Source organism: Mesorhizobium sp. M0491, assembly GCF_040321265.1.
In the GTDB taxonomy this organism is placed as follows: Bacteria; Pseudomonadota; Alphaproteobacteria; order Rhizobiales; family Rhizobiaceae; genus Mesorhizobium.
Map to the genome: position 1 here is coordinate 1 of NZ_JAMYRE010000010.1, position 115,343 is coordinate 115,343.

Genomic DNA, 115,343 nt, shown 5'->3' on the forward strand with positions numbered 1-115,343 from the left:
CTCGTCGAAACCATCGAGGCAGCCGAATGCAAGAACTACTTCGAAAACGCAGGCTACGCTTCCGTCAAAATATGAAACGCTCTAGAAGCGCGGGCCTTGCAGCTGGCAGACCATCCGCGCATGGGTGTTAGGCGACCCGATATCAGGTCTTCCGTACGGATGCTGGTGGAGGCGCCGTTTGTTCTGCTCTACGAAACGATTCCGGACACGGATGATGGCCCTGTTGAGTGGGTTGAAATCGTCCGTGTGGTGGACGGCCGGCGGGATCTGAACCGTCTATTCTAGCGAGTTGTTTATCGGATCAGCAGCGCTGTGCCCCAAAGCCCGAGCGCGAACACCGTATGCGACACCAGGTTCAGCGCACGGATCAGCATCGGGTTGGGCCGCTTCGAGGCGGCCCAGCCGGCGCCCATGCCGGGTGCCAGCAGGAACCAGCCGGCGCCGACGGTGACGATGCCGAGGATGAAGGCCGGCAGGAATGTCGGCGCGGCAAGCCAGCCCGCTCCGGCCAACACCACCAGGATGATGCCGTAGACGATGCCGACAAAATAGTGAAAGGCCCAGCCCAGCGCCTTTTCATGCGCGTAGGGCGCTGCACCGCCGATATCATCGTGAAAGACCTTGTCGCGGAGATGCCAGACCCAGCGACCGACCGGCCCCCAGTTCGGCCGTGGCTGCCCGAACGCCTTGTGCAGGAAGATGGCCCAGAGATCCATCGCCACCGTAGCGCCGATGCCGATCGCGATAGCACGCCAGAACATGTCAAACATCGAGGTCCCCCCCAAAGGCAATCCCTGGAATACAAGGGCGATCGTCGGGCGGCGGCAACCGTTGCGGTCCAGCCCGACGTTGTCGCTGAAGTTCAGAGCTGCCCCAGAATATGAGCCGCACCGGACTCGTCGACACCGGGCTTGGTCTCGACATTGAGCGCGGTGACCTTGCCGTCGTCGATGATCATTGAGAAGCGCCTCGAGCGCAGGCCCATATCGTTGCTGATGTAATCGAGGCCCACCGCCTTGGCGAAATCGCCACTGCCGTCGGCGAGGAACAGGATCTTGCCCTCACCGCCGGTGAAGTGCGCCCAGGCGCCCATGACATGGACGTCATTGACCGAAACGACGGCGATGGTGTCGACGCCGCGTGCCAGGATGGCATCGTGGTTCTCGAGATAACCCGGCAAATGGTTGTTGCTGCAGGTCGGTGTGAAGGCGCCGGGAACCCCAAACAGCACGACCTTCTTGCCCGAGAAAATCTCGGACCCGGTGATCGGCTTGGCGCCATCGGCGGTCATCGTCTTGAAGGTCACGTCAGACAGCTTGTCGCCAACGGAAATGGTCATGGATTCCTCGCTTGGGAAATGGAAGGACGTGTCTTTGCGTAGCGAACTCAACGGCTTCCTGCAACCGTTGGGACAGGCTGGATCAAGGGAAAGGCAGAACCCCTTCGACCGCGCCCGCCGCACTCGTCAGCGTATAGTGAAGCCCGCCATCGGTCGGCGTGGTCGAGGGGCGATCGAGGATCGGCACGGTGAAAATCAGCTTGCCGTCCTTTTCGCTGCGGGCCGGGGTGCCGAACATGTAGTCCCGCTCGCCGGCAACGAAGAAATCCGCCGCCGCCGGATCGCCGGGAAAGCTCGCCTCGACAATCAGCGTCTCGTGGTCGCCCGGCAGCACATTGATGCCGAAATCGGACCTCGCGGGCCCAGGCAGTGCCGTAAAACTCGCCTTCACCAGCGCCGCGTCCTCGGCATTGTCCGGATCGGAGGCGGGGTCGACGGTCAGCCGCGTCTGCACCGGAATGCAGATCGTTTCGCAGATGCCGAGAAAGATGTCGGCATCGATCACCGCCGGCTGGTTCGGCGTCGCCAGCGTGAATGTCACCGGCAGAGAAACCGGATAGTTGTAGCCTGCCCATTTGCCATAGCCGTCGTCATGGCGCTGCGGCGCCGGAAACGACAGAGTGGCGTCGGCGATGTTGGTGCTGGCTGAAATGTCGAGTTGCGGCGGCACGCCCGCGTCGCCCGGATCGCGCCAATATGTCTTCCAGCCAGGCTTGAGCGCAATATCGAGAACGCCTTGGATACGGCCGGCATCGTCGGCTTTGCCTGATGTAACCAGCCGAACCTTGCCGCCTTCACTGTTGTACCACGCCGACGAAGAGGCGGCGGCGGGAAGAGCGGTTGCCGATCCAATGGCGGCGCCGAGCAGCAGGATTTTCAAGCTTCGCATGGCGGTGATTTGATCGTCCGTTCGTGGCCGCGCAATGATTTCATGGCCTTGCCGGTATCATATTTGCGTGACTTCGAGGGAGAAGAATGTTCGAGCCGCCGCAACAGGCTTTGGTCGAATCCAGCACGGCGCATCTTTTCGGCGCTTTGGAAACGCGTTACGCTCCCTTTATGGACTTGTTGCGCCACAAGAAGACGGTCGCCAGTCGCGGCTTTCTCGACGATCAGTTCCTGATTGCCATGCCCGGCATGAAGGACGACCGTTTCACGCGCTCGGTCATCTATGTCTGCGCACATTCCGATGAAGGCGCCATGGGCCTGATCATCAACCAGACGCAGCAGATGCTCTTTCCGGACTTGCTCGTGCAACTGGGCATCATGAACGAGCAGGAGGCGATCCGCTTGCCGGCGCAGGCCCGCGATTTCGTCGTGCGCAATGGCGGGCCCGTGGATCGCAGCCGGGGCTTCGTCCTGCATTCGGGAGACTATCGGGTGGAATCGTCGCTGACCGTTTCCGACGACATCTGCCTGACTGCGACCGTCGACATCTTGCGCGCCATATCGTCCGGCCGCGGGCCCCGTCACGCGCTGATGGCGCTCGGCTATTCCGGCTGGGGCGCTGGCCAGCTGGAGACCGAGATTGCCGAAAATGGCTGGCTGACTTGCCCGGCCAATGCCGAGCTTCTGTTCGACACCGATATCGAGCGCAAATACGACCGGATCCTCGCTTCGATCGGTATCGACCTTGCGCATCTCAGCTTGGCGGCCGGACACGCGTAATCGCGAACAGTCATGCGCAACATTCGCGGCTAGCCGAAGCCGCCTACACCTTCGTCATCCTAGGGCGAAGCAGGAGCGAAGCTCCGTCGCGGAGACCCTGGGATCCATTCCGTGACCTATGTCGAAGGATGCAGCGGCGAAGAAATCTGAACCGTTTTCAACGCTTTAACCTCACGGCATGGATCCTAGGGTCTGCGCCGCGTCGCTGCGCTCCTTGCTTCGCCCTAGGATGACGAAGCGATAGGCGTCTCGGCCAATCGCAGAGGTCCGCGCCTGGGCGGCGCGCGCCTGAATCCCATCACGCTTGCGTCAGCGGATACTGCTCCTTTAGCGTCTTCAGCACCTGGTCGCCCGGCATTGGTGCGCCGAACATGAAGCTCTGGACATATTCGCAGCCCATCTGGCGCAGTTCCAGCGCGTCGCTCTCGTCCGAAATGCCCTCGGCGACGACGGACAGGCCGAGTTCATGCGCCATGTTGACCATCGATTTCAGCAGCACCGCGCGCTTGGGCGTGTTGTCGTCGACGAAGCTCTTGTCGATCTTGATGGTGTCGAAGGGGAAACGCGTCAGATAGGCCAATGAGGAATAGCCGGTGCCGAAATCATCCAGCGACAGGCCGATGCCGAGCTGCTTCAGCTTGGTCAGCACATGGGCGGTCTGCTCGGGATTGTCCATCACAAGCGATTCGGTGAGCTCCAGCCGGAAGCAGCGCGGCTTCAGATTGGCCCGAGCGATGACCGAGCGGACGTCGCTGACCAGGTCACGGCGGATCAGCTGGCGGCTGGACAAATTGACCGAGACCGACAGCGGCGCGTCACCGATCTGTTTTTGCCAGCTGGCGAGATCTTCCGCCGCCTGCTGCATGGCAAACAGGCCGAGCTGCACGATAAGCCCGCAGCTTTCGGCGACCGGGATGAAATCCGCCGGCGGGATCATGCCGCGGCGCGGGTGGTCCCAGCGCAGCAGCGCCTCGAAGCCGGCGACACTGCCGTCCTCAAGCCGCACGATCGGCTGGTAGGCAAGCGTGAATTCCCGCCGCTCGATGGCGCGGCGCAGGTCGGATTCGAACTGCAGCCTGTCGGTGCCGACAGTGCGGAAAGCCGGACGGAACGGCTCGATCCTGTCGCCGCCGAAGCGCTTGGCCTGGTGCATGGCAAGCTCGGCATCCTTGACCATGTCCTCGGCCGACATCTGCGGCGAATTCCAGGTGATCAGTCCGATCGACGCGGTCAGCACGATCTCGCGCTTGGCAAAGGTGATCGGGTTGTTGATGGCATGCTTGATTGCATCAGCGACCGCAGCGATGCGGGCCGGATCCTGTTCGGACAATAGCATCAGAGCGAACTGATCGCCGGCAAAGCGCGACAGCGAATCCTTCGGCTTGAGCAGCCGGTGCAGCCGGCGTGCGATGGTCAGCAAAATGGTGTCGCCGGCCGAGATGCCGAGCCCGTCATTGACCTGCTTGAAACGGTCGATGTCGATGACGAAGACGGTTGGCCGCACCTTTTCTTCGGTGCGCGCGATCGAGATGATCGCTTCCAGCCGATTCATCAAAAGTTCGCGGTTCGGCAGACCGGTCAGATTGTCGTGAACGGCGTCGTGCAGCAGCCTTTCCTCGGACTTTTTCTGCTCGGTCACGTCGACCATGGTACCGACGCAGCGGATAACCTCGCCGTCGGATCCGATGACAGGGCGCGCGCGCAGCGAAAACCAGTGATAGTGGCCGTCGGCGCCGCGCAGGCGGAAATTCTGCGATACCCGGCCGCGACGGTGTTCGAGCACGACGTCGAGCGTGGTGCGGAACGTGTCGCGGTCGTCGGCATGCAGCACCGGGAGCCAGTTGCGGGCCGCGCCGCCAAGGCTGTTCGGCGCCAGTCCGAGCTGGATGCTGACGTCGGGCTTGGTGACGACGCGGTCGCGCAGCACGTCCCAATCCCATACCGTGTCGCCCGAACCGGCCACCGCCAGCGCCTGCCGCTCGAGGTCGGAGAACAGGCCCTGATGCAGCGCGCCGCCGGCAAAAGCATGCTGCATGACGGTGAAGCCGATCAGAAGGATGATCAGGATCAGCCCGCCGCCGAGCGCCGGCTGGGCAATGTCGTTGTCGAGCATGCCGGTGATCGCCATCCACGATCCGCATAGCCACAACAGCACCATGACCCAACTGGGCACCAGCATGATGGCACGGTCGTAGCCGCGTATGCCGAGGAAGATGATCAGGCCAAGCCCGGTCAGTGCGGTGGCGGCGAAGGACAGCCTGGCAATGCCGGCGGCGACCGCCGGATCGACGATGGCGACGCCGGCGATCAGCACCAGTCCGAGGATCCAGACCAGCGCGCCATAACTGAAATGGCCGTGCCATCGGTTGAGGTTGAGATAGGCGAACAGGAACACCACGAAGGTTCCCGCCAGCGCCACCTCCGTTCCCGCTCGCCACATCTGCTCGTTGCCGGGCGATATCTCGATGATCTTGTTGAGGAAGCCGAAATCGACGCAGATATAGGCCAGCACCGCCCAGGCAAGTGCCGCGGTTGCCGGGAACATCGAGGTTCCCTTGACCACGAAAAGGATGGTCAGGAACAGCGCCAGCAGGCCTGCAATGCCGATGACGATGCCGCGAAACAGCGTGTAGGAATTGACCGAGTCCTTGTAGGATTCCGGATCCCAGAGGTAGACCTGCGGCAGCTTCGGCGAGGCCAGTTCGGCGATGAAGGTAATCACCGTGCCGGGGTTCAGCGTCACCCGGAAAACGTCGGCGTCGGGGCTGGTCTGGCGATCGAGCGCGAAGCCTTCGCTGGGCGTGATGGCGGCGATGCGGGTCGAGCCGAGATCCGGCCAGAAGATGCCGGAATTCACCAGGCGGAAATGCGGTGCGACGATCAGCCGGTCGAGTTGCTGGTCGGTGGTGTTGGCGAGCGCGAAAACAGCCCAGTCGCCGGTGGAACGGGCATCATTGGCCTCGACCTCGATGCGCCGCACGATACCGTCCGGACCCGGCGCGGTCGACACCTGGAAATTCTCGCCCTGGTTGCGGTAGATCTCGACGGCGCCGGAAAGGTCGAGCGCGACGTCGTCGCGGGCAATCTTGATCGGTTCGACGGCAAAGGCCGACGATGGCGCGCACAGCGTCAGGAGTGTCGCGAGGACAAAGGCGAACAGCGACCCGTTGCGCAGGAAATTCGTCAAAAATCAGTCCTTCGTTCCAACGCCCGGCGGATCGTCCGCGATCCGGGCGTAGAGGTAGTGGTCCTGCCAGATGCCGTTGATCCTGAGATAGGATCGCAGCAGTCCTTCGCGCCGAAATCCGGCTTTTTCAAGCACGCGGATCGACCGGATATTGTCGGGAATACAGGCCGCTTCGATCCGGTGCAACCTCAGCGTATCGAAGGCGAAGCGGGCCACCACCTTGACCGCGTCGGTCATCAGGCCGCGGCCGCCGAAGCGCTCGCCGATCCAGTAGCCGACATGGCCGCTCTGCGAGACGCCATGGCGTATGTTGCCGAGCGTGATGCCGCCGGCCAGCTTGCCACTGCTCCTCTCGAAGATGAAGAAGGCGATAGCGGTTCCTTGCGCATAATCCTCGCGGTAGCGGCTGATGCGCAGCCGCCATGCGTTGCGGTCGAGTTCATCGGGAGTCCAGCGTGGCTCCCAGGGTTCGAGGAAGGCGCGGCTATCGCCACGCACCGCCGCCCACTCGCGGAAGTCGTTGGTGAACGGCACGCGCAGCGTGACGCGGTCGCCTTTCAGCGCCGGCAGGTCGCGGCGGAAGAAAGGGAGCGCGAACACGACGCTTCGAGGGGCTTAGACGGCGAGCTTACGGGCCGTGGTCTGCGTGCCTGCGAGCGATTCGAGGATCGCCTCGTATGGCGCCAGTGTGCCCACAGGCCCGACAGCGGTAAGCGTCGGCTTGGTCGAGAACAAACGCGACGATAGATCGGTCAGCCGCTCGACCGTCAGCGCCGACAGCCGTTCCATCAGTTCCTCCTTGGCGATCGGCCGGCCGAACAGAAGCAACTGTCGTGCGATCTGCGAAGCGCGGCTGGCCGGGCTTTCGGCTGACATGATCAGTCCGGCGCGATATTGGGCGCGCGCCCGGTCGAGTTCTTCCTGCAGGATCTTCTCGCCGGCCTTCTGCAGTTCGTCGATGATGACAGGCACCAGTTCGGCGATGTCGCTCTGGCCGGTCGCGGCATGGACGCCGAAGACGCCGGTGTCGGAAAAGCCCCAATGGAAAGCATAGACCGAATAACACAGGCCGCGCTTCTCGCGGACCTCCTGGAACAGGCGCGACGACATGCCACCGCCGAGGATCATCGACAGCACCTGCGAGGCATAGAAGTCGCGCACATGATAGGCCCGGCCTTCGAACCCCAGCACGATCTGCGCGTCCATCAGGTCGCGGTCCTCACGGAAGTCGCCGCCGACATATTGCGCATATTGCGGGATGGTGCTGTCGGCCTTGCTGCGGAAGCCGCCGAGTTGCTTTTCGACCTCGCGCACGAAATTGTCATGCTTGATGTCGCCGGCGGCGACAATCACCATGCGCTCGGCGCCATATTGCCGCTCGATGAAGTCGTGGAGTTGCTTGGAGGTGAAGGATTTGACCGTTTCGGGTGTGCCGAGAATGGAGCGGCCGATGGTCTGATGGCGATAGGCGGTTTCCGTGAAACGGTCGAAGACGATGTCGTCGGGGGTGTCGTGCGCGGCGCCGATCTCCTGCAGGATCACATGCTGTTCGCGTTCGAGTTCCTGCGGGTCGAATTCGGACTCTTGCAGGATGTCGGCAAGAATGTCGACGGCCAGCGGCACGTCGTCGGAGAGCACCCTGGCATAGTAGGAAGTGGTTTCGACGCTGGTGGCGGCGTTGATTTCGCCGCCGACGTCTTCGATCTCCGAGGCGATTTCGAAGGCGCTCCGCCTTTTCGTGCCCTTGAACGCCATGTGCTCGAGCAGATGGGCCATGCCATGCTCGTCCTCACGTTCATTGCGGGCACCCGACTTGACCCAGGCACCAAGGGCAACCGATTCGATGCTTTGAAGGGTTTCGGTGGCGACTGTCAGGCCGTTCGACAGACGGCTTACCTCAACACCCATATGGCTAGTACTCCTTAACGCGCCGCCCGCGCGCGGCGGCCGACATAATCTTCCACCATTTTCAGGTCGGAGGGAAGTACCGTGTATTTTTCCTCCGATGTCATCAACCCACCTAGCCATGCGGGCAGTGCGGGCGACACGCCGCTGGCGGCTTCGACGGCGGCCGGGAATTTTGCCGGGTGTGCGGTACCCAGCACCACCATCGGCACGGCGCCTGACGCCTTGCCCGCAGCGACATGCACAGCTGCCGCGGTGTGCGGATCGAGCAGATAGTTGCTGGCCGCGAGCGTCGAGCGGATGGTGGCGGCGACCTCGTCCATATCAGCCCGGCCGGCGTCGAATTCCGACCGCATCCCGGCGATTTGCTGGGGTTCGATGGTGAAAGCGCCGGACTGCTTCAGACCGTCCATGTAGCGCCGCACGGTCGCCGCGTCACGGCCGGAGGCCTCGAACAGCAGGCGTTCGAAATTGGACGACACCTGGATATCCATCGACGGCGACGTGGTCGCAAAGACACCCTTGGTGCGATATTCCCCTGTCGCGAAGGTCCGCGCCAGGATGTCATTGTCGTTGGTGGCGATGACCAGCCGCTCGATCGGCAAGCCCATCTTCTTGGCCGCGTAGCCGGCGAAGATATCGCCGAAATTGCCGGTCGGCACGGTGAAGGAGACCGGCCTGTCCGGCGCGCCAAGCGACAGCGCCGAGGAGAAATAATAGACGATCTGGGCCATGATCCGGGCCCAGTTGATCGAGTTGACGCCCGAAAGCGCCACCCGGTCGCGAAATCCGTGATCGTTGAACATGTCCTTGAGCAGGCCCTGGCAATCGTCGAAATTGCCTTCGATCGCCAGCGCATGGACGTTTGCAGCCGTCGACGTCGTCATCTGCCGCTGCTGCACCGGCGAGACGCGGCCGTGCGGGAAAAGGATGAAGATGTCGGTCCGGCTGCGACCGGCAAAGGCATCGATGGCCGCCCCGCCGGTATCGCCCGAGGTGGCGCCGACGATGGTGGCGTGCTGGTCGCGTTCGGCAAGCACATGGTCCATCAGCCGGGCCAGAAGCTGCATCGCCACGTCCTTGAAGGCGAGCGTCGGCCCGTGGAAGAGTTCCAGGATGAAGGTGTTGGGGCCGGTCTGCACCAGCGGGCAGACGGCCTCGTGGCGGAAGGTGGCATAGGCTTCGCGCACCAGCCGCTCGAAAACGGAGGCCGGGATCTCGTCGCCAAGGAACGGCGACAGCACGCGGATGGCAAGTTCGGGATAGGCAAGGCCGCGCATGGCGCGGATCTCGGCGGCGGAAAACTGTGGCCACTCGCGCGGCACGTAGAGCCCGCCGTCGCGCGCCAGCCCGGCCAGCACGGCGTCGGAAAATCCAAGAACGGGGGCTTCCCCGCGGGTACTCACATAATGCATGTCACAATTCCGTTACTGCTTGGCTTTTCCATCCACCGCAAGGTGGTTAATTTCTGCGCTGGCTCAGTCGCATTTTTGCCGCGCGGTTGATATACGTCACCAGCTTTGCGAGAGGGAAGTGCAGTTTCATGGCGTTTCGTACATTCAGTGGTCGCTTTTTGGCGGGTCTTGCGCTCACCGGCTTTATGCTTGCCGCCGCCGGCTGCCAATCGGGCGACAATGGCATCCTGAACCTCGGCATAGGCAAGAAGGAGGACCCGACGGCGCCACCGCCGCCCCAGGATCCCAAGATACTGGCCAGCCAGTTGCAGGCCTATTGTCCCAGGGTGACGGTGCGGGACGGCACGGCTTTCTTCAACACCTATTCCAAGGAAGCTCAGAAGCCCAAGCCCAGGATCAAGAAGACCGGCGACGCCGCGCAGGATGCCGCGGCCCAGGCCGAGGCTGACGCCGCTGCTGCAACTCCGCCCGACGAATCGGCCAACATCATCTACCAGGCATCGGTCAGCGACGTGACACGCGACTGCAGCCGTGCCAACGGCCAGCTGACGATGAAGATCGCGGTCGCCGGCAAGATTGTCCCCGGACCGAAGTTTTCTCCAGGCACCATCACCATGCCCATCCGCACGGCTGTGATGCATGGCACCGAGGTCCTCTATTCGCAGATCCACCAGTATCAGGTCCAGGTCACCGATCCTTCGGTCGCCACGCAGTTCGTCTTCACCGATTCCAATATTGTCGTGCCCGAGCCGACGGCGCAGGACTATCAGGCCTTTGCCGGCTATGACGAAACCGCGCATCAGGCAACGGCCGACAAGCCGAAGAAGAAGCAGAGGAAGAGAGCCGCCGCGACGAACTAAGCGGCGAACACAAGACATGGGCGGGCTATGTGAGGCTCTCCGGCCATTCTCTGGCCCCATGGACAACGGCGATGATTTCAACGTCACTGCCGCGCACCCGATAAACAACGATATAGGATGTCCGCGCTATCACAAGCTCGCGGGTTCCGCCCGCTCGTCCCTTGCGTCCGACCATGGGATTTGACGCCAAGAGTTCGTCGGTGCGACCAATCAGATCGGCTGTTAGCCGATACGCCGCAACGGGACTGTCCTGCGCGATAAAATCCTGAATCTGGTCGAGGTCGTCGAGAGCGGCGCTCGTCCATGAAACCTGCATCAGGTGGGGCGGTACTTGTTCAACACCCGCTCGATATCGGCACGGCTGGCAAATTCACCACGGTCGGCCGCTTCAATTCCTGCGTTCACCTTGTCTAAAAACCGCTCCTGCCACTCAAGGGAGTGGCCGTTCTCAAGCGCGTCCGCAACGACTTCCGACGCGGACAGGCTGGACCGCGCCGCGATAGCATCGATGCGGGCCTGTAACTCTGGCGTGATTTCAAGCTCAATCGTCATGACGCAATCATCGCATAGCCATCAGGGTTTTGAAATGAAAACCAGCTCCCAAAATTGCAGTATCGCCTCCTACCACTCTGAAGCACGAGAACGGTAGACCGACCGGGCGAGAAAAGTCCCGCCACGAGGGCGAAATTCAATCGCCCTCAGGCGTCCGACCACTCCGACAGCGCCGCGATCACGCTTTTCAACTCTGCCCAGCGGCGGATCACCGTTTCGGCGCCGGCCTCGGTGAGCGCGTCGGCATGGCCGGGATAGCTGTGGGCGGCTCCGGTGAAGCCGATCACCCGCATGCCCGCCGTCCTTGCGCCGTGAACGCCGTGCACGGAATCCTCGATAACGAAAGTGTTCGCCGGGTTGGCGCTGAGTTTCTCCGCCGCGAACAGGAACACGTCCGGCGCCGGTTTCGTTTTCCCGGTCGGTGTTTCCATCGCCGAAAAAATCCGGTCGGTGAAAAACGGCAGAAGATGCACCTTTTCCAGCATGAATTCGATCCGCTCGGAGCGTGAATTCGAGCAGACGCAGCGCGGCACGCTTACCGCGGCAACGGCCTCGCGCACGCCATCGATGGCGCGGACGTCGCTGCGCAGTTTGCGGTCGACCAATTGTTCCTCCCTGTCGATCAGAGAGGCCTGGAAGGGGATGCGGGACTTTTCCTCGACCCGCAGCATGATGTCCTTGAAGGTCAGGCCGGCATAGCTCTCCGAAATCTCCTCAGCCGATATCTCGTATCCTGCCAAGGTCAAAAGCTCGGCGTCGACGCGGGCGGCGATGATCTCGGAATCGACGAGCACGCCGTCGCAATCGAAGATGACAAGGTCTGGCTGGGGCATGGTGATCCGGACAATAGGAGGGCGAAGTGGCCTCGGAAGGCTCAGGCGGCGCGGCATACACCAACAGGGCCGCCTTCGCAAATTCGCCACACCCGTCCCTTGGCCTTCACGGAATATTTACGCTGATCGGTAACCATAACGGAGAGTAAACAGTAACGCGTGCCTTGGGTGTCAGAATGTCTGCCGTGCGTCTTCTCGACGAGCTATCCCACGCTCCCCAGCAATCCGAATGGCTGGACACGATCCTCAAGGGCGACTGCGTCGCCGCGCTCGACCGGTTGCCCGAAAAATCGATCGACGTCATCTTCGCCGATCCGCCCTACAATCTGCAGCTCGACGGCGACCTGCACCGCCCCGATCAGTCCAAGGTCGACGCCGTCGACGACGACTGGGACCAGTTCGAGAGTTTCGAGGCCTATGACGCTTTCACGCGTGCCTGGCTGCTGGCGGCGCGCCGGGTGCTGAAGCCCAACGGCACCATCTGGGTCATCGGCTCCTATCACAACATCTTCCGGGTCGGCGCCAAGATGCAGGATCTCGGCTTCTGGATCCTTAACGACGTCGTCTGGCGCAAGACCAACCCGATGCCAAATTTCCGTGGCCGCCGCTTCCAGAACGCGCATGAGACGATGATCTGGGCTACGCGCGATCAGAAGGGCAAGGGCTATACCTTCAACTACGAAGCGATGAAGGCGTCCAACGACGACATCCAGATGCGCTCCGACTGGCTGTTTCCGATCTGCACCGGCGGCGAGCGGCTGAAGAACGACAATGGCGACAAGCTGCATCCGACGCAGAAACCGGAAGCGCTGCTTGCCCGCATCATGATGGCCTCGACCAAACCGGGCGACATCGTGCTCGATCCCTTCTTCGGCTCAGGCACCACGGGCGCGGTGGCCAAGCGTCTCGGCCGCCATTTCGTCGGCATCGAACGCGAGCAGGCCTATATCGACGCCGCCAACGAGCGCATCGACGCGGTGCGGCCGCTGGAAGAGGCCGACTTGACCGTTCTCACGGGCAAGCGCGCCGAGCCGCGCGTCGCCTTTGTCAGCCTGATCGACACCGGCCTGATGATGCCGGGCGCGACGCTCTACGATGCCAAGAAGCGCTGGGCGGCCAAGGTGCGCGCCGACGGCACGGTGGCGATCGGCGACAGCGCCGGCTCGATCCACAAGATCGGTGCCGAAGTGCAGGGGCTGGACGCCTGCAACGGCTGGACCTTCTGGCATTATGAGCGCAGCGGTGGCCTGACCCCGATCGACGAGCTTCGCCGCATCGCGCGGCTCGGCATGGAGCGGGCAGGGGCCTGATCGGCAGCTCAGGCCTTGTCTTCCTCCAGGATGATTTCGCTGACCTCGCCTTTCGCCATCAGTGAGAGCTGACTGGCAAAACGCGACAGACGCGAATAGTCCGTCCGGAGTCGCACACGCGCGAAGTCACGGGCTTCGATCTCCTCCGCGACCTCGATCCGGACGAACAGGTGACCGACGCCATCCGCCGGGAAAACCGAGATGCTTATCAGGCCGGGCGATCTCAGGACCAGATCCGCGCGTTTAAGCGGATAGGCCTGCAATGACACAATAAATTCGCTTACCTCGTCGGTCGGGAAATAGGCATCGCCACGTCCTCGAAAGTGGCCATGCTCGACACTGGCGTCAAGTATTGACCATTCCGGGTTGAAGGTCAGAACGAGCTTGCCCATTGCCGGTCTCGATCAGGTCGCGATGCCATGCCGCTCAAGGTCTGCTTGAAGCGCCTTTGCATCGGTGAACAGCACCGACTGCCAGCCGGCCGCCTTGGCGCCGTCAACATTCTTCTGGCTGTCGTCGATGAACAGCGTCGCGGCCGGTTCGAGGCCGAAGGCGGCGATGTGATGATCGTAAATGCCGCGATCGGGCTTGATCATGCCGATCTCGCCGGAGATGGTGACGCCGCGCGGACGATTGAGAAAATCGAAGCGCTCGCGGGCTTCGGCCAGCGTGTCGCTGGCGAAGTTGGTCAGCATGGTCACGTCGTGGCCGCTCTCGATCAGGCCGACCATGATGGCGACGCTGTCGTCATAAGCATGCGGCACCATCTCGTGCCAATGGCGGCGGAAACCGCGGATGTTTTCCGCGTGATCGGGATGGTCCGCGATCAGCAGCGCCTCGGCCTCTTCCCAGGTGCGGCCGCGATCCTGCTCGATGTTCCAATCATGCGTGCAGACATTGTCGAAAAACCACTTTCTCTCTTCGGCATCCGGAATGAGGCGGCTGAACGGAATGTTGGGATCGTAGTGGATCAGCACTCTGCCGATGTCGAAAACGATGTGGCGTATTTCAGTCATGGGGCCTCTTTGCACTGTGTGGCGACGGCTTTTCGTCGCGCCGGGTATCGCAGCCTCGATTGCCTTTTTCATGACAGTCGGCAGCGCCTCGCCGGAAATCTCGTGAGCGAGCGACCAGAAATGCCCGTCTGCCGCATCACCTTTGATGTGAGCGTGAAAGACTTCGAGTTCGAGAGCGAAATGCGTGAAGACATGCGCAATGCGGCCCGCATGCCGCCAGTCGGCGGGAAAGGGCGCGGCCGCTTCCGTGGTTGCCCCATCGATCCGCGCGGTCCAGCCCGTCGTCGGCACCTCGGTCATGCCGCCGAGCAAACCCTTCTCTGCCCGTTTGCGCAGAAGGATGGCGCCGTCGGCCCGCACGGCGACAAAGGCCGCGCCGTGCCGCTGCGGCTTGTCGGCCTTGGGCAGGCGCACCGGGAAGTGCTCGGGATCGCCTGAAACGACCGCGCTGCAGTCTTCGCGCAGCGGGCACAGCATGCAGCGCGGCCGGCGTGGCGTGCAGATGGTGGCGCCGAGATCCATCATCGCTTGGGCGAAGTCGCCAGGCCTTGTCCCGGGCACCATGCGCTCGACATGGGCACGGATCTCGGGCTTGGCTTCGCTGAGCGGGGTTGTGATCGAAAACAGCCGGGAGATGACACGTTCGACATTGCCGTCGACAACGGCGGCGGGGCGATCGAAGGCAATCGCCGTGATGGCCGCCGACGTATAGGCGCCGATGCCGGGCAGTTCTCTCAAACCCGTCTCCGTGTCGGGAAACCGGCCGCCACGCGCGGCCACAAGATCGGCACAGGCCTTGAGATTGCGGGCGCGGGAGTAGTAGCCGAGCCCGGCCCAGGCCTTCATCACGTCCTCGGTGGGCGCCGCGGCCAGCGCTTCGACATCGGGCCATTTCTCGACGAATACCTTGAAATAAGCCTTCACCGCTTCGACGGTGGTCTGCTGCAGCATGACCTCGGAGAGCCAGATGCGGTAGGGATCAGGCCGCACGCCGCGCGCATGCTCAATTGGTGTGATGCGCCACGGCAATTCACGGTGATGCACATCGTACCAGCTGAGCAGGCGGGATGCGATATCGTCGCTGACACCGGATGCAGCTGTGCTGCTATCTCCGGATGTGGCTTTGCCACTATCCCAGGATGCGGTCTTGCGGGTCTGGTCTGCTGGTGCCATTGATCTTGTATTGGCCTGGCCGGTATCTGCTGGGTCGTCGCTGGAGGACGTACATGGCAGGGAGAACGCCCTACGGCAATCCCGTCCCGGTCAGCGATCTCGCGACCAGGATCCTCGATCCGGTGCTGCGCAAGCGGGCCGGCATTTCGATCGGCCTCGTCCAGTCATGGGACGAGATCGCCGGCCCGCGGCTGGCCAGCCATTCGCGCCCCGAAAAAATCCAGTGGCCGCGCCGTATGCATGAGGACGATCCGTTCGAGCCGGCCGTGCTGGTCATTGCCTGCGAAGGCATGGCGGCACTTCATCTGCAGCACGAGACGGGCGAGATCATCAACCGGGTCAACGCCTTCCTCGGCTTCACCGCCATCAACCGCATCAGGATCCTGCAGAAGCCGGTGACAGCCGACAAAGGAAAGCGCAAACCGGCCCTGAGGCCGCTGACGGCGGCTGAGAAGACGAAATTGTCGGGAACTGTCGGCCTGGTCGATAATGATGAACTGCGCGCCTCGCTGGAGAAACTTGGCGCGACCATTATTGGGGAGAGAAAATCATAGGCGTCTTGAAGAAAGTCATGGATTCGTCGTCAATATCTCGCATTCGTGATCGCCCTTGTCAGGTTTCGCGATTGGATTGGGGATCGAGATGCCTTAATTCGCGCCAACTCTCGCCTTTTCGTGTCTTTGCATTGCAAAATCCAACCCTTGTCAGGTGATTCGTATGAACCGTCCCCCGTTTGGTCAAAGCTTGTCTCGCAGAAATGTCCTGTCTTCGCTGGCCGCCATTCCGGCGGTGGCCCTGCTCGCCGCCTGCAGCGACTCTGGCGAGGAGGCGAAGGCCGCGGATGTGAAGCCTGCGGCCCCGGCCGCCCCCGCGAAGGCGGCCACGCCGGCCGCCGCCACCGCGCCGGAGGCCCAGGGCACCGTGGATGTGGCGGAACTGATGAAGCCGGGTGCGCTGCCCGACAAGCAGCTTGGCAAGGATGACGCCAAGGTCACCATCGTCGAATACGCCTCGATGACCTGCCCACACTGCGCGCATTTCGCCGAGACCACCTTTCCGGACCTGAAGACCAAGTACATCGACACCGGCAAGGTCCGCTACATCCTGCGCGAATTCCCGTTCGATCCGAGCGCCGAAGCCGGTTTTATGCTGGCGCGCTGCGCCAAGGATAACTATTACCCTATGGTCGACGTCCTGTTCAGGCAGCAGGCGAACTGGGTTGGCGTTCAGAATACCAAGGATGCGCTGCTGCAAATCTCGAAGCTCGCCGGTTTTACACAGGAGTCCTTCGAGGCCTGCTTGACGGACCAGAAACTTCTGGACGATGTGAGATCGGTCCAGAAGCGCGGCGCCAATGAATTCAAGGTCGACTCGACACCGACCTTCTTCATCAACGGTAAGACCTACAAAGGGGCGATGTCGATTGAGGAAATGTCGGCCATCATCGACCCTCTGCTCTGACATCCAGTCAGCCCTGAGGCGGCGGCGCTTCGGCGTGCGCGGCTTCCTGTCGTGCCGCGAATTCCTTTCGCAAAATCACGGAAATCCGCTTAGTGGGCGGGGCGAATGAAGTTTTCGCGCCTTCGCCTCCTCGGTTTCAAGTCCTTCGTCGAGCCCGGCGAGTTCGTCATCGAACGCGGCCTGACCGGCATTGTCGGGCCGAATGGCTGCGGCAAGTCGAACCTTGTCGAGGCGCTGCGCTGGGTGATGGGCGAAAGCTCCTACAAGAACATGCGCGCGTCCGGCATGGACGACGTCATCTTTTCCGGCTCGGGCACTCGGCCCGCACGCAACACCGCCGAAGTCACGCTTTTCCTCGACAACAGTGACCGCTCGGCGCCCGCTGCCTTCAACGATGCCGACGAACTGCAGGTGTCGCGCCGCATCGAGCGCGAGGCCGGCTCGCTTTACCGTATCAACGGCAAGGAGGCCCGTGCCAAGGACGTGCAGCTTCTGTTCGCAGACCAGTCAACCGGCGCGCGTTCGCCGTCGATGGTCGGTCAAGGCCGCATTGGCGAACTGATCCAGGCCAAGCCGCAGGCACGCCGCGCGCTGCTCGAAGAGGCGGCAGGCATTTCCGGCCTGCACACCCGCCGCCACGAGGCAGAACTGCGGCTGAAGGCGGCCGAGCAGAACCTCGAACGACTGGACGACGTCGTCGGCGAGCTGGAAAGCCAGATCGAAAGCCTGAAGCGCCAGGCGCGCCAGGCGTCCCGCTTCAAGAACCTGTCGGCCGATATCCGCAAGGCAGAAGCGACGCTTTTGCATTTGCGCTGGACACTGGCCAAGACCCAGGAAGGCGAGGCACGTTCGGCGCTGGCGGTTGCGACAGCACTGGTCGGCGACCGCGCCGCAGCCCAGATGGCCGCCGCCAGGGAGCAAGGCATCGGCGCTCATAGGCTGCCGGACCTGCGCGACGCGGAAGCCGCCGCCGCCGCTGCCTTCCAGCGCCTGTCGATCGCCAAGTCGCAGATCGAGGAGGAAGCCGGTCGCATCCGCGCCCGTCAGAGCGAACTCGAGCGCCGGCTGCAGCAGCTCGACGGCGATATCGCACGTGAAGAGCGCATGGTCCGCGACAATGCGGACATTCTCGAGCGCCTTCGCACCGAAGAGGCAGCACTCAATTCGGAAAATGCCGGCGCCGCCGAACGCGAAGCCACCACCCGTGCGGCGTTCGAACAGGCGGCGTCGACGCTTTCGCAAAGCGAAGCCAAGCTCGCCGCGCTGACCGCCGAACGGGCCGAGGCTGCCGCCTCGCGCAACCAGATCGAACGGACGCTGCGCGACACCGCCGAGCGCCGCGACCGCTTCGCGCGTCAGCTTGCCGATGTCGACCGGGAATTGTCGGAGATACTCTCCAAGGTCGCTGGCCTGCCCGATCCGGCCGAGAAGCGCGTGCTGGTCGAACAGGCCATGGCGCTGCTGGAGGAGGCCGAGGCTGCCGTGTCCGAGGCCGAGCAGTCGGTCATCGATGCCCGCGCTGTCGAAAGCGCCGCCCGGCCACCGCTTCAGGATGCCAGGGCCGAGCTGGCACGGATCGAAACCGAAGCGCGCACTCTGGCAAAAATCCTGAATGCCGCCAGTGGGGATCTCTTCCCGGCCGTGTTGGAACAGATCAGCGTCGATCGCGGTTTCGAAACGGCGCTGGGTGCGGCCCTTGGCGAAGATCTCGACGTGCCGCTCGACCGCAGCGCTCCGGTGCATTGGGGCGAAAGCGGGATCCAGCCCGGCGACGCGGCCCTGCCCGAAGGCGTAAAAAGCCTTGCCAGCGTGGTTCACGCGCCGGCACAGCTCGCCCGCCGCCTGGCGCAGGTCGGTATCGTCGATACCGCCGGCGACGGCCGCCGGTTGCAATCGCTGCTTGCTCCCGGCCAGAGGCTGGTCAGCCGTGAAGGCGCGCTCTGGCGTTGGGATGGCTTTACCGCCAGCGCCGATGCGCCGACCGCCGCAGCACAACGGCTGGCGCAGAAGAACCGGCTGGCTGAGCTCGATGCCGAGGCGATACAGGCGACGCTCGTCCTGCGCCAGGCCGAGGAGGCGCTGGGAGAGGCTGAACAGGCGCTGCGCCTGGCAAGCGAGGCCGAGCGCAACACGCGCCAGGCCGGTCGTGACGCCCAGCATCGGCTGGACGCTGCCCGCAATGCGTTGGCCGAGGCCGAGAGAGCCGGCGGCGAATTGCAGAGCCGGCGCGCCGCGCTCGATGAAGCGCGCGCCCGCATCGTCGACAGCCATGAGGAGATTTCGGCCGCCTTCGCCGAGGCGGAAATGCTGCTGCAGGACGCGCCCGATCTTGGCGATCTGCAATTGCAGCTCGAACAGTCCTCGGCCAATGTCGCCCGCGACCGCGCCGCGCTTGCCGATGCGCGTGCCGTGCATGAGGGGCTGCGGCGCGAAGCCGAGGCGCGCGCGCGCCGGCTCGATGCCATTGGCGCCGAGCGCAGCAACTGGCTGGAGCGGGCCGAAAACGCCTCGACGCAGATCGCATCGCTCGGCGAACGCAAGGCCGAGGCCGAGGCCGAACGCGAGCGGCTGGCCGATGCTCCCGATGAAATCGACGCCAAGCGGCGTGCCTTGCTGTCGCAGCTCACCGAGGCCGAGAGCTTGCGCAAGGCGGCGGCCGACCGTTTGCAGGAAGCGGAGAACCGGCAATCCGAACTGGACAAGGCCGCCGCCGGCGCCATCCAGTTCCTGGCCGAGGCGCGCGAGACCCGCGTTCGCGCCGAAGAGCGGCTGACCGCAGCCGACGAACGCCGGCTGGAGGTCGAGGCGCGCATCCAGGAGACGCTGAACACACCACCGCATCTGGTCATCCGCCACACCGGTCTTGAGGCTGACAGCCCGATGCCTGAAATGGCCGAGATCGAGCGTCAGCTCGATCGGCTGAAGATCGAGCGCGAACGGCTCGGCGCCGTCAATCTGCGCGCCGAGGAGGAGCAGAAGGAGCTATCCGACCGGCTGGAGGCGATCGTGTCGGAGCGCGAGGACATCATCGAGGCGATCCGCAAGCTCAGGCAGGCGATCCAGAGCCTCAACCGCGAAGGCCGTGAGCGGCTGCTGGCCGCCTTCGAGGTCGTCAACGGGCATTTCCAGCGGCTGTTCTCGCATCTGTTTGGCGGCGGCACGGCGGAATTGCAGCTGATCGAATCCGACGATCCGCTCGAGGCCGGTCTCGAAATCCTTGCCCGCCCGCCCGGCAAGAAGCCACAGACCATGACGCTGCTGTCCGGTGGCGAGCAGGCGTTGACGGCGATGTCGCTGATCTTCGCTGTGTTCCTGACCAATCCGGCGCCGATCTGCGTGCTCGATGAAGTCGACGCGCCGCTCGACGACCACAATGTCGAACGCTTCTGCAACCTGATGGACGAGATGGCCGCCACCACCGAGACGCGCTTCGTCATCATCACCCACAATCCCATCACCATGGCGCGCATGAACCGGCTGTTCGGCGTGACCATGGCCGAGCAGGGCGTCAGTCAGCTGGTGTCGGTCGACCTGCAGGCGGCCGAAGCGATGCGCGAGGCAAGCTGACCCAGGTCGCGCTACCTGCGAATGGGCGGCTCTGGAGCGATTTCAGGGAAAAGTGTGAACCCCGGCAAAAAAATCAGAGCGTCGGATTGTGTTTGTGCGAATGCAGTTTGGCCGAAGCCCAGACGAAATAGAGTGATCCCAGCTTCAGCACAGGCACCCTGCGATCCCGCTCGCGATCACGCAGTTCGCGGTAGGTCTTCACCTTCAGTGTGCCCCCCGGCAATCTGATTCGCAAAGCCATGATGCATAGAGCTTACGTGCCTTCTCCAGTCGATGGAAGGGTCATTTCAAGCTCCTTGTCAGTATTCGAGCTCTTGGAGGGTCGATCAGGAATTGTACTGGGCCACCAGATGACGAAATATTTGCCACACTGCCAGACCGGGACTTCGCCCTTGTACTCCCGCCGCCGCAGTTCATGACGTTGCTTGACCTTCAACACACCACCCGGAAGCCTGATCTGGATCGTCATCGTCCCTCAATAATGATGGTGCGCTTCCTGGGTGCCGCGCCCGAAGCTTCATCTGTCCGGCCAAGGTAGAAAAATCGCTACTCCCGGATCGGATCGTTGCAATCCGATTTCGCCGAGTCAATGGAGCCGAGGGCGAACTCCTGTGGCTATCGGCGCCGTGCACATAAGGCCTGACAACAGGCTCAACCTCTGCGCCGCAAGATCCAGTTCACACAGATCACGGCCACGAGGCCACATGCGATGCCGGCGCAATCGGCAACCCAGTCGAACACATCCAGATCACGTCGTATCAGCGCCGTGCCCTGGAGGACCTCGATCGCCGCTCCAACCATGGCGAGGAAGACGATCAGCCTTGTCTTGCGATCGGGCCAGCCGAGCCCTCCAAGGAAAGTCATGACGGCAAAGGCGCTGGCGTGGTTCAGCTTGTCGGACCGGAAACCGATATCGATCCCATACTCCTCGAGTCGGGGTATAGGCAGCAATGCAAGGGCAAGAACAGCGATAAGCGTGCCGAAAAAAGCGATCCGTTCGGCGGCTGGATAAAATCTCATTCTGTTCCAATCTGTGCCTGGCCGCCGCAAAGGTCGAATCCGGCTCGGTATTGGCGGTTCAGGCTGAAACTCAGATCGACGGCGTGTCTCTCAAAGCCGCAATTTTTGCTTGAGCCTCTTTAGCCAGGTTTGTTCCGCTTCATCCTGGCTTTGGTGCACCGGAACATAGCGCGGCCGTATCTTTTTTCCTTTGATGTAAAACGGCTTTTCGACTTCTCCAACCAGATTGACGAAAAGCCGGCATTTGGCTGTGGGCTGGCGGACTGTGACGCCGTGGACCGATTCAATCGAATTGATGAACAACACCAGCAGATTCCTGTCGTACTTGACGGTTTCAACGCACTCCAAGTGGGTGTCGTCGACATAGGCATCATTAAACAGCGCGGCTCTGTCCTCGAGCGTGACATACTTGGATTAAAACGACTGATTGTCGGGTCCCACAACGGCGTCGTAGTCTGCCGGTCTCATATAAAACAGGCCAGAAAATAGTTTGTCGCCATTATCGATGTGGCTTGTCCGCACCGAACCAGCATTGGTTACCGCGTGTTCCCGCTGAGCATGGCATCCATCAGGATATCATGGGTGCCATACGTGTCACTAAACCGGACACCCGCCTTCAACAGATACCTGCTTGTGTCTCATTCGAAGATTGGAGCGCTGAAAAAGGCATCGCATGGGTCCTTACCATGTCACTCATTAAAATGTCCGCGCCGGTCATGAGCGGGATCAATGTTTCTGCAAATGTGTATGCTTTGATGCCGTAAAGCCATTTCAGATAAAGAAGGGCGGCTGACGTGCCGGAGACGCAGCAAACGATATTCATCCGGGATACGATAAGCTCTATCGGGTATGTGTGCGGAAGGTTCGCCTCCGTGATCCTGGTGCTGGGGTCGGATGTCATATTTCCGACCGCATCAAGCAACTCGGGGAAGAAGGGCGCCCTTATTCTAGGATGTTCCTTCCAGACGATATCGTATCCCCTCTCGACGATCTGCTCCGCAATGTGCCGATAGATCGCCGCCTCTTGCGCGTACGACATTATGCCGTTTCGTGACAATGCCTGGCCCAGCAGCAGGATCCGCGGGTTGGTTGACGCACGGCAATCTCCATTGTCGCCGGAAAGCGCATCCCTGCTGACCTCATCTATTAAATCGCGCATCAGTGAAGCGCCGACCTGCGATCTCGGTACATCCGCCAGAGCATATGGAACGGGGATTTCGCTAAGCAAAGAGTAAAAGAGTCTCACCCGTTTCAGGTGGCGTCTTTCTATCTTGTCAGCCATTTTCCTTAAACGGAGCGCCGGTGAAATTGCAGAGAGGCCTGCAATAAAGGCTCCGGTGATGCGCTTTCGAAGCCTGGTGCCTGGCGGCCGTGCCATGGTTGACACTTCAAACGGAAGGTATGATGTCAAGCCATCCTCATACAGAACGATCTTGGCTCTTGGGTATGAGTCCAGCAGTATTTTTTCCGATGGCCGGTTAACGAAGCAGGCCCAGATTTCATCTGCAGAACTCACTTCAAGACCTATCGTGGCTCGGATCTGATGATGGATCCGGAAAATTTGCAGTTGCCCATATTTACGCTCGGATGTCAGAAGGTCGTATGCCCATATGATCCGTTTCCAGGTCCATACTGTAGACGCAAGCTTAGCAAGATCAGTCTTGAAATGCTCGGAAACGCCGGCCGTTTCATAAAGGACAAGATAGTCCTCATGCTCCTGTTGCGGCGGCGAGCTTTCATCCGCTATTGACTGGCGAAGTGAGGCAACCAAGCTGAGCAATTGCCAGGTCCCAAAGACGCAGCATATTCGGACTGGCAATTTAGAATCTCCAAATCGGATGGGAATAACTCCGCTTGTTCCGTCATTTCAACATGCCATTGCGTCAAATCCAACAGGCCGTGTGTGGCTCGGGACTGGTTGCGTCCGCTTCACAATACTCGCTCTTGCTTCAGCAAGAAATGTCTTGCCGGGCTTAACGTCCGCGGCAGACCGGAGTTCCGCGTAACAACAAGTCGGGCGATTTCCGCTAAACTGCGCGACGGACGCCTGTTAAGATCCGGTATGATCACAAGGAGGAGGCGGCAAGATCGCTCAAGTGACTCGATCCTGCCGCCGCGGGTCTTGTCTTCCGGTTGGCATCCAGGCGTGAATTCTCCCGGTTTTCGGGAAGGTCGTTGTCGGGGAAAGCGGGTTTCGCTGCCGTCAGGCAAAAGTAAGCTCCAGTTGTGAACCGGAGTGTGACGATGACAGACGCAGAAACCAGAATGTTTCGCATGCTTGGTGTGCCGGCTGGTCTGATGTGGCGGCCTGAGGTCCCTGCTGACCTGCCATGGCAGGGCATGTGTGGGCGCATCTGTGCATCGTGTCCGATGCGAAGCCCGCACTGCTCCACGACCGTTCTTGATGGCGGCGCCACGCCGCAACTTTCCCGGTGACCAAGGGTAAAGACGGCGCTGCAGAATGCGCCGCCCTGTCGCCCGCGATCAGGCGGCGAGCCAAGCCCGGGTGAAGTCCTGCTCATAGGCCTGATGCATCTGGTAACCCATCAAGGCAGGTTTCATATGGCAGAACAGCTTTCGCCAGTAGGGCTGAACGATGATGCCGGAATCCTGCAGCATGACCTGCAGTTCCTTCATCACCGCACGGCGCTGCTCCGGATCGGCGATGGCGTTGGCCTTGTGGACCTTGGCATCGAAGTCGGGATCGGCGAACCCTGTCTCGTTCCATGCCGAACCGGTCTGGTAGGCAAGCGCATAGGTCTGGATGCCGAGCGGTCGGGCGTTCCAATTGGTGGTCGCGAAGGGATACTTCGTCCAGTCGTTCCAGAATGCCGATTCCGGGATGACGGTGCGTTTCACCTTGAAGCCGGCTTCGCGCATCTGCTGGGCGACGGCATCGGAGCTTTCCTTGCGGTAATCGGCTTCGACCGAGATCAGATCAAACTCGAAATCGAGCTGGCCGGCTTCCTCGAGCAATGCCCTGGCCCGGACCGGATCACGTTTGATCGGCGGCAGGTCGGCGTGTTCGGGATGCATCGGTCCGACATGATCGTTCTGCGCGACGATACCCATGCCGTCGGCGCCCAGTTGCAGCACCGCTTCGTTGTCGACCGCAAGCTGTATGGCGTTGCGCACGCGCTTGTCGTCATAGGGTTTGGCGTTGACGTTGCAGCGCGAGACCAGGGTGGCGGCAGTGACGATCTCGCTTTTCTTCAGGCCCAGCCTGTCGAGCATGGCGACGTCATAGGACTGCGTCTGCCCATTCAGGTCGATCTCACCGGATTCGAAGGCGGAGACGGTGGCGGCCGAGTCGGTGCCGTAGTCGGTCCAGTCGATGCCGTCGAGGAACACCTCGCCGCCCCACCACGACCCGTCCGGCCGCTTGCGCACCGAGGCAGCAACGCCGACATCGAGTTTTTTAAGTTCGAACGGGCCCGTGGAAACGGGGTTGGCCGACAGTGGCGCAGCCTTCGGATTGAAGGTGTGGTGGACGATCAATGCCGGGTAGTCGGTCATCGCGGGGATGATGGTGATGTCGGGCTGAGACAGTTTCAGGACCACGGTGTGGCCGTCGCGAACCTCGATGGCACCAGTGCGCGCCACCTTGGTGTCGGGATCGATCAGCGCGGTCATGCGCCCGGCCATCGAGTTGCCGGCGGCATCCTTCTCGCACCAGCGCGTGATGTTGAAGGCGACATCCGTGGCGGTGAAATCGTCGCCGTTCGACCATTTCACCCCCGGGCGCACCTTGAGCACATATTCCGTGGCGTCCGCATTGATCTCCCAGCTCTGCAGCAGCACCGGCTCGAAGGTGAAATCCGGCTTCCAGCGCACCAGCGGTTCGAGAAACTGCATGGCGATGTTGCCCATCTGCGAAACCTTGAACTTGCGCGGGTCTTCCAGCTCCATCACCTGCATGGCAACACGCAGCACGCCGCCCTTCCTGGGTTGGGCGGCTTCTTCGGCCCGCGCCGGGACCGGCTGACCGATGAGCCCATAGGCAATCGCGGTGCTGGCGCCGAAGGCGCTGGCCAGCGCCAGGAACTCGCGGCGGCCAAGCGCGCCGCTCTTCGCGCCTTTCGCAAATGTGCCGATCGCCGGATGAAGAGGTCTGGATGTCATATCGGTTCTCCCATTGTTGATTTTACGCCCAAATTCGGTGGAATGCCCTTGCCGCGTCGTTGCTGGGCGCTGTTTTCTACAGGACGCAGCCGATGGCGGCGGGGCCGCGACGGCGAGGGGAAGGCAAGATGAATCTTCTGACGGCGATGCGGGTGTTCGATCGAGTCTGCCTGCTGGGCAGCCTGTCGGCGGCGGCCCGCGATCTCAACATGTCGACGACGGCGGTCAGCCGCACCATCAAGGAACTGGAAGACGACCTCGGCGTCCGGCTCATCAATCGCACCACAAGGCGTCTTAGCCTCACCGAGGCGGGCCGCGACTATGCTCCGCGTGCGCGCAGCCTGCTCGACGACATTTCCGAACTGCAGGATTCGACGCGCGGCCTGCACAAGGAGACGCGCGGCCTGATCCGGGTTTCCTGCTCCAATGTTCTGGGCCACACGCGCATAACCAAGCTGGTGCCGAAATTCCTCGAAGAAAACCCGCTCACCACGATCGAGTTCGACCTCACCGCGCGTTATGTCGTCGGCATTGTCGAGGAAGGCTACGATGTGGCCATCCGCTTCGGCGGTCAGGCGGATTCCGCCCTGATTGCCCGCCGGCTTGGTGAAGTCCGCAACTATGTCTGCGCCACGCCCGATTATTGGGATGCAAACGGCCGTCCGGTCCACCCGGATGAGCTGGCAAGCCATTCCTGCGTGCTGAGCAATTTCGCCAAGCGCCTTGGCACGTGGCCATTCATCGGACCCGACGGCCCTTTCGATGCGGCTGTCGGCGGGCGCATCTCGACCAACAGCGTCGAGGCCGCCTATCAGATGACCAACGCCGGTTTCGGCATCGGCAACCTGCCCAGCCTGCTGGTCGACGCTGCGATCAGGGACGGCCGGCTGGAAGTGCAGCTGGATGAGTTTCGCCCTGGCTTCAGCCCGATCTACGCGCTCTATCCGCACCGCACCTATATTGCGGCCAAGGTGCGCGCGTTCGTCGATTTCCTGATCCGCGAACTGTCGGCCGACTTCACCGCCTGAAATGCTGCGCGATTGCCCATGGCCAACGCCGTCAGGGGCCTGGCGCGCACGCCAGGCCCCCTCTGCCCCCGTCGCCCGACGCGGCAGCGTCATTTCCACCAGGCGGTGGTGTCGTACATCGGCCCCGGCTCCTCGAAGAGCTTTTCGTATTTGCACAGTGCCGGCGTCTTGCCGAGCGGCACCGAAACACCGTCCCTGAACGCCCATTCGCCACGTTGCGTCGTATCGGCCCGCACATAGCTGGACAGCGCAAAGGCCCGGTCGTGCTGCGATTTGTTAGGCGAGGAGCCGTGCACGGTAAGCAGCCCCCATAAAGCAAGGTCGCCCGGCTCCAGCACCAGCGGAACGATGGTCGCCGGGTCGATGCCGACCTTGCGCAACTCTTCTTCGGCGGTCAGGCCCTTCATCAGTTCGCCGGTTCCCTCGTCCGACAGGCCGAGATAGCCGAGCTTGTGGCTGCCGGGCACGACCTGAAGGCAGCCATTGTCCAGCGTCGCCCGATCGACCGCGAGGCCTGTTGTCACGGTGGCGTCGGCGACATTGTCGAAGGCGGCCTGGTTACGGAAGCGCAGATCCTGGTGGAAGCGATAACCCGTGACATTGGCGCCGGGCGGCTTCCAGTGCAGCTGTTGGGCGATCTGCCTTATGTCACGGCCGATCAGGCCCTCGAGCAGCTTCAGATAGTCGGGATTGCGGCGGAATTCTTCGAAATAGGAATTGATCCAGGAAAACCAGTAAGCCTGCAGCACATAGCGTTGGCCAAAGTCCGATTCAGGCAGGATCTGGAAATTCAGGTTGCCGTGCCGGAAGGTGGCGTGATGCTTGAGGCCGTCGGCATAGACCGCATCGGTTTCCTTCTTCAGCCGGATCATCTCGTCGCCGTCGACGAATTGTCGAACGACCGCGTATCCTTCCTCGCGGTACTGCTCCACCGCTTCGCGTGCCTGCCTGTCAGTCAGCATGTCCGTGACAACCCCCGTCTGTGATCCGTGTCGATCGTAACGAAGGGGTTGCCGGCGATAAGCCATGGATTTTGACATCGACTTTCCCGATTATCGGGAAATTGAGCGGGGCCTCAAAGGTGCATTGGTCGCAATCGGCTGGTCAGATACGTGCTGCGCCGGCAGACCCTAAAAATAGGTCCGCGGCGCGACAAGGTTCTTCTGCTGGCGAACATAAAAACAGTAGAAGCCGAACGCCGCGGCAAACCACATGAAGGCCTCACCCATGGCCAGCCGGTTGTTGGAATTGGTAAGGATGCTTAGGGCGAAGAAGACCAGTGTGGAGATGTAGCAGGACCATGCGGCCGGAGCGACAAGCTTGGCTCGCATGGCCAGTAGAACCTGCCTGGCCGACCAGGTGTAGAGAAAGGCAAAGAACGCCAGTCCGACCACACCATAGCGCACGGCAATCTCCAGATAACCATTGTGGAAGACGTTGAAGATCATGGGATGATAGGTTCTGTTCTGCCATTCGGTCAGCCAGCTGGAACTGGCTCCGAAGATCGGGTGGCGCTTCCAGATATTGATCGCATCCGCCCACAGCATCAGCCTCTCCTTGGCTGCAAGCGGAACCGCGTCGCTCGCGATGGCGCGGTCGAAGGCGGGGAGGACCCCATGCCTGAACACATCCGGAACCAAGGTTTTGATGAATGCCATGGTATCGTCGGCGGTGGACGAGAAGATGTTGTGTGCTGCGACAATGCCGGTCGCCACGATCACCAGCACGCCACCCGAAACCAACAGTTCGCGGCGATGGCCTCTCGCCAGGGTCATGACCGCCAACAAGAGCAGAGCGAGCGCAAGCGCAAGCCACACGCCCTTTGACCGCATCTCGATGATATTGACGAGGGCAAGCAGCAGGACGGCTGTCGACAGGACCCAATGCAGGTTCTTGGTTGCTTTCCCGAGGTCCGTTCTTTGGGCCGAGTAGGCCATGAATTGCAGCGTGCAGAGGAAGATGAAACCGGCCGCCACCGACGCGTGGATGGGATTGTTGAAAAGCCACGGGGCCGGTTGGATGCCTTGAAACATGTCCGAATAGAAGGTGTCCGCCGCCAGGAAGACGAGACTGAGGATCATGAACCAGAGCACGAGCCGTGCGGGTTGCCTGACAAACAGCAGAAACGCGAAGCCGGTCGTCGCGTAGAACAGCGGAAACATGTAAATGCCTTCGGCGCCACCCAACTGGTGGGTGCCGAAATAGACGATCGCCAGTCGGATGAAGACATAGAGCGACCAGCCCAGACACAGAAAGCCGACCCAACCGATCAGCGGTTTGCTGTAGGTCCACAAATCCACTCTGAACCAGCGGATGACCGCGACCAGGGCCAGCGCCAGGCCCGCATAGCGGTAGGTGTCGGCCTCGCGCCACACCGCGGAGACCAAAGCGAGAATGGCGAGTGCCGCAAGCAACAGAAGCAAGGTGTGGCGCGGCGCGTTGTCCTTGGCATCATCCAGGGCATCTCGCGGCAGAGGGGGCGGCAGCAGGACGTGATGCAGGCGGCGCAGCTCGTCGCTGGCCCGCAACACCCCGGCACGTAGCCGGCTCGGCCCGCCCAGCCTTGCGGATTTGTAGCTTCCCGAGGGGCCGGCTATGCCCGAGATCCCACTGCTGGCGGCGAAGCCAAGCACGTTTTGGCGGACCGAATAGACTTTCAGGCCGGTATCCCAAAAGCGCTCGAGTGCAACGTCCCATGGCATTTTCATAACGGCGAGCGCCGACAACAGACCCTGCGCGCCCTCCCGCGTCACCAGATAGGCGGCGGCCGAGCCTTGCGGGCCATGCAGCGCACGACCGATCTCGTCGCCTTCCGTCGTCTCGACGGCGCGCATGAAGAAGCTCATGCGATGGTTGGTCAGCTTGATGACGTCGAAATCCGGCACCGCCGCGATGATGGCCTCGATGCGCCGTATGGTGTTTTCGCTGAAGAGGACGTCGTCCTCGACAATCAGGCCATAGGCGCCGCCACCCGCGAGGAATGCCTCCAGCGCCTGGATATGGCTGCGGTAACAGGCATATTCGCCCGAAAGGATGTCGCGCCCGCTCAGCTTGCGCGCGGCTGGCAGATCGATCTCCGTCCAGTCTTTTTCAGCAAGCGCCCGACCGTCGACGGCGGCAATGCGCTGCAAGGTCAGTCCTGCCGCTTCGGCGCTGGCGAGCAATTCGCTCCAGCGCTGGGTCTCGCGATCGAGGTTGATGGCGAAGATAGGAAGGTTCATTGAAGTTCCATGTTGAGCCGCCACCCACCTGGCCGACCTATGTATGGAAAGAGGAAGATGTTCAAGGCGACACTGTCCAGATCATGTGTAAATGCTGATCCGAATTTGCCGCGATGGCTTGGTTCATCTGCTTTTATGACGCAGTCGAATATTAGCTGATCGGCTTCATGGAAGGTCGCAAAGGTACTCTCGGGTCCCATGTGCCCCAAAGGGAATAGAACGGCATGGCCGGGCAGGTTCTTTAGACCTCGGATAGGTTTTGTCGGTATTTATCGGAAAAAAGGAGCCGAAGTCATGACCGACATCTGGCACTCACTCCTCGCCAACCTTGCCCTGGTCTCCATCCTCGTGGTCGCCTGGGACCTTGTGGCGGACTTCACCGGGCGTCTCTCGCGGCGGATGCAGTCGCTGCTTCTCGGCATGGTCATGTGCGTGGGCGCGATCATTTCCATGGCGACTGCCCTGTCCGTCTCCGGCTTCGTCGTCGATCTGCGCGCCGCCTTCATTGCTGCTGCCGCGTTCTTTGGCGGATGGCCGGCAATGCTCATCGCCACGGTCGGCTCCATTGTTTATCGCGTCCATCTCGGCGGGCAGGGTGCGGGTGCTGGTGTCATGGGTATCCTCATTACCGCAATCGTAGGCATTGCGTGGCACCACATCGTCGCGGCCCGATCGCGCACCATGTACGACATATTCGGTCTGGGCGTAACGGTCGCTCTCGCCGGGCTGATCACGCTCCTGGTCATCCCGGCGCAAGCCGTCACGGGCCTTGTGCAGCAGAGCACGTTCCCCTCCCTCGTGTTCCGCTTTCTCAGCACAATCATCATCGGCGTCCTGCTCGACCGGCAGCAGCGCCGGCGGGAGCTCTTGATGTCCAACATGACCTACCGGGCCATGGTTCGCGAACTGCCGGATTGCCTGAACATAAAAGATGTCGACGGCCGCTTCATCGCCGCCAACCCCGCCACCGCCGAAATGGTTCGCGCCGCTTCGGTCGACGATCTGATCGGCAAGACGGATTTCGATTTCTACCCCAGGGAGGTGGCCGAACGCTTCCGGCAGGATGAGATGGGCGCGCTGGAGGCCGGGCAGACGTTGCGGATCGACCAGCCCGCGCTTTTCCCCGATGGGCGGCAAGGTTGGCTCTACACGCTCAAGGCCCCTTTTCGCGACGAGGCCGGCAAGATCGTCGGCGTCATCACCTACAATCGCGACATCACCGAGCAGAAGCGCACCGCCCAGCTCAAGAACGATTTCATTTCCACGGTCAGCCACGAATTGCGGACCCCGCTGACCTCCATCCGCGGCTCGCTTGGCCTGATCGCGGCCGGTGTGGCCGGCGAACTGCCGCCCAAGGCCGCCAATCTCGTCAACATCGCGCACACCAACAGCGAAAGGCTGGTTCTTCTCATCAACGACATTCTGGATATGGAGAAGATCGAATCGGGCGTGATCACCTTCAAGATCAAGCAGATGCCTGTCCGTCAGGTCCTGGAGCAGGCCATTGCCGCCAGCTCCAACTACATGGCTGACAGCCGGATCAGGATCGTTCTGATCGACGATGCCCCGCGCGCCGAGGCCAACATCGATCCGGATCGCCTGCATCAGGTGATGGCGAACCTCCTGTCGAATGCGATCAAGTTCTCGCATGCCGACGGTACTGTCACAGTGAAATTCCAGCGTCATGACCACGGCATGCTGCGGATTTCCGTGATGGACCAGGGCGCTGGCATCCCGGAGGCTTTCCGCGGCCGTATATTCGGAAAATTCGAGCAGGCCGACGCCTCCAGCACCCGTAAGATAGGCGGCACCGGCCTGGGCTTGAGCATCGTCAAGGCCATTACCGAAAAACTGGGCGGAGCCGTTTCCTTCGAAACCGAGGAAGGCAAGGGAACCTCGTTCCACGTGGACCTTGCAGAAGTACGCAGGCACCACCCAAGGCCGTATCCGCCACCGCACCTGACACGGAAGCCCGATGGCCGCCTACGGGTTCTGATCTGTGAAGACGAGACCGACGTCGCCGCAGTGATTGCGGCACTCTTGGATGCGGAAGGCTTTTCCAGCGACGTCGCACCCGATATCGCCACCGCAAAGGCGCTTCTGCGGTCCCGCGAATACGTGGCCTTGACCCTCGATATCAAGCTGGCGGGGGAATCCGGCATCAAACTCTTCCATGACATTAGGGCATCGCCGGTGAATTCCGACATTTCGGTCATCGTCATCTCCGCCGTTGCCGATGAGGCCAGGCGTTCGCTCAACGGCAGCGCCGTCGGTATCGTCGACTGGCTGGAGAAGCCGGTGGATTCAAAGCGGCTTCACGCCGCCCTTGCCAAGATCCTTGCTGGCAGGACCGAGCAGAGGCCGAAGATTCTCCATGTCGAGGACGATGAGGGCGTGCTTGCGGTGATGTCGGAGGGGTTGGGTTCGGGTGTCTCGATTACTTCGGCGAAGACGCTCAAGGACGCCCGGGAGGCGATCGCGCGGCATCTCTTCGACCTGGTTATCCTGGATATTGCACTCCCCGACGGCTCGGGGTTGGACCTGCTGGCCGATCTGCCGCTCGAGACCGGGGTCATAGTGTTTTCGGCGGCGGAGCTCGACCAGAAACTAGGTGATCGCGTGCAGGCCATCATGACCAAGACCAGGGCGTCGGAAATCGATGTGGCAAAGCTGGTCAGGAGCATGTTGGTTTCGCCCCGCACTCAACCTGCCGCGCACGCCAAGGAGTGACGCTCATGCCCGCAAGGATTCTCTATGTGGATGACGAGGACGATATCCGCGAAATCGCCCAGATGTCGCTGGAGCTCGAGCCGGAATTCGAGGTGCGGTCCTGCCCGTCCGGCATGCAGGCGCTGGTCGATGCCGCCGAATGGCGGCCCGACCTCATTCTGCTCGACGTAATGATGCCGGACATGGATGGGCCGGAGACGCTGAGGCGCCTGGCCGAGTCCGGGCCGACGGCTTCGATACCTGTGGTGTTCATCACCGCGCGCACCCAGACGCATGAAGTCGAACGCTATCTGGCGATGGGGGCGGTAGGGGTGATCGCCAAGCCGTTCGACCCGCTTGCGCTTGCCGGTGAAGTCAAAAGATTGCTTCTATCGCGCGCCTGAGCCGACGTTTGGCGTGGGCACCGAGCGCAGTCTGGCTGCAGACTGTGCGACGCCGTTCACGGCTCCTATACCATGTCGCCTTATTCATCTACTGATTGTGCCGAGGTGGCAGGCGTAGCGAATCAGGTTGTATCTGGAAATGCCCGCGACCGGTGGAACGCTGGACCGGCTGAAGGCTTTCTACAGTACTGCCTTTGCCTGGTCGTTCACCGATTATGGGCCGACCTATTCGGCCTTTGCCGAAGGCCTGGACGGAGGCTTCCAGGCAGATGCCGCGGAAGCGCCATCAAAGCCGCTGCCCGTGCTCTACAGCAGGGATCTGGAGCAAACCCTCGACGCTGTCGAAAGCGCCGGCGGCACGATCGTCAAACCGATCTTCCCGTTCCCCGGCGGCCGGCGCTTCCACTTCGTCGATCCAGCCGGAAACGAGATGGCGGTGTGGTCCGAATAGCCCGCTGCATATCATTTGGCAGCGCTGCGTTGCCTGCCCAATTCGAGCGTTCCAACCGTCACTCATAAGGATTGTGCTTTTTGGCTGCTCTGCTAATAACGCGCCGCACAAGCGACTCTGACGGCAATTGGGGCGTCGCCAAGTGGTAAGGCATCGGTTTTTGGTACCGACATTCCCAGGTTCGAATCCTGGCGCCCCAGCCAAACACCTTTCTAGTGATGGCGGAGCGGCCGCCCATAGCACAGGCATGCCGGTGTCGTTGCAGACCAGCCTGGCGCCGTTCTCCTCTGACAGGAGATCGTGCTCGACAAACAGTCCGTTCCAACCCGCGCCGCTTTCTGCTTGAATACCCTCGACGTCCCGCAATGGAGCATCGCCCTATCTCAAACGATCCCTTCGCTTCCTTGCAGCAACGTTTCCTTGCCCGGTGTGCGGATCGGCTCGTGGAGTTGAAGGCCGCCCGTGAGAGGAGGGCTGTGCCCGGCAGCAGTTCCGACGATACGCTGATCGGGATCGCCCACTCGCTGGCGGGTGGGGCCGGAACGTTCGGCTTTCCGGGTATCAGCGTGCGAGCGTCCGAGCTTGAGACGCTGCTGATCGAGCGATCGGATGTCGCACATACTGCGCTCGATGCGCTTATTGCGGAGATCGAGCGGACGCTGAAGTGACTCAACCGAAGAGGCTCACTTCTTCGGTCCAGTCAGGCCGGTCCTGGTCATCTCGCCCCAGCTCTGGTCGGCGCGCAGATATTGCCACCAGCCCTTCACGCGCCAGAAATTGTTGAGCTGGCGGTAGCCGAAATTCTCGATCACCGCCACGGCCGTGAGCACGGCAAGGTCCCGCGCGCGCGGAAAACGCTGAAGCTCGGCTTCTTCGAGAACCAGCGAACACACGCTCACGCAAACGCCGTAGGTGAAAACCAGCGACGTGAATGCCAAGAGATATTCGGTCGAGAGGATGCCGAGTAGCCAAAAGGCTGGGATCAGCACATAGCCCAGCACCTCCGATATCGGCCCAAGCACATCGACAATCAGTATGTGGCCAAAGCCGAGGAAGCCGACCCGCCCATAGCGGGGATTGAAGAGCATGGAGCGGTAGCGGAAGAAGCACTCAAGCGCACCGCGCTGCCAGCGCGTGCGTTGCCTGGCTAGAACGCGCAGTGACTCTGGCGCTTCTGTCCAGCACACCGGCTCCGGAATGAACTGGATGCGGTATTTGCGTTTGGTGTCCATCATGTGGCGATGCAGCTTGATCACAAGGTCCATGTCCTCGCCCATCGACCCCTTGGTGAAGCCGCCAACCGCCACCACTTCGGCGCGGCGGAACACGCCGAAGGCGCCGGACACCAGCATCAACGTGTTGATGCGGCTCCAGGCCAGCCGTGCCATAAGGAAGGCCCGCAGATATTCGACCACTTGGAACAGTGCCAGCAACCGGCTGGGCAGGCGGATCTCGCGCACCCTGCCCGCTTCGATCCTCGATCCATTGGCGATGCGGATCGTGCCGCCGACGGCGATGGTGCGCTCGGGATCGTCGATGAAGGGCTGGGCCGCGCGCATCAGTGCATCGGGATCGAGGATGGAGTCGCCGTCGATCACACAAAAGAGAGGCGCGCGGCAGACATTGACGCCGGCATTCTGGGCATCGGCCTTGCCGCCATTTTCCTTGTCGACCACAAACAGCCGTTCTGTCATCGGCGAGGAATAGAGGCCGCGGATCGGCTTGTGTGTCAGGGCCTCCTCATAGGGCCGGTGGAATTTCACCAGCTTGAAGCCTTCGATAAGGCGCTGCAGAGTCTGATCCTTCGAGCCGTCGTTGATGACGATGACCTCGAAATTCGGATATTCGAGCGCCAGCATCGAGTGCACGCTCTCGACCACGTTCACTTCCTCATTGTAGGCGGGCACCAGCAGCGCGATCGGCGGCGCTACGTCGCCATAGCGGTGCCACAGCAGAGCCGAACGCGCGACCGGCGGGCGCTTGGACAGGGCGTAGGCGGCGATGATGAGCTGCAGCAGGTAGATCGCCGTCTGCGCCAGCCCCGCCCCGATGATGAACCAGGACAGGATGGAGGCCCCCAGAACGATCTCTTGGCTCCAGTCGAACATCAGGTGGCTGGCCCCTCGGCAAGGATCAGCGAGGCTGTGCGCTGCCTGCGCGAGACGTCGCTGGCGGCGATCTCGCGCAGCACCTGCTCTCCCTTCTGGCCAAACGAGCGGAGCGCGTTGGCAGCGGCATAGCGCACAGTCCATGCCTCGTCGTCCATAAGCTGCGCGAGGGGCGGGGCGAGTTCAGACAGGCCGAGGCGGCCCGCCGCATCGGCAGCGTCGGCGCGTACATCCCAGCCGCCATTTTCCATCGCCTTGATCAGGATGGCCGGCGCATTGGCATGTCCGGTCAGGCCGAGTGCCCGCAATGCGGCTGCGGCAACCTCCGATGACGGATCGCCGGCCGCGCGAGCAAAGAACTCACCAAACCGGAACCCGCCGTTGCGGGCAAGCGCATCGATTGCGGCCGCCCTGATGAAAGGCACCGCGTCCTGACGTCCGGCGTAATCCCTGAGTTCGTCGAACCGCTTTGGCGGAAAGCGCCTGAAAAGCTCGATCAGGCGTCGCGAGCGCTGTCCCGCCACGCCGATCTTGCGCAGCGTTATGACGAGCGGCGGCAAAGCGCCGAGATCGCAGAGCGCGATCGCGACGGCGATCCTGACCTCACGTGATCCGTCGCGGTCGAGTGCCGAAAGCAGGCTTGCCACCGCGTTTTCCGAACGCAGGGCCGCCAGCATCTCGGCCGCGTGGATGCGTTCGGCGCCGTTGCCTTTTTCCAGTTGGGTGCCGACAAGCGCCGGCAGGCCACATTCGTTGAAGGCTGAGAGGAGCTCGTCGTGCTCCTCGCCGCGCAACAGCGAAATAAACTCGAAGCCGGCATCGACCGCCACCCTCGCCGGCACCGCGAGCAGCGCCGTCTTCAATGCCTCGCGATCCCGATTTTCGGTGAAGGCGATCAGCGCCGTCAGAAGAAGGCGCCGCTGATCGGCGCTCGCCGTCCCCCGGCGCTCGTGCAGCACTCGGCGCGCGATCAGCAGAAGCATGATCGCCAGGGAAAGGGCACTGAGCAGGATGGATAGGTGCCAGATGTACAACATGATCAGAACCGCGTGGTTAGGCCGAGCCCGAATATGGTTCGGTCGAATGTCGGGCGCTGCTCATGGGCGAGGCTGCCGCGCAGCGTCAGCGGATCGGTGACGTCCCAGGAGATTCCGGTAAAGACGGTACGCGTCGGCACCAGCGTGCCGTCGGAGATCTCGGGGGCATCCGCATAGCCACCGAACACATTGACTCTCGGGGTAACTGCAAGATCGGCCCGCAGCACATAACCATCGGCGCGCGTGCCGATATCGTCGGCTGCGTGGACCCAACGTGCCGAAAGCCCCAGCCGGCCGTCCAGGACATAGACTTGCACCCAGGGCGAGATTGTGGAGACCTCGGCGGTGGCGAAATTGTCATAGCGAGCATCGATGTTGAGCGAGAACGGGCCGAGCGCTTTCGCGGGCGCCATGATCCGCCACGAAGCGCCGGCCCCGACCGAATATCGTGCCAGGAAGTCGGCATCCGGCGTCGCCGCTGCCAGCACATAGGCCGAAACCGTGGGCGAAAAGGCCTGGTCGATACGGCCATCAATCTGAACATCGGTGCGACCGTAGCGAGTCGCCATCCGGGTGCGGCCCGAAATGGTCGTCTGCGGGGTGAGCCGATAGGCAAGGCCGGTCGAACTGTCTGTCCAATCACCAAGTCCATCGGTGAGGTCGCTCACTTCGCCACCGATATCGAGCCGCCATTTGCGCGGCGGTGACGCAGCTAGTCTCTGCTCGATGTCGCGCGAGCCGGGTTCGAGGGCAAGCGCCTGCCGGTAGGCATCGCGCGCGGCGTCGTCGTCGCCACGGGCGCGGCGCACATCGCCGATTCCCACCAGCGCTTCGGCATTGCGAGGATCGATCGCCAGAACCCGCTGAAACGATTGCTCGGCCCGCGTGTAATCCTGCTCGATCAGGGAAATCCGCGCGTCGAGGCCGAGCGCCTCGGCATTGTCAGGCACAGTGCCAAGCACGTCATCAACCGTTGCGCGGGCGCGCGGCACGTTGCCCTGCCAGATCGCCAGGCGGACCTTGCCGAGGCGGGCGTCGAGAAGGCCGGGCCTGATTGCCAGCGCCTGGTCGAAGAAATGCCCGGCCTCGTCGAATTTCTGTTGGGAGCCCGCCACGAGACCCATGGCGACCAGGATGTCGGTGTTTTTAGGCGCCAGCCGCAGCGCGCGGCGATAGGCGTTCTCCGCCTCGGGCAATTGTCCCGCCGCCCGCAATCTCTGGCCCTTCTCCATCAGGCCGGCGACAGGATCCGGCCGCGGCGGGCGCAGCTTCTTCCTCGCGGTCGCAGGCTTCTGCTTGCTGCTGTCGGCCTGCTGGGCCTTGCGGATGTTGGCGACAAGCGTCGCCGCGTCGGCATTGCCCCGCTCGGCACGCGACACCTCTTCTGCCAGTTGCAGCGCGGCGTCCAGATTGCCTGAGCGGAACTCGACCTGAGCGATGCCGAAGCTGGCATCCAGATAGGTCGGCGCAAGCGCAAGCGCCCTGGAAAAGGCTTCACGCGCCGCCGGCAGATTGTTGCGGCCAAGCTCGGCGAAGCCAAGTTGCACCAGGGCGTCGGCATTGTCGGGCTTGAGCGCCAGCGCACGCCGCAACAGCTCCGCCGCCTCGTCGAAATGCTGGGCTTGCCTGGCCTTGACGCCGGAAGCGTACAGTTCATCGACCACCTGGGCCAGCGCGGCGGCAGGCGCCGATTCAACCGCCAGGAAAACGCATGCCGCAAGGACAGCGCGACGGCCACGCCACATCAGCGTTTGCCGCTCTTGCGCGCCAGCAGGCGCGCAAGCCGGGCCAGGAGCTCCTCGGGAATGAAGGGCTTCACAAGGTAGTCGTCGGCTCCCTTCTCAAGGGCCGAGACGATGTCCCTTTCGCCCTTGCGGGCGGTCAGCATGACAACCGGGATTTCCGACAAAGCCGGGTCGCTCTTGATGCGGGCAAGAACCTCCAGGCCGTCGGCCTTGGGCATCATCGCATCGAGCACGATGATGTCCGGCGCCTCATGCTCCGCCTTCAAGAGCGCTTCCGCCCCGTCTATGGCCTTGATGACCTCGTATCCCTTTGCCCTGAGCCTGAATTCCATCAGTTCGAGCAAGAGGGGATCGTCATCGCAAATCAGAACTCTTGCCTTCGCTCCGTTCACCAGCCTTGCTCCGGTTCGCGCCTCGTTTTGCCGCTTGCCCCCCGGAGTGATTGATCCATGAACCGACGTCCGCCAACGCGGTTCATGCAGACAGACACATTCTTCTCAATCTCTCGCCTAGCTCCGCCGATGCCGCGCGATTATAGAGTCGAGTTTTCCGGGCAGTTTCATGGCTGTTTGTTCCCTTTATGTTCTACATCAAAAACCTCGGAATGGCAAGTCATTTCGCCGCATCTTCGGACACGGCTTTTGCTTAATCGATTGTAGAAGGCCGACCGCTTTGCCGGCGCTTGCCTTTCGCACTGCAGCATCATATCGCTCCAAGGACGGACCGGCGGAACTTTCCGTTTCGCCAATCTTTCCAATCTCCTGCAACCGGAGAGCGATGCATGACCAAATGGGTTTTCACCTTTGGCGATGGTGCGGCGGAAGGCCGTGCCAGCGACAAGAATCTCCTGGGCGGCAAGGGCGCCAACCTGGCCGAGATGTGCAGCCTGGGGCTGCCGGTGCCGCCGGGCTTCACCATCACCACGGAGGTCTGCAACGCCTACTACGCCAACGGCCGTATTTATCCGGCCGGGTTGGAAGCCGATGTCGCGGTCGCGCTCGATCACATCGGCCGGCTGACCGGCCGTCGGTTCGGCGACCCGTCGAAACTGCTGCTGGTGTCGGTGCGTTCGGGCGCTCGCGCCTCGATGCCCGGCATGATGGACACCGTGCTCAATCTCGGCCTGAACGACGAGACGGTCGAGGCGCTGGCCGCCGATTCCGGCGATGCGCGCTTTGCCTATGACAGCTACCGCCGCTTCATCCAGATGTATTCCGATGTCGTCATGGGCCTCGACCATGAGGTGTTCGAGGAAATCCTGGAGGATCAGAAGGGCGGGCTCGGGCACGAGCTCGACACCGAACTCACGGCGCTCGAATGGCAAGGCGTCATCGCGCTCTACAAGGCCAAGGTCGAGGAAGAGCTCGGCAGGCCTTTTCCGCAGGATCCGCATGAGCAGCTCTGGGGCGCGATATCAGCCGTGTTCTCGAGTTGGATGAACAACCGCGCCATCACCTATCGCCGCCTGCACGATATTCCCGAAAGCTGGGGCACGGCGGTCAACGTCCAGGCCATGGTGTTCGGCAATATGGGCGAAACCTCGGCCACCGGCGTTGCCTTCACGCGCAACCCTTCGACCGGCGAAAAGATGCTCTATGGCGAGTTCCTGGTGAACGCGCAGGGCGAGGACGTCGTCGCCGGCATCCGCACGCCGCAGAACATCACCGAAGCGGCGCGTATCGCAGCCGGCTCGGACAAGCCGTCGCTGCAGAAGCTGATGCCTGACGCGTTCCAGTCCTTTGTCACCATCTCCGACAATCTGGAGAAGCACTACCGCGACATGCAGGATCTCGAATTCACCATTGAGCGCGGCAAATTGTGGATGCTGCAGACCCGCTCCGGCAAGCGCACCGCCAAGGCGGCGCTGAAAATTGCCGTCGAGATGGCGCAGGACAGGCTGATCACGAAAGAGGAAGCCGTCGCCCGTATCGACCCGGCCTCGCTCGACCAGTTGCTGCATCCGACCATCGACCCCAAAGCCGCGCGCGATGTCATTGGCATTGGCCTGCCGGCGTCGCCCGGTGCCGCCACCGGCGAGATCGTCTTTTCCTCCGGTGACGCCGAGGAATTGAAGACGCAAGGCCGCAAGGCGATCCTGGTGCGCATCGAAACCAGTCCCGAAGACATCCACGGCATGCATGCGGCGGAAGGCATCCTGACCACGCGCGGCGGCATGACCAGCCACGCCGCGGTGGTGGCGCGCGGCATGGGCAAGCCTTGTGTCTCGGGTGCCGGCTCGCTGCGTGTCGACTACAAGGCCGGCACGCTGATGGCGATGGGCTCGACCTTCCGCAAGGGTGATATCATCACCATCGATGGCAGCAACGGCCAGGTGCTGAAGGGCGCCGTGTCGATGTTGCAGCCGGAACTTTCCGGCGATTTCGCCGCCATCATGGAATGGGCCGACGCCGTGCGTCGCATGAAGGTGCGCACCAATGCCGAAACGCCGCTCGACGCGCGCATGGCGCGTTCCTTCGGCGCTGAAGGCATCGGCCTTTGCCGCACCGAGCACATGTTCTTCGACGGCGAGCGCATCGTCGCCATGCGCGAGATGATCCTGGCCGACACCGAAAAGGACAGGCGCGCCGCACTTGCCAAGCTTCTGCCCATGCAGCGCTCGGACTTCCTCGAACTGTTCGAGATCATGGCCGGCTTGCCGGTGACGATCCGCCTGCTCGATCCGCCGTTGCACGAATTCCTGCCGAAGACCGAGGAGGAGGTGGCCGAGGTCGCCGCCGCCATGAAGGTGTCGCCGGACAAGCTCAGGCAGCGCACCGAGGCACTGCACGAGTTCAACCCGATGCTCGGCCATCGCGGCTGCCGCCTGGCTGTCTCCTATCCCGAGATCGCCGAGATGCAGGCGCGGGCCATTTTCGAGGCGGCCGTGGAGGCCGGCAGGAAGGCCGGCGCCCTGGTGGTCCCCGAGATCATGGTGCCGTTGGTCGGCCTGGTGAAGGAGCTCGATTACGTCAAGGCGCGCATCGATGCGGTTGCCAAGAGCGTCATGGAGGAAACCGGCGTCAAGATCGATTACCTCACGGGAACCATGATTGAGCTCCCCCGCGCCGCGATCCGTGCCCATGTCATTGCAGAGTCGGCCGAATTCTTCTCCTTCGGCACAAATGACCTGACCCAGACGACCTTCGGCATCTCGCGCGACGATGCGGCCTCGTTCCTGGAAACCTACCGCCAGAAGGGCATTATCGATCAGGACCCGTTCGTCTCGCTCGACATCGACGGCGTCGGCGAACTGGTGCGCATGGCCGCGCAAAAGGGCAAGGCGACGCGGCCAGACATCAAGCTCGGCATCTGCGGCGAACATGGCGGCGATCCGTCCTCGATCCGCTTTTGCGAAGAGGTCGGCCTCGACTACGTGTCCTGTTCGCCCTATCGCGTGCCGATCGCCAGGCTGGCGGCCGCGCAGGCAGCGGTGCTGGTTGCGAAGGCAGGCCGCCGATAGGATCCATCCAGCTTACCGTTTTGTAAGGCAATTCACGCGAACGTGCTGGCGGCGTCGCGTAATCTCGACATTGTTCCTGCCCAATTTGCGGCCATCCGCAAATTGCTCCCGGAAACAGATGCTGCAGATTTCTCCCGCGCCGTTCCACTCGATCCTGGTCATCCAAACCAAGTTTATAGGCGATCTCGTCCTCGCCTCGGCGCTCGCCAAGAACCTGCGGCTCGAATTCCCCGGCGCCAGCATCGTCTTTCTGTGCGAGGCCCGCTTCGAGAGCTTCGTCATGGCCCATGGTATCGCTTCCGAGGTGGTCGCATTCAGGCGCGACCGCATGCGCGGAACGCCCTTGGAGCGCGGGAAGGAGCTCTACGCCATGGTGCGGGCGTTACGCCGCTTCCGTTTCGACCTGACCATCGACCTGACCGATTCGAAGACGTCGCGCATGGTCACCGGGCTCGTCAACGCCAAGACCCGTGTCGGTTACAATCCTTCCGAAAGACCCTTGCGTATGTTGGAGCGGCAACCCGCCAATGTCTTTGCCAAGCCCTACGGCTTTGATGGTCAGCATTTCCTGTACCGCTACCTCTCGCCGCTCGAAGCGCTCGGCATCGAACTTCGCACGGTGATTCCGAACCTTCAGCCGCTGCCATCGGAGACGGCGAAAGCATTGGCGCTGCTGGGTAAGCACCATCTGCGGCCAAACGCATTCATCGCCGTGCATGCGGGTGCAAGCTTCGAGGGCCGACGTTGGCAGCCGGAGCGGTTTGCAGCAGTGATCGTCGAGATTGCCGGCGAGACCAGCCTGGATGTCGTCTTGGTGGGCGGCCCGGACGAGCGCGAGATCGCCGAACGTATCGTCGCCAGAACCGCGCCCTCGGTCGTCAATCTCGTCGGTGACCTGTCGCTTGAAAGCCTGCTGGCGTTGCTGAAACAGGCTCGGCTGTTTCTCGGCAATGAGAGCGGCCCGATGCACATGGCCGCAGCCACCGGAACCCCGGTTGTCGGATTGTTCGGTCTGACGGAGCCGTCGCGCTGGGGGCCCGTCGGCGTGCCCAGCATCTCGCTCCAGCCGCCGATGCCTTGCGCCTGCATGGCCGAAAACCTCTGCCGCGCGCCGGATCCGAGCAAAGCATGCTGCGTCTGGGGCCTAGAGGTCAAGCCTGTGGTCGATGCGGTGCGCGAGGTTCTTTCGCGCACCGAAATGAAGCTGGAACGCGCCATCTGAGATCATGCGCCGCATGCACGACCGCTCTCGACGCGGTGGAATGACCTGTCGCCCACAGGAACGGTCACATTGTCGCGGAGCGCTTTTCAGCTATGCATCATCCCGATTTCCGCCTTCATGCGGGTCGTTGGGATGCCTGCTTGAAATGACGGGTCCGGGAATCGGTTTGATGCGCCTGCTGCAAAAAAATCTCTGTATGATCGCCATGTTGTGGGCGATGGCATCCGCCGGCCATGCCGCGCCGCTCGTCGAGCCCACCCTGCATATCAGGCCGGAGGCAAGCGGCGCCGGTCGCGTTGCGCTCACGCTCGACGCCTGCGGCGGACAGACCGACAGCCGGATCCTTTCGGCATTGGTGGACAATAAGATCCCCGCCACCATTTTCGTCACCGGCATCTGGCTGAAGCGGAACGCCGCCGCCGTCGAGATCATGCGGGCGCATCCCGATCTGTTCGAACTGGAAAATCACGGCGGCCGCCATATCCCGGCGGTCGACACGCCGCAAAAAATCTACGGCATCCGCAGCGCCGGCAGCCCGGACGCGGTGCTGGCCGAGGTCGAGTCGGGGGCCGCCGCTCTTGCCGGGACCGGCGAGCCGGCACCGAAATGGTTCCGTGGCGCAACCGCCGAATACAGCCCGTCGGCAATCGCCATGATCCGCAAGCTTGGCTTCAAGGTCGCGGGTTTCTCGATAAACGGCGACGGTGGCTCTTTGCTCGGCGCCAAGGAAACCGCCCGGCGCATCGCGGCGGCCAAGGACGGCGACGTCATCATCTCGCACATCAACCAGCCGACCCATGCGGCCGGCGAAGGCGTGGTGCAGGGGCTGCTGGCGCTCAAGGCCAAGGGCTTGACCTTTGTGCGGCTCGACGATGCCGAAGGCATCGGCAACAACGGCACGACGGAGTGACTGGCCAGCCGAGCGGATCTCGATGCCGTCGGCGTGGGCTCAGTCTGGTTTGGCTTCGATCGTGACCTTGCTGGCGTAGAATGCGCCGTGGTTGCGGATTTCAGCCATTTCGTCGAAAGGCCGCTCGTAGGCCCACATGGCGTTCTGGCCGGTCTCGCCGGCAGGCAGCACGCTCCAATAGCTTGCATCGCCCTTGTAGGGGCAATGGGTCGAGTGGTCGGTGCGGCCGAGCTTGCCGAAATCGATGTCGGCGAACGGAATGTAGAACGCCGCCGGATAGGGGGCCTCGGTCAGCACCTTGGCCTTCGCTGTTGAAGCGATGACCACGTCTCCGGTACGCACGGTAACGGTGCCGGCATAGGGCTCGATGGTGATGATTTTGTCCGGGTTGCGTTGGAAACCGGGTGCGGGGTTGGCGATCTGATCCATGCGGGGCTCTCCTTGCGTCGACTTTAAGGTGTGTCGCGCAAGCGCATTGTGCAAGCCGCTATCGCCATCCAGTACGCAAAACTTGCCGGGCCGACGCCGATGGATCGCGCCTTGGAACCCTCGAGATACTTGTCGTCAGCTGTCAGGCAGCGGCCTTGAACACGTCCATGAGACCGGCATAGGCGGCAGCGATCCCGGCGACCGGGTTGCTGCTTCTCGATACGGTCTCGACCTTCAAGGAACCGCCGCCGGTAGGCAAGGTGAGCAGCAGGAACTGGCGGTTTCCGCCATCGCCGACTGACGCGGCCGCGACGTGCTGGTCCTCGCCCTGATTCTGGACGCACATCTTGAACAGCAGCGTGCCGCCGACCGCTTCCAGCGCGCCGCCGACAACTTCAACAAATTCATCTTCGGAAACAGTCTTTGTGTCCGGCACCACATCGGCCAGACTTTCGGCAAGCGTACTCTCGAGAGCCTTGTCGTCGAGCTGCGCGTCCATGCGAACCTCTTTCAGTCGCCAATCGCACCCCTTTGCCCGTTAACGAAACTTAACGCCGACGATGGCCGGATTGTGGCGGTTTTCCACCAATGCGGCGCTTGGTGGTGCTGGCGGCTGGACAATCGGCCGGTTCGCTCCACAATAGCCCGAAAAGCACAACGCAAAAGCGTGAGGGAGGACCCAATGCTGGGACTGATGCAGGAATGGCCGCTGCTTTGCCATAAGCTCATCGACAATGCCGAGCGGCAGCATGGCGTGCGCGAGATCGTGACGCGCTCGATCGAGGGGCCGATCGTGCGCACCACCTACGCCGACATCCATCGTCGCGCCCTGAAGGTCGCCCAGCGGCTGGAGCGCGACGGCTATGGGCTGGGCGACCGCATCGCGACGCTGGCCTGGAACACCGCACGCCATATCGAGGCCTGGTACGGCATCATGGGCATCGGCGCCATCTACCACACGCTCAATCCGCGGCTGTTTCCCGAGCAGATCGTCTGGATCATGAACCATGCCGAGGACAAGGCAGTCTTCGTCGACCTGACCTTCGTGCCGCTGCTCGAGAAAATCGCCGGCGCCGTAAAATCGCTGAAACAGGTGATCGTGCTGACCGACAGGGCGCATATGCCGCCGACGACATTGCCCAACGCGGTCGCCTATGAAGATTGGCTTGACGAAGCGGATGGCGACTTCGCCTGGAAGACCTTCGACGAAAGCACCGCCGCTGGCATGTGTTACACGTCCGGGACCACGGGCGATCCCAAGGGCGTCGTCTACAGCCATCGTTCGAACGTGCTGCACGCCATGATCGCTGCCATGCCCGACGCCATGGGCCTGTCGTCGCGCGATACGATCCTGCCTGTCGTGCCGATGTTTCACGCCAATGCCTGGGGTCTTGGCCAGAGCGGGCCGATGATCGGCGCCAAGCTTGTCATGCCCGGCTGCAAGATGGACGGCGCCTCGATCTATGAATTGCTCGACACCGAGAAGGTGACCTTCAGCGCCGCCGTGCCGACCGTCTGGATGATGCTGCTGCAGCATCTGGAGGAGACCGGCAAGAAGCTTCCCTATCTGAACAAGGTTGTCATCGGCGGCTCGTCGTGCCCGCGCGCGATCATGACCAAGTTCCAGCAGAACTACGATGTCCAGGTTATCCACGCCTGGGGCATGACCGAAATGTCGCCGCTCGGCACGCTGTGCACCCTGAAGCCGGACCATGCCGGTCTTGAGGGCGAAGCCCGGCTCGATGTCCAGCAGAAACAGGGCTATCCGCCCTTCGGCGTCGAAATGAAGGTGACCGACGACGACAACAACGAGCAGCCTTGGGACGGCAAGACTTTTGGCCGCCTGAAAGTGCGTGGGCCGGCCGTTGCCCGTGCCTATTATGGCGGCGCCGGCGTGGAGCAGTTCGATGAGGATGGCTGGTTCGACACTGGCGACGTCGCCCACATCGACGCCGGCGGCTACATGCAGATCACCGATCGCGCCAAGGACGTCATCAAGTCCGGCGGCGAATGGATTTCGACCATCGACCTCGAGAATCTGGCTGTTGGCCATCCCGATGTCGCCGAGGCGGCAGCCATCGGCGTTCAGCATTCGAAATGGGGCGAACGGCCGCTGCTGGTCGTCGTCCGCAAACCGGGCAAGGAACCGACCAAGGCTGACATTCTCGACTTCATGGACGGCAAGGTGGCCAAATGGTGGATGCCGGACGATGTCGCTTTCGTCGGTGAAATTCCGCACACCGCCACCGGCAAGATCCAGAAGATCACCTTGCGCCAGCAATTCAAGGACTATCGCCTGCCGACGGATTGACGCGATGGTGCATGTTTCGGCTTCATGCCATCGCAAAAAGGCACTAAGTCTCCGTTCGGGTTGGGGCAGCACGGAAAACGATGGTTAGCATTCCTGAACGGCAAACGTCGAAGGCGGCCGGCTGGTCGCGGCGCACGGCCGCTTTTTCGTTGGTGCTGCTGCTGACGGTCTTCGTCGGCCATCGCTTCGATCTCGTCGAAACACCTGTCTTTCTGTGGGTGCTGGGCATTGTCGCGCTGCTGGCGGCGATGGCGCTGTTGTTTGCCGGGTTTGCCTTTTCGCGGCTCTGGAATTTCGGCGACCGCGGCGGTCGCGACCTGACGGTCGGCGCGCTGCTGGCACTGCTGGTGCTCGCACCCTATGGCGTCGCCGCCTACTGGGCGACGATCTATCCGCCGCTCAGGGATATCTCGACGGATTTCGACGAACCGCCGGCGCTCGACGTGAGCGACCGGAGGAAGGATATGAACGTGCTTGCGCCGTCGACGCCTGGGGAACAGCGGCTGCAGACCGATAGCTATCCGCTGGTCAGCGCACGCAGCTACGACCTGCCGTTCGAGACCGTCGTCAATGCCGTCGAAACCGTGCTCGACCGGCGCGACTGGGAGCTGTCGGAACCCTATCCCGATCTCGCCGGGCAAAGCGAGGTGACCATCACCGCCGTCGCCAAGGGCTTCGTGATCGGCCTTCCCGCCGACGTGGCGATCCGCGTGACGGACGATGGCGACACGGTCATCGTCGACATGCGGTCGGCATCCCGCTACGGCCGCTACGACCTCGGCGACAATGCGGCGCGCATCACCGAATTTCTCGCGGAACTCGACCAGGAAGTCGCCGGTCAGGTTGGCGCCGCTCCGGTCGAATGAGACCCAGGGGAGGCTATTCGCCAGGGTCGAACTCTCCTTTGAACAAGACTGTCGCGACCGGTCCAATCGGATTGGCGATCCGGCTCTCCAGGACTTCGACAAGTTTGCGTCCGACACCCGCTATGTCCACGAAATGAACGCCGATCTTCGCAGGCAGGAAGCGCGATAGCCGCGTGCTGTCCCGAGTGACAATGTGGATGTCACTCCCTGGCGCGAGACCTCTTCTGCCGAGAGCGTGTAATGCCCCCAGAAGGCCCAGTTCGTTGGCGCATGCCAAGCCCGTCGGCGGATCTGACCAGGCCAGCATGCGATCGAACCAGGCTGCGCTCGATTCCATGGTGAACATTCCATGACCGATCAGCGACTGGTCGATCGGAATACCAGCCTCGGCCATTGCCCTTCCATACCCGGAAAGACGCATGGCACTCGCCTGGTCGCCCGGAACGAGAAGTTGCAGCGCAATGCGTCGGCAGCCCTTGTCCATGAGCCGCCGGGTCGCCTCGTAGGCAATCTGTTCATTGTCGATGTCGACATAAGGATATGCTGTATCCAGGTCAGTTCTTCCAAACGCGACGAATGGCATGCCTCTATCCAGCAATAGCTTAACGCGCGGATCACCCGAGACCATGCGTGTGATAATCAGTCCGTCTGTGCTGCCCGCCTGAAGCTGTCGCTGCACACTCTCGATGGGATCATCATCGGGCGTGGTGGAGTAGATGGATAGGCTATAACCCGCTTGCCGCGCCGCCAGCGTCATGCCTTCGATTAACGGAAGCTTCAACAGATCGGACAGATGATCTTTTGTTTCCATCGGGTATATTGCTGTCATCGTCAGCGTGCGGCCAGTTTTGAGCGCGAAGCCATGATGATTTGGCACATAGCCGACCCGCTGCGCCACTTCCTTGACGCGAGCGATGGTGGCGGGATGAACCTCCGGCCCATCCTTCAGCGCGCGGGATACCGTGGTGACCGAAAGGGAAAGTTCCGCCGCGATCTGTTTCAGGTTGGTCATGTCGCCCGACCTCATTTGCGAAAGCGCCGGCTGATTTGCTGACTTCCACTACGTGACCGAATTCCACCTCACGGTCAATCCAAGCTCTCGCTAAAGCAGCTTGACTCTCCTGCAATTGGATGCAATCGTAACGTTACGATTGTCAAGAATTGGCCATTTTGAGCGCGTCTCAACAAATTCTAGGGAGGAGAACCTATGTCTTGGTTACGCATTTCCTTGACGGCATTAGCATTCTCGGCCGCCGTGCCGGTCTATGCCCAATCAGTCACCATCACGACCGCGGGCGGCGATTATGGCAACGCCATGAAGGAAGCCATGTGGGCCCCCGCTGCAAAAGAGCTTGGCTATGATGTCCGCGAGGAGACCCTCAGCGACGGCTTGGCCGCCCTGAAGATGCAGGTCACCTCGGGCGCGGTCACAACCGACGTCATTCACCTGGGCTCACCGGAGGGCGCGCAGGCCGCCGCACAGTCGCTGCTGGAGCCGCTCGACTACAAGATCATCGATCCAAAGGCCGTGCCGGATGGCGCAAAGTCCGACTACTGCTATCCGTTCGACTCCTATGGCACCGTCATGTCCTGGAACACCAAGACCTATGGCGAGAACCCGCCAAAGACATGGGCGGAGTTCTGGGATGTTGCCAAATTTCCGGGCCGTCGCGCCCTCCGCGCCAATGCACAGGACTCGATCGAGATCGCGCTGCTCTCGGACGGCGTAGCACCGGCCGACGTGTATTCCGTGCTCAGCACGCCGGAGGGCCTGGATCGCGCGATCAAGCGGCTTGAAGCGATCAAACCAAATGTCGCGGTGTGGTGGACTTCGGGAGCTCAGTCCGCGCAGTTGCTGAAAGATGGCGAGGCGGATTTGGTCGTTACCTGGAACGGGCGGGCCCAAACCGTGAAAGCGGATGGCGGCGCGGTCGATTACACGTTCAAGGGTTCCGTCATCGGTACGGATTGCCTCGGGGTACCGAAGGGGGCGCCGAACAAGGAAGCGGCCATGAAACTCATCGCGGCGATGACACAGCCCGCGCGCGTGGCGAAGCTGACCGATTTCATCGCTTATGGCCCGGTCAATCCTGCTGGCTATGAGGGTGGCCTTATTCCCGAGGACCGTCTGAAGACCCTTGCGACCGCGCCTGAAAATGCCGGCACTTCGGTGTTTTCGAATGCGGACTGGTGGGTCAAGAATGGCGAAGCTGCTCAAAAAACCTTCGATGAGATGATGGCCCGCTGAGTCTCAGCTTTAAGGCTGAAGCACATGATGAAGTCGCTCCCGATCACCATCGACAGCGTGCGCAAGACCTACGGATCTTACGTCGCGCTGGACGATGTCTCGCTCGACATTCAGGCTGGCGAATTTCTCACGCTCTTGGGGCCGTCCGGATCGGGCAAGACCACGCTGCTCATGGCTTTGGCCGGATTTGTCCGGCCCGATTCCGGTAAACTTTTGTTGGACGATCGGGACATTACCCGCCTGGCCCCCAACAAGCGCGACATCGGCATAGTCTTCCAGAACTACGCCCTGTTTCCCCACATGAACGTTCTGGCAAATGTCGAGTATCCGTTGGTGCTGCGCAAGACGCCGAAAGCCGAGGCCCGCCAGAGGGCACTCGACACTTTGGCCCGCGTGAAGCTTGAAGGTTTGGCGGAGCGCAACATTGCCGCATTGTCCGGCGGCCAGCGCCAGCGGGTGGCGTTGGCGCGGGCGATCGTCTTTGAGCCACGCGTGATGCTGATGGACGAGCCGTTGTCGGCGCTCGACAAGAACCTGCGCGAAACCATGCAGTACGAGATCCGGCGTCTGCACGATGATCTGGGGATCACCACGATCTATGTGACGCATGACCAGCGCGAAGCGCTAATCATGTCCGACAGGATCGCGGTGATGAATTCCGGCCGCATCCAGCAGATCGATACGCCACAGCGGATCTATGATCGTCCATCGACCCGCTTCGTCGCGGAGTTCATGGGCGAGGCCAACATTGTGGCCCCGGGCTCGGCGCGCAGAATAGACGGCGCCGATGCGTCACGCGAAGCTCTGATGATCCGCGCGGAATGCTTCCATCTTGATGCGAAGCTCGTCGGGCCAGACGGGGTGGCCCTTGAGGGAACGCTGCGCGCCAAGGCGTTTCGTGGCGAGAACTGGCTTTTGACGCTGGCGCTTGACGGCGGGCAAGAGATACTTGTCTGCATTCCGGCGGCGCTGGCCAGCGGCTGCGCCGAACTTGCCGCCGGTCAGCGGGTGACCGCCTATGCACCAGCAGCGAAAGTTCACGCGATACCGGGAGTGGTAGCGTGACCGTCCTTGCCGATCCTGCGCTCGCGGCAGACGCGCGACGCGAGCGGCGGTTCTTCCTCTCGCTTTCACTGCCTGCGCTGTTCATCGTCGGACTGGCGGCGATACTGCCTATCCTATGGATCATCCGGCAATCCTTCCTGACCACGGGGGGCGAGTACACCGTCGGCAACTACGAGAAGGTGCTTTCGAGCGGGCTGACATGGTCGGCACTGGTCACAACCCTTGAACTGTCCCTGGGCACGCTGGCGATCTGCATTCTTCTCGGTACTCCCCTGGCGCTCGCCCTGGCCAGCGCCAGACCAAGGGTGGCCAATTTGCTGATGGCCTTCGTCATGCTGCCGTTGTGGACCTCCATTCTGGTGCGCACCTATGGCTGGCTCGTGCTGTTGCGACGCGATGGCCTGATCAACGCAACTTTGACGGGTTCAGGCCTGACAGCTGAGCCATTGCCGCTGGTCTACAATTTCACGGGAACGCTGATCGGCATGGTTCACTACATGCTGCCGCTTTTTCTGCTGCCCGTTTATGCGGCGATGCGCGATATCGATGCAAACCTCGTCCGCGCGTCGGCGAGCATGGGCGCCACTCTCGGGCAAACGATCCGCACGGTCATCCTGCCGCTTTCGGCCGGCGGCATCTTCTCGGGTTCGATCATCGTCTTCATTTACACCATAGGGTTCTTCATCACGCCCGCGGTGCTTGGCGGTGGCAAGGTAAATCCGCTTTCCACCCGGATCGAGCGCACGCTATCGACCTTCCAGGATTGGGGCTCGGCGAGCGTCCTGGGCATTCTGCTCCTCGTTCTTATGGCGTTGGTGGGGGTGATGTTCCTGGCTGCGCGGCGGCTCATTGCCGGACGCAGCATCGGCACAGCCCATGCTTGAAGCCTATCCAGACAGCAGGCTGGCCCGCATCCTCCTGTGGAGCTTTTGTGCGCTCGTTATGGCGTTCCTGATGCTGCCGACGCTCGTCGTCGTCCCGCTCTCCTTTTCGGCGTCCAATCTTCTCGAGTTCCCGCCGCGCGCATACTCGTTGCGCTGGTACGAGACTTTCTTCGGTTCGGCGACATGGATGGCCGCACTCAGGACGAGCCTGATCCTCGGCACATTGACAGCGATGATCACAGTGCCGCTGGGGCTTCTGGCCGGCATCTCGATCAACCGGCTCGGCGGAAAGGCCGCCGTAACCATTCAGGGCGTTCTGCTCACCCCGTCCATTGTGCCGGGGATCCTGCTCGCGATCGGTCTCTTCTTTGTTCTGGCGGCGCAACGTCTTGTCGGAACGCTGTTCGGTGTCCTGGTCGGACATGTGGTACTAGCCATTCCGGTCGCGTGCATTGTGTTGTTGCCCGCCTTGGCCCGCTTTGACTGGAACCAGGTTCAGGCGGCGCGCAGCCTGGGCGCAAACTGGGCGAGAGCCATTGGCGGAATAATTATCCCCCAACTTCAGATCAGTCTGTTGTCGGCCACACTGATGGCCTTCCTGACCTCGCTAGACGAATCCGTCATTTCGATCTTCGTCGCGAGTGGTCAAAACAGCACGCTGCCGAAGCTCATGTTCCTGTCGCTGCGCGATCAGATCGACCCGACCATCGCGGCGATTTCGACCTTGTGGACCGTCATCGTCGTGGTCGTTGTCCTGGTCGTGACCCTTCGCCAAAAATCCTGAGCGAGACTGAAAACATGCCCAACAATCATCATGCAGCCGACGATCTGGCCGATCATTCAACGGACATACCCCAAGTGGGGTTGGCGATCATCACCGGATCGGCGAATTGGGGTCTCGCCTTTCCGGAAGATGTCGAAGTTGATGGCGTCCGCACCTTGCAGCGAGACATGAGTTTCCAAACGCCTTTCGGTCCCAGCGACAATTGGAAGCTGCTCGAATTCGATGCATCTATTACCGTCGAGGGCAAAACGAAACGTGCCCTGTGCATGTATTCGCACGGCAATCCCCGAGACCATATCGACCATTCCTGTCATCGCCGCGCGTTCTGGGTGTTGATGAGTGCGGGTGTAAGGCAGATTCTCTCCTGCTCGACCATTGGCGCCGTCAACAAGGCTATCAAGCCCGGCGACATGGTGGTGAACGCCGATATCCTGGAACTGACGCAGACCCCGTTTTCACTACTTCCCGGCCGCCAGAGCTTCGACTGCTCGGGCAAGCAGATCGTATGTCCAAGATGTGCGGCATTGTTGGCCGAGACCGCCCGGCGCCATTGGCCAGCCGAATGCCGCGTCCATGGCATCGAGCAGCAGTTGGTGGCTGCCCACTGCTACGGGCCGCGACTGACAACTCCCGCCGAAGCTCTGGCATATCGAAACATGGGAGCGGACGTGCTCAACCACTCGATCGCCCCTGAGGCCACCTTATCGCGCGAGATCGGCGCCTGTTTCGTGCCCCTGGCGTTCGTCACGGCCGGTTTCAACGACTATATGGACCGCGAGCGCCAGAAATTGCTGCAGGAGCACGTGCTGCCGAGCCTCTCCATGACAGCCTCGCGGGTTGCGCTGGAGACCGCGGCACGTCTTCCAACGGATCCCGAATGCTCTTGCCAGGGCTTGAAGTCGCCTCAGCCAGCAGAGCGCTCCAGCCGGTTCTAGAGCGAATGGCGCCGATAGCTTAGCCAGCCGGCGTGAAAATGCCGTCGATGGCCGGTGCGGCATCGGTCACAACCAGGCCGCGCGCCGTCAGGTCCTCGAGATGGGCAAGCACCGACAATCCGGCGGCACCATGCAGCCGCGGGTCGGTGTCCCTGTAGATCGCCTTGACCATGTCCACGATCGTCCGGTCGCCCTCTTTGACCCGCTCCAGGATGGCGCGCTCGCGCATCTTTCGATGCGTCTTCAACCCGCGCATGAAAGCGCGCGGTGTTGTCACCGGCCCGCCATGTCCCGGCAACAGCAAGCGGTCCCCGCGTTCGATCAGCCGGTCCAGCGAGGCCATATAGTCGGCCATCGCTCCATCCGGCGGGGCGACGATGGAGGTTGCCCAGGCCATGACATGATCGGCCGAAAACAGGATACCGGTTCCCTCCAGCGCGCCAATTCTTTCCAGCGCGAACGCCGCATGATTGGCGGTGTGGCCCGGGGTCAGAACCGTCCTGATCGACCAGCCGTCGCCGTCGACCACCTCGCCGTCGGGCAGGGCGACATCAGGGACGAAACCCGTGTCGGCACTGGCATCGAGCGCATTGGTCTCGCCGATATGCAGGGCTCTTGCCGGCCGGTGCGGCCCCTCTGCCAGCACGAGGGCGCCGGTGCGCTCTTTCAGCCGGGCCGCCAGCGGGGAGTGGTCGCGATGCGTGTGGCTGACGAAGATATGGCTGACCGGCCGGTCTGCGATCACGCCGAGCAGGGTCCGCAGATGCGCCTCGTCATCCGGCCCCGGATCGATCACCGCCAGCGTATCGCGGCCAATTATGTAGCTGTTGGTGCCGTGAAAGGTGAAAGGGCTTGGATTGCGGGCCGTGATGCGCTGGACATCGGGCGCGACGTTCACCCCCTGGCCATAGAAGGGGTCGAAGCCGGTATCGAATTTCAGTGCCATGCATCGGTGCCTTGTTTCGGGAAACGGCAAAACCGATTGCCGCATAACACGCAAGCCAATATAGGAGGATGTGAGGCCGCGAACATCGGTGTGCGGCAATCGGATTGGGGAAATACCATGGCAATTGCAACTACGATGCGTCCGCTTGTTTCTCTGGCTCTGCCGCAAAATGGCGCGGCGCGGCTGGCAACGCAGCTTTTCCTGGCCATCGCCGGAACGCTTGTGCTGACCCTGTCGGCCAAGACCAAGGTTATGCTCGGGCCGGTCGACATTTCGATGCAGACGCTGGCCGTGCTGCTGATCGCCGCCGCTTTCGGCATGCGTCTCGGCGTCGCCACCCTGCTGCTCTACATGGCGGAGGGCGCCATGGGCTTCCCCGTCTTCCAGAGCACGCCTGAAAAGGGTCTCGGCATTGCTTACATGCTCGGCTCGACCGGCGGCTATCTCGCCGGCTTCGTGGTCATGGCGGCCATTGTAGGCTGGGCCGCGGATCGCGGCTGGGACCGCCATCCGATCAAGCTTTTCAACGCCATGCTGGTTGGCGAAGTCGTCATGATGGCGATGGGCTTTGCCTGGCTGGCTCTGCTGATCGGCCCGGAAAAGTCGTGGCAGTTCGGCGTCGTGCCCTTCATCGTCGGCGACCTGATCAAGGTGGCTCTCGCGGCAAGCCTGGTGCCGGCCGTCTGGACGCTGCTGAAGCGCGGCTGAAGCGCGCGATCGAAGAAACGGCCAGGGGCAATCAAGCCACTGGCCGGAGCGGCGTGACTGGCCGATTTCCGGTCTGGTGTCCGCCAACCTCGATAGATTGTCGGTTATATCGCCCTAGACGCTGCGACATCTTCAGTAATGATCATCAAGCCGCTTTATTAGCCTAGGCTTTTCAATTCCCGAACTGTTGACCTAAGAAATAGATGCTTGCTGGCGCAGCCGCGCTGTCGTAGCTCTTGGTCTTCGACTGTATCGAATCGCCGGGGGGCGAGACGTCCGATTCGTTGTTGTGAGCGATTAGGTCAGATGCACTATCGCGCTGGTCTGTCGCCGACACGGCAGCTTCGGGGAAGGGGGGAAGACGTTGAATGTCGCAGCGTCGACTATTGTCGGAAGCCGGCATTTCCTGTTCAGGATTCGGTTTCAACTGCTTGGCGGACTGACATTCGCGATTTTTGCGCCGGCGATCATCCGGATTGTCTTCAATCCTGAATTTATCTATTCGGCCAATCTTCAGGTCACGGTGGCCGCTGCGGTCATCGCGCACCTTGTGGGCTTCTTGTCCTATCGCCGCATCGGAAATTTCCCGGGCGTGGCCGCGGCAAGTTACATCTTGCCGACATTTGCCCTGTCCTATGGGGCTGTTTTCCTGACCATCTTCTTTTTTCGGTTCGAGTACAGCCGGTTTCAAGCCGCCGCCAGTTTCACGCAGTCCACGCTCTGGTATTTCGGCCTGAGCCTGTTGACGCGGCGTCTCGATCCGTACCGGCTCGTCGTGATTCCCGGCGGAGATGTCGAGCGCCTCAAGACGTTACCGGGTGTGCATTGGTTTTGGATCAAGTCGACCAGTACGATAATCGAAAGAGCCAGCGGCGTGGTCGTTGATCTGCGTGCCGATCTTGGCGCGGAATGGGAACGATACATCGCGGATCGGGCCCTTTCGGGAACGCCCGTATACCACGTCAAGCAGGTCAGCGAGTCGCTGACCGGGCGGGTCGAGATCGAGCACCTGTCGGAAAACACGCTTGGTTCACTCAATCCGAACCAAGCCTATCTCAAGATCAAGCAGGCAGCCGACTGGGTCTCGGCACTTGTCTTGATTATCGTTCTTTCCCCGGTTCTGGCGTTAATAGCGCTGCTGATCCGGCTGGATTCCGATGGTCCCGCGCTGTTTCGCCAGCAGCGCATGGGCTACCGGGGCAAGATCTGCACGGTCTACAAGTTTCGCTCGATGCGCCAGCACTCTGACGCCGGCAGCGACAAGGAGAGGGCGATCACCAGGCGCGATGATGATCGCATCACCCGAGTCGGGCGTTTCCTGCGAAAATCCAGGATCGACGAACTGCCGCAGGTCATCAACATCCTGCGTGGCGAAATGAGTTGGATCGGACCGCGACCGGAAGCTGTCGTGCTGTCACAGTGGTACGAGGCTGAGCTGCCATTCTATCGCTACAGGCATATCGTCAGGCCAGGCATAAGTGGGTGGGCACAAGTAAATCAGGGGCATGTGGCTGCCGTCGATGACGTTATGGAAAAATTGCACTATGATTTCTATTACATAAAGAACTTTTCGCCTTGGCTGGACGTTTTGATAACCCTCAAGACAATGAAAACGATGCTTACCGGCTTTGGTGCGCGATAACCAATGCGAAGCATGGCTCTGGAATAGCAAGCGCAGGAAGCAGATGGATCTCGCCTCCAGGAAAATAGCGATCATCGGGCTTGGCTATGTCGGCCTGCCGCTGGCGGTCGCCTTCGGTGCCGGCAGGGATGTCGTCGGTTTCGACATCGACCAGTCGAGGGTGGACGCGCTGAGGCGTGGCGACGACCATACGCTGGAAGCCAGCAGCGATGAGATCAGTGCTGCGTCGCGGCTGACATTCACCACCGACAAGGCCGATCTGCGCGATTGCGGGATTTTCATCGTCACGGTTCCGACGCCGATCGACAGGGCCAATCGTCCGGATCTGAAACCGCTGATCATGGCATCGACTTTGGTCGGTGAGGTCATATCGCCAGGCGCGGTGGTGATCTTCGAATCGACGGTCTACCCCGGCTGCACGGAAGAGGTGTGCGCTCCGCTGATCGAGAAACATTCGGGCCTGCGCTACAATGAGGGGTTCTTCCTCGGCTACAGTCCCGAGCGCATCAATCCGGGCGACCGCGAGCATCGGTTGCAAACGATCGTCAAGGTCACCAGCGGCTCGACGCCGGAAGCGGCCGAAGGTATCGATGCGCTCTATGCCTCGATCGTGCCGGCAGGCACACACCGTACCTCGAGCATTGCGGTCGCCGAAGCGGCCAAGGTCATCGAGAACACTCAGCGCGACCTCAACATCGCGCTGATGAACGAGCTGTCGCTTATCTTCGGCAAGCTCGGCATCGACACGTCCGAAGTGCTGGAAGCCGCCGGCACCAAATGGAATTTCCTGCGCTTCACGCCTGGTCTCGTCGGCGGCCACTGCATCGGCGTCGATCCCTACTATCTCACCCACAAGGCCCAGGAACTCGGCTATCATCCGGAGGTGATTCTTGCCGGCCGCCGTATCAATGACGGCATGGGTCAGCACGCGGCGGATCAGACGGCCCGCCTGATGATGCGCAAGGGAATACCTGTCGTTGGCAGCCGGATTCTGGTGATGGGCGCGGCTTTCAAGGAAAATTGTCCGGACCTGAGGAATTCCAAGGTCGCCGATATCGTCGCCCAGCTGAAGGAATACAATGCCGGCATCGACATCTGGGATCCCTGGGTCGATGCGCAGGAATGCGCGCGCGCCTTCGGCATAACGAGCATGAAGGACATTCCCGACGAGCGCTATGACGGCGTCATCGTGGCCGTCGGCCACAGGCAGTTCCGTGCGCTGGGCGTCGATGGCCTACAGGCGCTTTGCAAGACCCCGAGCGTCATCTACGACATCAAGGGTCTGTTCCCCAGGCATGTTACGGATGGGCGTTTCTGATGAGGGTTCTGGTCACCGGCGCCGCCGGCTTCATAGGGTATCACGTAGCCAAGCGGCTGCTGGAGCGCGGCGACGAGGTCGTCGGCATCGACAACGTCAACGACTACTACGATCCGCAGATCAAGGAGGCGAGGCTGCGGCTGCTGGACGAGGCGAGCCGCAAGACCAATGCGGGCTATCAGTTCATCCGCGGCAATCTCGCCGACAGAAGCGTGGTCGATGCCTGCTTTGCCGACCACGCATTCGACCGGGTGATCCATCTCGCCGCCCAGGCCGGGGTTCGCTACAGCCTGGAAAACCCGCACGCCTATGTCGAAAGCAACATCATCGCCTACACCAACATGCTGGAGGCCTGCCGCAACAACTCCGTTGCGCACCTGACCTATGCCAGCACGTCGAGCGTCTATGGCGCCAACACCGACATGCCGTTTTCCGAGCACCGGCCGGCCGACCACCCGCTGCAGTTCTACGCCGCGACCAAGCGCGCCAACGAGCTGATGGCGCACAGCTACAGCCATTTGTTCGGGCTGCCGACAACCGGGCTTCGCTTCTTCACCGTGTATGGCCCTTGGGGGCGCCCGGACATGGCGCTTTTCCTGTTCACCAGGAACATCCTTGCCGGCGAGCCGATCAAGCTGTTCAACAACGGCAACCACACGCGCGACTTCACCTATGTCGAGGATATCGCCGAAGGCGTCGTCCGAGCCAGCGACAGCCCGGCCACAGGCAATGCCGCCTGGGACTCCAGCCGTCCGGATTCGGCCACGAGCAGTGCCCCCTGGCGCATCTTCAACATCGGCAACAACAGCCCGGTGAAGCTGACCGCCTATGTCGAGGCGCTGGAAAACGCGCTTGGCCGGAAAGCCATCGTCGAACTGCTGCCGCTGCAGCCCGGCGACGTGCCCGATACCTTTGCCGACACATCGGCGCTGGAGCAGGCGGTGGGCTACCGTCCGACGACGACGGTGACCGAGGGTGTCGGGCGGTTTGTGGAGTGGTACCAGTCGTACTTTGGACGGGGATAGGCCTGTTCTTGGCGGTTCGCGGCTGGTCCGCGCATAGCTGCGCCCGATGACCGCGCAACTAGGAGGAGATGGAATCGATACGGCTCGCAAACAGGCAGTCTGCAACCCATTGCAGTCCCAGGCACTATTGAGCGTTTGCATCCCCACGTTCAATCGGCGGGATCGCGTTGCGGCGCTGGTTCAGCAACTGTTGCGTACGGACAGCCCATTGCAGATATGCGTCCATGTCGACGGTTCGACCGATGGAACGAACGAAGCGCTTGCGGAAATCGCATCTCGCGATGCCAGTTTGGTGGTCACCACCGGCCCGAATGACGGCAGAGGCCGCGCGATGTTTTCGGCGATTGCTTCCGCCACTGGCGACTATTGCATGGTCTTCGATGATGACGACGATCTCTTCACCGATCGCTTGCCGGAAGTCTGTGAGCACCTCTCGCAGAGAAGTGTCGATGAGAAGATTGCGGGTTTTGTGTTCTCGATGGCTCTTGGCCACCCAGAGACGGCAGCAGAGCCATTTCCATCGGAACGGACAAACCTGATAAAGATGCGGGCCGACGAACGGGTGGTCGGCGACAAGAAGGAGGTCATCAAAACTCCTTTGCTTAAACGGGTTGCCGTGCCCCCAGCGGGGCGGTTCCGCCGTGTTCCAACATCTCTTCTCTGGTCCAGATTGGCGATCGAATACGACGTTATCTGTGTCAATGTCGAGATTGGACGAAAACGATATTTGCCGGAGGGGATGACGGCAAGGATTCGGCTTCTTCAGCGGCAAAATGCATACCCGATGTTGTTGCTGAACTTGAACTACATCAAGGCGTTCTGGCTAGGACGATATCGGTCGGTTCGGTTCCTGGGCAAGGCGGTTCTTGCCTGTTTGAGCTTTGGTGCCTTGAGTTTCCCGTTCTTGCTCAAGAGGTCATTCGTGCGGGTGACTTCATGAAAGAAGCCAGCCTGTGGAAGTTGGTGGAAGCCATCGTAATACGAATTGTTCCTGGTCTTCTGAACATAGCGACGTTGCTGTACATCGGCAGCCATCTGGAGACTGGACAGTACGGTATTTTCAGCACGACGATTGCAACAGTTTCATTTATTTCGACACTTGTTTTTGGAGTCGCGACCTATTCGATAATGCCGGTTTCCGCAAAAATGCATGCCGCGGGAATGGGTAGAGAGTACGTATCGTCCATCTTGACCGTGCTGGCAGTTGTGGCGTTGGTTGTCGTCCTGGCTGGACTGGCACTGACGTGGCTGGGATTTGGCAATGCCGTTGCCGCGACCATCCTCGTTTCTTTCGGCTTGCACACCGCACTTCAAGAGATTTTGAGGTCACAACTGCGTTTGTGGGCGTACGGTTGGTCGGCGATTGGCCAGGCCGTCGCATACCAGGCAGGAGCCATAGTCCTGCTTGTCGGAGATGCGAAAGTAGGCTCGGCTCTTGCAGCCTTTTCGCTCAGCTATTTCGTCGGAGCGCTGATTTCATTTGCCTTGCTGGGACCTAGGAATCTGAGACGGCCTGGCTTTTCCTATCTTGCCGGGTCTCTGGTCACTGGCTGGGGATTTGTGTTGAGCAATCTGGCCGAGAGCGGCATGTTTGTCGGCATTCGATACATTGTTTTGTTGCTTGGCTCCGAGACCCATCTCGGCGTCTTCTCGTTCTGTGTCGATCTTTCACAACGGTCCATCGGCTTCTTCATGAATGCGGCCAGCTTCGTATTCGTGCCAAGGGCGTTTCTCAGTGCCGCAAATGGAAACGTCAGGGAGTTCCGGCGCGGACTGTTCGAGGGAGCGGCCATCGCACTCATTTTTGCGACCGCGGCCGCGGCCGGAATAGTTGGCCTGTTTTTCTCGGGCCATGCCTCCGGATGGCTGGGGAAGTCTTTTGACCCTGTGGTGTTCGGGATCGTTTCTTGTGCTGTTCTGGTCAACAGGACGAAAAAAGTGATCATCGATCCGTTTGCGCTTCGGTCGAGCAAAGCGATGACGTTGACCTATTCCTACGCGATAGGGGCGTCGGCTTGCTGTTGTCTGGCGGCATTGGGCCTTTGGTGGCGGGTGCCGCTTGGCAGTGAAATGGCGTTTTTGTTCGGATATGTCGTTGCCGCTGCCTGTTCCTTTTTCGCATTGAGGAATGTGATTGCAGACCAAGGGCCTGATGCGAAACAGCGCACTGTTTTGGTGGTCGGGCCGGATGCCAGAAATGAATGAGAAGAAAGCACTCTACGACGAGGAAAACAGGCGCATCGTCCATGTCGGCACGGTGGCTGATGACGACTATTGGGATTCTCACTGGGCCGAAGGGATTGTCTTGAGGCCGGATCGCTTTGTCGTTGAAACCACCAGGCGATACCTGACCGGATCGGCCAAGATCCTGGACGCTGGATGTGGCTTGGCCAATACGGTCCATGGCCTCCACCAGGCAGGCTTTTCCGCCTACGGGATCGACTTCGCGCAGAAGACCGTGGGGATGGTGAACCGTGCCGCGCCCCATTTGCAAGTGACCGTGGGGGATGTTCGAGCAACGGGCTTCGCGGACGAATTCTTCGATGGGGTGTGGTCTCTGGGGGTGATCGAGCACTTCTTCGACGGTTACGATGAGATCGCATTGGAGATGAGGCGCATCATCCGGTCAGGAGGAGTTGCCTTCGTGACAGTGCCGAGCATTTCTCCTCTCCGACGGCTGAAGATCAGAATGGGTCTCTATCCCAGGTTTTCAGGTGAACAGGCCGGATTTTACCAGTTCGTTCTTGAGCCGTCTTCGATTGTTTCCAGTTTCGAACAGCACGGCTTCAAGCTTCTGGGATCACAGCCAAGGGGAGGCTTCAAGGGGCTGAAGGACGAGACATTTTTCTCCAAGCCGATGCAGGCCTGGTACGATAGCAAGAATGGAATCCTGAGAGGTTTGCGTGCTGCCGCGGACCGGTTGCTCGGCCCATTTTCGCATCATACGCGGCTCTACGTCTTCCACAGGATATAGCGCGGATGTCAAATCCGAGTGGGCGCAGATCGCCAGACGAAACCGGTGGTGAAGCAGTGTCGATATTGCGAAAGTTTGTTCGCGCGAATGTGGCCATTTCCGAGCTCCTGGACAGTGCTCTGCCGCGGCGCCTTCGCATCGACGGCAACCGTACCTTTGCGACGGAGATAGCACCTCCCTTACTTACCTCAAACGCACGGGTTTACGATCTTGGCGGGGGTGCCATGCCAGGCCGTTCGTCAGTCTTTCGGAGAAGCGGCGCCTGGGGCTTTTTGTCGTTGGGCTCGACCTCGACGCGGAAGAGTTGTCGAAAGCGCCACGCGGAATATACGACGAGGAGATTGAAGCGGACCTTACCTCGTTTAGGGGGAGGGGCGATGCTGACGTCGTCATTTGCCAGGCAACGCTCGAGCACGTCCGTGATGGCGAGGGTGCCCTGCGCGGCATTGCCAGTTGCGTGAAGCCGGGAGGCATGGTTGCCATTTTCTCGCCCTCGCGCAACGCCGTTTTTGCCAGATTGAATCGGGTCCTGCCGGAGGGGATGAAGCGACGGCTGCTTTTTGCGATCTATCCTGAAAAGGGCATGGGTCATGACGGGTTTCCGGCCTTCTACGACAAGTGCTTGCCCAGTGACGTCGAGACAATCGCAAAACGGAACGACCTGGAACTTGTCGAGCGCCGTCTGTTCTGGAAAAGCTCCTACTTCTATTTTTTCGTGCCGGCCTTTCTTGCCTGGCGCATCTGGTTAGGCGTTTCGGCCCTGTTTCTCCGCAAGGATGCCGCTGAAACCTACGCCTATGTCTTTCGGCGAAAACAGTGAGTTCCCGCGGCTCATGAAAAGGAAGCTCGCGCTGATCGCCATTCCGCTCGACAGAAGAGGCGGTGCCGAAACCATTCTGAAACTTGTTGCGCGCGCACTCGCGAGGCGACCCGACTGGGACGTCGAAATCGGCTTCTTGGGTAGCCAGGCGGCGGGCGAGGCCGCTGGATCACACCAGGACGGAATTCGGTGCAGCTACGGCTTTGGCGGCGGCAAGGCCATGAGCGAGTTTTTGCTCGCCCCGCGGCTGCTCCGGCGTCGGTACGATTTGGTGTTCTCGAGCCACGCACGGGTAAACTCGTTTCTGGCTGCCGCTCGAAGCATTGGACTTCTCCGCAGCCATAGGCTGGTCGCCCGCGAGTCCACGGTACTTCTGGATCGTTTCAAGGGTCCTCGCGCGCTCGCTTACAAGGCGCTCTACGCTGCCTATGGCAGCCAAGACATGATAGTCGCGCAAACGAGCTATATGAATGAACGCTTGCGTGACGTATTGCCCCGGCGAGCAATCGCCAAGTTGTGTACTTTGCCCAACCCGGTCGACGACGATCTCATCGTCAAAATGTCCATGGAGGCATTGTCCGGGCACGACGCCGAGATACTTTCCCGCCGTCCACAGATAGTCTGGTGCGGCCGGCTGATTGATGTGAAGCGTCCGACGATCGCGGTTGATGTGCTGGCCGAAGTCAGACGAAGGACCGGCGAGGATTATGGGCTGACCATAGTTGGCTCTGGCCCCATGGAAGCGGAGTTGAGAGCCCGCGCCGGCAAGCTTGATCTGGCCTCGCGACTAAATCTGCTCGGCCAGAGAGACAACCCGTTTCCGCTGTTTCGCGCAGCGCGTGCCGGCATGCTCACGTCGGCGACGGAGGGATTTCCCAACGTCCTTCTGGAAATGATGGCTTGCCGGATTCCCGGCATCGTCACCACCCCCTGTGCGGGAGATCTGGACATGATGTCGGGCCTGGAGATTTCAGCCGGCTTTGGCGCGTCGGAAATTGCGGAAGCACTGCTGAAGGTCATTCAAGTCGGTGATCGGTCGGCCTTGTACGGAAAGACCTTGTCGGAAAGATCGCCGGATCGGTTTGCGGATATGCTGTTGAGAGCGCCGTCGTCATATCCGGGTGGGCAGAGATGACGGCCGTTGCTCGCAACAAGATAGTCGTCTCGATAAACACATCCTGGAATGTCGTCAATTTCCGCAAGGGACTGATCGAGGCGCTGCGGAGCCGTGGCTATGACGTGGTCGTCGTCGCGCCGAGAGACGAGTATTCTCCGCTGATTGGGGCCATGGGCTGCCGCTATGTCGAACTCGACATGGACAATTCCGGCACGTCACCGTTGCGGGATTTGGTCCTTCTGTGGCGCTACTGGCGTCTCTTGCGGCGCGAGAGACCGCTGGCGTTTGTCGGCTTCACGATCAAGCCCAATGTGTTCGGCTCCATCGCGGCCAATCTGAACGGCATTCCCGTCATCAACAACATTTCGGGATTGGGGACGGCGTTCGTCCGCGGTGGTCTGCTGCTCAGGATTGCCAAGGCCTTGTACCGGGTGGCATTGGCCCGTTCCAAAATGGTTTTCTTCCAGAATGACGATGACCGGATGCTGTTCGTCGACGAACGTCTGGTTCGCAAGGATCGAACCGCGCTTTTGCCTGGCTCCGGCATCGACCTCGTGCGTTTTGCCCCGTTGTCCGAAGCGCGCACCGGGTCTGGCGCCATCGTCTTTCTTCTCGTGGCCCGGCTTCTCTGGGACAAGGGTGTCGGCGAGTTCATCACGGCGGCCCGTCGGGTTTGCCGTGAGGTGCCCGGAGTGCGTTTCCAGCTACTCGGCTTTCTTGATGTCGAAAACCGGACCGCGGTCAGCCGCGAGCACGTGGAAAAATGGGTTGGCGAGGGATTGGTCGAATATCTCGGCTCCACCGAGGATGTGCGGCCTTTCATGCGTGCCGCCGATTGTGTCGTGCTGCCCTCCTACAGGGAGGGAACGCCGCGCTCGCTGCTCGAGGCGGCTGCGATGGGCAAGCCGCTGATCGCAACCGACGTGCCAGGATGCAGGGAAGTGGTGGACCACGCCGTCAATGGCTTCCTATGCAAGGTGAGGGACCCTGATGACCTTGCGAGCAAGATGGTCGAGTTTGCGCTGCTGGACGGCTCGTCCAGGGACAGGATGGGGGCCCAGAGCAGAAACAAGGTCGAGCGGCAGTTTTCGGAAACGATCGTCATCGAGAAGTACATGCGGCAGATAGAAAGACTGAGCGCCCTTGCGACGAAATGAGCGGACCGGCCGCACCGGGTCGGATGGAGGATGGTTTTGTCAGTCAGGAGCATAGCGTTGCTTGCCGTCGTGGCTGTTTTGTTTGGTGTTGGCTTTCTGGGCATCATCGTGATGCAGAGGGGCGGCCCGTCCCCCGCGAAGCCGGTAGCCGCGCTCAAGCCGTTTGACGGCAAGCTCGCCATTCCATCGGTCGATGATCTGCGCGTCGGCGGTCGCAAGATCCTGCTGTGCGGGGCGGCGTTTTCCAGGCCTCAGGCTATGCGTCTCCTGGTGACGGAAGCGGCGCGCCGAGATTACCAGGGGCTCGTCCTGGCCTGCAAACCTGTCGGTGCCGGAACACCTTGCGACGGCAAGATCGCTTCCAGGGTTGGCGATACCCTTGTTGTGCAGTGCCTGACGGCCGAGGGGGAAGATTTGGCCACCATACTTACGCAGGGCGGAATTCTCTGTGGCCAGCCGGTTCAGGCCGGCGCAACGTACAAACCTTGCTGAGCAGGTTGCCAGTGCAGACCGGAAGCTCTGCGGCGAAGTGAGTGGGTCTTGTTCTCAATCTGGCCGGCTGCCCGCATTTGGGTATTTATGGGTCCTTTATTGGGTATATCGGTTCTTGAATTTTCGGGTATTTTTGGGTATATTTGTGGGTATGACCCTGAAGATAGACTCTCTGCAAATTACCACCGAGATCCTTGCCCTGGTCTCGGAGATCGACGAATTCAAAGGGGCTTGGCGAGCGCTGGGCGCGCTCGCTCCGGAGCGCCTATCGGCTCTGCGCCGCGTTGCGACCATCGAGAGCATCGGCTCTTCTACCCGTATCGAAGGAAGCAGGCTTACTGACGGCGAAGTGGAGCGGCTGCTCGCCAACCTCGACATCAAATTCTTTGAGTCCCGAGACGAGCAGGAAGTCGCCGGATATGCGCAGGTCATGGAAATGATCTTCGCGCATTTCGATGCGATTGATCTGACCGAAAACCACCTGACACAACTACACCGTGACCTGCTGGCGTTCAGCAACAAGGATGAACGCCATCGCGGTGCATATAAGACACTCGCCAATAATGTCAGTGCGTTCGATGCCGACGGGAAAGAGATTGGCGTCATTTTCGAAACGGCGACGCCCTTCGATACACCAAAGCGGATGAAGGAGCTTATCGAGTGGACTCGCAACACACTCAACGAGCAAAGCCTGCACCCTCTGCTCGTCGTCGCAATCTTCACGGTGGTGTTTCTGGAGATACACCCATTCCAGGACGGGAATGGACGGCTGTCGCGCGTTCTGACGACGCTCCTGCTGATGCGCAGCGGATATGCGTATGTGCCTTACTCTTCCCTCGAAAGCGTGATTGAGAACAGCAAGGAAGGCTACTATCTGGCGCTACGCCAGACCCAGAAGACGATCCGCAGCCCGAACCCCAATTGGCAGCCATGGGCTGTGTATTTCCTGCGCGCTCTGCAGCAGCAAAAGCGGAGGTTGGAGAAAAAAATCGAGCGGGAACGCCTTGTGCTCGGCACGTTGCCCGAACTCTCGCTGCAAATCGTTGAGGCCATCAATGAGCGTGGGCGCATAACCATCAGCGAGATCGTCAACTTGACAGGTGCAAACCGAAACACCGTCAAAAAACACTTGGCCATTCTGGTCGAAGCGAACCATCTGGCCCAACATGGAACCGGCAAGGGAACGTGGTACGGCCAAAATAGGCGGTAAAGGCTCCAAGTCTGAGGCACGTCGACTTGGTGAATTGGATCGAGGTGGGGGCATGGAGCCAGATCTCTATGGCCGAGAGATGAGGAATGGGTAGCCGAGCCGGCCGTCTACCCCGTTGGCCGCGATTGGTATCGAGCCGATCTCGAATTACATGCTGTCAGCAGGAATATCTACACCGAAAATGTATCTATAATTCAATATATTAGCTTGGGTGTCGGAAGGTTTGGCGCGCTCAGCTTGGTCAAATCTTATCGAGCCAGTCACCGCGGAAAGGGAGACCTCAAATTTTTGCCCGATAATAAGAAACCTGTGAAAGTTAGTCGAAAACTATTAATGCGATTTGGCTAAAGTACTGTGCTCGGACAGACACGCATCAGCTTAAATCGCCTCGCGCGCGCGAAACAGGTTGGAATTGTGGCCAAAAACTGGTACGCGCTGATGCACTGCCTTTGACTGGGTGCGTCTGAAGTGGTGCAGCAAGAAGGGATCGAAGACTGATGAACCTTGTGGTCAAAACTGCGCTTGCCGTATTTGTCGTGTCAATCGGGTTTGGTCCAGCTTCATCGTTTGCCCAGGATGCTTCGTGCAGCTGCGCGACACCCTATCAAGGTTCGGCAAACCCGATCGCATCCATCCGTTCCGCCATCGGTGATGTGATGGTGTCGCAGACGGCGGGCTATGGCGCTGCCAAGGTTGGAAGCGCGCTCGATTTCGGCAGCCGTGTGGTGGTTGGCGCCAAGGGCGCGGCCTCCGTTCTGGTCGGCGGCTGCAATCTGGAGGTTTCGGCCAATTCGAGCCTCGACGTTTCCCGCCTTGGCGACAACATTTGCCTCAAGCTTGTCGGCTCGGAGCAGACGGCTGCTATTCAGCCCTCCGGCGGCGGCGCTGGGTTCGGTCCGCCGGAGGCGATTTTCGCCGGGGCGCTTCTGACGTCTGGCGTCCTCGCGGCGACGCAGGACGACGACAACGGCGTCAGCCGCTGACGAAGTATGGCGGCGTCGGCCGCTGTAGAGAAGGGTCTGGATAGGTTGGCGGGCCGGCTGGTTTATTGGGTTTGTTAACCATATTGTTCTATTGCTTGAGGCGGGGCGGGCTGTAATTCGTACCAACAGGGCGAGTTACAGGTTTTGGTGGGGTAAAATGATGAGTTGCGATCGGTTCGGGGCTGCTTTTGCTTTTGTTGCATTCGTCGCAGGGGGCGTCCTGTTCGCCGCGCCCGAGGCTGTAGCTCAGCCAACCTGTTCCTGTCTTGCGCCCGTGCCGGCGTCCGAAGACGCGATGGGTCGTCTTACGCAGGTCCGGGGTGATGTCCAGATGTCCCAGGCCGGCGGCTATGCAGGGGTGGATGCCGAGGCGCCGGTGTATGCGGGCGCGCGCATCATGACCGGGGCGCAGGCGTCTGCTTCGCTGGCTATCGGAGCCAATTGCGCGCTCGATATTCCAGCCAATGCCACCGTCAAGGTCGACCCTATCGAAGGCGGCATGTGCGTTTCGCTTGAGACACCATCTGCGACGATCGTTCCCGCCAGCTCAGAACCTGGCATGCTGCCGGTTCTCTTGGGCGGCGCCGCCGTCGGTGGTGCCGTCGCCCTTATTATCGGCCTGCAGGATGACGACGACGCGGTCAGCCAATAGGCGGGATACGACCCCCGTTGTTTTGCGTAAATTTGCCAAATGCGTCATTCGCCTTCATGCGGGTGACACGTTTCTATTTTTGTCGAGGCGAAGCTTTGCCTCCTCTCAACCAGAAACGCCAATGATCGACCTGCATTCACATATCCTGCCCGGTCTCGATGACGGTTCTCCTGACTTGGCCATGTCGCTGGAGATGGCACGGCTGGCAGTCGCCGACGGTACAACGCATATGGCATGTACGCCGCATGTAATGCCTGGGGTTTATGAGAACGCCACGCCAAACATTGCCGAGGCTGTTCAGGCGTTGGAACTGGAGCTTCATCGTGCTGCCATACCGCTTACCCTATACGTTGGCGCTGATGTTCATCTCGCGCCTGATCTTCCCGATCGATTGAGGCTTGGTACGGTGCCGACTCTGAACGGATCCCGCTATTTCCTGTTCGAACCGCCACATCACATTCTGCCTCCGCGGCTCGAAGACTTCGCCGCGCGTCTCATAGGCGCCGGCTTCGTGCCGATCCTCACTCATCCAGAGCGGTTGACCTGGATCAAGGCGAATTACGACGTCATCGAGAGGTTGAATACGCTAGGCTGCCTTATTCAGCTCACGGCTGATTCTGTGACGGGGGCCTTTGGACGTACGGCGCTCTACTACTCGGAGAAGCTGCTGGATGAGGGCAGGGTGGATATTATCGCCTCCGACACGCACGGCGCCAGCCGGCGGCGGCCAGGGCTTTCGCAGGCGGTTGTCGCCATCGCGAACCGGTGTGGGGAAGATGAGGCTTACAACATGGCAGTGAAACGCCCGGACGCGATATTGCAAAATCGGCCGCTCGTGCCCATCGGAAAGCAAAGCGCGAGGAAATCGGGCGGCAGCAGTGCGGGGCGGTTTGGCGGATTGGGCCGGTTGTTCAAGAGCGGGGCTCTTTGATGGGCATTTTCGATCTTGCAAGAAGTCATGCGGGCACCGTGCCCGCTTTGCTCGCATCGCTAGCAATATCTGCTTGCGCAAGCACTTCGTCGACATCGACGTCCTCCACCAGTTCTGTCGATGCGCTGCAGCCGATGGCGTCTTCATCGGCGCTCTCTGGCGGTGGTACGCTGCAGGTGGTCAAGGATCTTCCGCCGCCGCAGAATACCCAGAACGGCAGCGAGCAGCCGCTGTCTGCCAACGATGTGCTCGAGGTCAGTGTGTTTCAGGTCGATAATTTGAACAGAACAGTTCAGGTCGACGCAGGCGGGCAGATTTCGCTTCCGCTGATTGGAACCATGACTGCAGCCGGCAAGACCGTTCGTCAGCTCGAGAAGGAAATCGAGACTGCCTACGGTGAAAAGTACTTGCAGTCGCCTGACGTGACGATTTTCGTCAAGGAGTCGATTGGCCAGCGCATCACGGTCGATGGTGAAGTCAACAAGGCCGGCATTTATCCGGTGTCCAGCAGCGCTTCCTTGCTCGACGCGATCGCCCTTGCCGGAGGGTTCAATCCGGTCGGTGATGCCGGCAAGGTCTTCGTCTATCGCAATGTCGGCCAAAACAAGCTGGTCGCAAATTACAATGTCGAGGAAATCCGCGCCGGCAAGAACCGCAACCCGCGGATCTATGGCGGCGACGTGGTCGTCGTTTTTGCTTCGAAGTCGAAAATCGCGATGAACAATTTGAAGGATGCGCTGGGCCTCGCCTCCAGCGCTGCCCGCATTGCGGTCATTCCGTAGACACGGACAACTCCAGGATCACCTCGCGCATGCTCGATCGTAACAGGCAGCCCCAACTTGCCGGACCCGGACATGGCCAGGCCCTGTCCGCGGACTCCTATTACGACGTGCCGCAAAACTACGGTCCCTATGGTCGCGACTATGCGGGCCAGGATGAGGGGTTCAACCCGCTCAAGCTGCTTTTATACATCGTCCAGTATCGCTGGCTGATCGTCATGATGGCGGCGGCCGGGCTCGTTGCCGGCGTCATCGTGACGATGATGCAGACACCAAAGTATCAGGCGATGACGCAGCTCGAAGTTCTGGTGCCTTCGGCGAAAGTGTTTCAGGACATTGAGGTTGTTTCCGAAAACAGCGACGTCCGGGCCTTCCTGACCGCTCGGGAGAAGCTGAAGAGCCGGGCATTGGCTCAGCGCGTGGTGTTCCAGCTTGGGCTTAGCGAAAAACCGGATTTTCTGTTTCCGACGCCGAGCTTTTCCCCGAGCAATATTGTCTACCGTGCGTTCGGGATGTCCAAGTCACCCTCCATTGAGGAGAAAACGCCCGAAGAGCGCGAGGCAATTGCGATCAAGCGCATCCAGGAAGATCTGACTGTCAATCTGGTCACCAATACAAGCCTGCTATCGATCACCTTCGTCGATCAAAAGCCGAAATATGCAAGCGACGTTGCCAATCAGGTTGCGCAGAGTTTTATCGATCAACGTCTCGATCAGACCAGCGAGACCTCTGATCTGGCACGGCAGTTCATCCAGGAACAGGTTTTGCAAGTGAAGCAAAAGCTGCAGACCTCCGAAGAGGAACTGGTCACCTATGCAAAAGATGCCGGCATCACGGTTACCGGCGATGACAAATCGCTGATCGGCTCCAACATCGAAGCCCTGAACACCGCCCTGGCCACTGCAATCCAGGAGCGTCTTGATGCGGGGCGGGTGGTCGATCAGATAGAAAAGGGCCGCGGGTCGAGCCTCGGTCCGGTTCTGGAAAGCGAAGGTTTGCAGAAGCTTAGCGACAAGCTGGCGGATCTGACCAGCCAGTATCAGCAGAAATTGGGCATCCTGAAGCCCGGTTTTCCGGAAATGCAGCAATTGCAATCGCAGATCAAGGAACTGCAGCGACTCTACAACAACGGCGTGCTGGCGATAACCGATTCGTTGCGGCTGAAATATCAGGAAGCGCAGAACAAGGAAACCGACCTCAAGTCCAAGCTCGCGGAGATGGAGAGGCAGCAGGTCGTCTTCAACGACAAGAATATCAAATACACGATCCTGAAACGCGAAGTCGACTCCAACCGGTCGCAGTATGACAGCCTTATCGCCAAGCTGAATGAAGTCGGCGTTAGCTCGGAGCTCAAGACGCAAAGCGCTGCGATAGTCGATTTCGCTTCGCTGCCCACAGCCCCCTATTCTCCACGTCTGAGCATCAATCTTGCAGTCGCTCTCGCGCTTTTCATGGCCCTGGCGGCATCGATCATCTACATCATCGAGTTGCTGAACAACACTTTCACCAACCCGGAGCAGATCGAGAAAGAGCTGGGGCTGGCGATGCTCGGCATCCTGCCGCTTGTCGGTGACCGCGAACTCATAGCCAGCATCGCCGATCAAAAATCCGGGCTCTCCGAGGCCTATCGTTCGCTGCGAACATCGCTGCAGTTCTCCGGTGCGGAGGGCGCGCCGCGATCGCTGCTGGTGACCAGTTCGGAACCGTCGGAAGGCAAGTCGACCACGTCGTTCAAGCTTGGCCAGGATTTCGCGGCACTCGGCGCAAGGGTTCTGCTTGTCGACGGCGATCTCCGCAAACCCAACCTGCACCGGCTGTTCGGCCTCGACAATGCGATCGGGTTGAGCAACCTGCTGACAAATACCGTTCGCAAGGACGATCTGCCGAGCATTTTCAGACCGACGAAATACCCCAATGTCACCGTGCTGACGTCCGGAACGATTCCGCCGAATCCGGCCGACCTGCTCTCGTCGCCGAAGATGGCGTTGATCTTGACCAATCTAGGCAAACGCTTCGATCTGGTCATCATCGACGCCCCGCCGGTCGTCGGTCTTTCCGACGCACCAATCCTCAGCCGGCTTGCCGAAGGCACATTGATGGTCGTTTCGACCAATCAGGTCACACGCAAGTCAGCCAAAACGGCACTCAAGCGTCTGCGCTCAGCCGGTGCGAACGTGATCGGAGCGGCGATGTCGAAATTTACGGTCAACAAATTCGATTACAATTACGCCTATAAATACATGAACTATCAGTACTACGACTATGGCGCGAGTACCCCGAAAATTGAGGGCAAAGTCGATGACGGAGCAGGCCAGCCCGCTCACGCGAAATCTCCGGCGTTCAGGCGTTTGGTTCGTCGCCTCCGTTCTGGTGTTGGCGGTTTCGTCGATAGGGCTAAGTCGGCTTCTTGAGTCGGAAACGCCGGCCGTCTCGCTTGCGCTTGATCCCTTGAACACAGATGCCTTGATAGGCGAAATTGCCGGTCGGTTGAGCGAAACAGGCGACGGTGTTGATCTCGACGTCTTGGCAGCAAAGGCGAGGGGCGCGCTTCGTTTCAACGTCGCGGACGCCCGGCTCTACAGCCTGATAGGCGAGATTGAGTATCGACAAGGCGAGAAAGACGAGGCTTTTGAACTCTTCGACCAGGCTCGAAAGCTATCCAAGACCGAAATCCATTCGCTTCAGAGATCGATCGATCGCTCGATCGAGGTGGGCGATCTGTCAAAGGCCGTTGCCGAGATCGACACGTTGCTGCGCCGGTGGCCCGACAGATTTCCAGTCATTGCGGCAGGCTTGCCGGCTATTCTTTCAAACCCGGACGGATATCAGGCTGTCCTGGCAGCCTTAAGGATCAAGGCGCCGTGGAGATCCAATCTTTTCTCCGCCCTTGGTAAGGATCCGCGGGGCCTGCGCGTCGCAAATCAACTGTTGCTGGACCTTGCCGGATCGAGCTCACAACCGACGTCGAAGGAGTTGTCTGCCGTAATCAACGGGTACATCCGGCAGAAGGAATACGAGGCGGCCTATCGGCTGTTCCTGTTCAGTCTGTCCGATCAGGAGCGGACACTGGCCGGATACATTTTCAACGGCGGCTTTGAGCATATCCTCAGCGACAAGCCATTCGACTGGCAGGTTCGCGACCCCTCCGGTCTGGAAATTACCTTTGCCGGGGCGCGCGATGTCGGCGAAAGCGATAGCGGAGCGACTGTTCGATTCCTGAATACGCCGGTGAAGAACGCCGCGCTCCAGCAATATGTCGAACTGCCTCCCGGCTCCTACAGGATTTCCCTGATCGCCTCCGCGAGAAACCTGAAGCTGCCCAAACAGTTGTTCTGGTCCATCAGATGCGCGGATCCGGCGGGCGAAATAGCGCGGTTCAACATTCCGGAAGGCACATTCAATCGGCGGCAGTTGAGCCTGGATTTCGCGATCGGACCAGGCGCGTGTCCCATGCAATTGTTGCGGCTGGAAACAGCTGCCATCGCTGAGAGCTGGCGATTTCGGTACGTTGGCACGCTGGTCATGCACAAATTGAGCATCGAAAGAGTTTCATCTTGAGAGAGCGGTCAACCCGGTCCACGGAATGGGAAAAATATCTGCTTGGGTCGGTTCTTTTCCTGTCAGTGCTGATTGGCGGCGGCACCGCGAGCGGTCTCTACACCGAAGCGCTGATCGAGGTGGCGGCGATTGCAGCGGCCGCGGCCGTCTTTTCAAGGCCGTCGGAGCACGGCATCCCTCGCTCGGCCCTGTGGTTGCTTGCTCTGGGCCTAGCCGTGTTCTGTTTTCAGATCGTGCCGCTGCCTGCCGCCCTGTTGAGCGGATTGCGGCCTGAGGTTTTACTTGCAAATCCATGGCTGAGCGGTGAAACCGGGCTGCGTTTCGTCAGTGTCGGCGTGGGACGTACGATCGAGTGTCTGTTGTACTTCGTGGCGATGGCTGCATTCTTTCTGAGCGTCACCCGCTTGCGCCCAGATCAGATCTACGGTCTTCTGCCCTTCTTTTTCATGGGTGTCATCTGTAACGGACTGGCTGCGGCGATCCAGTATTCGCTCTCCGACACGGTTGCCATACAGGGTTTGCTGCCGTTCACGATCAATGCGGGACTGTTTGCCAACCAGAACCATTTTTCAGCTTTGCTCTTCGTCTCCGTCCCCTTCGTCGTCTACTACGGCCTGTTTCGCGGGCACCTTCTGTCCGGGTCGCTCGGCTTGATAACGCTGCTGCTGTTGCTCCTGGCCGCCGGTTCGCGCGCCGGTATTCTGATAGGGCTGGCGATCACAATAATATCGGTTGTCTTTCTGTCCGCGCGCTCGAGGCTGGGCGGGTATGGAATACCCGCTGTCTTCATCGGGCTTTCGCTTTACACGATCGGGGCGTGGACGAAGATCGATGAGGAAGTGGTTGACCCGGCCTTTGGACGGGCCGAATTTGCCCGCACGACGATCGCGGGAATTGAAGAGAACTGGGCGACGGGCGTCGGCTTTGGCAGTTTTCCGAAAGTCTACCAGATTTACGAAAAGGGAGAGATGATCTTCAAGCCCTACGTCAATCACGCCCACAATGATTATCTGGAATTGGCACTTGAAGGTGGCGCGCCTGTTGTCTTTCTGGTCGCGGCCTACTCGGTATTGGTTTTTGCGTTTTCCCTTGCGGCACGGCGAGATCCGCTGCAGAAAATGGCATTTCTCTCAGTATCGTTTCTGCTCGTTCATTCCCTGGTCGATTATCCCATGCGAACGGCGGCGCTTGCGATGACTTTCGCCTATATGAATGGCATCATCTTTCACAAGGGATTCGCTGGGCGGTTAAGCCAGAGAGGCGAGTCGACCGAGGCCCATGATGACAATCTGCTTGTTCCCGTCAGGCCGGCCTTGGCAAGACGATAGCAATGCGTCGCCTGGAATTGGCCATGGATTGGCGCTGGACCGTGACCCGGTCGTTTGCCGAACGCCGAGATTGACAAGCCATTGCATGGAACCTAAGCACGGGCGGCTGGGGCCGGGGGGTTCAGGCATGTCAAGGAGAGCTTCTTGAAAGGAATTATCCTTGCTGGAGGCAGTGGAACGCGTCTTTATCCACTAACATTAGCAGTCTCTAAGCAAATTCTGCCGATATACGACAAGCCGATGATCTATTATCCGCTGAGCGTTCTGATGCTCGCGGGTATCCGTGAAATTCTGATCATTTCGACGCCGCGTGACCTGCCGATTTTTCGCGATCTGCTTGGCGATGGATCGGAGTTCGGCCTCGACCTGTCCTATGCCGAGCAACCGCAGCCCAACGGGCTGGCGGAGGCCTTCATCATCGGCCGCAATTTCATCGGCAAGGACAACGTGTCGATGATCCTCGGCGACAACATCTATTTCGGCGACGGGCTGTCGCAGCTTTGCCGCGACGCAGCCTCGCGCGAAAAGGGCGCTTCGGTGTTCGCCTATCATGTCGAGGATCCCCAGCGTTATGGCGTGGTTTCCTTCGACAAGGCCACAGGAACGGCGCTGACGATCGAGGAAAAGCCGCAGGTGCCGAAATCCAACTGGGCGGTCACCGGTCTCTACTTCTATGACAACGACGTCGTCGACATCGCCCCTGCCATCCGTCCCTCGGCGCGCGGCGAGCTCGAGATCACGGCGGTCAACAACGTCTACCTCGAGCGCGGCCAGTTGCATGTGCATCGGTTGGGGCGCGGCTTTGCCTGGCTCGACACCGGCACGCATGACAGCCTGCATGAGGCCTCGTCATTCGTGCGCACCATCGAGCACCGCCAGGGCATCAAGGTCGCCTGTCCCGAAGAGATCGCCTTTGAACAGGGTTGGCTGACAGTGGACCAGGTTCTGCGTCGCGCCGACCACCTGGGCAAGAATGAATATGCCGCCTATCTGCGCCGGCGTGTCGTCGACCTGTCGGAGGGCTAGGCGTTGGAGGTCAGGCCCCTTGGCATCGATGGCGTGCTGGAAATCGTTCCGAAGCGACATGGCGACGCGCGCGGCTTCTTCGTGGAAACCTACAATGCCGAGCGCTTTTCGCAGGCCGGCATAGACCTGGCCTTCGTGCAGGACAATCATTCCTATTCCGCCGCGGCGGGCGTCTTGCGAGGGCTTCATTATCAGCTTGCGCCGCGCGCGCAGGACAAGCTGCTGCGCGTCATCCGGGGCAGCATTCTCGATGTGGCGGTCGACATTCGCCGCGGTTCGAAAACCTTCGGAAAATGGGTCGCTCTCGAAGTATCGGCCGAGAAGGGCAACCAGATTCTGGTGCCGAAAGGCTTCGCGCACGGCTTCGTGACGCTCGTGCCCGACACCGAGGTCCTGTATAAGGTGACCGACACCTATTCGCAGGCGCATGATCGGTCGATCCGTTTCGACGATCCCGACATCGGCATCGAATGGCCGTCATTGACCGGCGGGTTCCAGCTCTCGGACAAGGACCTCAAGGCGCCGCTGCTGGCCGCCGCCGAGGTGTTCGCCTGATGGGTTACGTGAGGACAGCGGCATGAATTTTCTGGTGACGGGCGGTGCGGGCTTTATCGGTTCGGCGGTGTGCCGGCATCTGTGCGCCAACCCGGCCTATCGGGTGACCAATCTCGACAAGCTTACCTATGCGGGAAACCTGGCCTCGCTGCGGCCGATCGAGAACGCACACAATTATCGCTTCGCGCAGGCCGATATCTGCGACGAAAAGGCGGTGCTCGACATCCTCCGGCGCGACGATATCGACATCGTCATGAACCTTGCCGCCGAGAGCCATGTCGACCGCTCGATCGATGGGCCGGGCACCTTCATCGAAACCAACATCGTCGGCACCTACAAGATGCTCAATGCCGCGCTGGAATACTGGCGCGGCCTGCCCGAAGACAGGAAGAGCCATTTCCGCTTCCATCATGTCTCGACCGACGAGGTGTTCGGCGATCTTCCCTTCGACGGCGGCATGTTCGTCGAGGAAACGCCCTACGCCCCATCCTCGCCCTATTCCGCCTCGAAAGCGGCCTCGGACCATCTGGTGCGGGCCTGGCACGAAACCTATGGCCTGCCGGTCGTGCTTTCCAATTGCTCGAACAATTACGGGCCCTATCACTTTCCCGAAAAGCTGATCCCGCTGGTCATCCTCAATGCGCTCGATGAAAAGCCGCTGCCGGTCTATGGCGCCGGCGCCAATGTGCGCGACTGGCTGTTCGTCGAGGATCACGCGCGCGCGCTGGAACTTGTCGCGACCAGGGGACTGCCGGGCGAAAGCTACAATGTCGGCGGCAATTCCGAGCGGACGAACCTTGGCGTCGTCGAGACGATCTGCGATCTCCTCGACAGCAGGCGGCCGCGGGCAGGGGGCAAGAGCTATCGCGACCTGATTTCCTTCGTCACCGACCGCCCCGGTCACGATCGCCGCTATGCCATCGACGCCTCGAAGATAGGCCGGGACCTGGGCTGGGCGCCCAATGAGAATTTCGACAGCGGCCTCGCCAAGACCATCGACTGGTTTCTCGACAACACATGGTGGTGGGGACCGATCCGCGAGCAGCGCTATGCCGGTGAACGGCTGGGCGAAGCGCGCAAGGGGGCGGCGTGAGGCTGGTTGTCACAGGACGCGACGGGCAGGTCGCGGCAAGCCTCCTGGAGGCCGGCCAGGCGACCGCCGGCGTTGAGGTCATCGCCATTGGCCGTCCGCAACTCGACCTTTCAAGACCCGACACCGTGATCGAAGCCATCGCGGCCGCGAAGCCGGATATCGTCGTGTCGGCTGCCGCCTACACGGCGGTGGATCAGGCCGAGGATGAGCCCGATCTGGCATTCGCGGTGAACGCCATCGGCGCCGGCAAGGTGGCGGAAGCGGCGGCGCTGCTTGGCGTTCCCGTCATTCATCTTTCGACCGACTATGTCTTCGACGGCACCAAGGACGCGGCCTATGTCGAGACCGACGCGACCGCATCAGCCAGCGTCTATGGCGCCTCCAAGCTTGCCGGCGAGCAGGCGGTTGCATCGGCCAATCCGCGCCATCTGATCCTGCGCACGGCATGGGTCTACAGCCCGTTCGGCAAGAATTTCGTCAAGACCATGCTGCGGCTGGCCGCCGACCGCGACGAGATCGCGGTGGTGGCCGATCAATGGGGAAATCCGACATCTGCACTTGATATCGCAGACGCAATCCTGCATGCGGCGGCACAGCTGCACGAGGGCGCCGCCACATCCGGCATCTATCATCTGGCCGGAACCGGCGAGGCCAACTGGAGCGGCTTTGCCCGCCATATCCTCGACACAAGCCGCGTGTTGGGTGGTCCCTGGGCGCGGGTACGGGACATTGCTACGATGGACTACCCAACCAAGGCGCGCCGCCCCGCCAATTCCCGGCTGTCGAGCGCGAAATTCGCGGCGGCGTTCGCGTGGGATGCGCCGGACTGGCGGCAATCGACGGAGGCGGTGGTGCACCGACTCCTAGCCAGTGAGATGAAACAAGTATTGACGGCATGAACAAGCACCCGTCACCCGAGACCTTGCGCGATGCGATGCCTGCTGGCAAGGCACGCGCCAAAGCCAAAACGGCAAGGCCTGCAAAGCAGGCTCTTTCACTTCGTGACCTGTACGACGCGCATCGCGGCAAAGTGTCGGATAAATGGTCGATCTATCTCAGCACCTACGACGATATTTTTTCAGAGTATCGAGACAGGCCGGTTCGAATCCTGGAAATCGGAGTTCAGAATGGCGGATCCCTGGAGATATGGCAGAAATATTTCCCCAATGCTGAAATAATCGTTGGTTGTGACGTCAATCTGGCTTGCGGGAATCTCGTTTTCGACAGCCGGAAGATAAAGATCTCCGTAGGTGACGCCAATACTGATGAAACAGAGCGCGACATCATCTCGATGTCGGAAAAGTATGATATTATAATTGATGACGGATCGCACCTATCCTCGGATATAATACGCTCGTTCGCACGATATTTCCCCCATCTTTCCGAAGGGGGCATGTACATCGCCGAGGATTTGCATTGCAGTTACTGGCAGGAGTTCGAGGGCGGTCTCTACGATCCGCTTTCCTCAATCTCGTTTTTCAAACGCCTGCTTGATGTAGTCAACCATGAGCATTGGGGACTGGATCGTCGTCGGGTCGATGCCTTGGCGACTTTCGCCGACAGGCACAAAGTCACATTCGATGAGGCTTCTCTCGCGTCGGTTCATTCCGTCGAGTTCTTGAACTCGCTTTGCATTGTCACGAAGCTGCCTATTCCGGAAAACGTCCTGGGCGCGCGCAACGTGCACGGGCGGGTCGCGCTCGCCGACGGGAGCGTGGTTCTTCTCGACGAGACGAAGAGCAAGGCGATCGATCAAACCGGAAATCCATGGTCGTTGAAGGCAACAACGATGGAGGAGGAGATCGAAACCAACCGGAAATTGGTGGGGCATCATGGGGCGCGTATCGAGGCTTTCTCCAGCGAGATGGCTGAAATGCGAGAACAAATCCGGACCTACAAAGACGAGATCTCAAGCGCAAGGACACAAGTCAGCGCAAGAGACGACGAGATTGCTCAAGGGCGGACACAGATCATTGCGAGAGACAAGGAGATCGAGCTCCTGCAACAAAATTTGTCGATGGCGCACAGGGCGACGAGTGCGCTGCTTGCGGATCGCGACGAGGCGCGATCCGAGGAAATCCGGTTGCATGAGGTTCTCGATGCCGTTTATGCCAGCACATCCTGGCGAGTGACCAAGCCTCTGCGGGGGATTGGGAGCCGCGTCCGCGCTATCGGCGATGTTCGCATACGGGTCCGCCGCTTGGCGATTCGGGGTGCCTACGGTTGTTGGCACAATCTGCCGCTCTCCATCGACCTCAAGCGAAAATTGAAGAGAGCGGCGTTTTCGACCTTTCCTTCGCTGTTTGGCGTTACGAATGCCTACCGCGCCTGGAGAAGCATGGAGGCACCCCAAGCGCCTGTGGGCAGCAACGAGATGGTCTTGCGCGGGGCGCTGGTCAGTTCCGGCCCGATCTTCTCGCCCGAACCAGTCTATGTGCCGCTTCTCGATGCGCCGCCGTTGCTCCAGAAGCCGGTGCGCGTCATCGCGTTCTACCTGCCGCAATTCCACCCGATCCCCGAAAACGATGAATGGTGGGGACAGGACTTCACCGAATGGTCTAATGTCCGGCCCGCTGAGCCGCAATTTATCGGTCACCACCAGCCGCACGTGCCGGATACGCTCGGCTACTACGACTTGCGCGATACTGCTGTGCAGCATCGCCAGATCGAAATGGCAAGGCTCTATGGAGTGGAAGGCTTCTGCTTCTATTTTTATTGGTTCGGCGGCAAGAGGCTCCTGGAAAAGCCGCTCGAAAACTGGCTCGAGGATAAGCGCCTCGACATGCCATTCTGCGTCTGCTGGGCCAACGAGAATTGGTCGCGCCGCTGGGACGGAATGGACCAGGAGATCCTGATCGCTCAGGATCACTCCCCCCAGGATGATCTCGCGTTCATCGCCGAGGTCGCGCCCTATCTTCGTGACCCTCGCTACATCCGCATCAATGGCAAGCCGCTGTTGCTCGTCTATCGGCCAAGCCTGCTCCCGGCGGCGGCTGAGACAGCGCGGCGCTGGCGGACTTGGTGCCGGGAGAACGGCATCGGCGAGATTTTCCTGGCCTACACCCAGTCCTTCGAATCTGTGCCCCCCCATCGCTACGGGTTCGATGCCGCCGTGGAATTTCCGCCAAACAATTCCGCGCCGCCAAATGTCACGCATACAGTGACGCCGCTGCATGAGGATTTTGCCACGACCGTCTATGACTGGTCGGTATTCCCACAACGCAGCGAAACCTATTCATCCCGCAAATACAAGCTCTTCCGTTCGGTTTGCCCGGGCTGGGACAATACCGCACGCCGCAAGCGCGGCGGCACGGTGTTCATCAACAACACCCCCGAGCTGTATCGCAGATGGCTGGACAATGCCATTGAGGACACCTTGGCCCATATTAGCGAGCCATCCGAGCGGGTGGTTTTCGTCAATGCCTGGAACGAGTGGGCGGAAGGCGCTCACCTGGAGCCCGATAGCGTTAACGGCCACGCCTATCTGCAAGCGACCCGCGACGCTTTGGAGGCGGCGAAGGGGAAGTCCAAGGCCAGGATTGCAATCGTTTCCCACGACGCCCACCCGCATGGGGCGCAATTGCTGGCTCTCAATCTGGCCAAGGGATTCAAGCAGCTTGGTTTTGAGCCCGATCTCATCGTGCTGGGCGACGGGCCGCTGCTCGGCCGTTTCGCCCACGCCGCGACCGTGCACAGGATCGACTTGCCTGAACAAGGCGATGCCGATGTGTTGAAACGTCTGGCCACCATTAGAAACAACGGTGCCGAGGTCGCCGTCGTGAATACCACCGTATCCGGAAAGCTCATCCCGCTGCTGAAGCAGGCAGGGTTCCGCACCGTTTGCCTCGTCCATGAACTGCCCGGAATATTGGCGTCCTACGGTCTTGCTGACGCAGCCGCAGCCATTGTTGAGAACGCTGAAACGGTCGTTTTCCCAGCCGAGATCGTCAAAGCCGGATTCGAAGAGTTTGTTGGCCAACCGGTCAGCCAGTCGGTAGTCAGGCCGCAAGGACTCTATCTGCGTACGCCCTATCTCGCCGATGATCGCCGACAGGTCCGCGAGGCGGTTCGCGCAAGATTAGGGCTTTCGACAAACGCGAGCATCATCCTGTGCGCGGGCTATGCCGACCATCGCAAGGGCCTCGATCTTTTCCTTGATGCTTGCCTCAAGGTTGTGGCATCCAGGCCGGATGCGGTTGCAGTCTGGGTCGGTCATGTCGATACTGTCTTTCACGCCAAGCAAATGCGGCGGGTGAAGGAAGCGGGACTTGAGGGCAGCTTCGTCTTTGTCGGATTGGTGGAAAATCCGCAGGAATACTATTTCGCCGCTGATATCTACGCCTTGACCTCGCGTGAAGATCCATTCCCTTCGGTGGTGCTTGAGGCGCTGGATGCCACAGTGCCGGTCGTTGCCTTTGAGGGCGCTGGTGGCTTCCAGGATCTGCTGAAGCGGGATTGCGGAATCCTCGTGCAGGCATTCGACACCGATGCGATGGCCGAGGTCATTGGCAATCTGCTCGACAATCCAAGTGAAGCCCGGCGTCTCGCCAGCGTTGGCCGCGATATCGTCCGCCAGGAGTTCAGCTTCAGCCAATACCTGCATGATCTGCTGATTTACGCCGAAAAGCCATTGCCGCGGGTGTCGGTCATCGTGCCTAACTACAACTACGCCCGATACTTGGGCGCACGTCTAGGCTCCATTGTCGATCAGACGATAAAGCCCTACGAGTTGATCGTGCTTGACGATGCTTCGACCGATGATAGCGTCGAAGTCATCGAGAAATTTCTGGCCGGTTGCGACATTCCATACCGGCTGGTGGCCAATGCGCAGAATTCAGGATCGGTATTCCGCCAATGGATGCGGGGGGTCGAAATGGCGCGCGGCGATTATGTCTGGATCGCCGAAGCCGACGACCTCGCCGATCCCGATTTTCTGGCCGAGCTTCTGCCCGCCTTCGAACGCGAGGAGGTGGTGATGAGCTATTGCCAGTCGCGACAGATGGACGGCGCCGGCCGGGTCTTGTCCGAACACTATCTCGACTATGTGTCGGACATCGACCGGTCTCGCTGGACGAAACCCTACGTCGTGGACGGCCGCCGGGAAATCGCCGAGGCACTTTACCTCAAGAACACCATTCCGAACGTCAGCGGCGTCTTGTTTCGAAGGGAGGCGCTCAGGAATGCGATGGCCAAACACAGCGAAGAGATCATGTCGTTGCGCAACGCCGGGGATTGGGTGACATATTTGCGTCTGCTCGAAAATGGTTCGATCGCTTTTTCCCCGCGTTCGCTCAATTCACACCGCCGGCATCAGTCGAGCGTAACCATAGGAAATTTCGATCTCAGGCACCTACAGGAGATCAGGCAGGTACAGGCCAACACAATCCGCAGCCACGATCTTGGATCTGCCGCGCTTGAACGGGCGAGCGTCTACGCCCGTGAACTCAGTGAACGATTTGGTATCCCAATTCAAGAATGACGACGTTGGTGGCTGTGGAGAATTAGATGTCTACAGAGCGTCGAGGAGATTTTAGTGAGAGTTCTTTTTCTGGGAGCGCCAATAGCTCCGCATCCTGATCCGCAGATTGCTTTTGAAAAGAAATTCGAAATCATTGGATACAACACCGGAAACCTTCTGATAGGGCAGTCTCTATTCGAGGAACTTCGCTTTGAAGAGTTCGGTCAGGGGTTGGGCTATTCCCCGCAAGAAGCAAACGAACGTTTCGACATCATTGCTATCGCCGCAGCGAATTTCATTTTCAAAAATTTTGATTTGTCCTATTTGGCTGACTTTATCGAGCCGACCAAGCTGCCATGCCTGGTTGCCGGCCTCGGGGCGCAAGCTTCTATCATCGGTGACAAAGTCACAGATATCCCAGAGGGCAGTAAACGCTTCCTTCGTATCATATCGGAACGCAGCAAGACCGTGGGCGTGCGTGGCCATTTTACGGCTGAAGTCATGAATGACTTTGCGATAAAGAACGTCAAAGAGGTTGGATGCCCAAGTTTGTTTCGCAAATTGCGTCCGGACTTGAAGATAAAGAGGCCAGGAAGAGACGCCGAACTGAGAGTTGCAGTGAACGGATCACGCAACGTATTTCTTCATTCGGCCAATCCCGAAGCTGCCCGGCGCGTTGAAGCTGATCTTTTGAAATTATCCGCTCATAAAAAATATCCATATGTTCTTCAGAACGAAGAACCGGAAATGAAAATGCTACTTTCCAGAGATGGGAGAGAAGATGATTTTGAGGTCGCCCAGGCAGTGCTCGGGCAGATGAACATGGAAATGGATCCGTCGCTCTATGTAAAGCACGTCAAAGAGAACGCAAAAATGTTCTTTGATCTGGCAGAGTGGGATGCGTACATCTCGAAGTTTGACTATTCGGTAGGAACGCGCTTCCATGGAAACCTGATCGCATTAACCAACGGTGTTCCTGCAACCATAATTTCCCATGATTCGAGGACGACGGAAATGGCGGAACTTATGAGCATCCCGCACATCCCGGTCGATAAAGTGGGACAATTGGACGTCCACGAGCTTGTGCAGGCTGGTAACTATGATGAGTTTCAGCGCAAGTACACTGTTCTATATGATCGTTTTGCCCAATTCCTTTCGGAAAATGGGGTTGCCCACCGGCTAGAGTAGCACCGTGAAGCTGAGCTCGTACCGAAGCAGCATTCTGCTTACGGCTTCGTTTTTTGAAAATCCTGATGGTGCTCCATGAATTCTGATTCTCATCCAGTTTACCGCCGGGCAGGTTACTGCCCAATCTGTGAAGCCAATGTCGAGTTTTCCGCCAACTATGATTGGTATCGTGATCATCTGCTCTGCTCCAGATGTGGATCGATCCCGCGCGAGCGCGCTTTGGCTCTTACGCTCACGCGACATATCCCTCGTTGGCGCAACCTTGTTATTCATGAATCCTCTCCCACTCCCCGCGGGATTTCTCCGAAGTTGAAGCGGGAATGTGCCGGGTATGTTGAATCGCAGTACTTTCCCGGAGAGCGTTTGGGCTCGTCCGTCAAGGGCTTCCGAAACGAGAACTTGGAGGCGCAGACATTTGGTGATGCGACTTTCGATGTCGTCGTTACACTTGATGTCATGGAGCATGTGAATATGCCGGAGCGGGTGACAAAGGAGATTGTCCGCACCCTGAAACCAGGCGGCGCTTACCTGTTCACCGTTCCCACCTACAAGGGCAAGATCGACAGTGAGCGCCGTGCGCTCTACAGGCCGGACGGAACGATCCAGCACACCGGCGAGCCGGAATATCATGGGAATCCGGTTAGCGATGCTGGTTCGCTGGTAACATTTCACTACGGCTATGACCTTCCAGAACTGATCCACCGGTGGTCAGGAATGGACGTCGAGGTGTGCCGTTTTCACGATCACTGGCACGGAATAGTAGGCGAATTTACAGAAGTATATTTGGCACGGAAACACGCCCGCTAAAGAATTTTTCTGCTTAGTCGGTGTTATACTCTACAGCTTTGAAGTAGCTCTCGCACTCGGTCGGGAAGGACAGCCCAATTGGAAGGCCTCGGACACCTACCTCTTGCCAACGATCTTCGGGAGCCCGATTACATGGCGACATGCGGCAGCGACGGCTTTCATGCAAGCTTGCGAAAGGCCGTGAACGTGCCGAGGTAATAAGCCGGCGGCGGTTGAGGCAGCGAGTGTATGGGGATCGGTGAAAGCTTAGGTCGGAGCCGAAGAAAAGCGAATGGTCGCGGGTACCCCAGACAGACAGTAGGACGAGTTGGTTTGAGTTACAAGCGAGACGGAATGAATACGGAGATACGCCCCGAAAACAAGACCGCGCGGATTGATCTGCCAGGCCTTCTTGCAATGCGCTGCTACGCGGCGCTATCGATTGTACTCTTTCACATGGTCTGGCTCACGAAGCTGGAGATTCCCCATTATCTAGGATTCGTCCGATCGCACTTTGGCTATGGCGTGCCGCTGTTCTTTATCGTCAGCGCTTTCGGATTGTTTGTCGGTTATAGCAGCAAGATTGGCTCGCGGGATGATCTGCGGGAATACTACTTGCGCCGCTTCCTTCGGATTGCGCCGCTGTTTTATTTCATGATGGCGTTCTATTTCCCACTCTACTGGATGTTTGGCGCCGCGCAGTTTCCCACCTCGCCGTTTGCTCTCGGGTACGTCGTCAGCTCTGCACTGTTCATCTTCAATCTGACGCCCCAGTATGTGACCGGCTACGTCATGGCCTCGTGGACGATCGGCATCGAAATGGCCTTCTATGCCATTCTGCCATTGCTGGTTTTTGCAGTGACCGATCTTACGCGCTCACTGGTCTTCCTAGCCGTGGTCGTGTTCGTCACAGTTAGCTGGGATGCTGCGTTCCAAGGGACAACAGGGCCAATCGCGGCATTTGGTGGATATTCGCTGGTTGGCCACATGGTGAATTTTGCAGCCGGCATAGCCGGATATCACGTTTGGCTTAAGCTTCGTCAAACCTCCCCTCTGGCCGGTCAGGCAGTATTTGGCGTCAGTTTATTGGCGGTCATCGGCCTGATCGACTTTTCTGCCTACATCCCTGGTTTAGGCGGGCGCGTAGCGTGGGCGGTCGCTCTAGCTGGAGCAGTAGTCGGAGTTTCTCTTCATCCGGCAAGATGGTTCGTGAACCGAGTTGCAATGACCCTCGGGAACGCCAGCTTCAGCCTCTATCTCTGGCACCCTGTTGTTCTGGTCGGCTTGGAGAGGTGCGGCCTGTATCGCACGATCTATTCAGCATTCAGCGGCGCATCCGTCCCGTTCTTCGTCTCGACCATCTGCACTCTTGCTGTATTGATTCCTTTGGCGCTGGTGAGCTATCGATACATCGAGCGGCCCGGCATGGGCCTCGCGAAACGCTTGTCCAGGCGATCTCTAGCAGGCAGTTGACCAATCGCGCGCGCAATTCATTTTAGTAACGTCCACAGGGCGCAACGTTGGCATACTCAACCGCAGCAGGTGCGACGAATTGGGAATCTGAACTGCGAGCATATAGTATCCGGGAAGAGTACCTTAAGACTTAGCTCGCGTTCCAGCCCTCTCTGCAGGTTTCGTCGTGAAGGCTTCGACCCTTCCGTTCTTAAGCGTCATTCTCTTCGTACATACGCTTTCGAGCAGGCTCTCATTGTGGGTCGCCAGGACGATGATGCCTGCCTTCTCTGCCAGTTCATCCATGCGTCGCTTGGCTTTTTCTTGAAATTGGGCGTCGCCGGCGCCGATCCACTCGTCCATCAGCAGAATTTCGGGGTCAAGGGCTGTAGCCGCTGAGAAAGCAAGGCGAGCGGCCATACCCTGGCTATAGGTTTTGAAGGGGACATCGATAAAGTCGCCAAGTTCGCTGAAGGCGATGATCTCCGGCATTTTTTCTTGGATCTCGGCCTCGGTCCACCCGCTGATCAAACCCCTCAGAACAATGTTTCGCCGCCCCGTCGCTTCGGGGCGAAATCCTATGTTGATGTTGAACAAAGCGTCGACTTTGCCTTCAATGGCTACTGTGCCGGCCGATGGCTGATAGATGCCGTACAACACCTTGAGCAGTGTCGTCTTGCCGGCCCCGTTTGGGCCGACCAAGCCCAAACGGTCGCCCGCTTTGAGTTCAAAGCTGACATCTTCCAGCGCCTGCACGACCTGCTTGCCGCCGGATCGTCCGATTTTGCCTCCAAGACCACCCAGGCGCCGGTCAGGCGCCGTAAGCGTCAATTTTTCGTAGAGGCGGTAGGCGAGGCTGACATTGTCCAGCTTGATGGAAATCATTTTGAGCTCAGATCAGGAAAACGACGCGCTTGCGATATCCGCCCAGCAGCAGCAACGCAACCGCCCAGAAAGCCAAGGAGATGTAGGCTGTCACAACAAAGGGATGGGTTGGGAATTCGCCGCTCGCGATTGGCGCACGCACCACTTCCAGGAAATATGTGAACGGATTCCAATGATAGGCATAGTTCTGTATACCGCCTTGCCCATGATAGGCCCAGAAGACTGGCGTAAGAAACGTGCCGACTCGCATGATGTTGCCGACGATGAACTGAGCATCGGGAAAGAATGCGCCCAGGAATGCGAAAACCATTACGATTGCAGGGGTCGCGAGCACAATCAGCAACAACCCCGGGATCGACAAAAGCCACTCAGCGCTGATTCCCAAACCGCTCAGCAGCAGGATGACGATGCAACCCGCGACCGAATAGCTCGCTCGGATGATACATTGCACCGTCAGCCGCATCACATACACGAAGAGTGGCAGCCTCGTACCTTGAATGAAACTGGCTTCGCGCGAGAACAGGGGCACGCTCAGGCTGATCATCTCCATAAGGTAGAACCAGACAACTAGGCCGATCGAGGCATAGGCCGTGTATCCGGCCGAATCCGTGTCCTTGGTCTTGAAAACGAAGATGAAAGTGCCGATGAATGCCAGATAATTGACCAGCATCCAAAGCGGGCCGAGCGTCGTGCGTCTGTGCTGGTCGCCGATGTCCTCATGGGCAAGCGCAATCCAGACCCGGTGTAATCTCATGGCCTTTGAGATGTCGTCAAAAGCGCCGTTTAGTGCCGCAATCATAGCTGGGAGTATCGCAATCCGTTGTTCTGGCGCATTATTCTTCGCTGGCCATAGCGAACCACCAAGCCCGTCTCTAATAGCCATTTCGATGGGCATATGGCAACGCATTGCGTCGTAACGCGGTGGGGAGCAGAGTCAACTGCGGCAAAACTGAACGCATGCTGTCTAGCTTACTTTAGCTTTTGATAATGTTGACTTTGCGGCAACCGCCCGAGCAAGATCCATGTTCTCCACTGGACGCTTCTTGTCCGAAAAAAACTCTGGCTATGCCCTCGCCCCCGCAGTATGCGATACAGCACGGCGGGGGCCGGGGATGGCACTTGAGTAAGGTGATCGGTCGCGAAGTATCTTCGTGTCGCACCTCGCTGGTGTCGATGCCCCTGAGCCTGGAGTCTAGTGCCGTCCAATGAATTCCCACCTCGAAGCTGTGTTCGGGCTCAGGCCACAGATGCGGCGCGCCTTCATCATGGTCCAGGACGTGGTCATGGTCCTGGTCGCCGTGGCACTCAGCCTCGTGCTTTCGCGGTCGAATCTTTCGTTCGACGCGCTCTCCGAGGAGGGTCTGGCGACATGGGCGGGCATTGTCGTCATCAGCCATTTGCTGTTCCGCTACAGTGGCCTCTACACCACCGTCTGGCGCTTCGCCTCGACGCCGGACTTTTTCAACATCCTGAAGAGCTGCGCGATCTTGACGTTCACTCTTTATGTGGCGTCGCTGCTGCTGCGGTTTTACCGGCCGGTCGCGGGGCTCAACGAGCGTCAGTTCATCGTCTTCTTCCTCGTCTCCTTCACCATAATATCGGCACCCCGGCTATTCTACCGCTTCCTGCGTGACGGCGCGAGCTGGGGGATTCTGAGCCGCAAGACCGACATCAGGCAGGCCAAGCGCGCTCTGTTCGTCGGCCGGCTCGACGAGGCCGACCTGATCATTCGCTTCACGCGCACGGCGCAACCGGCGGACTATTCCATCGCCGGCATCATGGCGACCGAGCGCGGCGCACCGTTGGGCACGCGGATTCAAGGTGTTCCCGTGGTGGCGACCATGCCGCGCCTGATCGATGTCCTGGAAGACTATGCGACCGGCACCAAAAGCCTGGACTTGCTGATTTTCGGCAGCGGCGCCGAGCACGAAATCGAGGACTATTCGGAACTCGTGCGCATTGCCCGGCACGGCGACATAAATGTGGTGCAGTTCTCAGGCCTTTCGGAGCTGGAACAGCACGGAAAGCTGGTTCTCGACACCGTTGAGATGGAAACGATCCTGCGCCGTCCGGCGGTCGCGTCCGACATCCAGCGCATCGGCGCCTTTGTCAGCGGCAAACGCGTTCTGGTGACCGGCGGCGCCGGTTCGATCGGCCAGACGCTGGTCAAGCGGTCGCTGGAACTGGGAGCCGAGGCGGTGTTGGTCGCCGACAACTCCGAGTTCGGCATTTTCCAGTTGAGCCAGTATGTTGACGAGAAGGACCATGACCGGCTCAAGGTCCGCATCGTCGATGTCGCGGACCGGCGCCAGATAACGCGTGTCGTCACGGAATTCCGGCCGGACATCATCTTTCATGCCGCGGCGCTCAAGCACGTTCCGCTGCTCGAGGAAAACTGGGATTCAGCCGTTCAAACCAACATTTTCGGAACGCTCGTCTGCGCCGAAGTTGCCGCCAAGTGCGGGGTTGCGCAATTTGTCCTGATATCGAGCGACAAGGCGGTGGATCCCTCATCAGTGCTCGGCATGACGAAGCGGGCCGCCGAACAGATCATCAGCGCCTTGCATGGCCAGACGGGCGGGCGTGACCCGGCCACCAAGTTCATTGCAGTGCGGTTCGGCAATGTCTTCGGCAGCAATGGTTCGGTGGCGACCATATTCCAGGCGCAAATCGAGGCTGGGGGGCCCGTCACCATCACCGACCGGCGCATGACGCGCTATTTCATGACCGTGGCCGAAGCCGTCGATCTCGTCATCATGTCGGCGGCCGATGCCGCGTCGCGGCAGAGCGGACACGATTATGCCGTCTATATGCTCGACATGGGCAAGCCGGTGCCGATCCTTGAAGTGGCCGAAACGATGATCCGCTTGTCCGGAAAGAGCCCATACAAGGACATCGCGATCCGGTTCACCGGCATCAGGCCGGGCGAAAAACTTCACGAAACGCTGCATGGCGAAGACGAGGAACTCGTAGAACTCGGCATCTCGAAGGTTTTCGGCCTCAGCACGGACGTCGTGGAATGGTCGGATGTCCAGGTCGCGCTCACGGCGCTGCAGCAGTCGGCGAAAAACCAGGACAAGGCTGCCGCGCTCGCCGCATTGGCAGGTCTCGACCGCGCCAAGAAGGCCAGGGAGAGTGCACGTCAAGACGCGATCCCGAAAACGGCCGGGCAGGCGAGCTAGGTTCAGAATTCAGAAAGCGATCTTGGTCGTGAGCAAAGCAGATCTGCGCATAGCGGTCCTGATGGGCACGAAGGATGGCGCGGCCTTCATCGATGAACAGCTGCAGTCCCTGCTCGCGCAGTCGCACCCTCTGGTCGACCTGTGGATTTCAGACGATGGCTCCGTCGACGGCACGACCGCCATCATCGAGACATGGAAATCCCGCTGGCGGCCCAAAGGTCGGATGACGCTGGTAGAGGGGCCGCGGCAAGGCTTCGCCGCCAATTTCCGCTCCATGATCGTCGACCGACGCATCGAGGCGGACTGCTATGCCTTCTGCGACCAGGACGATATCTGGGAGACCGAGAGGCTGGAGAGCGCCATCAGCTGGATGCGGACCCAGGATGCGAAAACCCCGCTGATGTTTTGTTCGCGAACCGCCACCATGACGGAAACAGGAAGTCTTGTCGGCCATTCGCCGCTGTTTGCCCGGCCGCCAACCTTTCGCAACGCGCTTGTGCAAAGCATCGCCGGCGGCAACACAATCCTGCTCAACGCTGCGGCACGCGACCTGCTGGCCAGGGCCTCCACGCGGACCGGGTTCGTCAGCCATGACTGGTGGGCCTATCTCATCGTGACCGCCGCCGGCGGCATCGTCCGCTACGATCCGCGGCCGCTGGTGCGCTACCGGCAGCACGCGGCGAACCTGGTCGGCGCCAACGTGTCCTGGAAAGCAAGGTTCTCCCGGCTTGGCCGCCTGTTCAAGGGGGAATTCGCCGGCTGGACAGACCTTAACCTCGACGGTCTCGCCCTCAATCGCGACCTCCTGACCGAGGACGCGACGGCGTGCCTCGACCTTTTCACCCGCGGGCGCAACGGCGGTCTTTTCCGGCGTTTGGCGGGCTTGCGCCAAAGCGGCGTCTATAGGCAGACAGTTTCCGGAAACCTAGGGCTCTATCTCGCTTTCGTCCTGGGGCGCATCTGAACATTGGCACGAGTGCGTGGCACGCTTGGCCAAAAGATCGGCTCATGCTACGTCGACCGGATTGACGGCATTTGCCTGCGGCGTTGCCTCGGGACTTCGGCAGGGAGCACTATCGGCCGTTCATGAAGGCAGCCAAGCAAATCTTCGATATTGCCGGTGCGGCTCTGCTGCTGGTGGCCACATCTCCTGTCTTGGCGCTCACCGTCCTTGCCGTTCGGGCATCGTCGCCGGGCCCGGCTATTTTTTCACAGGTGCGGGTCGGCCGTGACGGTCGGCTTTTTCGCTGCCACAAGTTGCGCACGATGTATGTCGGGACGCCGTCACTGCCCTCGCATGAGGCGCCGGTGGATTCCGTGACATCGGTCGGGAAGGTCTTACGGAAGTTCAAGCTCGACGAGCTGCCACAATTCTGGAACGTCCTGAAGGGCGAAATGAGCCTGGTCGGGCCGCGCCCCTGCCTGCCGACCCAAACGGAGTTGATCGAGTGTCGCAGGCGGCTGGGGGTTTTGGCGGCGCTGCCGGGCATAACCGGCCTGGCCCAGATCAGGGGCATCGACATGTCGAACCCGGAGCTTTTGGCCGAAACGGATGCTGCCTACCTCCGCACTGCGTCGTTCTGGCTCGATTTTCGGATCCTGTTTGGAACGCTCTACCGAAGCGGATAGGTCACCAGGGAGTCAGGATCTACCGAGCCGCGCCAGCTCGGCCAGCCGCTCGACCGTGCGAGCTTCAGGCGTCCACCCCTGCGATACCAGCAGGGCGGGGTCGCATATCTGTGTCGCAGTCAGGCTGTCCCAGAACGCCCGCCTGCCGAGCGCGGCCACGACCGGCCGTATCAGGCCGGCCGGCACAGCCATCAGACGCACAGGCCGCCCCAAACCTCCGCGAAAGGCGACGATAACGGTCTCGACGGTGACCGGCGGTACATCGGCGCCGACATAGATCGGGCAAAGTGACCCCGAATGGCTCAGCAGGTGCGACACCGCTCGCACTGCGGCCCCGGCAGACATCAGCGAGCGGATTCCCGTCAAGGCGCCGGTCGGCAGCGGCAGTGCCGTATCGGCCAGGCGCATCAGCGTCGCCAGATTTCCCCTCATGCCGCTTCCATAAACCGGAGGCAGGCGCAACACGGCGGCGTCCGAGCGGCCGTGTAACGCGTAAGCGTCCAAAACCTTGATCTCGCCTTCGCGCTTCGAGCGTCCATAGGCGCATTGTGGGGCAGGAAGCGTGTCCTCGTAGATCGTTGCGCTGACGTGCGCGCCGATCACCGCTCGGATCGAGGAGAGATGGATGAAGCGTCCGCTGGCCTGTGCCGCCGCTGCATGCGCCAGCCGCGCGCTCAATTCCACATTGACCGCCCTGTAATCGGCTTCGGTTGCATTTCCCTGATCATTGTTGAGGCCGGCGCAATGGACCACGTCAGTCATATCCCGGGTCAGTTCCAGGAAGGCGGCGGCCGGCGCGTCGAAACCGGGCATCGGCACAGTCTCGTTTTCCGAACCCAGCCTCTCGGGATGGCGGGAGGCGAGGCGAAGCTCGGCACCGGCTTCGCGAAGGTGGCGCACGACAAGACGCCCGATGAAACCTGTCGCTCCCGTGACCAGAGCCTTCATGGGCTTGCCCGAAACAGCTCTTTGCTGACTACTCGCTCTTCCATCACTGGCGCAGGTGCCTGCTCTTCCAACAACGGAACCTGGCGGCCGGAGGCGAGATATGTTCCGCTCACCAGGAAGACCATCAGCACCGAGTCCAGAATGTCATGGCCGATCAGGATGCCTGTCATTCCGGCCGTCAGATAGGTGATCACCACGACGACAATCATGGTCGCGCCGAACCGCTCGCTCGGATCGCTGCTGTTTCGCAAGACCCGGACGGCATTTCCAGCGGCAACGATAAAGATCGCCGCCAGCGTCACGGCGCCCAGAATTCCCGCTTGCACCAAGGCGGTCAGGAAGCCGTTGTGAAAATGGTTGAAGCCTGTGTCCATCGCGAACTGCTCATGAAAGCCCTGGTTGATCAGAAGCTGGGTTGCACCCACACCGTGCCCGAACAGTGGCATGTCATGGAATGCTTTGAGTCCGATCTCCCAAAGCGCAACACGTATTCCCAGCGAGGTGTCGTAGTTGCCGCTGGCTCCAAGCGCACCCCAATCGGAGCGCAAAAAGTCGACCCGCCCGGATATCGCCTGGAAGCTGGAAGCGGCGATCACGACGCCGACCGCCGCCAGCAGCAGCAGCAGGCGAACGGCATTCCTGCCTCTGAGCCTGTGCCGGTTGATCAGCATGACGGCGATACCGGTGATCAGCAGTGCCAGCCAGACGATACGCGAGCCGGAATAGATGACGGCGATCGTCCCGGCCAGTGCCGCGTAGAAGAGGGGTGTCCGGGCTTGCTCAATACCGGACAAGGCGCCAGCCACACACATGACCACGGCAAGGCAGACGACGGTTGCGAACACGATCGGATTTCCAGCTCCCCCCTCGGCCCTGACGCCAATCCAATATTGCTGGATGACGGCTATGAGCAGCGCGACAAAGCAGGCGGCCATGCTGGAAAGCACGATGATGCGGGCAAGCGTGGTTTTCTGCGTGATGCTCCAGGTCGAATAGGACACGGGGAAAAACAGGAAGGTCACCAGCGGGATAAGATGCGGCGCATCCCGGGCGAACGAATTGTTGACGATGGAAGCCAGGAGATTGGAGGCGCAGTAGGCATAGATCGCGACCGTCATCCAGATCATGGGCCGGTCGGCGTTGAAGCGCCTTTTCCGTAAAGCAATCAGCAGGACTGACGAAAGGCCTCCGCCATTGAATACGAAGCTGACCACCGATCCCAGAACCGGTGGAAAAAAGAAGCAAAGGATGGAGAAGTAGTTGTTGATCCGCGAAGGCGTGAATTGCTGTCTCAGGGATGAAAGCCGGGTCAATTTTCGGGCTCGCTGTCTTCGGCAAGTTTCATGCGGCGGATCTGTTTAGCGAAGTTGAATGCGCTCGCCTCGAAATTGCCCATGCCTCATGATGCACTTGCCCGCTTCCCGAGGCTGGTATAGCGGCTGCCCCCCATTTTCGATAGTGTATAGGGCAGATTGCCACCGAAAATCGGCGGCAGGCGCGGGCCGACCAGAGGAAGTCACTTGAAAGCCGCACACTGGTCCATTCAAGCAATATTTTCCCAGCGTTTTCTGGGCCGTTGAGCTTGCGGGCAGGAATTTCCGGGTTTGCCGGCATCTGTGGAAAATTCATTCTCGAACCATGTGCGGCCGGGCCAGTCTTGCATTGTTCTTGACAATGGCGATCTGCTAGAACGCCGGCACGAGAAAGATTGTCCGGAAACAAGGCTCGAACCGGGCGCGAAGAGCTCGATGATTTGAGGCAAGGTCTTCTGTTGGAAGATACGAAAGAACGCCCACGGCCCATGACAACAGCGCTTACGCATCTTCAGCGGCTTGAAGCCGAGTCCATCCATATATTCCGTGAGGTTGCGGCCGCTTTTGCCAAGCCGGTCATGCTCTATTCGGTCGGCAAGGATTCATCCGTGTTGATGCATCTGGCGATGAAGGCGTTTTATCCCGCCAAGCCGCCGTTCCCCTTTCTTCACGTCGACACGACGTGGAAGTTCCGCGAGATGATCGCCTTTCGCGATCAGATGGCGCAGAAACTCGGCTTCGATCTCCTGGTTCATGTCAACGAAGACGGCGTGCGCGACAACATCAATCCGTTCGACCATGGTTCGAACACCCACACCCATGTCATGAAGACCGTGGCGCTGCGCCAGGCGCTCGACAAATACGGTTTCGATGCGGCCTTTGGCGGCGCTCGTCGCGACGAGGAGAAATCGCGCGCCAAGGAGCGCATCTTTTCGTTCCGCAACGCTCAGCATGTGTGGGATCCGAAGAACCAGCGCCCCGAAATGTGGAAGATATTCAACACCCGCATCGCATCGGGTGAATCGATCCGCGTCTTTCCGCTGTCGAACTGGACCGAACTCGATATCTGGCAGTACATCCTGCAGGAAAGTATCCCGATCGTGCCGCTCTATTTCGCGAAGGAACGGCCGGTGGTGGAACGCGACGGCATGCTGATCCTGCGGGACGACGACCGCATGAAACTGCGCCCCGGCGAGACAGTGGAGAACAGGCTGGTGCGGTTCCGCACGCTGGGTTGCTATCCGCTGACCGGCGCCATCGAATCGGATGCCGACACGCTGGAAGCCATCGTCGGCGAAATGCTGACGGCACGCACGTCCGAACGGCAGGGTCGCCTGATCGACCGCGATGAAGCCGGCTCGATGGAAAAGAAGAAGCGCGAGGGGTACTTTTGACCATGCGCCACATCATGGCAAAGAGCCTCGCTCCCACCGACGACGTTCGCGACTATCTGGCTGCGCAGGAGAAAAAGTCGCTGCTGCGCTTCCTGACCTGCGGCTCGGTCGATGACGGCAAGTCGACGCTGATCGGGCGCCTGCTGTCCGACACCAAGCAGATTTTCGAGGATCAACTCGCCGCGCTCGAACGCGATTCGCGCAAGCATGGCACGACGGGCGACGACATCGATTTCGCGCTGCTGGTCGACGGTCTGGAGGCCGAGCGCGAGCAAGGCATCACCATCGACGTCGCTTACCGCTTCTTCGCCACACCGAAACGCAAATTCATCGTTGCCGACACACCTGGCCACGAGCAATACACCCGCAACATGGCCACCGGCGCCTCGACCGCCGACCTGGCAATCGTGCTGATCGATGCCCGGCAGGGGGTGCTTCGCCAGACAAGGCGGCATTCGATCATCGCCTCGCTGCTCGGCATCCGCCACGTCGTGCTGGCCGTCAACAAGATCGATCTTGTCGATTTCGATCAGGCGGTTTTCGACCGGATCGTCGAAGACTACGGGCAATTCTCACGCGATCTCGGCTTCCAGACCATTGTGCCGATCCCAATGTCGGCCCGTTATGGCGACAATGTCAGCCGCCGGTCGGAAAGCATGGAATGGTATTCCGGCCCGACGCTGATCGAGCATCTCGAAACCGTGTCGGTCGACGAAGCGATGGTCGAACTGCCGTTCCGTTTCCCGGTCCAGTATGTCAATCGTCCCAATCTCGACTTTCGCGGCTTTGCCGGCACGGTCGCCTCCGGCTCGGTTGCGCCCGGCGACGAGGTCGTTGTCGCCAAGTCCGGCAAATCCTCGCGCGTCAAGCGGATCGTCTCGTATGGCGGCGATCTCGCCCAGGCGGCCGTCGGCCAGGCCGTCACGCTCGTCCTCGATGACGAAGTCGAAATCTCGCGCGGCAACATGCTGGTTTCGCCTGCCGCACGGCCGCAAGTCGCCGACCAGTTCGCCGCCAACATCGTCTGGTTCGACGAGCATGCGTTGCTACCAGGCCGCTCTTACATCCTGCGCACCGAGACCGACCAGACCAGCGCCACCGTCACCGACCTGAAATATCGGATCAACGTCAATGACTTTGCCCATGAAGCGGCCAAGTCGCTCGAAATGAACGAAGTCGGCATCTGCAACATCTCGACGCGGACGCCGATCGCCTTCGATCCCTTCGCCGAAAACCGCACTACCGGCGCCTTCATCTTGATCGACCGCATCTCCAACGCCACGGTCGGCGCCGGCATGATCCTGCACTCGTTGCGCCGTGCCGAAAACATTCATTGGCAGTCGCTCGATGTGGGCAAGCGCGTGCGCGCCGACATGAAGAACCAGCGGCCCGCCGTGTTCTGGTTCACTGGGCTGTCGGGATCCGGCAAGTCGACCATCGCCAACCTGTTCGAAAAGAAGCTGTTCGCTACCGGCCGCCATACCTATATCCTGGACGGCGACAACGTCCGTCACGGTCTCAACCGCGATCTTGGTTTCACCGACGCTGATCGCGTCGAAAACATCCGCCGCGTCGCCGAAGTGGCGCGTTTGATGGCCGATGCCGGGTTGGTCGTCATCGTGTCGTTCATTTCGCCGTTCAGCGCCGAACGGCGCATGGCGCGCGAATTGATGGCCGATGGCGAGTTCATCGAGGTGTTTGTCGATACGCCGTTCGAGGAATGCGCCAGGCGTGATCCCAAGGGCCTCTATGCGCGCGCACTGAATGGCGAGATCAAGAATTTCACCGGCGTCGATTCCCCTTATGAAGCGCCGGAAACCCCGGAGATCCATCTGCGGACACTCGGCAAGTCGGCCGAAGAGATGGTCGACGCCCTGGAACACTGGCTGAACGAGCGCGACATTGCCGAAGACCAATACGATAGCGGCGGCGGCATCTGACGACAGGCTGATGCTCGAAATCTTCGAGCGCCTGGCCTTGTCGGCCGGGCGCGAGGTGATGCGCGTATTCCACGCCGGCTGTGCGGTTGACCGCAAGTCCGACGCCTCGCCGGTGACCGAGGCGGACCGCGAGAGCGAAAAGATCATTCTCGCCGGACTGCGTGCCGCATTTCCCGATATCCCCTGCGTGGCCGAGGAAGAAGCTTCCGCCGGGATCGTGCCGCCCGACCTGGACGGGGCTTTTTTTCTGATCGATCCGCTCGATGGGACCAAGGAGTTCGTTAACCGCCGCACCGATTTCACCGTCAACATAGCGCTGGTTCGCGATGGCGTGCCGGAAGTCGGCGTCGTCTTTGCGCCCTGTACGGGGCGCTTCTTTTCCGGCCAGCCGGGCAGGGCGGAATCACTCGAAATCGATGGCGATTACCAGGTCGTCGGCCGCCGGTCGATCGCGGCGAGAACGGCCGCGACGCCGCTGGCCGTCGTCGCCAGTCGGTCTCACAACACACCGGAAACCGAGGCCTATATTCGCGACCTGGGTGCCGCCGAAATCGTTTCGGTCGGTTCGTCCTTGAAATTCTGCCTTCTCGCCAGTGCCGAGGCCGATGTCTATCCGCGCTTCGGCCGCACCATGGAATGGGACACAGCGGCGGGCGACGCCATCCTGCGCGCCGCCGGCGGCATGACGCGCACGCTCGATGGCCAGCCTCTGGTTTATGGCAAGCGCAGGCAAAGCGACGACGAGGATTTTGCCAATCCGCATTTCATTGCCAGCGGCAGGGCTGCGGGCCCCGGCTGAGAAAGGCTCGGCAGCTTACTCCGCTGCGGCCTGCGCTGAATTCGAGCCGATATAGTTGCGGATCGTCTCGATGATTTGGTCCTGGTCGGCTTCGCTGAGATAGGGGTGCATCGGCAGGCAGAGGATACGCTTCGGCAGGTCTTCCGAAACGGCCAGGCCGGTCGGCGTGCGCGGGTAGTCGCGATAGGCGACCTGGGCATGCAGCGGCTTCACATAGTAGATGACCGACGGAATGCCCTTATCGCCGAGATGCGCCTTCAGCCCGTCGCGCTTGGGTGTCTCGATGGCGTACTGCGCCCAGGCCGAACGGCTGCCGTCCAGATTGCGGGCCGCGGTGACGATGTCGCCAAGCCCGTCGGCATAGCGCTTTGCCACCACCTGGCGCGCAACCATCTCGTCTTCGAGGATGGCCAGCTTCTCGATCAGGATCGCCGCCTGTATCGTGTCGAGCCGCGAATTGATGCCGACGCGGACATTGTCATATTGCGTTTCGCCCTTGCCGTGGAAGGCGAAGGATCTGAGCTGCTCGGCCAGCGCATCATCATTGGTGAACATCGCGCCGCCATCGCCGTAGCAGCCAAGCGGCTTGGCCGGATAGAAGCTGGTCGATCCGACATGGCCGAAAGCACCGCACATCTTGCCGTCGAGCGAACCGCCCATCGACTGGGCGGCATCCTCGATCACCATCAGCCCTTCGCGGTTGGCGATCGCCATGATCGCCTCGTAGTCGGCGGCAAGGCCGAACAGATCGACGGGAATGATTGCCTTCGGCTTCAGCCGGCCTTGCTTCTTGATCATGGCGATGGCCGCTTCGAGGCTGGCAATGTCGATGTTGTAGCTATGCGGGTCGACATCGACGAACACCGGCTCGGCCTTGGCCAGCGCCACCACTTCGGCGGTGGCGGCGAAAGTGAAGCTCGGCACGAACACCGCGTCACCCGGGCCGATGCCGGCCGCAAACAGCGGCAACAGCAGCGCGTCGGTGCCGTTGGCGCAGGGCACGACATGCTTGGTGCCGATATAGGCGGCAAGCTTATTCTCGAATTCGGTGACTTGCGGGCCAAGAATATAACGGCCTTCGTCGACGACACGGTCGATCGCGGCCTTCAGCCGGTCGCGGATTCGTTCGCGCTGCGCGCCAAGATCGATGAACTGCATGTCGGCCTCAAAACGGGTTAGCCAGATAATCGGCCGCTGGTACCAGAGTTGCGCTTGCCGAGAAAGCCGGGCAGGCAGAGCGCTAAATTGCCCAAGTGTCGCAGTCCGTTACCAGTATTTCCCGGCGAATGTCAGCCAGATGCCGGAAATCCGGGCTTCGTCGGGCGCCATCCCGCCCTCATAGCCCTGGAAAGAGCCCCTGCGAAACATAAAGTGATCGATTGGGCTCAGCTTATGTTGAGCGTTGCTCAGGCGATTTCATGTCGCCAGGGTGGATTGGCGCCGGCCCGCGACACGGTCACTGCCGCCGCCTTCGCGCCGAGCGCCAGCGCCTTGTGGATGGCGTCTTTCGACAAGCCGGAAATCGCCGCCTTGGTCAGCAGGCCCTGCTCATGCAAGGAGGCGAGGATGCCGGCGTTGAAGGTATCGCCGGCACCGACCGTGTCGACCACCTCGACCTTTTCCGGCATGACGGTGACGGCATGTTCCCTGGTATAGCCGACGGCGCCTTCGCTGCCATGGGTGACGACGATCAGCTTCGGGCCTCGATCCAGCCAGTTGCGGATGACATCCTCGTGCGAGCCGGCTTCGCCGAACCAGTTCAGATCTTCGTCCGACAGTTTCACGATGTCGGCCATCGCCATCATGGCGCGGATGCGCCTGAGGTGCTTGGCCTTGTCCGGGATGAAGTTCGGCCGGATGTTGGGATCGAGCATCATGACTCGACTTTCATGCTCGCGCCGCATGAATTCCTCATAGGCACTGCCGGCGGGCTCCGAAATCAGGCTGATGGCACCGAACAGCATGGCTTCGATCTCGCTGCCAAGCTGCGGCAGGTCGTCGACGGTCAGCATGCGGCCGGCGGTGTTCTCGTCATAGAAAGTGTAGGTCGCCTGGCCGTTGGTGAGCTTGACGAAGGCCAGCGTCGTTGGCCGTGGTGAGGTGTGCGCATAGGTGGAGCTGACCTTGCTTGCCCCCAGCGCATCCCGGAATTGGCCGCCGAACAGATCCGACGATAGGCCCGAAAAGAAGCCTGCCGGCGCGCCGAGCCGGCCAAGCGCGATCGCCGTGTTGAACACGGCGCCGCCGACATAAGGCGCAAAGGCCGGCTCGCCTGCTGTCGTCGTGCGCGGCAGCATGTCGATCAGGGCTTCGCCGCAGCAGAGGATCATGGCTTCCTGGTCTCCGGCGGATGGATCACGCCCTTGCGGATGATGATGTTGGCGTAGAGCCGCGGCTCGCTGGTCGCGACGATGGCATGCGCCGATTTGACCCGTGCATAGAAGTCGGCGCCGGCCAGCGCAACCACCTTGCGGCCAGGCGCGCGTTTGGCGCAGATCGCCTCGATCTCATGATGGACGGGATCGGCAAGCGAAGGATCGCCCTTGACCGAGGCGCGAAACAGCGCCTCCGGCACGGCGTCGTCCACCGGCAAGACGCTTAGTATCGCGTCGAGTACCGGGATAAGAGGGTGGCCATCGGCGCGTACCAGCCGGGTTGCCTGCTGTTCCGCCGGATAATTTCCGTCGACAAGGGCGATTTCGTCGCCATGGCCCATGCCGCGCAGGATCGCCAGAAGCTCCGGACCGAGCAGCGCCGGAATTCCGATCAGCATCAGGCGCTCCTGGAAATTGTCGTCGAGCCGATCAGGAAGCGTTCGGAAAGGGGCAGACTGGCGCCGCCGAGCGCCCGGGCGTGAATGCCGACGGTTCCCTCACGAATGGCGGGCAGCTTCAAGCCTTCGCCGTCGATCGTGGCGATGGCCGCAATGATGGCGTCGACCAGCCGGCGGCGCACCGCCTTCGGCATCCAACCGTCGATCACCGCCGCTTCGAAATCGATGATCGAGGATGCGGCGACGATGGCGTAAGCGAGCGCCGTTGAGGCGCTGGCGATCCAGTCGTCGAGTTCGGATCCGATCTCGCCCCAGTCTTCCGGCGAGGTCCACAGATGCGAGGCCTCGATGCCGCGCGCATTGAGCGCCTTTTCGAGCATGGCGATGGAAGCGACATCGATCAGTTGGGTCGGCTTGCCGTCCGGCCCGGGCACCGGCATGGAGCCGAGCGCTCCGGCATTGCCGGTCGGGCCGCCAAAAAGCCGGCCATTCAGCACGATGCCGCCACCGGCAAAGGCGCCGATATAGAAATAGACGAAGTCACGCGCGGCGCCCGCCTGGCCGAAGACGAGCTCGGCGCCGCAGGCCGACGTGGCATCGTTCTGCAAATAGACCGGAAAATCGCATTGCGCCTGGATGTCGGCCCTGATGTCGCGGTGACGCCATTCGTCCATGACATCGCGCGGGGCGCCGGCGGTATCGGCCCAGTTCCACAATTCGAACGGCATGGCGATGCCGAGCCCGGCGATGCGCTTGTCTTGCGCGGGCGTCAGCTCGCCGCGCATCTGCCGCATGCCGTTGGTGACGAAGTCCACCGTCTCGCGCGGCGCCGGGTAGCGATAGGAATGCTGCAGCATCGAACGGACATGGCCAAGGAAATCTATCAATACCAGTTCGGCGCTGCGGCGGCCGATCTTCAGGCCGATGAAGAAAGCGCCTTCGGGGTTGAGCGCCATCGGGATGGAAGGCTGGCCGATCTTGCCGCGCAACGGCGCCTGGCGCAGCAGGAGGCTTTCTTCCTCCAACTCGCGCATGATGACCGAAACCGTCTGCGCCGAAAGGCCGGTCATGCGGGCGATGTCGGATTTTGCCAGGCTGCCATGCTGGCGCACCAGCGACAGCACCAACCGCTCGTTGTGGTCGCGCATGCCGCTCTGGTTGGTGCCGCGGTGAATGAGACTGTCATTCACCTCGGGCGAACCGTGCCTCGCAATGGCCGTTTCCACCCTGTTCCTCCCGTCGTTCCCCTCAATGCTTTTGGGCCAGAATGGGTCAACGAAGCAAGGCTGTCAATAATAAATAAGAGTGATTTAATTATTGACAGGGGCTTTGTGCTGGTGTCTGTTGAAGCAGCGTCCACGCTGGGAGAATTTCGTTGGACGCGCTGCAGGTGCCGGTTGGCCGGCATCCGGAATGGTTCCACTGGGAGGAAATCGTGACCAATACAAAACTGTTGAAATCGACCGTGTTTGCCGCCGCGGCTCTGGGGCTGATGGCGTTCGCATCGTCCGCATCCGCGGCCGGTGTCGGTGCCTGCCTGATCACCAAGACCGACACCAATCCCTTCTTCGTCAAGATGAAGGAAGGCGCCACCGCGAAGGCCAAGGAACTCGGCGTCGACCTCAAGACCTATGCCGGCAAGATCGACGGCGACAGCGAGAGCCAGGTCGCGGCGATCGAGAGTTGCATCGCCGACGGCGCCAAGGGTATCCTGATCACTGCATCCGACACCAAGGGCATCGTGCCTACCGTGAAGAAGGCGCGCGATGCGGGCCTGCTGGTGATCGCGCTCGACACGCCGCTCGATCCGATCGACGCCGCCGACGCGACCTTTGCGACGGACAATCTCGAAGCCGGCAAGCTGATCGGTGCCTGGGCAGCCGCCACGCTCGGCGACAAGGCCAAGGACGCCAAGATCGGCTTCCTCGACCTGACGCCTTCGCAGCCGACCGTCGACGTGCTTCGCGACCAGGGCTTCATGATGGGCTACGGCATCGACGTGAAGGATCCCAACAAGATCGGCGATGAGGACGATGCGCGCATCGTCGGCCACGACGTCACCAACGGCAATGAAGAGGGCGGCCGCAAGGCGATGGAGAACCTCCTGCAGAAGGACAACACCATCAACGTCATCCACACCATCAACGAGCCTGCTGCTGTCGGCGCCTACCAGGCGCTCAAGGCTGTCGGCCTCGAAAGCCAGGTGCTGATCGTCTCCGTCGACGGCGGCTGCCCCGGCGTGAAGTCGGTGGCCGAAGGTGTCATCGGCGCCACTTCGCAGCAATATCCGCTGCAGATGGCAGCGCTCGGCATCGAGGCGATCGCCGCTTTTGCCAAGGACGGAACCAAGCCGAAGCCGACCGAAGGCAAGAACTTCTTCGACACCGGCGTCAACCTCGTGACCGACAAGCCGGCCACCGGCGTGAAGTCCATCGACACCAAGGAAGGCCTCGCCAAGTGCTGGGGCTGATGCCGGTCTGACAAGGCATCTACGGAACCTGAGCGGTCGGGGCTTGATCCCCGGCCGCTTCGGGTGGACGATGGCTCGCGTGACCGCGAACAATCCCGGCAGCAGACCGGAAAGGCGTGGACTGGCGTCGGCGTTTGGCTGAAGCCTACGGGGAGTAAACATGGCTCAAGCTCAGGAATTCGAGAAGGTTCTCTCGAGCAGCGACACCAGCGTTGCTGCTTTTGACGAGCACAAATCGGCCGTCAAGCGCATCCAGCATTTCCTGCATTCGACGCCGGCCGCGGTGCCGCTGATCGTGCTGGTTCTGGCGATCATCGTCTTCGGCATCACCATCGGAGGGCGGTTCTTTTCGTCCTATACGCTGACGCTTATCCTGCAGCAGATCGCCATCATCGGCATTCTGGGTGCCGCACAGACATTGGTCATCCTGACCGCCGGCATCGACCTGTCGATCGGCGTGATCATGGTGATTTCAGCGGTGATCATGGGCAATTGCGCGGTCAGCTACGGCATGCCGAGCGCGCTCGCCGTGGCGATCGGGCTTGCCGCCGGCGCGGCCTGCGGGCTGCTCAACGGGGTGCTTGTCGCCTACATGAAACTGCCGCCCTTCATCGTGACGCTTGGCACCTGGAACATCGTCATGGCCACGAACTTCATCTATTCGGCCAACGAGACGATCCGCGACACCGACGTCGACACCCAAGCGCCGCTGCTGCATCTCTTTGCCATCAGCTTCAAGGTCGGCACGGCGGTGCTGACGCTCGGCGTCATTGCCACGGTCGTGCTCGTGATGATCCTCTGGTACGTGCTCAATCACACGGCATGGGGCCGCCATGTCTACGCCGTTGGCGATGATCAGGAGGCGGCGAAGCTGTCGGGCATCCAGACCAAGAAGGTGCTGATGACGGTCTACACCCTTGCCGGGCTGATCGCCGCTTTCGCTGCCTGGGTCTCCATCGGCCGCAACGGCTCGATCTCGCCGTCGGCCGCCGTCACCGACTACAATCTCCAGGCGATCACCGCGACGGTGATCGGCGGTATTTCCCTGTTCGGCGGACGCGGCTCGATCCTGGGCACGCTGTTCGGCGCGATGATCGTCGGCGTCGTCTCCATGGGCCTCAACATGCTGGGCGCCGATCCGCAATGGAAGGTGCTGCTCACCGGTGTGCTGATCATCGGCGCCGTGGCAGTCGACCAATGGATCAGAAAGGTTTCGGCATGACCACGACCCAAGAACCCATTCTCACCGCGCGTGGCCTGGTCAAGCGCTACGGCCGCGTCACCGCCCTCGACAACGCCGACTTCGACCTCTACCCCGGCGAAATCCTTGCGGTCATCGGTGACAATGGCGCCGGCAAATCGTCGCTCATCAAGGCGATTTCCGGCGCTGCCGTGCCCGATGAAGGCGAGATCCGGCTTGAAGGAAAACCCGTCTCCTTCAAATCGCCGATGGAGGCCCGCGAAGCCGGCATCGAGACCGTCTACCAGAACCTGGCGCTGTCGCCGGCGCTGTCGATCGCCGACAACATGTTCCTTGGCCGCGAAATCCGTAAACCGGGTTTTCTGGGCGATTGGCTTCGCATGCTCGATCGCCCGGCGATGGAAAAGCGCGCCCGCGACAAGCTTACCGAACTTGGCCTGATGACCATCCAGAACATCAGCCAGGCTGTGGAGACGCTCTCGGGCGGCCAAAGGCAGGGCGTGGCCGTGGCGCGTGCGGCCGCCTTCGGCAGTCGGGTGGTGATCATGGACGAACCGACGGCCGCGCTTGGCGTCAAGGAAAGCCGCCGCGTGCTCGAGTTGATCCTCGACGTCAAGAAGCGCGGCCTGCCGATCGTGCTGATCTCGCACAACATGCCGCATGTCTTCGAAGTGGCCGATCGCATTCACATCCATCGGCTGGGCCGTCGCCTCGCCGTCATCGACCCCAAGCAATATACGATGTCCGATGCCGTCGCCTTCATGACAGGAGCCAAGGCCCCGCCGGAGGCGGCGCTGGCGGCTTGATACATGTCGCCCAAAGTGGCTGGTGCATGGCAACAGCGGCAAGCACGGAACAGGAATTTGAAGCGCGTAGCGCGGGCCGTCTTGACGCGTCACACTTCAGAATTGGCAAATTGCCGCAGGGGGCAAGCCGGATCGAACCTGTTTAAATCGATTGAATGTATGGCGGTATCAGCTAGCATGGGCTGGGAGGAGCGATGAAAGCCGGTATGATCATGGCAACCGCACGAGAGGCATCATGACGAGCGCGATGACATCCGAACCCCTTCCGCCACTGCTCGAAAATCCTGATCCAAAGACACTCGCACGTGAAGTCTTGGTGGCCCTCAAATACAGGGTCGGCAAGGACACCACCGTTGCGACCCAGTACGACTGGCTGACCGCCTCGATCAAGGTCGTGCGCGACCGGATCGTCGATCACTGGATGCAGGCAACGAGAGAGGCTTACGACCAGAAGGAAAAGCGCGTCTATTATCTGTCGCTGGAATTCCTCATCGGCCGCCTGATGCGTGATGCCTTCTCCAATCTGGACCTGATGGACAACATGCGCGAGGCGCTGTCGTCGCTGGGTGTCGACCTCGACTTGATTGCAGCACTCGAGCCCGATGCGGCGCTCGGCAATGGCGGCCTCGGCCGGCTCGCGGCCTGCTTCATGGAAAGCATGGCGACCGTCGACATTCCGGCGCATGGCTACGGCATCCGCTATGCCAATGGCATGTTCCGGCAGGAGATTCACGACGGCTGGCAGGTCGAACTGCCAGAGACCTGGCTTGATCACGGTAACCCGTGGGAGTTCGAACGTCGCGAACGCTCCTTCGAGGTTGGTTTCGGCGGTTCGGTGGAATCGATCACCTCCAAGGATGGGCGCCTCGAACGCCATGTCTGGAAACCGACCGAGCATGTGCTGGCCGTCGCCTATGACACGCCCGTCGTCGGCTGGCGGGCCAACCGCGTCAACACGCTGCGGCTCTGGTCGGGGATGCCGGTCGATCCGATCCTGCTGGACAAATTCAATGCCGGCGACCACATCGGCGCGCTAGCCGAAAGCAACAAGGCCGATGCCTTGTCGCGCGTGCTCTATCCCGCCGATTCCCACAAGGCCGGGCAGGAACTGCGGCTTCGGCAGGAGTATTTCTTCTCCACCGCCTCGCTGCAGGACATCGTGCAGCGCCATCTGAGCCAATATGGCGACCTGAAGTCGCTGCCCGACAAGGCTGCGATCCACTTGAACGACACCCATCCCGCCATCGCCGTGCCGGAGTTGATGCGCCTGTTGATGGACGTCCACGGCATGGACTTCGACCAGGCCTGGGATATCACCCAGCGCACCTTCGGCTACACCAACCACACACTGCTGCCCGAGGCGCTGGAAAGCTGGCCGGTGCCGCTGTTCGAGCGGCTTTTGCCGCGCCACATGCAGATCGTCTATGCCATCAACGCTGAAGTGCTTCTGGAGGCGCGTGCTTCCAACCAGTTCTCGGACGAGCAGATTGGCCGCATCTCGCTGATCCAGGAAAATGGCGACCGCCGGGTGCGCATGGGCAATCTGGCCTTTGTCGGCTCGCATTCCATCAACGGCGTTTCGGCTCTTCACACCGACCTGATGAAGGAGACGGTGTTCGCCGACCTGCACAAGCTCTATCCCGATCGTATCAACAACAAGACCAACGGCATCACGCCGCGGCGCTGGCTGATCCAATGCAATCCCGGACTGACGTCGCTCGCCCGCGAGGCGATCGGCGACCGTTTTCTCGATGACATCGACGCCATCAAGGATCTCGACGGTTTCGCCGGCGATGCCGTCTTTCGCGACAAGTTCGCCGCCGTCAAGCGCGCCAACAAGGCGCGATTGGCCAACCTCGTCGCCGACCGGCTCGGCATCAAGGTCGATCCTTCGGCGCTTTTCGACATCCAGATCAAACGCATCCACGAATACAAGCGCCAGCTTCTGAACATCCTCGAGGCGATCGCCCTCTATGACCAGATCCGCTCGCACCCCGAGCGCGACTGGATGCCGCGCGTGAAATTCTTCGGCGGCAAGGCGGCGCCCAGCTATCACAACGCCAAGCTGATCATCAAACTCGCCAACGACGTCGCCAAGGTCATCAACCGCGACCCGGCCGTGCGCGGTTTGCTGAAGGTCGTGTTCGTGCCGAACTACAATGTCAGCCTTGCCGAGATCATGATGCCGGCTGCCGACCTTTCCGAGCAGATCTCGACCGCCGGCATGGAAGCGTCGGGCACCGGCAACATGAAGTTCGCGCTGAACGGCGCGCTGACCATCGGCACGCTCGACGGTGCCAATGTCGAGATCAAGGAATGCGTCGGTGACGACAACATCTTCATCTTCGGCCTGACCACCGCCGAGGTCGCCGAGCGGCGCAACAACGGCTACGATCCGCGCGCCGTCATCGAAGGATCGCCCGAGCTGGCGCAAGCGGTCGCGGCTGTTTCGTCAGGCGTCTTCTCGCCGGATGATCCGGAGCGTTACCGCGACCTCGTCAACGGTCTCTACAACAGCGACTGGTTCATGGTCGCCGCCGATTTCGATGCCTATGCCACCGCCCAGCGCGAGGTCGATGCGGTCTGGCGCAACAGTCCCGACTGGTACGCCAGGGCAATCCGCAATGTGGCGCGTGTCGGCTGGTTCTCCTCCGATCGCACGATCCGCCAATATGCGAAAGAAATCTGGAACGTGCCTGCCTGATGTGATTGCATGAGGCCGCAAACAATGTGGTCCCGGTGGTGTGAACTTAAAAGTCGGATCACACCACTAGAAACAAACACTCGGTGCCTGGGGAGGGACACTGCCTGATGAAGAAGCCGCGCGCGACCGCTGCGACAAGCGGGCCGGACGGACTGGCGGCAGCCAGCGATGTTGCGGCGATTGTTGCCGGTACGCATGGCGATCCGTTTGCCGTTCTCGGTGTTCAGGAGGCTGGGAAGGGTTTTGTGGCCCGCTGCTTTGTTCCGAATGCCGAATTCGTCACCGCTTATACGCTGACCGGCACCATCGCGGGTGAATTGTCCAGGCGCGACGATGGCGGCTTTTTCGAAGGCAAGCTCTCGATCAAGAAGCGGCAACCGCTTCGCTATCACGCGCGCAATGCCGGCGGCGACTGGTGGCTGACCGATCCCTATTCGTTCGGTCCGGTGCTCGGGCCGATGGACGACTACTACATCGCCGAGGGATCGCATCTCAGGCTGTTCGACAAGCTCGGCGCTCATGTCATCGAGCACGAAGGCGCCACCGGCGTGCATTTCGCCGTCTGGGCTCCCAATGCGCGGCGTGTCTCTGTGGTCGGCGATTTCAACGAATGGGACGGCCGCCGGCACTCGATGCGCGACCGCCGCGACACCGGCATCTGGGAGGTGTTCATTCCCGATATCGGTGCTGGCCGGCCCTACAAATACGAGATCATCGGCCCCGACGGCGTCAGGCTGCCGCTGAAGGCCGATCCGTTCGCCTTCAAATCCGAACTGCGTCCGGCCACCGCTTCGGTCGTTGCTGTGCCGCCGGCGCATGAGTGGGGCGATGAGGCGCATCGCAATTTCTGGCGCAATGCCGATCACCGGCGCGAAGCCATTTCGATCTATGAGGTCCATGCCGGTTCCTGGCAGCTTCGCGACGACGGTACGTTCCTGTCATGGGACGAACTGGCCGACCGGCTCATCCCCTATGTGGTCGAGACCGGCTTCACCCATATCGAATTCATGCCGATCTCTGAACATCCCTATGACCCGTCCTGGGGCTACCAGACGACCGGCCTCTACGCGCCATCGGCCCGCTTTGGCGATCCGGACGGCTTTGCCCGCTTCGTCGACGGCGCCCACCGTGCCGGCGTCGGCGTTATTCTCGACTGGGTGCCGGCGCATTTCCCGGTCGATGAGCACGGCCTGGCCAATTTCGATGGCACCGCGCTCTATGAACATGCCGATCCGCGCAAGGGGTTTCATCCCGACTGGAACACCGCGATCTACAATTTCGGCCGCCGCGAGGTGGTGTCGTTCCTGGTCAACAATGCGTTGTTCTGGGCCGAGAAATACCATGTCGACGGACTTCGCGTCGATGCGGTCGCCTCGATGCTCTACCTCGACTATTCGCGCAAGGCCGGCGAATGGATCCCTAACGAGAAAGGCGGCCGCGAGAACCTTGAGGCGGTCAGCTTCCTGCAGAAGATGAACAAGGAGGTCTACGGCCACCATCCGGGCGTGATGACCATCGCCGAGGAATCGACCTCTTGGCCGAAGGTCTCGGCACCGGTGCATGAAGGCGGGCTGGGCTTCGGCTTCAAGTGGAATATGGGCTTCATGCACGACACGCTGGAGTATTTCTCCAAGGAGCCGATCTTCCGAAAGCACCACCACAACGACCTCACCTTCGGCCTGACCTACGCCTTCTCGGAGAATTTCGTGCTGCCGCTCTCGCATGACGAGGTTGTGCACGGCAAAGGCACGTTGCTTGGCAAGATGGCCGGCGACGATTGGCAGAAGTTTGCGACGCTACGCGCCTACTACGCTTTCATGTGGGGCTATCCCGGCAAGAAGCTGCTTTTCATGGGGCAGGAGTTCGCGCAGCGCCGCGAATGGAGCGAGGCGCGCGCGCTCGACTGGAACCTGCTTGAATTCCGGCCGCATCGCGGCGTCTGGCAGACGGTGCGCGATCTCAACTATCTCTACCGTTCGCGCCCGGCACTGCATGGCCGTGATTGTGAGCCGGAAGGGTTTTCCTGGCTGATCGTCGATGACAGCCAGAATTCGGTTTTTGCCTGGCTGCGCAGTGCACCGGGCGGCAGCCCGGTGGCCGTCATTTCCAATTTCACGCCGGTGCCGCGTGACAATTATCGCGTGCCGTTGCCTACGGCCGGCAAATGGCGCGAAATCATCAACACCGACGCTTCCGAATATGGCGGGTCCGGCAAGGGCAATGGCGGCATGGTCGAGGCACGGGCGGAGGGAGGAAGCATCTCCGCGACGATGCTTTTGCCGCCGCTGTCGACGATCATGCTTGAACTCGTTGCCGACTGAGCCATGTCGATATCGAGTAACTTGGGAGGGTAGAAATGGCAGACTTGAAACGGACCCAGCCGCTGGCGCGCGATGCCATGGCCTATGTATTGGCCGGCGGCCGTGGGAGCCGCCTCAGGGAACTGACCGACCGGCGTGCCAAGCCGGCCGTATATTTCGGCGGCAAGACGCGCATTATCGACTTCGCGCTCTCCAATGCTCTGAATTCCGGCATTCGCCGCCTTGGCGTTGCCACCCAGTACAAGGCGCATTCGCTGATCCGTCATCTGCAGCGCGGCTGGAACTTCCTGCGGCCCGAGCGAAACGAGAGTTTCGACATCCTGCCGGCCAGCCAGCGCGTCTCGGAAACGCAGTGGTATGAAGGCACCGCCGACGCCGTTTATCAGAACATCGACATCATCGAGGCCTACGGGCCCGAATACATGGTGATCTTGGCCGGCGACCACATCTACAAGATGGACTACGAGATGATGCTTCGCCAGCACGTCGACGCCAATGCCGATGTCACCGTCGGCTGCCTCGAAGTGCCGCGCATGGAAGCCACCGGCTTCGGCGTCATGCATGTCGATGCCAAGGACAACATCATCGCCTTTGTCGAAAAACCCGCCGATCCGCCCGGCATTCCCGATAAGCCGGAATTCGCGCTGGCTTCGATGGGCATCTACGTGTTCAAGACCAAATTCCTGATGGAGCAATTGCGCCGCGATGCGGCCGAGCCGGGCTCAAGTCGCGACTTCGGCAAGGACATCATCCCCTATATCGTCCAGCACGGTAAGGCGATAGCGCATCGCTTCGCCAAATCCTGCGTCCGCTCGACCGCCGAGAACGAGGCCTACTGGCGCGACGTCGGAACGGTCGACGCCTATTGGGAAGCCAATATCGACCTGACCGACATCACGCCTGAACTCGACCTCTACGACCGCGACTGGCCGATCTGGACCTATGCCGAATTGAAGCCGCCGGCAAAGTTCGTGCATGACGAGGATGGCCGCCGCGGTTCGGCCGTGTCCTCGCTTGTCTCGGGCGACTGCATCGTCTCCGGTGCGTCGCTCAAAAGAAGCCTGATCTTCACCGGCGCGCGCATCAATTCCTTTTCGACGCTGGAAGAAGTCGTCATGCTGCCCGACGTTCATGTCGGCCGGAACGCAAAGTTGAAGCGCGTGGTCATCGACCATGGTGTTAGGATACCGGAAGGCCTGGTGGTCGGCGAAGATCCCGTCCTCGATGCCAAGCGCTTTCGGGTCTCGGAGAAAGGCATCTGCCTGGTCACCCAGGACATGATCGACAAGTTAGGGCTCTAACGCATGCAGGTTCTGTCGGTCACGCCCGAGATCTTTCCGCTGATCAAGACCGGAGGGCTTGCCGACGTGACCGGCGCGCTGCCCATTGCCTTGGCGGGCAAGGGCGTGACCGTGCGCACGCTCATCCCAGGGTTTCCGACCGTCATGGCCGCCTTCAAGAAGAAGCGGGCGGTTCTGCAATATCCCTTGCTGCAGGGCGGCAAGGCCTCCGTCCATTCAGTCCAACTCGCCGGGCTCGAACTGTTCGTGCTCGATGCGCCGCATCTGTTCGACCGTCCCGGCGGTCCCTACGGCAACGCCACCGGCGTGGACTGGCCAGACAATTGGCGGCGTTTCGCGGCGTTGAGCCAGGTCGGCGGCGACATCGCCGGTGGCGCCATCTCTGGCTACCAACCCGACATCGTCCATGCCCATGACTGGCAGTCGGCGATGACCCTGGCCTATATGCGCTACGGCAAGGCGGTCGGCGTGCCATCGATGATGACTGTCCACAACCTCGCTTTCCAGGGCCAGTTCGGCGCCGCCATCTTTGGCGAACTCGGCCTGCCGGCAGCGGCGATGGCGCTCGACGGCGTCGAATATTATGGCGGTGTCGGCTTCCTCAAGGCCGGCCTGCAGGCCGCCTGGGCGATCACCACGGTCAGTCCGACCTACGCGCAGGAGATCCGCTCGGCGGAATTCGGCATGGGCCTCGACGGCCTCATCAACATGCGCTCCAGCGATCTCTATGGCATAGTCAACGGCATCGACACCGACATCTGGGATCCGGAAACCGACAAGCACCTGGTGTCCACCTATACGGCTAGCACGCTGAAGGCGCGCGCGCCCAACAGGGTTGCCGTGGAAGACCGCTTCAGCCTTGAGCGCGACGACAGCCCGATCGTCTGCGTCGTCAGCCGCCTGACCTGGCAAAAGGGCATGGATACCTTGGCGACAGCGGTCGACGGCATTGTTGCGACCGGCGCGCGCCTGGCCATCCTCGGCTCGGGCGATGCCGGCCTCGAAGGCGCGCTGCTCGCCGCCGCCGCCCGGCATCGCGGCCGCATTGGGGTCGTCGTCGGCTACGACGAGGGGCTGTCGCACATCATGCAAGGCGGCTGCGACGCCATCGTCATTCCCTCGCGCTTCGAACCGTGCGGGCTGACGCAGCTTTACGGCCTGCGCTATGGCTGCGTACCCGTGGTTGCCCGCACCGGCGGCCTTGCCGACACGGTAATCGACGCCAATGAGGCTGCCGTTTCGGCCGGCGTCGCCACCGGCTTCCAGTTCGCGCCCAACAATGGCGGTGCCTTGCTGCACGCCATCCGCCGCCTCGTCGACGCACATGCCAGTCCGGCGGTCTGGGAATCGTTGCAGCGCCAGGGCATGAAGGCCGATGTGTCATGGGACAAGAGCGCGGAAAAATATGTCGAACTCTATCGCTCTCTGCTTTCGAAAAGGGTTGCCTGAAGCATGATACGCACCGTCCCCACCAAGCCTTATTCCGACCAGAAGCCCGGCACGTCGGGCCTGCGCAAGAAGGTGCCTGTCTTTCAGCAGGAGCACTATGCCGAGAATTTCATCCAGTCGATCTTCGACGCGCTCGACGGTTTCAAGGGCAAGACCCTGGTGATCGGCGGCGATGGCCGCTTCTACAACCGCGAGGTCATCCAGAAGGCCATCGCCATGGCAGCCGCCAACGGCTTCGGCAAGGTGATGGTCGGGCAGGGCGGTATCCTGTCGACGCCGGCCGCCTCGCATGTCATCCGCAAATACAAGACCTTTGGCGGCATCATCCTGTCGGCCAGCCACAATCCGGGCGGTCCGCATGAGGATTTCGGCATCAAGTACAATGCCGGCAATGGCGGCCCGGCGCCGGAAAAGCTGACCGACGTGATCTTCGAAAAGACCAGGGCGATTTCGAGCTTCAAGATCGCCGACATCGATCCGATCGACATCGACACAACAGGCACGGTCAAGGCCGCCGGCATGACGGTCGAGATCATCGACCCGGTCGCCGACTATGCCGAACTGATGGAAAGCCTGTTCGATTTCGATGCCTTGCGCAAACTGTTCAAATCCGGCTTCCGCATGCGCTTCGACGCCATGCACGCGGTGACCGGCCCCTACGCCAAGGAGATCCTGGAAAACCGGCTCGGCGCGCCCATCGGCACCTGCCGCAATTTCAAGCCGCTGCCGGATTTCGGCGGCCATCACCCGGACCCGAACCTCGTCCATGCCAAGCACCTCTATGACGAGATGATGGGACCAGACGCGCCGGATTTCGGCGCTGCCTCGGATGGCGACGGCGACCGCAATCTGATCATCGGCAAGGGCATTTTCGTCACCCCGTCGGACTCGGTTGCCATGCTTGCCGCCAACGCCCGCCTGGCGCCCGGCTACAAGGGCGGGCTGAAGGGCATCGCCCGCTCGATGCCGACCAGTGGCGCTGCCGACCGCGTCGCCGAAAAACTCGGCATCGCCCTCTATGAGACGCCGACAGGCTGGAAGTTCTTCGGCAATCTGCTCGACGCCGACATGGCGACGATCTGCGGCGAGGAAAGTGCCGGCACCGGTTCCAACCACGTCCGCGAAAAGGACGGCCTTTGGGCGGTGCTTTTGTGGCTCAACATCCTTGCCGCGCGGGGCGAAAGCTGCAAGCAGATCGTCGCCGAGCACTGGGCGACCTACGGTCGCAACTACTATTCGCGGCATGATTATGAAGAGGTTGAGAGCGACCGCGCCAACGCATTGGTCGACGAACTGCGCGCCAAGCTCGGCGCGTTGCCGGGTGCCAGCGTGCGCGGCATGACAATCGCCAGCGCCGACGACTTTGCCTATCACGATCCGGTCGATGGTTCGACCAGCGAGCATCAGGGCATCAGGGTTCTGTTCGAAGGCGGTTCGCGGGTGGTCTTTCGGCTGTCCGGCACCGGCACGTCAGGCGCGACGCTGCGCGTCTATATCGAGCGCTACGAGTCGGACAAGTCGAGGCACGACCTCGACACCCAGGCCGCCCTTGCCGATCTGATAGCCGCGGCCGATGATATTGCCGGGATTCACAGCCATACCGGCCGCGCCGAGCCAAGTGTGATTACTTGAGGGTGGCGCTGCACGCGCCCATAGCTCTCGCAGAGCGCCAGGTTAGATAATGACGGGCGTATGGCGCTGTACCCCCCTCTGGCCTCCCGGCCATCTCCCCCTCAAGGGGGGAGATCGGCAGTTTCAGCGCCTCGTTCCTCATGCTGCGTTGGC

General features: G+C 60.8%; 97 protein-coding genes, 1 tRNA gene and 1 pseudogene. 64 read left to right on the forward strand and 35 right to left on the reverse strand.

Annotation, left to right across the window (positions count from 1 at the left end):
• Positions 1–81: 81 nt before the first annotated feature.
• Positions 82–285 (forward strand): annotated as a pseudogene (locus tag NKI69_RS14515) (type II toxin-antitoxin system RelE/ParE family toxin); the annotation flags it as partial.
• Positions 286–293: 8 nt separating this feature from the next.
• Here the strand turns inward: NKI69_RS14515 and NKI69_RS14520 are convergent.
• From NKI69_RS14520 to NKI69_RS14530, 3 genes are all read right to left on the reverse strand, one after another.
• Entirely contained in the window at positions 294–770 is a 477-nt protein-coding gene (locus NKI69_RS14520) for a DUF2938 domain-containing protein (RefSeq protein WP_128302496.1), read from the reverse strand.
• Positions 771–862: 92 nt separating this feature from the next.
• Positions 863–1,339 (reverse strand): peroxiredoxin, encoded by a 477-nt coding sequence (locus NKI69_RS14525; RefSeq protein ID WP_352721738.1) that lies wholly within the window; start codon positions 1,337–1,339, stop codon positions 863–865.
• Positions 1,340–1,421: 82 nt separating this feature from the next.
• Positions 1,422–2,228 (reverse strand): protein-disulfide reductase DsbD domain-containing protein, encoded by an 807-nt coding sequence (locus NKI69_RS14530; protein ID WP_023808595.1) that lies wholly within the window; start codon positions 2,226–2,228, stop codon positions 1,422–1,424.
• Between the two features lie 170 nt (positions 2,229–2,398).
• Between NKI69_RS14530 and NKI69_RS14535 the strand changes: the two genes are divergently transcribed.
• Complete coding sequence (locus tag NKI69_RS14535; RefSeq protein ID WP_023808594.1) at positions 2,399–3,007, forward strand: YqgE/AlgH family protein; 609 nt, start codon at positions 2,399–2,401, stop codon at positions 3,005–3,007.
• A gap of 298 nt (positions 3,008–3,305) precedes the next feature.
• Here the strand turns inward: NKI69_RS14535 and NKI69_RS14540 are convergent, their stop codons facing one another.
• Genes NKI69_RS14540 through thrC form a run of 4 tightly spaced genes read right to left on the reverse strand, consistent with a single transcriptional unit; the run spans position 3,306 to position 9,514 of the window.
• On the reverse strand, positions 3,306–6,194 hold the full coding sequence (locus tag NKI69_RS14540) for an EAL domain-containing protein (protein WP_352721740.1): 2,889 nt from the start codon (positions 6,192–6,194) through the stop codon (positions 3,306–3,308).
• Positions 6,195–6,197: 3 nt separating this feature from the next.
• The gene (locus NKI69_RS14545) at positions 6,198–6,794 is read right to left on the reverse strand and encodes a GNAT family N-acetyltransferase (protein WP_352442778.1); all 597 of its coding nucleotides are present in this window, start codon (positions 6,792–6,794) and stop codon (positions 6,198–6,200) included.
• A gap of 15 nt (positions 6,795–6,809) precedes the next feature.
• Positions 6,810–8,102: a M16 family metallopeptidase gene (locus NKI69_RS14550; protein WP_127290840.1), complete on the reverse strand. Its 1,293-nt coding sequence runs from the start codon at positions 8,100–8,102 to the stop codon at positions 6,810–6,812.
• A 14-nt stretch (positions 8,103–8,116) separates the two neighbouring features.
• Positions 8,117–9,514, reverse strand: coding sequence for a threonine synthase (gene thrC, locus NKI69_RS14555; protein WP_023808590.1), 1,398 nt, complete (start codon positions 9,512–9,514; stop codon positions 8,117–8,119).
• A gap of 128 nt (positions 9,515–9,642) precedes the next feature.
• On the opposite strand from thrC, the gene NKI69_RS14560 reads away from it, so the two are divergent.
• Positions 9,643–10,374, forward strand: coding sequence for a hypothetical protein (locus NKI69_RS14560; protein WP_023808589.1), 732 nt, complete (start codon positions 9,643–9,645; stop codon positions 10,372–10,374).
• Positions 10,375–10,399: 25 nt separating this feature from the next.
• Here NKI69_RS14560 and NKI69_RS14565 read toward each other — a convergent pair whose 3' ends face one another.
• The 3 genes from NKI69_RS14565 to NKI69_RS14575 all read right to left on the reverse strand — a co-directional run bounded on the left by NKI69_RS14565 (position 10,400) and on the right by NKI69_RS14575 (position 11,759).
• Positions 10,400–10,690, reverse strand: a complete 291-nt coding sequence (locus tag NKI69_RS14565; RefSeq protein ID WP_023808588.1) for a type II toxin-antitoxin system RelE/ParE family toxin — start codon at positions 10,688–10,690, stop codon at positions 10,400–10,402.
• Entirely contained in the window at positions 10,690–10,926 is a 237-nt protein-coding gene (locus NKI69_RS14570) for a transcriptional regulator (protein ID WP_023808587.1), read from the reverse strand. Before NKI69_RS14570 ends, NKI69_RS14565 begins: the two co-directional genes overlap by 1 nt.
• Positions 10,927–11,072: 146 nt before the next feature.
• Positions 11,073–11,759, reverse strand: coding sequence for an HAD family hydrolase (locus NKI69_RS14575; protein ID WP_023808586.1), 687 nt, complete (start codon positions 11,757–11,759; stop codon positions 11,073–11,075).
• A 176-nt stretch (positions 11,760–11,935) separates the two neighbouring features.
• On the opposite strand from NKI69_RS14575, the gene NKI69_RS14580 reads away from it, so the two are divergent.
• Positions 11,936–13,069, forward strand: a complete 1,134-nt coding sequence (locus NKI69_RS14580; protein ID WP_023808585.1) for a site-specific DNA-methyltransferase — start codon at positions 11,936–11,938, stop codon at positions 13,067–13,069.
• 8 nt (positions 13,070–13,077) lie between these two features.
• On the opposite strand, the gene NKI69_RS14585 is transcribed toward NKI69_RS14580, so the two are convergent.
• Positions 13,078–13,461 carry a WapI family immunity protein gene (locus NKI69_RS14585; RefSeq protein ID WP_023808584.1) on the reverse strand — a complete coding sequence of 128 codons (384 nt, stop codon included), beginning with the start codon at positions 13,459–13,461 and terminating at the stop codon, positions 13,078–13,080.
• Positions 13,462–13,473: 12 nt separating this feature from the next.
• Positions 13,474–15,258 carry an A/G-specific adenine glycosylase gene (gene mutY / locus NKI69_RS14590; RefSeq protein WP_352721743.1) on the reverse strand — a complete coding sequence of 595 codons (1,785 nt, stop codon included), beginning with the start codon at positions 15,256–15,258 and terminating at the stop codon, positions 13,474–13,476.
• Positions 15,259–15,311: 53 nt separating this feature from the next.
• Here mutY and NKI69_RS14595 point away from each other — a divergent pair, with 53 nt between their 5' ends.
• The 3 genes from NKI69_RS14595 (at position 15,312) to smc (ending at position 20,286) form a co-directional block, all read left to right on the forward strand.
• Entirely contained in the window at positions 15,312–15,812 is a 501-nt protein-coding gene (locus NKI69_RS14595) for a DUF721 domain-containing protein (RefSeq protein ID WP_127290824.1), read from the forward strand.
• A 163-nt stretch (positions 15,813–15,975) separates the two neighbouring features.
• Positions 15,976–16,719, forward strand: coding sequence for a DsbA family protein (locus tag NKI69_RS14600; protein WP_352442782.1), 744 nt, complete (start codon positions 15,976–15,978; stop codon positions 16,717–16,719).
• 105 nt (positions 16,720–16,824) lie between these two features.
• Positions 16,825–20,286, forward strand: a complete 3,462-nt coding sequence (gene smc, locus NKI69_RS14605) for a chromosome segregation protein SMC (protein ID WP_352721745.1) — start codon at positions 16,825–16,827, stop codon at positions 20,284–20,286.
• Positions 20,287–20,359: 73 nt separating this feature from the next.
• Here the strand turns inward: smc and NKI69_RS14610 are convergent, their stop codons facing one another.
• The 5 genes from NKI69_RS14610 to NKI69_RS14630 all read right to left on the reverse strand — a co-directional run bounded on the left by NKI69_RS14610 (position 20,360) and on the right by NKI69_RS14630 (position 25,428).
• On the reverse strand, positions 20,360–20,527 hold the full coding sequence (locus NKI69_RS14610; RefSeq protein ID WP_196815284.1) for a hypothetical protein: 168 nt from the start codon (positions 20,525–20,527) through the stop codon (positions 20,360–20,362).
• Positions 20,528–20,937: 410 nt separating this feature from the next.
• Entirely contained in the window at positions 20,938–21,306 is a 369-nt protein-coding gene (locus tag NKI69_RS14615; protein ID WP_023808577.1) for a VanZ family protein, read from the reverse strand.
• 90 nt (positions 21,307–21,396) lie between these two features.
• On the reverse strand, positions 21,397–21,612 hold the full coding sequence (locus tag NKI69_RS14620; protein WP_196815283.1) for a hypothetical protein: 216 nt from the start codon (positions 21,610–21,612) through the stop codon (positions 21,397–21,399).
• A 310-nt stretch (positions 21,613–21,922) separates the two neighbouring features.
• Positions 21,923–23,125 (reverse strand): polysialyltransferase family glycosyltransferase, encoded by a 1,203-nt coding sequence (locus NKI69_RS14625; RefSeq protein ID WP_280940275.1) that lies wholly within the window; start codon positions 23,123–23,125, stop codon positions 21,923–21,925.
• Positions 23,126–23,790: 665 nt separating this feature from the next.
• Positions 23,791–25,428 carry an ABC transporter substrate-binding protein gene (locus NKI69_RS14630; RefSeq protein ID WP_023808574.1) on the reverse strand — a complete coding sequence of 546 codons (1,638 nt, stop codon included), beginning with the start codon at positions 25,426–25,428 and terminating at the stop codon, positions 23,791–23,793.
• 128 nt (positions 25,429–25,556) lie between these two features.
• Between NKI69_RS14630 and NKI69_RS14635 the strand changes: the two genes are divergently transcribed.
• Positions 25,557–26,456 (forward strand): LysR family transcriptional regulator, encoded by a 900-nt coding sequence (locus tag NKI69_RS14635; RefSeq protein ID WP_352721749.1) that lies wholly within the window; start codon positions 25,557–25,559, stop codon positions 26,454–26,456.
• A gap of 89 nt (positions 26,457–26,545) precedes the next feature.
• On the opposite strand, the gene NKI69_RS14640 is transcribed toward NKI69_RS14635, so the two are convergent.
• The gene (locus tag NKI69_RS14640; protein ID WP_023808572.1) at positions 26,546–27,418 is read right to left on the reverse strand and encodes a phytanoyl-CoA dioxygenase family protein; all 873 of its coding nucleotides are present in this window, start codon (positions 27,416–27,418) and stop codon (positions 26,546–26,548) included.
• Positions 27,419–27,586: 168 nt separating this feature from the next.
• A complete protein-coding gene (locus NKI69_RS14645) occupies positions 27,587–29,677 on the reverse strand; it encodes an O-antigen ligase family protein (protein WP_352721752.1) in 2,091 nt (696 codons plus the stop codon).
• A 294-nt stretch (positions 29,678–29,971) separates the two neighbouring features.
• On the opposite strand from NKI69_RS14645, the gene NKI69_RS14650 reads away from it, so the two are divergent.
• The 5 genes from NKI69_RS14650 to NKI69_RS14670 all read left to right on the forward strand — a co-directional run bounded on the left by NKI69_RS14650 (position 29,972) and on the right by NKI69_RS14670 (position 33,909).
• Positions 29,972–32,407: a hybrid sensor histidine kinase/response regulator gene (locus NKI69_RS14650; RefSeq protein ID WP_352628668.1), complete on the forward strand. Its 2,436-nt coding sequence runs from the start codon at positions 29,972–29,974 to the stop codon at positions 32,405–32,407.
• Positions 32,408–32,412: 5 nt separating this feature from the next.
• A complete protein-coding gene (locus NKI69_RS14655) occupies positions 32,413–32,790 on the forward strand; it encodes a response regulator (protein ID WP_292566459.1) in 378 nt (125 codons plus the stop codon).
• A 139-nt stretch (positions 32,791–32,929) separates the two neighbouring features.
• Positions 32,930–33,241 carry a VOC family protein gene (locus tag NKI69_RS14660; RefSeq protein WP_352721755.1) on the forward strand — a complete coding sequence of 104 codons (312 nt, stop codon included), beginning with the start codon at positions 32,930–32,932 and terminating at the stop codon, positions 33,239–33,241.
• Positions 33,242–33,369: 128 nt separating this feature from the next.
• Positions 33,370–33,444 (forward strand) — tRNA-Gln (locus NKI69_RS14665).
• Positions 33,445–33,684: 240 nt separating this feature from the next.
• Positions 33,685–33,909 carry an Hpt domain-containing protein gene (locus NKI69_RS14670; RefSeq protein WP_352550787.1) on the forward strand — a complete coding sequence of 75 codons (225 nt, stop codon included), beginning with the start codon at positions 33,685–33,687 and terminating at the stop codon, positions 33,907–33,909.
• Between the two features lie 15 nt (positions 33,910–33,924).
• Here the strand turns inward: NKI69_RS14670 and NKI69_RS14675 are convergent, their stop codons facing one another.
• From NKI69_RS14675 to NKI69_RS14690, 4 genes are read right to left on the reverse strand one after another with little or no spacing between them, the layout of a single operon-like run.
• Entirely contained in the window at positions 33,925–35,349 is a 1,425-nt protein-coding gene (locus NKI69_RS14675) for a glycosyltransferase family 2 protein (RefSeq protein ID WP_352721757.1), read from the reverse strand.
• Positions 35,349–36,386 (reverse strand): HEAT repeat domain-containing protein, encoded by a 1,038-nt coding sequence (locus tag NKI69_RS14680; RefSeq protein ID WP_352550791.1) that lies wholly within the window; start codon positions 36,384–36,386, stop codon positions 35,349–35,351. The genes NKI69_RS14675 and NKI69_RS14680 overlap by 1 nt, the downstream gene beginning before the upstream one ends.
• A 2-nt stretch (positions 36,387–36,388) precedes the next feature.
• A complete protein-coding gene (locus NKI69_RS14685) occupies positions 36,389–38,131 on the reverse strand; it encodes a YaiO family outer membrane beta-barrel protein (protein WP_352721759.1) in 1,743 nt (580 codons plus the stop codon).
• Positions 38,131–38,523 carry a response regulator transcription factor gene (locus NKI69_RS14690; protein ID WP_127270163.1) on the reverse strand — a complete coding sequence of 131 codons (393 nt, stop codon included), beginning with the start codon at positions 38,521–38,523 and terminating at the stop codon, positions 38,131–38,133. The genes NKI69_RS14685 and NKI69_RS14690 overlap by 1 nt, the downstream gene beginning before the upstream one ends.
• Positions 38,524–38,912: 389 nt before the next feature.
• Here NKI69_RS14690 and ppdK point away from each other — a divergent pair, with 389 nt between their 5' ends.
• The 3 genes from ppdK to NKI69_RS14705 all read left to right on the forward strand — a co-directional run bounded on the left by ppdK (position 38,913) and on the right by NKI69_RS14705 (position 43,723).
• Complete coding sequence (ppdK, locus tag NKI69_RS14695) at positions 38,913–41,591, forward strand: pyruvate, phosphate dikinase (RefSeq protein WP_352721761.1); 2,679 nt, start codon at positions 38,913–38,915, stop codon at positions 41,589–41,591.
• Positions 41,592–41,709: 118 nt separating this feature from the next.
• Entirely contained in the window at positions 41,710–42,813 is a 1,104-nt protein-coding gene (locus NKI69_RS14700) for a glycosyltransferase family 9 protein (RefSeq protein ID WP_352677136.1), read from the forward strand.
• 169 nt (positions 42,814–42,982) lie between these two features.
• Positions 42,983–43,723, forward strand: a complete 741-nt coding sequence (locus NKI69_RS14705; RefSeq protein WP_352721763.1) for a polysaccharide deacetylase family protein — start codon at positions 42,983–42,985, stop codon at positions 43,721–43,723.
• Between the two features lie 39 nt (positions 43,724–43,762).
• Here NKI69_RS14705 and NKI69_RS14710 read toward each other — a convergent pair whose 3' ends face one another.
• Entirely contained in the window at positions 43,763–44,152 is a 390-nt protein-coding gene (locus tag NKI69_RS14710) for a DUF427 domain-containing protein (RefSeq protein WP_352721765.1), read from the reverse strand.
• 142 nt (positions 44,153–44,294) lie between these two features.
• Positions 44,295–44,651 carry a hypothetical protein gene (locus tag NKI69_RS14715; RefSeq protein WP_023808564.1) on the reverse strand — a complete coding sequence of 119 codons (357 nt, stop codon included), beginning with the start codon at positions 44,649–44,651 and terminating at the stop codon, positions 44,295–44,297.
• Positions 44,652–44,834: 183 nt separating this feature from the next.
• Between NKI69_RS14715 and NKI69_RS14720 the strand changes: the two genes are divergently transcribed.
• Together NKI69_RS14720 and NKI69_RS14725 are read left to right on the forward strand one after the other, a co-directional pair.
• The gene (locus NKI69_RS14720; protein WP_352721767.1) at positions 44,835–46,463 is read left to right on the forward strand and encodes a fatty-acid--CoA ligase; all 1,629 of its coding nucleotides are present in this window, start codon (positions 44,835–44,837) and stop codon (positions 46,461–46,463) included.
• Positions 46,464–46,543: 80 nt separating this feature from the next.
• The gene (locus NKI69_RS14725) at positions 46,544–47,329 is read left to right on the forward strand and encodes a DUF1499 domain-containing protein (protein ID WP_023808562.1); all 786 of its coding nucleotides are present in this window, start codon (positions 46,544–46,546) and stop codon (positions 47,327–47,329) included.
• A 13-nt stretch (positions 47,330–47,342) separates the two neighbouring features.
• Here the strand turns inward: NKI69_RS14725 and NKI69_RS14730 are convergent, their stop codons facing one another.
• A complete protein-coding gene (locus NKI69_RS14730; protein ID WP_023808561.1) occupies positions 47,343–48,341 on the reverse strand; it encodes a LacI family DNA-binding transcriptional regulator in 999 nt (332 codons plus the stop codon).
• 195 nt (positions 48,342–48,536) lie between these two features.
• Between NKI69_RS14730 and NKI69_RS14735 the strand changes: the two genes are divergently transcribed.
• Genes NKI69_RS14735 through NKI69_RS14755 form a run of 5 tightly spaced genes read left to right on the forward strand, consistent with a single transcriptional unit; the run spans position 48,537 to position 53,245 of the window.
• Positions 48,537–49,577: an ABC transporter substrate-binding protein gene (locus NKI69_RS14735; protein WP_023808560.1), complete on the forward strand. Its 1,041-nt coding sequence runs from the start codon at positions 48,537–48,539 to the stop codon at positions 49,575–49,577.
• A 27-nt stretch (positions 49,578–49,604) separates the two neighbouring features.
• A complete protein-coding gene (locus NKI69_RS14740) occupies positions 49,605–50,642 on the forward strand; it encodes an ABC transporter ATP-binding protein (protein WP_128302533.1) in 1,038 nt (345 codons plus the stop codon).
• Entirely contained in the window at positions 50,639–51,526 is an 888-nt protein-coding gene (locus NKI69_RS14745) for an ABC transporter permease (protein WP_023808558.1), read from the forward strand. Before NKI69_RS14740 ends, NKI69_RS14745 begins: the two co-directional genes overlap by 4 nt.
• Positions 51,519–52,310, forward strand: a complete 792-nt coding sequence (locus tag NKI69_RS14750) for an ABC transporter permease (RefSeq protein ID WP_023808557.1) — start codon at positions 51,519–51,521, stop codon at positions 52,308–52,310. Before NKI69_RS14745 ends, NKI69_RS14750 begins: the two co-directional genes overlap by 8 nt.
• Before the next feature lie 14 nt (positions 52,311–52,324).
• A complete protein-coding gene (locus NKI69_RS14755; RefSeq protein ID WP_023808556.1) occupies positions 52,325–53,245 on the forward strand; it encodes a phosphorylase family protein in 921 nt (306 codons plus the stop codon).
• A gap of 19 nt (positions 53,246–53,264) precedes the next feature.
• Here the strand turns inward: NKI69_RS14755 and NKI69_RS14760 are convergent, their stop codons facing one another.
• Positions 53,265–54,191, reverse strand: a complete 927-nt coding sequence (locus NKI69_RS14760) for an MBL fold metallo-hydrolase (protein ID WP_023808555.1) — start codon at positions 54,189–54,191, stop codon at positions 53,265–53,267.
• Positions 54,192–54,308: 117 nt separating this feature from the next.
• Here NKI69_RS14760 and NKI69_RS14765 point away from each other — a divergent pair, with 117 nt between their 5' ends.
• The 27 genes from NKI69_RS14765 (at position 54,309) to NKI69_RS14895 (ending at position 86,464) form a co-directional block, all read left to right on the forward strand.
• A complete protein-coding gene (locus NKI69_RS14765; protein WP_023808554.1) occupies positions 54,309–54,899 on the forward strand; it encodes a biotin transporter BioY in 591 nt (196 codons plus the stop codon).
• A 364-nt stretch (positions 54,900–55,263) separates the two neighbouring features.
• Positions 55,264–56,541, forward strand: coding sequence for a sugar transferase (locus NKI69_RS14770; RefSeq protein WP_050592621.1), 1,278 nt, complete (start codon positions 55,264–55,266; stop codon positions 56,539–56,541).
• A gap of 43 nt (positions 56,542–56,584) precedes the next feature.
• A complete protein-coding gene (locus NKI69_RS14775; protein ID WP_023808552.1) occupies positions 56,585–57,859 on the forward strand; it encodes a nucleotide sugar dehydrogenase in 1,275 nt (424 codons plus the stop codon).
• Entirely contained in the window at positions 57,859–58,884 is a 1,026-nt protein-coding gene (locus tag NKI69_RS14780; RefSeq protein WP_023808551.1) for an NAD-dependent epimerase, read from the forward strand. The genes NKI69_RS14775 and NKI69_RS14780 overlap by 1 nt, the downstream gene beginning before the upstream one ends.
• Positions 58,885–58,930: 46 nt before the next feature.
• The gene (locus tag NKI69_RS14785; RefSeq protein WP_352721773.1) at positions 58,931–59,824 is read left to right on the forward strand and encodes a glycosyltransferase family 2 protein; all 894 of its coding nucleotides are present in this window, start codon (positions 58,931–58,933) and stop codon (positions 59,822–59,824) included.
• Positions 59,821–61,089, forward strand: coding sequence for an MATE family efflux transporter (locus NKI69_RS14790; RefSeq protein WP_352721775.1), 1,269 nt, complete (start codon positions 59,821–59,823; stop codon positions 61,087–61,089). Before NKI69_RS14785 ends, NKI69_RS14790 begins: the two co-directional genes overlap by 4 nt.
• Positions 61,082–61,858: a class I SAM-dependent methyltransferase gene (locus tag NKI69_RS14795; RefSeq protein WP_352441361.1), complete on the forward strand. Its 777-nt coding sequence runs from the start codon at positions 61,082–61,084 to the stop codon at positions 61,856–61,858. The genes NKI69_RS14790 and NKI69_RS14795 overlap by 8 nt, the downstream gene beginning before the upstream one ends.
• Positions 61,859–62,120: 262 nt before the next feature.
• A complete protein-coding gene (locus NKI69_RS14800) occupies positions 62,121–62,678 on the forward strand; it encodes a class I SAM-dependent methyltransferase (protein WP_352721912.1) in 558 nt (185 codons plus the stop codon).
• Complete coding sequence (locus NKI69_RS14805) at positions 62,656–63,813, forward strand: glycosyltransferase (protein WP_352721777.1); 1,158 nt, start codon at positions 62,656–62,658, stop codon at positions 63,811–63,813. Before NKI69_RS14800 ends, NKI69_RS14805 begins: the two co-directional genes overlap by 23 nt.
• Complete coding sequence (locus tag NKI69_RS14810) at positions 63,810–64,952, forward strand: glycosyltransferase family 4 protein (RefSeq protein WP_352721779.1); 1,143 nt, start codon at positions 63,810–63,812, stop codon at positions 64,950–64,952. Before NKI69_RS14805 ends, NKI69_RS14810 begins: the two co-directional genes overlap by 4 nt.
• A gap of 57 nt (positions 64,953–65,009) precedes the next feature.
• Complete coding sequence (locus tag NKI69_RS14815; RefSeq protein ID WP_352721781.1) at positions 65,010–65,444, forward strand: hypothetical protein; 435 nt, start codon at positions 65,010–65,012, stop codon at positions 65,442–65,444.
• Positions 65,445–65,595: 151 nt separating this feature from the next.
• Complete coding sequence (locus tag NKI69_RS14820) at positions 65,596–66,654, forward strand: Fic family protein (protein WP_031212199.1); 1,059 nt, start codon at positions 65,596–65,598, stop codon at positions 66,652–66,654.
• Between the two features lie 656 nt (positions 66,655–67,310).
• The gene (locus tag NKI69_RS14825; RefSeq protein WP_352628687.1) at positions 67,311–67,637 is read left to right on the forward strand and encodes a hypothetical protein; all 327 of its coding nucleotides are present in this window, start codon (positions 67,311–67,313) and stop codon (positions 67,635–67,637) included.
• 157 nt (positions 67,638–67,794) lie between these two features.
• Positions 67,795–68,289 (forward strand): hypothetical protein, encoded by a 495-nt coding sequence (locus tag NKI69_RS14830; RefSeq protein ID WP_352721783.1) that lies wholly within the window; start codon positions 67,795–67,797, stop codon positions 68,287–68,289.
• Between the two features lie 121 nt (positions 68,290–68,410).
• Entirely contained in the window at positions 68,411–69,220 is an 810-nt protein-coding gene (locus NKI69_RS14835; protein ID WP_352721785.1) for a tyrosine-protein phosphatase, read from the forward strand.
• 134 nt (positions 69,221–69,354) lie between these two features.
• Positions 69,355–70,002 (forward strand): polysaccharide biosynthesis/export family protein, encoded by a 648-nt coding sequence (locus tag NKI69_RS14840; protein WP_023808539.1) that lies wholly within the window; start codon positions 69,355–69,357, stop codon positions 70,000–70,002.
• Positions 70,003–70,031: 29 nt separating this feature from the next.
• A complete protein-coding gene (locus NKI69_RS14845) occupies positions 70,032–72,410 on the forward strand; it encodes a GumC family protein (RefSeq protein WP_128302903.1) in 2,379 nt (792 codons plus the stop codon).
• Positions 72,411–72,447: 37 nt separating this feature from the next.
• A complete protein-coding gene (locus tag NKI69_RS14850; RefSeq protein ID WP_352721788.1) occupies positions 72,448–73,557 on the forward strand; it encodes a tetratricopeptide repeat protein in 1,110 nt (369 codons plus the stop codon).
• Positions 73,554–74,885, forward strand: a complete 1,332-nt coding sequence (locus NKI69_RS14855) for an O-antigen ligase family protein (RefSeq protein WP_352721789.1) — start codon at positions 73,554–73,556, stop codon at positions 74,883–74,885. Before NKI69_RS14850 ends, NKI69_RS14855 begins: the two co-directional genes overlap by 4 nt.
• Before the next feature lie 144 nt (positions 74,886–75,029).
• On the forward strand, positions 75,030–75,911 hold the full coding sequence (gene rfbA / locus NKI69_RS14860) for a glucose-1-phosphate thymidylyltransferase RfbA (RefSeq protein WP_023808535.1): 882 nt from the start codon (positions 75,030–75,032) through the stop codon (positions 75,909–75,911).
• A 3-nt stretch (positions 75,912–75,914) separates the two neighbouring features.
• Complete coding sequence (gene rfbC / locus NKI69_RS14865; protein WP_023808534.1) at positions 75,915–76,466, forward strand: dTDP-4-dehydrorhamnose 3,5-epimerase; 552 nt, start codon at positions 75,915–75,917, stop codon at positions 76,464–76,466.
• 22 nt (positions 76,467–76,488) lie between these two features.
• Positions 76,489–77,559, forward strand: a complete 1,071-nt coding sequence (rfbB, locus tag NKI69_RS14870) for a dTDP-glucose 4,6-dehydratase (RefSeq protein ID WP_352441351.1) — start codon at positions 76,489–76,491, stop codon at positions 77,557–77,559.
• Complete coding sequence (rfbD, locus tag NKI69_RS14875) at positions 77,556–78,458, forward strand: dTDP-4-dehydrorhamnose reductase (protein WP_352441350.1); 903 nt, start codon at positions 77,556–77,558, stop codon at positions 78,456–78,458. Before rfbB ends, rfbD begins: the two co-directional genes overlap by 4 nt.
• Positions 78,455–83,038: a glycoside hydrolase family 99-like domain-containing protein gene (locus tag NKI69_RS14880; RefSeq protein WP_352721792.1), complete on the forward strand. Its 4,584-nt coding sequence runs from the start codon at positions 78,455–78,457 to the stop codon at positions 83,036–83,038. The genes rfbD and NKI69_RS14880 overlap by 4 nt, the downstream gene beginning before the upstream one ends.
• A 54-nt stretch (positions 83,039–83,092) precedes the next feature.
• Positions 83,093–84,205: a polysaccharide pyruvyl transferase family protein gene (locus NKI69_RS14885; protein ID WP_352721794.1), complete on the forward strand. Its 1,113-nt coding sequence runs from the start codon at positions 83,093–83,095 to the stop codon at positions 84,203–84,205.
• Between the two features lie 75 nt (positions 84,206–84,280).
• The gene (locus NKI69_RS14890; RefSeq protein WP_031212187.1) at positions 84,281–85,012 is read left to right on the forward strand and encodes a class I SAM-dependent methyltransferase; all 732 of its coding nucleotides are present in this window, start codon (positions 84,281–84,283) and stop codon (positions 85,010–85,012) included.
• A gap of 333 nt (positions 85,013–85,345) precedes the next feature.
• Positions 85,346–86,464, forward strand: a complete 1,119-nt coding sequence (locus tag NKI69_RS14895; protein ID WP_023808527.1) for an acyltransferase family protein — start codon at positions 85,346–85,348, stop codon at positions 86,462–86,464.
• A 123-nt stretch (positions 86,465–86,587) separates the two neighbouring features.
• Here NKI69_RS14895 and NKI69_RS14900 read toward each other — a convergent pair whose 3' ends face one another.
• Positions 86,588–87,328: an ABC transporter ATP-binding protein gene (locus tag NKI69_RS14900; protein WP_023808526.1), complete on the reverse strand. Its 741-nt coding sequence runs from the start codon at positions 87,326–87,328 to the stop codon at positions 86,588–86,590.
• 7 nt (positions 87,329–87,335) lie between these two features.
• On the reverse strand, positions 87,336–88,223 hold the full coding sequence (locus NKI69_RS14905; protein ID WP_245273030.1) for an ABC transporter permease: 888 nt from the start codon (positions 88,221–88,223) through the stop codon (positions 87,336–87,338).
• 310 nt (positions 88,224–88,533) lie between these two features.
• Here NKI69_RS14905 and NKI69_RS14910 point away from each other — a divergent pair, with 310 nt between their 5' ends.
• The 3 genes from NKI69_RS14910 (at position 88,534) to NKI69_RS14920 (ending at position 92,139) form a co-directional block, all read left to right on the forward strand.
• Positions 88,534–90,510: a nucleoside-diphosphate sugar epimerase/dehydratase gene (locus tag NKI69_RS14910; protein WP_031212183.1), complete on the forward strand. Its 1,977-nt coding sequence runs from the start codon at positions 88,534–88,536 to the stop codon at positions 90,508–90,510.
• Positions 90,511–90,538: 28 nt separating this feature from the next.
• On the forward strand, positions 90,539–91,474 hold the full coding sequence (locus NKI69_RS14915) for a glycosyltransferase family 2 protein (protein WP_023808523.1): 936 nt from the start codon (positions 90,539–90,541) through the stop codon (positions 91,472–91,474).
• 122 nt (positions 91,475–91,596) lie between these two features.
• Positions 91,597–92,139 carry a sugar transferase gene (locus NKI69_RS14920; protein ID WP_023808522.1) on the forward strand — a complete coding sequence of 181 codons (543 nt, stop codon included), beginning with the start codon at positions 91,597–91,599 and terminating at the stop codon, positions 92,137–92,139.
• A 12-nt stretch (positions 92,140–92,151) separates the two neighbouring features.
• Here the strand turns inward: NKI69_RS14920 and NKI69_RS14925 are convergent, their stop codons facing one another.
• Together NKI69_RS14925 and NKI69_RS14930 are read right to left on the reverse strand one after the other, a co-directional pair.
• The gene (locus NKI69_RS14925) at positions 92,152–93,087 is read right to left on the reverse strand and encodes an NAD-dependent epimerase/dehydratase family protein (RefSeq protein WP_352721797.1); all 936 of its coding nucleotides are present in this window, start codon (positions 93,085–93,087) and stop codon (positions 92,152–92,154) included.
• Entirely contained in the window at positions 93,084–94,400 is a 1,317-nt protein-coding gene (locus NKI69_RS14930; protein ID WP_023808520.1) for an O-antigen ligase family protein, read from the reverse strand. Before NKI69_RS14930 ends, NKI69_RS14925 begins: the two co-directional genes overlap by 4 nt.
• A gap of 488 nt (positions 94,401–94,888) precedes the next feature.
• Here NKI69_RS14930 and cysD point away from each other — a divergent pair, with 488 nt between their 5' ends.
• The 3 genes from cysD to cysQ are packed head-to-tail and all read left to right on the forward strand — an operon-like array spanning position 94,889 to position 98,533.
• Positions 94,889–95,794 carry a sulfate adenylyltransferase subunit CysD gene (gene cysD, locus NKI69_RS14935; RefSeq protein WP_023808519.1) on the forward strand — a complete coding sequence of 302 codons (906 nt, stop codon included), beginning with the start codon at positions 94,889–94,891 and terminating at the stop codon, positions 95,792–95,794.
• A gap of 2 nt (positions 95,795–95,796) precedes the next feature.
• On the forward strand, positions 95,797–97,734 hold the full coding sequence (gene cysN / locus NKI69_RS14940; protein WP_023808518.1) for a sulfate adenylyltransferase subunit CysN: 1,938 nt from the start codon (positions 95,797–95,799) through the stop codon (positions 97,732–97,734).
• Positions 97,735–97,744: 10 nt separating this feature from the next.
• Entirely contained in the window at positions 97,745–98,533 is a 789-nt protein-coding gene (gene cysQ / locus NKI69_RS14945) for a 3'(2'),5'-bisphosphate nucleotidase CysQ (protein WP_023808517.1), read from the forward strand.
• 15 nt (positions 98,534–98,548) lie between these two features.
• Here the strand turns inward: cysQ and NKI69_RS14950 are convergent, their stop codons facing one another.
• From NKI69_RS14950 to NKI69_RS14965, 4 genes are all read right to left on the reverse strand, one after another.
• A complete protein-coding gene (locus NKI69_RS14950; RefSeq protein WP_352721800.1) occupies positions 98,549–99,691 on the reverse strand; it encodes a DegT/DnrJ/EryC1/StrS family aminotransferase in 1,143 nt (380 codons plus the stop codon).
• 248 nt (positions 99,692–99,939) lie between these two features.
• A complete protein-coding gene (locus tag NKI69_RS14955) occupies positions 99,940–100,863 on the reverse strand; it encodes a carbohydrate kinase family protein (RefSeq protein WP_023808514.1) in 924 nt (307 codons plus the stop codon).
• Positions 100,860–101,306, reverse strand: a complete 447-nt coding sequence (locus tag NKI69_RS14960) for an RbsD/FucU family protein (RefSeq protein ID WP_023808513.1) — start codon at positions 101,304–101,306, stop codon at positions 100,860–100,862. Before NKI69_RS14960 ends, NKI69_RS14955 begins: the two co-directional genes overlap by 4 nt.
• Positions 101,306–102,532, reverse strand: a complete 1,227-nt coding sequence (locus tag NKI69_RS14965) for an ROK family transcriptional regulator (protein WP_023808512.1) — start codon at positions 102,530–102,532, stop codon at positions 101,306–101,308. Before NKI69_RS14965 ends, NKI69_RS14960 begins: the two co-directional genes overlap by 1 nt.
• Positions 102,533–102,798: 266 nt before the next feature.
• Between NKI69_RS14965 and NKI69_RS14970 the strand changes: the two genes are divergently transcribed.
• The 8 genes from NKI69_RS14970 to NKI69_RS15005 all read left to right on the forward strand — a co-directional run bounded on the left by NKI69_RS14970 (position 102,799) and on the right by NKI69_RS15005 (position 115,190).
• Positions 102,799–103,776, forward strand: a complete 978-nt coding sequence (locus NKI69_RS14970) for a sugar ABC transporter substrate-binding protein (protein ID WP_502898064.1) — start codon at positions 102,799–102,801, stop codon at positions 103,774–103,776.
• A 160-nt stretch (positions 103,777–103,936) separates the two neighbouring features.
• On the forward strand, positions 103,937–104,998 hold the full coding sequence (locus NKI69_RS14975; RefSeq protein ID WP_127269995.1) for an ABC transporter permease: 1,062 nt from the start codon (positions 103,937–103,939) through the stop codon (positions 104,996–104,998).
• Positions 104,974–105,783, forward strand: coding sequence for an ATP-binding cassette domain-containing protein (locus tag NKI69_RS14980; RefSeq protein ID WP_352441333.1), 810 nt, complete (start codon positions 104,974–104,976; stop codon positions 105,781–105,783). The genes NKI69_RS14975 and NKI69_RS14980 overlap by 25 nt, the downstream gene beginning before the upstream one ends.
• 235 nt (positions 105,784–106,018) lie before the next feature.
• Positions 106,019–108,487 carry a glycogen/starch/alpha-glucan phosphorylase gene (locus tag NKI69_RS14985; protein ID WP_352721803.1) on the forward strand — a complete coding sequence of 823 codons (2,469 nt, stop codon included), beginning with the start codon at positions 106,019–106,021 and terminating at the stop codon, positions 108,485–108,487.
• 107 nt (positions 108,488–108,594) lie between these two features.
• A complete protein-coding gene (gene glgB, locus NKI69_RS14990; protein WP_352721804.1) occupies positions 108,595–110,808 on the forward strand; it encodes a 1,4-alpha-glucan branching protein GlgB in 2,214 nt (737 codons plus the stop codon).
• Positions 110,809–110,843: 35 nt separating this feature from the next.
• Positions 110,844–112,109, forward strand: coding sequence for a glucose-1-phosphate adenylyltransferase (gene glgC, locus NKI69_RS14995; protein ID WP_023808506.1), 1,266 nt, complete (start codon positions 110,844–110,846; stop codon positions 112,107–112,109).
• Positions 112,110–112,112: 3 nt separating this feature from the next.
• A complete protein-coding gene (glgA, locus tag NKI69_RS15000) occupies positions 112,113–113,558 on the forward strand; it encodes a glycogen synthase GlgA (protein ID WP_128302923.1) in 1,446 nt (481 codons plus the stop codon).
• A 3-nt stretch (positions 113,559–113,561) separates the two neighbouring features.
• A complete protein-coding gene (locus NKI69_RS15005; protein WP_128302924.1) occupies positions 113,562–115,190 on the forward strand; it encodes an alpha-D-glucose phosphate-specific phosphoglucomutase in 1,629 nt (542 codons plus the stop codon).
• Positions 115,191–115,343 lie beyond the last annotated feature (153 nt).

Bases quoted from the DNA above. Each gene is read 5' to 3' on its own strand.
- NKI69_RS14520 (WP_128302496.1), bottom strand. From the start codon at position 770: ATGTTTGACATGTTCTGGCGTGCTATCGCGATCGGCATCGGCGCTACG.
- NKI69_RS14525 (WP_352721738.1), bottom strand. From the start codon at position 1,339: ATGACCATTTCCGTTGGCGACAAGCTGTCTGACGTGACCTTCAAGACG.
- NKI69_RS14530 (WP_023808595.1), bottom strand. From the start codon at position 2,228: ATGCGAAGCTTGAAAATCCTGCTGCTCGGCGCCGCCATTGGATCGGCA.
- NKI69_RS14535 (WP_023808594.1), top strand. From the start codon at position 2,399: ATGGACTTGTTGCGCCACAAGAAGACGGTCGCCAGTCGCGGCTTTCTC.
- NKI69_RS14550 (WP_127290840.1), bottom strand. From the start codon at position 8,102: ATGGGTGTTGAGGTAAGCCGTCTGTCGAACGGCCTGACAGTCGCCACC.
- thrC (WP_023808590.1), bottom strand. From the start codon at position 9,514: ATGCATTATGTGAGTACCCGCGGGGAAGCCCCCGTTCTTGGATTTTCC.
- NKI69_RS14560 (WP_023808589.1), top strand. From the start codon at position 9,643: ATGGCGTTTCGTACATTCAGTGGTCGCTTTTTGGCGGGTCTTGCGCTC.
- NKI69_RS14565 (WP_023808588.1), bottom strand. From the start codon at position 10,690: ATGCAGGTTTCATGGACGAGCGCCGCTCTCGACGACCTCGACCAGATT.
- NKI69_RS14570 (WP_023808587.1), bottom strand. From the start codon at position 10,926: ATGACGATTGAGCTTGAAATCACGCCAGAGTTACAGGCCCGCATCGAT.
- NKI69_RS14575 (WP_023808586.1), bottom strand. From the start codon at position 11,759: ATGCCCCAGCCAGACCTTGTCATCTTCGATTGCGACGGCGTGCTCGTC.
- NKI69_RS14580 (WP_023808585.1), top strand. From the start codon at position 11,936: ATGTCTGCCGTGCGTCTTCTCGACGAGCTATCCCACGCTCCCCAGCAA.
- NKI69_RS14585 (WP_023808584.1), bottom strand. From the start codon at position 13,461: ATGGGCAAGCTCGTTCTGACCTTCAACCCGGAATGGTCAATACTTGAC.
- mutY (WP_352721743.1), bottom strand. From the start codon at position 15,258: ATGGCACCAGCAGACCAGACCCGCAAGACCGCATCCTGGGATAGTGGC.
- NKI69_RS14595 (WP_127290824.1), top strand. From the start codon at position 15,312: ATGGCAGGGAGAACGCCCTACGGCAATCCCGTCCCGGTCAGCGATCTC.
- NKI69_RS14600 (WP_352442782.1), top strand. From the start codon at position 15,976: ATGAACCGTCCCCCGTTTGGTCAAAGCTTGTCTCGCAGAAATGTCCTG.
- smc (WP_352721745.1), top strand. From the start codon at position 16,825: ATGAAGTTTTCGCGCCTTCGCCTCCTCGGTTTCAAGTCCTTCGTCGAG.
- NKI69_RS14610 (WP_196815284.1), bottom strand. From the start codon at position 20,527: ATGGCTTTGCGAATCAGATTGCCGGGGGGCACACTGAAGGTGAAGACC.
- NKI69_RS14615 (WP_023808577.1), bottom strand. From the start codon at position 21,306: ATGAGATTTTATCCAGCCGCCGAACGGATCGCTTTTTTCGGCACGCTT.
- NKI69_RS14630 (WP_023808574.1), bottom strand. From the start codon at position 25,428: ATGACATCCAGACCTCTTCATCCGGCGATCGGCACATTTGCGAAAGGC.
- NKI69_RS14635 (WP_352721749.1), top strand. From the start codon at position 25,557: ATGAATCTTCTGACGGCGATGCGGGTGTTCGATCGAGTCTGCCTGCTG.
- NKI69_RS14640 (WP_023808572.1), bottom strand. From the start codon at position 27,418: ATGCTGACTGACAGGCAGGCACGCGAAGCGGTGGAGCAGTACCGCGAG.
- NKI69_RS14645 (WP_352721752.1), bottom strand. From the start codon at position 29,677: ATGAACCTTCCTATCTTCGCCATCAACCTCGATCGCGAGACCCAGCGC.
- NKI69_RS14650 (WP_352628668.1), top strand. From the start codon at position 29,972: ATGACCGACATCTGGCACTCACTCCTCGCCAACCTTGCCCTGGTCTCC.
- NKI69_RS14655 (WP_292566459.1), top strand. From the start codon at position 32,413: ATGCCCGCAAGGATTCTCTATGTGGATGACGAGGACGATATCCGCGAA.
- NKI69_RS14660 (WP_352721755.1), top strand. From the start codon at position 32,930: ATGCCCGCGACCGGTGGAACGCTGGACCGGCTGAAGGCTTTCTACAGT.
- NKI69_RS14675 (WP_352721757.1), bottom strand. From the start codon at position 35,349: ATGTTCGACTGGAGCCAAGAGATCGTTCTGGGGGCCTCCATCCTGTCC.
- NKI69_RS14680 (WP_352550791.1), bottom strand. From the start codon at position 36,386: ATGTTGTACATCTGGCACCTATCCATCCTGCTCAGTGCCCTTTCCCTG.
- NKI69_RS14685 (WP_352721759.1), bottom strand. From the start codon at position 38,131: ATGTGGCGTGGCCGTCGCGCTGTCCTTGCGGCATGCGTTTTCCTGGCG.
- ppdK (WP_352721761.1), top strand. From the start codon at position 38,913: ATGACCAAATGGGTTTTCACCTTTGGCGATGGTGCGGCGGAAGGCCGT.
- NKI69_RS14700 (WP_352677136.1), top strand. From the start codon at position 41,710: ATGCTGCAGATTTCTCCCGCGCCGTTCCACTCGATCCTGGTCATCCAA.
- NKI69_RS14705 (WP_352721763.1), top strand. From the start codon at position 42,983: ATGCGCCTGCTGCAAAAAAATCTCTGTATGATCGCCATGTTGTGGGCG.
- NKI69_RS14710 (WP_352721765.1), bottom strand. From the start codon at position 44,152: ATGGATCAGATCGCCAACCCCGCACCCGGTTTCCAACGCAACCCGGAC.
- NKI69_RS14715 (WP_023808564.1), bottom strand. From the start codon at position 44,651: ATGGACGCGCAGCTCGACGACAAGGCTCTCGAGAGTACGCTTGCCGAA.
- NKI69_RS14720 (WP_352721767.1), top strand. From the start codon at position 44,835: ATGCTGGGACTGATGCAGGAATGGCCGCTGCTTTGCCATAAGCTCATC.
- NKI69_RS14725 (WP_023808562.1), top strand. From the start codon at position 46,544: ATGGTTAGCATTCCTGAACGGCAAACGTCGAAGGCGGCCGGCTGGTCG.
- NKI69_RS14730 (WP_023808561.1), bottom strand. From the start codon at position 48,341: ATGACCAACCTGAAACAGATCGCGGCGGAACTTTCCCTTTCGGTCACC.
- NKI69_RS14735 (WP_023808560.1), top strand. From the start codon at position 48,537: ATGTCTTGGTTACGCATTTCCTTGACGGCATTAGCATTCTCGGCCGCC.
- NKI69_RS14740 (WP_128302533.1), top strand. From the start codon at position 49,605: ATGAAGTCGCTCCCGATCACCATCGACAGCGTGCGCAAGACCTACGGA.
- NKI69_RS14750 (WP_023808557.1), top strand. From the start codon at position 51,519: ATGCTTGAAGCCTATCCAGACAGCAGGCTGGCCCGCATCCTCCTGTGG.
- NKI69_RS14755 (WP_023808556.1), top strand. From the start codon at position 52,325: ATGCCCAACAATCATCATGCAGCCGACGATCTGGCCGATCATTCAACG.
- NKI69_RS14760 (WP_023808555.1), bottom strand. From the start codon at position 54,191: ATGGCACTGAAATTCGATACCGGCTTCGACCCCTTCTATGGCCAGGGG.
- NKI69_RS14765 (WP_023808554.1), top strand. From the start codon at position 54,309: ATGGCAATTGCAACTACGATGCGTCCGCTTGTTTCTCTGGCTCTGCCG.
- NKI69_RS14775 (WP_023808552.1), top strand. From the start codon at position 56,585: ATGGATCTCGCCTCCAGGAAAATAGCGATCATCGGGCTTGGCTATGTC.
- NKI69_RS14780 (WP_023808551.1), top strand. From the start codon at position 57,859: ATGAGGGTTCTGGTCACCGGCGCCGCCGGCTTCATAGGGTATCACGTA.
- NKI69_RS14785 (WP_352721773.1), top strand. From the start codon at position 58,931: ATGACCGCGCAACTAGGAGGAGATGGAATCGATACGGCTCGCAAACAG.
- NKI69_RS14790 (WP_352721775.1), top strand. From the start codon at position 59,821: ATGAAAGAAGCCAGCCTGTGGAAGTTGGTGGAAGCCATCGTAATACGA.
- NKI69_RS14795 (WP_352441361.1), top strand. From the start codon at position 61,082: ATGAATGAGAAGAAAGCACTCTACGACGAGGAAAACAGGCGCATCGTC.
- NKI69_RS14805 (WP_352721777.1), top strand. From the start codon at position 62,656: ATGTCTTTCGGCGAAAACAGTGAGTTCCCGCGGCTCATGAAAAGGAAG.
- NKI69_RS14810 (WP_352721779.1), top strand. From the start codon at position 63,810: ATGACGGCCGTTGCTCGCAACAAGATAGTCGTCTCGATAAACACATCC.
- NKI69_RS14820 (WP_031212199.1), top strand. From the start codon at position 65,596: ATGACCCTGAAGATAGACTCTCTGCAAATTACCACCGAGATCCTTGCC.
- NKI69_RS14825 (WP_352628687.1), top strand. From the start codon at position 67,311: ATGGTGTCGCAGACGGCGGGCTATGGCGCTGCCAAGGTTGGAAGCGCG.
- NKI69_RS14830 (WP_352721783.1), top strand. From the start codon at position 67,795: ATGATGAGTTGCGATCGGTTCGGGGCTGCTTTTGCTTTTGTTGCATTC.
- NKI69_RS14835 (WP_352721785.1), top strand. From the start codon at position 68,411: ATGATCGACCTGCATTCACATATCCTGCCCGGTCTCGATGACGGTTCT.
- NKI69_RS14840 (WP_023808539.1), top strand. From the start codon at position 69,355: ATGGCGTCTTCATCGGCGCTCTCTGGCGGTGGTACGCTGCAGGTGGTC.
- NKI69_RS14845 (WP_128302903.1), top strand. From the start codon at position 70,032: ATGCTCGATCGTAACAGGCAGCCCCAACTTGCCGGACCCGGACATGGC.
- rfbB (WP_352441351.1), top strand. From the start codon at position 76,489: ATGAATTTTCTGGTGACGGGCGGTGCGGGCTTTATCGGTTCGGCGGTG.
- NKI69_RS14880 (WP_352721792.1), top strand. From the start codon at position 78,455: ATGAACAAGCACCCGTCACCCGAGACCTTGCGCGATGCGATGCCTGCT.
- NKI69_RS14890 (WP_031212187.1), top strand. From the start codon at position 84,281: ATGAATTCTGATTCTCATCCAGTTTACCGCCGGGCAGGTTACTGCCCA.
- NKI69_RS14895 (WP_023808527.1), top strand. From the start codon at position 85,346: ATGAATACGGAGATACGCCCCGAAAACAAGACCGCGCGGATTGATCTG.
- NKI69_RS14900 (WP_023808526.1), bottom strand. From the start codon at position 87,328: ATGATTTCCATCAAGCTGGACAATGTCAGCCTCGCCTACCGCCTCTAC.
- NKI69_RS14905 (WP_245273030.1), bottom strand. From the start codon at position 88,223: ATGCCCATCGAAATGGCTATTAGAGACGGGCTTGGTGGTTCGCTATGG.
- NKI69_RS14910 (WP_031212183.1), top strand. From the start codon at position 88,534: ATGAATTCCCACCTCGAAGCTGTGTTCGGGCTCAGGCCACAGATGCGG.
- NKI69_RS14920 (WP_023808522.1), top strand. From the start codon at position 91,597: ATGAAGGCAGCCAAGCAAATCTTCGATATTGCCGGTGCGGCTCTGCTG.
- NKI69_RS14925 (WP_352721797.1), bottom strand. From the start codon at position 93,087: ATGAAGGCTCTGGTCACGGGAGCGACAGGTTTCATCGGGCGTCTTGTC.
- cysD (WP_023808519.1), top strand. From the start codon at position 94,889: ATGACAACAGCGCTTACGCATCTTCAGCGGCTTGAAGCCGAGTCCATC.
- cysN (WP_023808518.1), top strand. From the start codon at position 95,797: ATGCGCCACATCATGGCAAAGAGCCTCGCTCCCACCGACGACGTTCGC.
- cysQ (WP_023808517.1), top strand. From the start codon at position 97,745: ATGCTCGAAATCTTCGAGCGCCTGGCCTTGTCGGCCGGGCGCGAGGTG.
- NKI69_RS14950 (WP_352721800.1), bottom strand. From the start codon at position 99,691: ATGCAGTTCATCGATCTTGGCGCGCAGCGCGAACGAATCCGCGACCGG.
- NKI69_RS14955 (WP_023808514.1), bottom strand. From the start codon at position 100,863: ATGATCCTCTGCTGCGGCGAAGCCCTGATCGACATGCTGCCGCGCACG.
- NKI69_RS14960 (WP_023808513.1), bottom strand. From the start codon at position 101,306: ATGCTGATCGGAATTCCGGCGCTGCTCGGTCCGGAGCTTCTGGCGATC.
- NKI69_RS14970 (WP_502898064.1), top strand. From the start codon at position 102,799: ATGGCGTTCGCATCGTCCGCATCCGCGGCCGGTGTCGGTGCCTGCCTG.
- NKI69_RS14975 (WP_127269995.1), top strand. From the start codon at position 103,937: ATGGCTCAAGCTCAGGAATTCGAGAAGGTTCTCTCGAGCAGCGACACC.
- NKI69_RS14980 (WP_352441333.1), top strand. From the start codon at position 104,974: ATGGATCAGAAAGGTTTCGGCATGACCACGACCCAAGAACCCATTCTC.
- NKI69_RS14985 (WP_352721803.1), top strand. From the start codon at position 106,019: ATGACGAGCGCGATGACATCCGAACCCCTTCCGCCACTGCTCGAAAAT.
- glgB (WP_352721804.1), top strand. From the start codon at position 108,595: ATGAAGAAGCCGCGCGCGACCGCTGCGACAAGCGGGCCGGACGGACTG.
- glgC (WP_023808506.1), top strand. From the start codon at position 110,844: ATGGCAGACTTGAAACGGACCCAGCCGCTGGCGCGCGATGCCATGGCC.
- glgA (WP_128302923.1), top strand. From the start codon at position 112,113: ATGCAGGTTCTGTCGGTCACGCCCGAGATCTTTCCGCTGATCAAGACC.
- NKI69_RS15005 (WP_128302924.1), top strand. From the start codon at position 113,562: ATGATACGCACCGTCCCCACCAAGCCTTATTCCGACCAGAAGCCCGGC.